Below are 115,343 nucleotides of genomic sequence, written 5' to 3' on the forward strand. Positions count from 1 at the left end.
CGCGAACCAGCCACGAGAAACCACGCGACGGGAGATTGGGCTGGACGCGACCACCACTGTGAATCGCGGAGAGGCGGACCAGTCATGACGCTCCCTGTGTCAACTTCAGTCCTCGCGAACCGCACCTCAGGGGACCGTGACGCGAACCAGCCACGAGAAACCACGCGACGGGAGATTGGGCTGGACGCGACCACCACTGTGAATCGCGGAGAGGCGGGCCAGGGAGAGGCGGGCCAGGGAGAGGCGGACAGGGGGCCAGTCATGACCACCGGCAGGATCGATACCCACCACCACATCGTCCCGCCGATGTGGGCGGACGCGTTGGGCGCGAGCGGGTACTTCGGCGGGCAGGCCACGCCCGCGTGGAGCCCGGCCGCCGCGCTGGAGCTGCTCGACGAACTCGGCATCGACACGGCCGTGGTCTCGGTAGGCAGGCCGGGTGTGCACCTGGGTGGCACCGACGCCGCGGCCCGTGCGTTGGCCAGGCAGGTCAACGAGTTCGCCGCGGACCTGGTCCGCGAGCACCCCGGTCGGTTCGGCTTCTTCGCGTCGGTGCCGCTGCCCGATGTGGACGGTTCGCTGGCCGAGGTCGGCTACGCGCTCGACGAGCTGAACGCCGACGGCGTGATCCTGCTGGCCAATGTGGACGGTACCTACCTGGGCGACCCGGCGTTCGACCCGCTGATGACCGAGTTGGACCGGCGCGGGACGGTGGTGTTCGTCCACCCCACCGCACCGCCTGGTCCTGCCGTGCCGGGCGTGCCCGCGTTCAGCGCGGATTTCCTGCTCGACACCACCCGCGCGGCGCTGAACCTGGTGCGCCACGGCGTGGTGGCCCGGCTGCCGCGGCTGCGCATGATCCTCTCCCACGCGGGCGGTTTCGTGCCGTATGCGGCCCACCGGATGGCCAGCCTGACCGAGGGCGCGGCCGGACACGTCGTCACCCGCGAGAACTTCCTGCGCGATTTGCGGACCTTCTACTTCGATACGGCGCTGTCGGCCAACCCGCACACGCTGCCCAGCCTGCTCTCGTTCGCCGACCCCGACCGCGTGCTCTACGGCAGCGACTGGCCCTACGCGCGCGGCGACAACGCCCAGTACTTCACCGCCCAGCTGGATGCCTACCCGTTGACTGAAACCCAGCGCACCGCGATCAACCGGGACAACGCGCTCGCCCTCCTCCCTCGGGTGGCCAACGTCTCCGCAACGAGCTTTTCCTAGCCACCACAACGAAATCCCCGTACTCCAGCGTCGGCTGGAGGTGTTTCGTCCGCACCCTGACTCGTTTCACCGGCGAAACGGAGCCAACCGTGAAGTATCGATGCAAGGCGGTGTGCCTGCTGCTCACCGCAGCGGTCTTCCTGCTCAGCGGGTGCGGGGCGCTGAGCGCGACCAACGTCCCCGGCAGCGGGGCGGCCGAGGGCGGCTTGGTGCCGATCACCGCCGGGGTGGCCGCCTCGCAGTCGTCCACGGCCGTGCTCGTGGGCCTGCAACGCGGCTTGTTCGCGCGCAACGGCATCCACCTCACCCTCGGCCGCGCGGCCACCGGCGCCGGTGCGATCACGCAGGTCATCAACGGTCAGCAGCAGGTCGCCCTCGGCGGCATCTCGCCGGTCGTGATCGCGGCGGGCTCACGCATCCCGGTGCAGATCGTGTCGGGTGCCGTCGCCGATCGACCCTCGCCGCAGGGGGCGCAGTACCAGACCATGGTCGCGGGCGGCAGCCCGATCCGCTCCTTCCGCGACCTCGCGGGCAAGACCGTCGCGGTCAACTCCCTCAAGTGCTGCTGGGAGTTCTGGATCCGGGAGGCCATCGAGAAGGACGGGGGCGACCCGTCTTCGGTCCACCTGGTGCAGCTGACCTTCCCCGACCAGCTCACCGCGCTCGAACAGGGCAAGGTCGACGCGATCAGCACCGCACAGCCGTACGCGACCGCGTTGCGGCAGAAGGGCTATCGGGACATCGGCGACTCACCGGCGGTCGCCTACGACGACCCGAACGCCGACAACACGGTGTTCTACATGGCCAAGTCCTTCATCGACCAGCATCCCGGCATCGTGGAAAGGTGGCGAAAGGCGGTGCGCGAGTCCAGTGAGTACGCCAACGCACATCCCGACGAGACCCGCAAGGCCATCGTGCAGCAGACCTCGGCCGATCCCGCGCTCGTGGCGATGGCGCCGCTGCCGTTCTACACCGCCGAGGTGAACCGGCAGGTCATCGAGAAGGAAGCGGCCTTCGCCGTCAAATACGGCGTGCTCGACGTCGTGCCCGCCTACGAAACCTATGTCGTGCCATGAATACCGAGCCGACCGCCACGAAGCTGGCCACCGCGCCCGCCGCGTTTGACGCCAGGACAGACTCCGCCGCACCCGGCCGCCATGCCGCGAAGCCGTGGCTGCTGCGCGGACTCCCGTGGCTGACCACCATCGCCGTCCTCGCGTTGTGGGAACTGTGCGCGCGTACCGGGTTGTTCCCCCCAGAGGTGCCCGCGATCAGCAGCATCGGCTCCGCGTTCGGTCAGTTGGCGCCAACTGCGGGGTTCGCCGATGCCTTGGTGACCACACTCGAACAGTTCGCCGTCGGCCTGACCGGTGGTGCCGTCGCCGGGCTCGCGCTCGGTGTCGCGCTCGGCGCGGTGCCATTGCTGCACCGCCTCGCGCACTACCTGCTCGACTTCCTGCGCTTCGTGCCCGCCGTGGTGTACCTGCCGTTGCTGCTGCTGTTGCTCGGCGCCGGGCCACGAGTGTCCACATTGCTCGGCATGGTGGGTGCGTTGTGGCCCATGCTTTTCCAGACCCTCTACGGGGTCAGCGGCATCAACGACGTGCTCCGCGACACCGCCCGCGTGTTCGGACTGCGACCGCTGCAACGGCTGTGGCACGTGGTGCTCCCGGCCGTGCTGCCGTTCGTGGCGACTGGCGTGCGGCTCGCCGCGTCCCACGTGCTGGTCGTGGTGGTTGCCGTGGAGATCATCGCTTCGGTGCGCGGAATCGGCGCCGACATCGCCGTTTACGCGTCCAACGCCGTCTACCCGCGGATGTACGCGCTGGTGTTCGTCGTCGGCGTGCTCGGTGTCCTGGTCAACGTGGGGCTGCTCGCGCTGGAACGTCGTGTGCTGCGCTGGCACGTCGCCTATCGGGAGGAGGCATGATGGCCGTCGTCACGCAGCCGCGCAGGGCAGGGCGCAAGGTCGCGGCGTGGCTCGTCTCGCTCGTCGTACCGGTGGCGGCGCTGCTCGCCTGGTGGTTCGCGTCGGCGGGCAGCACGTCACCGTTCTGGCCGTCGCTTCGCTCGATTCTGGCGTCGTTCCAACAGTTGTGGTTGTTCAGCCGGTTCACCTCCGACGTGCTCCCGAGCCTCACCCGGATGCTGATCGGCTACGTGGCAGCGGTGCTGATCGGCATCGCGCTGGGTGTCCTGTTCGGACGGTCGCCGGTGTTGCACCGGGCGTTCGACCCGATTCTGCAGTTCTGCCGGGCCCTGCCAGCCACTGCGCTGGTGCCGGTGAGCATCGTGCTGCTCGGGATCGGCGACACACCGAAGATCGTGCTCACCGCGTTCGTCACGGTCTTTCCCGTGCTGCTCAACACCATCGACGGAGTGCGGGCGGTCGACCAGGAGCTGGCGGACACCGCCCGCTCCTACCGGCTGACGCGCGCGCAGCGGGTGCTGCACGTGCAGTTGCCTGCCGCCGCGCCGAACATCCTCGCCGGGATGCGCATCGCGTTGACCGTCGCGTTCGTGATGATGGTCGTCACCGAACTGGTGGCGGCGACCAACGGGATCGGGTTCGTGACGCTGCAAGCGCAGCAGAGCTTCGAGGTTTCGGAGATGTGGGCGGGCATGCTGCTGCTCGGCATCCTCGGCGTCCTCTTCAACGGTGCGTTCGTGCTCGTCGAACGCCGCCTGCTGCGCTGGTACACAAAGGACCGGGAGAGCTGACATGCTGACCGTGGAACATCTCAAGAAGTCCTACCGCTCGGCGGGTGGCGAGCTGGAGGTGCTCAAGGACATTTCGTTCACCGTGCGGGCTGGCGAGTTCCTCACCATCGTCGGCCCGTCCGGTGCGGGCAAGACCACCTTGCTGCGGTGCCTGTCCGGCCTGCTGCCGCGATCCGGGGGAAAGGTCGCGCTCACCGAGACGGGCAAGGTGATCGAGAGCCCGCCGCCCGAGGTCGCTTGCGTCTTCCAGGATTACAGCCGGTCGCTCATGCCGTGGTCGAAGGTCAGCCGCAACGTCGCGATCCCGCTGAAGAACAAGATCCGCGACCGGACGGCCCGGCGCGAAGTGGTGCGGCAGGCGCTGGACGAGGTCGGGCTCGGCGCGTTCGGTGACAACTACCCGTGGCAGCTCTCCGGTGGGATGCAGCAGCGGGTGGCCATCGCGCGGGCCATCGCCTACCGGCCGCAGTTCCTGATCATGGACGAACCGTTCGCGTCGGTCGATGCCCAGACCAGGGCTGATCTCGAAGACCTGGTGCTGCGGGTGCGCCACGACGCCGGGCTGACGATCGTGCTCGTCACCCACGACATCGACGAGGCCGTGTACCTCGGCGACCGGGTGATCGTGATGTCCAGCCGCCCGACGACCGTGCTGCGGACCCTCGACGTCGACCTGCCCAGACCTCGCAGCCAGGTGACGACCAAAGCCCTGCCGAGGTTCACCGAGCTGCGCACCGAAGTGCTCACCTTGATCAGCGGCGCGAACGCGGGAGCGGCCCGATGAGCGGAACCGAACTGTCCGAACGGCTGAACCACCCGGTCAGCACTGCCGAGCGGAACCGCCGGTGGGACGCGATCCGCGAGGGCATGACCGCCCGCGGTCTCGACGTGCTGGTCGCGCAGACCAACAACGACTACGTCGGCGGCTACATCCGCTACCTCACCGATGTTCCGGCGACCAACGGCTATCCGGTGACCGTGGTGTTCCCCCGAGAGGAACCCATGACGGTCATCCGCCACGGTGCGCGGGGCGAGGACCTGGATATCGATCCCGAGCACGACCCGGTTCTGCGCGGCGTCGGCCGGGCGCTCGCCAGCCCGTACATGAGCTCGGTGTCCTACACCCGGTACGACGGGGCCGAGCTCGCACTCGACGCGCTGCGGCCGTTCGCCACCGGCAGCATCGGCTGGGTCGGCACGGGCACGATCCCCATGGCTTTTGGGGAATACCTGCGGCGCGAGCTGCACGCGGCCACGTTCACCGAGGCCGCCGACGTCGTCGACAACGTGCGCGCGGTGAAGTCCGAAGAGGAGCTGAACCTCGTCCGCGCCACCGCGAAGCTGCAGGACGCGGCGATCGCGGCGGCGTTCGAAGCACTTCAACCGGGCATGCGGGACAGCGACGTCGCCGCCGTCGCACAGCACACCGCGCAGTCGCTGGGCAGCGAGCAAGGCATCTACTGGTGCGTCTCGACCCCGCTCGGCGAGCCAGGTCGGATCGCGCATCCGCACAGCCAGCACCGCGTGATCCGCAAGGGCGACGCGTTCCACCTCATGGTCGAGGTGAACGGGCCGGGCGGGATGTACACCGAGATAGGCCGTTCGGGCATCCTCGGCGAGGTACCGGCCCGCATCGCCGAGGAGTACGAATTCTGCTTGCAAGCGCAGCGGTTCTGCTACGGCCTCCTGCGGCCCGGTGCCGCACCGGCCGACGTCTGGGCCGAGTACAACCAGTACCTGCGCGACAACGGGCGGCCGGAGGAGCTGCGGCTGCACTGCCACGGCCAGGGCACCGATCTGGTCGAGCGGCCGCTGATCCGGGCCGAGGAGACGATGCCGCTGGCGGCGGGCATGAACATCGCCTGCCACCCGCGGTACGTGCTCGACGGCTTCTGCCACTGGGTGTGCGACAACGTCATCATCGGCGACGGCGGCGTGGAGGAGTTGCACAAGTTCGACAAGCGCCTCGCCAAGCTCGGCTGATGGTCCACGAGGTCGTGGCCGCAGGCCCGGACGAGGCGCTGTCCGCACTGCGAGCGGCAGCGCCGGGCCTGATCCGGGCTGTCCCCGTCCCCGCACGGGGCACGCCGGGCGCGGCTGCGGCGTTGCACGAGGTCGAGTTCCTCGTGCTCGACCACGATCGCACCGACCTGCTCCCGCTGCTGGCGGACCTGCCCGCGTTGCGGGTGGTGCAGACGTTGATCGCTGGCACCGACTGGCTCGAACCGCACCTGCCGGAGCGGGTGCGGGTCACCCGTCCGGTCGGAGCGCGGGACAACGCGGTCGCCGAGTGGGTGGCGTCTGCGTTGCTGGGACTCGCCAGCGGACTGCTGCCCGCCGTGCGCGACCAGCAGCACCGGCGGTGGCGCCGTGCGGTGAGTTCCGAACTGGCCGGTGCCCGCGCGGTGCTCGTCGGGGCGGGCCCGATCGGGTTGCGGACCAAGGACAAGCTCATCGCGCTCGGGGTGGACGTGACCCTGGTCGCCCGCCGGGGTGGCGACGGCGTGCACCCGGTCGCGGATCTGGACGAGCTCGTGGTCGACGCCGACGCGGTGGTGCTGCTGGTGCCCGCGACTGCCGAGACCGCAGGACTGGCAGGAGCGCACCTGCTGTCCCGAATGCCAGACGGGGCTGTGCTGGTCAACGCGGCTCGTGGCACGGTGGTCGATACCGCGGCGCTGACCGCCGAAGTGCTCTCGGGACGACTACTGGCGGTGTTGGACGTCACCGACCCGGAACCGCTGCCCCGAAACCATCCATTGTGGACGGCGCCGGGCTGTTTCCTCTCGCCGCACGTGGCCGGTGTGACGCGTCAGGGCAGAGCACGAGCCGTCGACGCAGCCGCGCGCCAACTGGCCCGGTATGCCCGAGGAGCGCTTTGAATCCGCGGCGCATTTCCGCACTGTTCCAGGGTCGTCACCCTGGCGTCTAGATGATCCTGATTGGGCCGCAGCCGCGATACCCCACGCGTCGGCGGGGTGGACTGCCGCAAGCGCGCAGCGCTCAGCCCACGAGCTTTGAATCAATCAGCTAGGCGGGTGTTCCCGTGCTGTCCAGGCCGACACGTCGCACCGAGCGGACCGCCAGCAGGGCGGTGGCGAGATCTTTCGGGCGGGTCAAGTCGAGCCCGGAGAGTTCTTCGAAGCGCCGCAGGCGGTTCAGAATGGTGTTGCGATGGCAGTAGAGCCGTCGCGCTGTCTCGGTGGGCGACCCCGAGCCTTCGAGGTGGACCTGCAACGTCTCCAGCAGGCGGCGGCGCTCGGATTCCTTGATCGAGGCGAGGCCGTCGAGCAGGGCGGCGCCGAGGTAGTCGCTGATCTCGCGGGCGCCACCGACGAACGCGGACGGGATGTCGTCAGCGGCGAACACCACGTCGCAGCTCTTCGGGTGGGTCGAGTCGCGGGCGGCGTCGGCCAGCCACACCTGGCGCCGGGTGTCCTGCAGCGAAAGGTAGGGTGGGCTGACACCAGCTCGGGTGCGCAGGATGCGGCGCAGGCAGTCGGCCAGTTGTTGCGGGTTCTTCTCCAGCGCCACGATCCCGGTGAGCACGTCGCTGTCCAGCGACCAGACCGAATGCGCCCCGTTCTCCCGGAGCGCATCCTCGGGCCGGATGAGCTCGGCATGCCGGTCCGCTCGAACCACGACGTACGGGCCGTGCTCGCCCAGCCCGTAGCGCGCTGCGACCTTGCGCGCCACCGTGCTAACCGGACCGGTCCCGTACAGCAGTTCCTCGAACAGCGACCGCAGGTCCCGTTCGCGTTCCTCGGCGAGCTCGGCCTCCGCCTCGCGGTACACCTCGCTGATGCGGACGGAGATCTCGTCCACGACGTGCCAGAGCGGCAGGACGAACTCCGTCCAGTACTGCCGGACCTTGGGCGGGCGGCTTTCCAGCCAGGTGATCAGAAGTTCCCAGACGATCCGGAAGTCGATGCGGAACGCGCGCAGCAGTGTGTCCAGGCCGACTCCCTGTCGAGCGCGCCGCCGACCGAGATCCGCCAGCGCGCGGTCCAACTCGGCGGTGTCGAGTCCCGCGAGTTTGGCCAGCAGCAGCGTCACCGTCTCGTGACACGCTTGTCGCAGATCCTCCGCGGGCACCAGTTCTTGGTACGAAGGCTCGCTGGCGCTGGTTTCCGCCGCGGCCATGTCGCCGAGTTCGGAGACCCGAGCGAGCATGGCGTGTGCTGCCTGGGTCAGGGAAGCCTCGTATCCGGAAGCACCGCCATCGAACGAACTGTGCACGAGCACAATTTAGCGCTGCGTAGGTTGGGAATCCACCTCTTGTTTTGTTGTCCTCCGGGTTGCTTGGATTTCGACACCCGCACAGCGCGCTGCGGCAGGCGACCGGCACGGGAGTGCGGTCCTGGCCACGGAGCGCAACTGCGACGCGGGCCGCCGATGTCCTGCGGAGGTCCCGAGGGCAACACAGCGGACGAACTAGGCGAAAGCGGCACCGAAAACGTCGGTTCGTGTCCGTTCGTTCACCCGGAGTGACTTGGAGGCGCGGATACACATGGGCAGCTACTGGCATCCCTTCGCGGACATGGCGTCCATCGCCGACACCGGCGAATTGGTCATCGACTCGGGTGAAGGCGCCTACGTGGTCGACGAATCCGGGCGGCGTTACTTCGACGCGGCGGGTGGGCTCTGGTACTGCAGCGTTGGATACGGCCGGGCGGAGATCGCCGAAGCCGCCGCGGCGCAAATGCGTCGAATGTCCGCTTATTCCAATTTCGGTGACTTCGCCACCCGCCCGACGCTGGACCTCGCCGAGCGGGTCGCCGCCCTAGCGCCGGTACCCGATGCCAAGGTGTTCTTCACCAGCGGCGGCTCGGATTCCGTCGACACCGCGGTGAAGCTGTCGCTGCGCTACTGGGCGGAACGCGGCGAACCGGATCGGAACGTGATCATCGTCCGGGAACACGCGTACCACGGGATGCACGTGGGTGGGACCGGGCTGGCCGGAATTCCGGACAATCGGACCGGTTACCCCGAACTGTTGCCGAGCGTGGTTCGGGTCGCCTACGACTCGGCGGAAGAACTCGACGCGGAAATCCAGCGAATCGGACCGAACCGCGTCGCGGCGTTCTTCTGCGAGCCGGTGATCGGTGCGGGCGGTGTTCGGCCGGTGCCGCAGTCCTACCTTACCGCCGCCAGGGAGGTCTGCCGCCGCACCGGCGTGCTGTTCGTCGCCGACGAAGTGATCTGCGGCTTCGGCCGGTTGGGCGAATGGTTCGCCAGCACCCGGTTCGCCCTCGAACCCGACATCATCACCTGCGCCAAGGGGCTCACCTCCGGATACCTGCCGATGGGCGCGGTGATCGTCTCCGGTGCCGTGGCCGAGCCCTTCTTCACCCGTCGCGGTGTGCTGTGGCGGCACGGGTACACCTATTCCGGCCACGCCACGGCCGCCGCCGTGGCGCTGGCCAATCTGGACATCCTGGAGCGGGAGGGCCTGGTGGGCCGGGTTGGCGAGCTGGAACAGCAGCTGACCCGGTCCCTCGCACCGCTTGCTGGCCACCGGCTGGTCAACGAAGTGCGTTCCGGTGTCGGGTTGCTCGCCGCCATCGAACTCGATCCGGCCGCCGTCCAAGCGAAGCCCGGACTTCCCTCGCAGATCATCGCGGAACTCCGCGAACGCGGTGTGGTGACCCGTTTCCTCGCCGGATCGGCATTGCAGGTGTCACCCGCGTTCGTCACCGACGAAGCCGATTTGAAGATCTTGGCGACCGCGGCGGTGGAGGCGCTGGACGCGGCCGCGAGCCAGCTCTGAAGCCTGCTGGACAAGCAAATGAATCGACAACGGCGTCGCCACAACGGAAACCGAACCTAGTACTTTCGGCCCGTGCTCCTCGGGTCAGCGGAAAAAGCGGAGGTAGCATGTCATCCAGCGCCGAAGCGGAAGGACCGGGTACACCACCCCGTTCGAACCTGAAGGCTTCCTTGATCCCCAAGGGCGCGGAGGCCCGCCGCGAGGCAGCCGAGGACTACGCGCTGCGGAAGGTTCCGGAGCACTGGAAGCGCCCGTCGCTCAGCTTCGCGATGTCGTTGAGCGGCCTGACCTCGTCGGTGTTCTTCCTGGCCCTCGGCGGGCAGTTGGCCCTGCTGTTCGGTTTTCCCTCCGCGATGGCCGCCTTCGCCGTCGCCACCGTGCTCGGTTGGCTCGGCTCCGCGGTGATCGCCCGAGTCACCGCGATGACCGGGCTCGACCTGGATCTGATCACTCGCGGCAGCGGATTCGGTTTCCTCGGCTCCGCGGTCACTTCCCTGATCTACGGGCTGAACTGGTTGATGTACGCGGCGATCGAGGCCGCCTACCTCGGCACCGCCCTGCATTCCCAGTGGCCGGTGCTGCCCTCCTGGGTGTGGTTCTTGATCTGCGCTTCCATCTCGGTGCCGATCTGCTGGTACGGATTCACCCAGAACGACTTCGTGCAGCGCTGGCTGAGCCCGATCTTCGTGATCGGCCTGTTCTGGCTGCTGATCTCGGGAATCCAGCACGGAACGGCCGAACCTTCCTTCAGCACACCGGGTTTCAGCGTGGTCGGTTTCGCGGGTGCGCTCGGTGCGCTGCTGCCCAACGTGGTCATCCAGGTGCTCGGCACCGGCGACTTCTCCAGGTTCATCCGCAAGTCCGAAGTGAAACGCGCCATGATCGTGGGACCGTTCGTGGTCATCGCCGCGGTCTACCTCGTCTCGTTCCCGATCGGCGCGACGCTGGCGCTCTACACCCGAAGCGACAACCCGGGCGACTACATCAACGGACTGCTGGGCATGTTCGGCATCATCTGGGTCCTCGCGACCCAGTTGCGCATCAACAACATGAACTACTACAGCGCGTCGCTGTCGCTGGCCAACTTCGCCGCCCGGATCCTGCACTGGGTGCCCGGTCGGCGGTTCTGGGTCCTGATCACCGGCGTGGTCGCCTTCATCGGCGCTGTCCTCCACGTCGAGGAGCACCTCGTGTCGGTGGTCAGCTTCATGGGCATCTTCTGCCTGGCCTGGCTCGGTGTGCTGATCGCCGACATCTGCGTGATCAGGCCGAAGCGGCGCGGCACGCTGCACGTCGAGCACCGTCGCGGATACCTGGCCAGCTGGGGAGTTCCGGCGCTGAGCAGCTTGTTGGTCGGCGCCGCGGTGGGCGCGATCCTGTCGCTGGGTGGGATTCCGACCACCGAATCCGGTGCGCTGCTCGGTGATGTCGTGGCGTTCGGGGTTGGATTTCTGGGGCCGATCCTGGTGGAGTGGCTCACCGGTAGCCGCATGGCGCGGCTCGTCCGGCAACCGGATCCGAACTGGATCGACGACCACTCCCGAAACGACGAGGAGCTGGAACGCGACGAGAACATGCTGCCCTGCGGCAACTGCGGGGAATCTGTCATGCGGCAGGACCTCGTGACCTGCCCGGTCACTGACAGCCACGTGCTGTGCTCTGTGTGCTGCGGCGCGCACCGCACCTGCGGGGAACGGTGCAAGACCGAGTCGTTCGTGCCGTCCGACGACGAGATCAGGCGGCACCTGGCGGTTGTCGCGGTCACCAACGGTGCCGACCTGAAGGGATCCGAGAAGCAGGCGTGAAGCAGCAGGAGAAAGGAGCGGACCGCATGGGCTACGAACGTGCCGTGTTCCGATCGCTCGGTGACCTGGAGTTGGCCGTCGAGTTCGGTGACCGGATCGATCTCGCCCTGAACTTCCGAGTGCTCGCACTGCAACGCGCGTTGCGGGCGGCCGACGTGGCCGGGGTGCGGGAGACCGTGCCCACGCATCGATCGCTGGGCGTGGTCTACGACCCGATGCAGATCCGCCGCCGCGAGCTGGAAGCCGTCATCACCGAACTGGTCGACGACCTCGCCGAACTGACCGAGTTCCCCTCCAGGCTGCTGACGATCCCGATCTGGTACGACGATCCGTGGTCCCAGAGCTGCGCGCGGGAACACGGCGTGCCGAACAACATCGAATACCTCGCGGAGGCCCACGGCATTTCCGCGGCCGAGGTGATCGCCCGGCACTCCGGTGTGCTGCACTGGGTGTCCGCGGTGGGCTTCCAACCCAGTACCTACCAGGCCGTGCCGCTGGGCGAGATGCGGTTGTCCGGACCGAAGTACGAGCGGCCTCGCAAGTGGACGGATCCCGGCATCGTGTGCCTGGCCGGGAACATCACGTCGTACTACCCGGTGCGCAGTCCCGGTGGCTACCAGTTGCTCGGGCGTACCCCGCTTGACCTGTTCGACCCGCTGCAACGCAACGCGGTGTTCGCCGACGGGCCGGTCCTGCCGCGAGTGGGCGACCGGCACCGGTACGTGGCCATCGACGGCGACCAGTACCACGCGATCCGCGCCCAGGTGGAGGATGGCACTTACGAGTACCAGATCGAGGATGGCGTGCACCGGCTGGAGGAAGACCATGCCTGACAACGGCAAACTCGAAGTGGTTCGGCCGGGTGTGATGACCACCGTGCAGGACCTCGGCCGCGGTGGCTACCTGGCCGAGGGAATCCCGCCGTCGGGCGCCTTCGACGCGACCGCCTTGAAGCTGGCGAATCTGTTGGTGGGCAACGAGGTGGGGGAGCACGTCCTGGTGGGCGGGGATCCCGGAGCCGCCGGATTGGAGATGGCGCTGCGCGGGCCGCGGCTGAAGGTGCTGTCGGACAGCGTCATCGCGGTCACCGGTGCGGACCTGCAACCGGCGGTCAACGGCCAACCGATCGACATGTGGACCGCGATCGACGTCCGCGCTGGCGAGGAGATTTCCTTCGGCGTGGCGCGGCACGGCGTGCGAGCTTATCTCGCGGTGGCGGGCGGAATCGATGTCCCGACGGTCCTCGGCAGCCGCTCGACCAACGTGCGTGCCGGTATCGGTGGTGTCGAAGGGCGGGCGCTCAAGGCCGGGGACGTCCTGCCCATCGGCACCGGGGGAACTCCGGCAGACCTCGCGGGCCGACGCATCCGCGCGGATCGAATTCCGGGCTACGGCATACCAGCGGAACTGCGCGTCGTTCTCGGACCGCAGGACCACCTGTTCACCGCGGACAGCGTGCGAACCTTCCTGGACACCGACTGGAAGCTGTCGACCACATCGGACCGGATGGGCTGTCGGTTCATCGGACCGGCGCTGGACTTCCAGCCCCGGCCGGACTACCTGGTGGAGCAGGCTGGCGCTGATCCGTCCAACATCGTCGACGACTCGATCTGCATCGGATCCATCCAGGTGCCCAGCGGGCTGGAACCGATCGTGATGGGTGTGGACGGCCCCAGCCTCGGTGGCTACGCCAAGATCGCGACCGTGATCAGTCCCGACCTGTCCCGGCTGGCCCAGCTCCGTCCCGGCGAAGTCGCGCGGTTCTGCGCGATCGATCCGGACGAAGCGCATGAGCTGCATGTTGCCGCCCGCGGCGTGGGCACCGCGGCCGATCTCGCGTGAAGATGACCTGGAGGAGTCGTGAACTGGAAGATCAACATCAACTCCGACATGGGCGAGGGATACGGGCGCTGGCAACTCGGTCCCGACGAAGAGCTGATCTCGCTCGTACCGACCGTGAACATCGCGTGTGGTTTCCACGCTGGTGACCCGCGCATCATGCACCGGGTCACCGCCGCCGCTGTCGTCGCGGGAGCGGACATCGGTGCACACGTCGCACTGCCGGATCTGCGGGGCTTCGGTCGCCGCCCGTTGGCCATCGCCCCGGAGGACCTCCGGGATGACGTGCTGTACCAGCTCGGCGCGCTGGACGCCTTCGTCCGGGCTGAGGGTGGTGTGCTGCGGCACGTGAAGCCGCACGGTTCGCTCTACGCGATGTGCGGGCGGGACGAGGACTACGCGCGGGCGCTGCTGGAAGCGGTCGCCGGTTACAACAAGGATCTCGTGGTGATCGTGGGGCAGGGCTGGCCGCAGCGGTTGGCCGCCGAGTACGGCTTGACGGTCGTCTACGAGGGATACATCGACCTGGAGTACCAGCCGGACGGATACCCCAGAGTCGAGTCCGCCAAGTTGCCCTACGACCCGGACGACGTGGTGCGCCGAGCGATCGGCATCGTCAAAGCGCGCAGTGCCAAGGCGTTGGACGGTTCGGAACTCGAAATCCTGACGCCCACGCTGTGTCTGCACGGTGACATGCCGAACGTGCTGGAAGTCGCGCACCGGGTGCGCGAGCGGCTCGCCGAGGAAGAGGTCGAGATCGTCGGTTTGGCCGCTGCGTTGGAGTCCTGGGATCCCGCGTTCACCGGAGCGGACTGATGATCGATTCCTTGCTGGTGGCCAACCGCGGCGAGATCGCTCGACGGATCATCCGCACGGCCAATCGACTGGGAATCCGCACCGTGGCCGTGTATTCGGAGCCCGACGAGAACTTGCCGCACGTGCGCGAGGCAGACGAGGCCGTACTCCTCGGTCCGGCTCCGCCAGCCGCGTCCTACGCCAACATCACCGCGCTGCTGGACGCGGCGCGGCGCACCGGGAGCCAAGCGGTGCACCCCGGCTACGGCTTCCTCAGCGAGGACGCCAAGTTCGCGCAGCAAGTGCAGGAGAGCGGACTGCTGTGGATCGGTCCGGACCCCTTCGTCATCGAGCAGATGGGCGACAAGGTAAACGCTCGCAACATCGCGATGAGTGCCGGGGTTCCCGTCGCCCGTGGTAGCGTCGAGCCGCCTGGAGACGTCGCGGAGGCAGCGGCCATCGCCGCCGACATCGGGTATCCGGTGATGCTCAAGGCGGCCGCGGGCGGCGGCGGGACGGGCATCTTGCAGGTCGCCGACGAGGCTGGCTTGCGGGCCGGGTTCGAGCGGCTGCAAGCCTACGCCGGACGGATGTTCGACAGCCCCAAGCTGATCGTCGAACGGTTCTTCCCGCGCGCCCGCCACGTCGAGGTCCAGATCCTCGGACTGGCGGATGGGCGGGTCCTGGCACTGGGTGAGCGGAATTGCTCGGTGCAACGACGCAACCAGAAGGTGGTCGAGGAAGCACCGTCTCCGGGACTTCCCGACGAGTTGCGGCGGCGGATGGTGGCCGCCGCTGTCCGGCTGGGCGAGGCGGTCGGTTACCGCAATGCCGGAACGGTTGAATTCCTGGTCTCCGGTGCGGAATTCGTCTTCCTGGAGATGAACACCCGGCTGCAGGTCGAACATCCGATCACCGAGCGGGTTTTCGGCGTCGACCTGGTCGAGCAGCAGCTCCGGATCGCCGCCGGGCTGGCTCCGTCGGTAGACGTGGCGGCGTTGACCCCGGTTGGCCATGCGATCGAACTTCGGGTCAACGCGGAAGATCCGGTGCGCTTCCTGCCTGGTCCGGGCGCGATCGTCGAATGGCAACAGCCTGCCGACCCCGAGGTGCGGGTGGACGCCGGATACGGACCGGGCACAACCGTGACACCGCACTACGACCCGTTGCTGGCGAAGGTGGTGGTGCACGGCGCCGACCGCGCGGAAGCACTGCGGAAGGCCGCCGCAGCGGTGGCTGATTTCCGGATCAGCGGACCGAAGCACAATCTGCCCTTCCTGGCCCACCTGCTGGCCACCCCGGAGTTCGCCAGCGGCGATTACGGAACTGACATCGTCACCCGCATCCAGTCGAAGGAGACGTGAGCGCCATGACCGAAATCGTCGCCGACATCACGGCAAACGTGTGGAAAGTCGTCGTCAGCACAGGGGAGTCGGTGCAGCCCGGCGACACCGTCGCGATCCTGGAATCCATGAAGATGGAAATCCCGGTCGTCGCGGAGGAACCCGGCACCGTGTCGGAGATCAAGGTGACCGAAGGCGGCACGGTCGACGAAGGCGACGTCATCGCCATCCTGACCGCCTGACCCCTCGCCACTGCCTCCCCGGGTTAGTGCTGGACGACCAAGGTGCGCCGTTGTTCAACGGCCATGTGCCGATGAAGTGAGGCGGTCGTTCCGATCCGCCGGGTGGTCCGGCGGGTCGGAATCGTCGGTGCTGGTCAGGCTTTTTGGGCTCCGGGCCTGCCGTTCTCGACCACGAATGATGCGAACTTCGACTCGGGCGCGTCCGGTGTGCTGACCGTGCTCACCATCCGCAGGTCGGCGGTGAACTCGCCACGGTCGACCTGGCAGCGGACGTAGCCGCGCCGGTCGCCGTCGAAGAACTTGATGTGCGGGTTGTACTTGATCATCGGCCCGTAGTACGGGCCGTAGACCTCGCCATCGCCGTTGGAGGAGATGGAGGTGCCGACGAACTCCGTGGCCACCACGGGGGAGGACGGCTGGTCGAAGTCCTGGAGGATGTCGTTGACGAACGTCGAGTGCCAGTCGCCGGTCACCACCACGGGGTTGCTGACGTCGTGGCGCACCCAGGCGTCGGTGAGCCGGTTGCGCGCGGCGGGGAAGCCGTCCCACGCGTCGTGCCACAGCCGGTCGCCGTCGGTGCCGTCGTGGTCGAGGCGGGCAAGCATCACGTTGCTGCCCAAGATGTTCCAGGTCGCTTCGGACGCCGCGAGTCCCGAGTAGAGCCAGCGTTCCTGTTCGAAACCGAGCATCGTGATGTCGGGAGCGTAGGCGGCGGGGCACGCGTCGGCCTCGCCCCAGCCGCACGGCGGCACGCTGCGGTACTGGCGGCCGTCGACGACGTCGAGCTGGGCGAGATTTCCCCATTGCAGTCGGCGGTAGATGCGCGGCCCACCGGCGCTGTCCGGCCGCGCGGGCGCGCGCACCGGCTGGTGCTCGTACCAGGCTTGGTAGGCCGCCGCGCGCAGCGCGCTGATGTCGCCAGCCTGTTCCTGCTGGGTGTTGGCGTAGTCGTTCTTCACCTCGTGGTCGTCCCAGGTGACCAGCCACGGGAAGCGGGCGTGCGCGAGCTGGAGTTCCGGATCGCTCTTGTAGAGCGCGTACTGCATGCGCCAGCGTTCAAGGTCCTCCGGCGCCTTGCGGAGGACGCCCGGTGTGCCGGTCGCTCGGTAGCCGCCGTCAGCGGGAATGCCGCCCTCGTAGACGTAATCTCCCAGGTGCAGCACGAGGTCCAGGTCCTCGTCCGCCATGTGGCGGTAGGACGGGTAGTAACCGGCCGCCCAGTCCTGGCAGGAGGCGAAGGCGAAGGCGAGCGAGCCGGTGGTCGCCTGCGGTGGGGGTGCGGTTCGGGTGCGTCCGACCGGCGAAATGTCGCCGCGGTAGCGGAAGCGGTAGAACCACTCGCGGTCGGGCTGGAGGCCCTCGGCCTCGACGTGCACCGAGTGCGCCAGCTCGGGCAGCGCCCAGGCGTCGCCGCTGCGCTCGATGCGACTGAACCCCTCGTCGCGGGCGATCTGCCACTCGACGGGCACCGGCTTCGGCTGCATTCCCCCGCCCGGCACGAACGGGTTCGGCACCAGTCGCGTCCAGAGCACCACGCCGGACGACGTGGGGTCGCCACTCGCGACGCCGAGGCGGAACGGGTAGTCGCCGCCATCCGGCCGGGTCGTGGCGGCAGCGGAGCCGACGGGGAGCTGGGCGAGGGCGGCGGCGCTCGCCACGGCGGAAACGGCGGTGAGGAAGCGACGCCGGTCGACGTCGGCGAAGTTGGCTCTGTTCACCGGGAATGTCTAACCGGCCACGGTTGAGCCAAGGCCACGTCAAGATGAACCATTCGACACGGCAGTGCCAACGGTGGCGTCGAGCCCGTGGTGATACCGGCTTTTCGGCCCGGTCGGCTACTCCGTGGTCGGATTCGTGCGAACTCACTCGATGAAGGCCGTGTGATCAGCGCCGTAGCCGTCCTCATAGGACGGGCCGTGGCGATGACCACGGTTTTGCCACGGGATTTGCCGATGGTGCGGCGCATCCGCGGGGACCGGGCAGGGCGTGGGATGGCGCGCGACCACCCCCTGCCCTGTCCGGCGCACCCCCAGCGGTTCCTCGATTCCACGATCATGGAATCCTCGACAGACGGTAGTCTCGAATGAGAGAATTCGTCAAACAGCGTGGTGGCGTGCGTCCGGTGGCTTCGGAGTGAGTGCGATGGCAGATCCAGGGTCTGCGTTGGCCGAGCGGCTGGCGTGGCTGCGGGAGAACTTCCCTGACCCTGAGACGGGGCAGCCGTACGAGGTCAAGGTCATGAGCGCGGCGACGGGCATTTCCCTGTCGCAGCTCTACAAGATCCTTTCCGGGGAGTCGCCGAATCCTGGTTGGCAACACCTGAAGGCGCTGGCAGCGTTCTTCAAGGTTCCGCTGGACGCCTTCGACGACGGCGAACACGGCGAGAAGATCCGGGCTCAGCTGGCCACGCTGGTGGAACTTCGCGCGCTGAAGGAGGGCGGCGTGGAGTCGGTGAGCCTGCGCGGGCTGACTCCAGCCCAGGCGGACCGCATCCGTGGCGTGGTGGAAGACCTGCGCCGTTCGAACGCCGTTGATTACGATTAGACGTGACCATGGTCACGGGTCGGGCGCGGAGTCGTTACGCTGTGTGCGGTTGGTGCTGGCCATGAGCGATCATCAACGCGTGACGACCTCCGATCACCGCGATCTGGCGGTGCGCTGCCAGGAACTGGCGGCCGCGTTACCGCTGCCGTCACCGTGGGATCTGGACACGTTCATCGCTGAGCTGTCCGAGGCGCGCGGGCGGCCGATCGAGCTGCGCCGAGTGTCCACAGCGGAGTCCGACAATCCGTGCGGTGCGCTGGTGTCGTTGGAAGATCGCGACGTGATCGGCTACATGCCCAGCACTCCACTGCACGAGGAACACATCGTCTTGCACGAGGTCGGGCACCTGGTGTGCGGGCACTCGGATACCAAGCTCGCCGATTCACCGATGGTGGCGGCGCTGGTGCCCGACCTGCCGCCAGAGCTGATCCAGAGCGTGCTGGGCCGCTCGGCGTTCGACGCCACCGCTGAGCGGGAAGCCGAACTGGTCGCGAGCCTGTACCTGTACCGGGCAGGCCGCGCGCCCGCGCCGATCCGCGGTGTCCGCAAGCTGGACGCGCGAACCGGCCGCACGCTGCGCGAGATCCAAGCGACGTTCGACAGCACACGGCGTCGCGGCCCGGAGAAACGCCGATGACCAGCATCGTCCTGCAAGGCGTGGGGATCGTTGCGGTGCTGGCGGCGGCCGTGAAGCTCATCCAGTCCCGCAAGGCGCTGACCCCGAGCGTGCGCTATCTGTGCGGCGCGATCGGTTGTGTGGGACTGTCGGCTGCCCTCGTGGCCCCGACTTCGCTGACGTGGGTTTCCACCTGGGAACCGATGCCCAACTTCGGCCGACTGGTAGCCAACATCCTGGCCATGTTCGCGGCGTGGTGCGTTCACGGTTTGCTGGCGTACCTGGTCCACGAGGCGCACCGCGCGCAGCGCGTGGTGCGCGGTCAGGCTGTGGTGGTCACCGTTGCCGCGGCTGCAATGGTGGCGCTGCTGCTGGTCGCCGATATCCCGTACCACCCGGAGTTCCTGGCCGCGTTCGCCGACCGTCCTGCGGTGGCCGCCTACCTCACCGTGTTCGCGTTCTACATCGGGTGGGCCACCGTCGCATTCGGCGTATTCCTGTACCGCTACATCGCCCAGAGTCGCCGGGTGTGGCTGCGCGCGGGGCTGCGCACGATCCAGGCCGGGTGCGTGGCCTCGGCAGGGTGGGCGGTGCTCAAGATCGTTGCTGCCATGCGCGCGGTGAGCGGGCATTCCCCTGGAGGACTGGATCAAGTGGCGGGCGGCTGCGCGGCAGCGTGCGTGGCGTTGGTGGCCGTCGGCGCCACCATGCCGGTGTGGGGCCCGGTCACGGCGGTTCCGATCGCCTGGGCACGGGCCCGCTACCAGGTCCGGAGGCTGCACCCGCTGTGGCGGAGACTGGCGGAGGAGCTACCGCAGATCACGCTGCCCGCAGGGGTGTACGCGCAGGAAGCCGCGCAGTTCGCGCTGTACCGGCGGGTGGTGGAGATCCGGGACGCGCAACTGGTGTTGCGTTCCTACATCCACCCCGAGGTGAGCACTTGGGCTCGTGAGGCCACCGTCGCGGCTGGCCTCGGTGAACAGCAGGCGCACCAGGTGGTGGAGGCCGCCTGCCTGGCGGCCGCGCTGGACGCGCACGAAGCTGGTCACCAACGGCAATCCGAGCCGGACGAGACAAACGCGCCGTTTCGAGGAGTGGCCTCCGAGCCGCAGGCCGAGGCCCGCTGGCTGATCCAGGTCCGCAGCGCATTCGAAGGCTCACCGATCGTGGCGACAGTACGGGCCCGAGCTCGCGCCGAACTGGCAGCCTAGCTACCCGCATCGAAGGCAGGCGCTCAAACCAGGGCTGCGAACAAGCCGCCGCCCACCAGGGCGCCCACGACGGCGCCCCACGTGACCTGTGCGGTGGTGTGATCGTTGATCTGCACCCGTGACCACGAGATCGCCGCCACGAGGAGCATCAAGGCCCAACAGGCCGGGTGGTAGATCAGAGCGAGGATGACCACCGCTCCGGAAGCCACTGCCGAGTGCATGGAGATCTTCCACCGCACGGTGATGCCGCCCGTGACGAATAGGCTGGCGATCATGGCGATGTCCAGGGCGATCAGCAGCCAAGGCGCGCCTAGGAGCACCAGCAGACCCAGTCCGACCAGGCTCATGGTGATCAGCGCGACGAACGGCACGAACCGACCGGCGCGGTTGCGCACGTGATGGCTGTCCCACCGCCCTGTTTTCGCTCCCCACACGATCACGCCCATGGGCAGGACGCTGCTGGTGGCTGACACCAGCAGGCCCCAACCGAGCGCGGGGCCGAAGCGGTGGGTCGCCTGCCAGGCCACGGCGAGCGGGAGCAACACGACGATCACCCAAGGCGCGCAGACCTCGGTGAGGACGCGCGCCGCACGGTCCTTGCCGGACTGCGCGACCGGTGCGGCGGGGGTGGCCTCGGGTGCTGCGTTGGTCATGGCGTCCTCGAAGTACTGGGGCAAGCTAGCTGGCAGTGTCACACATGCCCGACCGGAGTCATCGTGCACGTCTGCCTTGCACGTGTGCGTGGAGCCGCGCTTGCACCGCCGCGCAAACCAATCCGCGCACCTTCCTAAGCTGCGGAGTTGTGGATCTCAAGGAACTGACCGAAGAGGTTGAAGCCGTGTCGGCGGTCTACGCGCACAGGCACGGCATCGAGCGGACCCCGGAGTGGTTCGTGTTGAAACTGCAGGAGGAGGTCGGCGAGCTGACCCAAGCCTTCCTCATGAGCACCGGGCAGGCGCGGGACAAGGGCAAGACCCTGCCGGAGTTGAACGCGGACTTCCGCGCGGAAATCGCCGACGTCCTGTGCCAAACCCTGTTGCTCGCTCGCCACCACGGCATCGATCTGGAGGCCGCGGTAGCGGACAAATGGTTGATACGGGGATCCAACTCCTAAACCGCGCAACCCCCGCTGCTGCCAGATGAATGATTCCGGGCCGTGGCTCTCGCTGTTGGTCAGTGGCCGGTGGATCGGTGCGTTGGTGGTGTCGTTGTGCCAGATCGAGGCGGTGAGCGCAAGCAGTCGTTGCAGGATGCGGACGCAGACACCGACGACGGTGCGACCGCCGTGGCGTTCGAGGTCGAGCTGGGCCTTGAGGGTCTGGTTGATCGACTCGACAGCGTGCCGCAACGGTTTGAAAAGGGCGGTGCCGGGGCGTTCGGCTTCACCTTTGCTGGCGAACCCGATAGGCGGGCCACCCAGGGTCGCGATCAGATGCAGCCGCAGTCCCCAGAAGTAGCGTGAATGTGAGGCGTAGTACCGGTATTCGGCCCATCCGGCCAGCTCGGAGCGCTTGCATCACCGCCAACGTCACCAGCTCGGCATCGGTCAGCCGCGGCGCGAAACCGACCGGCGGACGCCACTGCCAGGTCCGGGCGATGCTTCAACAGGTCGTCGGTGGTGAGTTAGAGAGCGGTAGCAAGGGTGTCGATATCATTTGCTCACAACTTTGATCTATGACACCCTCGCGCGACATCGCGGCCTCGACACGCGGAATCAATTCCCGCGCAATATATTCCGTCAATCAGAGGCCTGCACCTTCGACGGCGGCAATGCGGTACGCCTCCTCGGTTCTGCTAACCTGGCGCTCGTGACTGCCGGGTCGGCTGTAGGCCGCGCACAGACGGGGTTCCCGGCCGCGCGGTGAGCGCGGCGCGGGCCAGAGGCCCCCCGCCCTCCGAACGCATCCCAACGATCTCTCGGGACTGCGAAAGGAGGTGAAATCAATGTCTTCTCGTGAGGTTTCGCTTGCCGAATGGCAGGCATTCCGGGAAGGGCACGAGGTCGGCGCCGTCGTCGACGCGACTGTGGTTTCGGTTGTTCCGTTCGGCGCGTTCGTCGAGGTCGCGCCCGGAATCCATGGTTTGCTGCACAAGGATTCATGGGACCAGACCCCACAAGTCGGTGAGTCGATGCCGGTTCGCATCGCAGAATGGGGACCGCCGCGACTGAGCGTCGCTCCCGCCCGATAACACCTGGTGTGGGGCCAGGTTCAGGCTGGCCCCACACCAGCAATCGTAGGCGGTCACACAACCAACCCCGTCACCCACCAACACTCGCGACCGGCCCGCCATACACACCAACCCCTTGGAATAACTCATCTAGTCGCGCCGAAGCCTGCTCGGCGCCGGTGAAAGTCGGCGTAGGGCGCGCCTTCCGCCGCCGCGTCGACCGCGAGTTCGCCGCGAGCCCGCAGCGCGCGGTCCGGTGGACCACGGTCGGGCGGGCAGCCGGTCGAGCAGTGCGTTGATGGGCAGCCTGCCAGGACGTGTCGACTAGGTCCCCTGCCCCATACCGCGCAGTGTGCGGGTGCGTTCCTCGTCTACCCGGTAGGAGCTCGGCGGGCGCACCCGTGCGTCGGCCGGACCGATGTAGTCGACGACCACCCCGTAATGCTCGCGCGCGGCGTCGATTCCGACGTATCCGTTCACGACGTCGTCCAGCACTTGCGGCACCGGTCGCCGCCGCGGGTCGCCGAAGCCGCCCCCTCCTGGGAACCGCAGTCGCACGCGGGTTTCAGGCCCCAGCCGCACGAGTTGCTTGCGCGGCAGGGTCTCGCCGGTGGCCAGGTCGACGAATTCCCCTGCCGCGCCCGGTTTTCCGCCTTCGGCACCCAGGGCTGGGTGCAGCACCCGGTCGACGTTCGCGTTGACGCTCCAGCCGGAAGCACCGCGGCGGCGGACGTCCACGACCTGCCCCAGCCCGCCCCGGTGCAGCCCCGGTCCACCGGAGTCGGGGCGCAGTTCCCGCCTTTCCTGCACCAGCGGCGTCAACGCCTCCAGCACCTCGGTCGGTGCGGCGCGCACTCCGGTGGGGAAGCCGGTGGTGGTCAGCCCGTCCTGACGCGGTCGACCGCCGCTGCCGCCCGCGCCGAAGACGGTCAGGGTGAACGGTTCCGCCTCGTCGACGTCGGCTCCTCGCCACACCGTCATCCAGAGGGCGTCGGCGCTGGGCGCGGGGAGACGACCGCCCAGTGCTGGGCGCAGTGCCTCGAACAGCAGGCTCGGCAGGAAGTGGCCGACCAGGTGGCGGGAGGCGACCGGCGCCGGGTCGATGCAGTTGAGCACCGAGCCGCGCGGGGCGGTCACCTCGATCGGCCGGAAGGAACCCGCGTTGTGCGGAACCTCCGGCGCGAGTGCCGCTTTGAACGCGAAGGACGTGTAAGCGTGCGTGTAGTTGAGCACCACGTTGACGCCGTAGCGCGACTGCGGCGAGGAGCCCGCGTAGTCCACTTTGGCCGAATCACCGTCGATGGTGACCTTGACCTGCAGGCGCAATTCCTCGTCACCGAAGCCGTCGGTGCGCAGTTGGCCGGTGTAGTCCCCGTCGGGCAGGTCGGCCAGCGCAGCGCGCAACGCCGCCTCCGAGCGACGCATGATCTCCGCCGCGACCTCGTCGACGCCGTCGAGTTCGAACTCGTCCATCAGCCGCAGCAGGCTTCGCGCCCCGACCTCGTTGCCAGCCACCTGCGCGTAGATGTCGCCCATCGTCTCGTCCGGGGTGCGGACGTTGCTGCGGATGATCTGCTCCAGCACCGGGTCCGGCCTACCCGCGTGCCGCAGCTTCAGGATGGGCAGCCGCAGGCCCTCCTCGAACACCTCGGTTGCCGCCGCGGACAGGATCCGCCCGCCGATGTCCGGGGCGTGGCAACAGCTGGCGAACCAGGCGACCAGCCGCCCAGCGCGGAACACCGGGGTCGCCACCGTGAGATCGTTGATCTGCCCGGAGGTCATCCACGGGTCGTTGGTGATCAGCACGTCCCCGTCGGCAAGCGCGTCCGGCGGGAAGGCGGCGGTGACGTGCCGCATGCCGGTGGCCATCGCGTTGATGTGGCCGGGCGTGCCGCCGGTGGACTGCCCGATCATCAGGCCCCGCGAGTCGAACACCGCGCAGGCCAGGTCCAGCGACTCCCGCACCACCGGGCTGAAGGCGGTCCCGACCAGCGCGGCTTGCTGCTCGTTGAGCAGCGAGTGCAGCCGGTTCGCGACCAGTCCGACGACGATCGGGTCGAGATGCCGTTGGGTCACGATGCCTCCACAGCGTCTTGCGGGACACCCGCACCCGGTCGGCCCCGCAAGCGGGGAGAATTGTCACTCACGGGGCCTCCTCGGGCTGCAGGTCGATGACGATGCTGCCGTCCTTGCCGACTCGGCAGCGCATGCCCGGCGCCAGCACCAGGGTTGCCTCCCGCTCCTCGACCAGGGCCGGACCGCGCAGCACCGAGTCCGGCGCCAGCAGGTAGCGGTCGTAGACCGGGGTGTCGACGTAGCCGCCGGACTGTGGGAAGTACGCGGCGCGGTGGCCGATCAGCGCATCGCGGGAGCCGCTGGTGGGGCGCAACCGCATTCGCGCATCGGATTCGGGGCCGCGGGTGGTCAGCCGCCAGCTCAGCACCTCGATCGCGACGTCGTGCGGCGCGACGTCGCCGAACCGGAGTCGGTACTGCTCGGCGAAGTTGCGGCGCACCTGCGCGTGCCAGTTCGAGCCGACCGGCGGGACGGGTACTTCGATTTCGCTGCCTTGGCCGACGAAACGCATCTCCAGGCTGCGGCTGTGCGACATTTCGCCGTCGGCGACACCGGAATCCCGCAGGATCTCCGCGCCGTCGCGCTCCATCCCGGCGAACAACTCCCGTGCCCGTTCGACGCTGACGGTGGAGAGCTCGGCGTGCCAGGACGACACCAGGTCGATGGACATCGGCGCGGACAGGAAACCCAGCGCGCTGAGCACCCCGGCCGCCGGTGGCGCGATCACCGCGGGCGAACCGAGCGCCCGAGCGACGCCCGGTCCGTGCAGCGGACCGTTGCCGCCGGAGACGAACAGCGCGAGCCTGCGGGGGTCCTGGCCGCGCTCGACGGCGTGCACCCGCGCTGCGGCGGCCATGTTTTCGTTGACGGTGGCGTGGACCCCCCACGCTGCCTCGGGAACGGTGATCCCCATCGGTTCGGCGATCTGCTCTTCGATGGCGCGGGAGGCGGCCGCGGCGTCCAGTTCCATCTGGCCACCGAGGAAACTGCCCGGATCCAGGTAGCCGAGCACCAGGTCGGCGTCGGTGACGGTGCAGGCGGTCCCGCCCCGCCCGTAGCAGACCGGGCCGGGTTCGGACCCGGCCGAATCCGGGCCGACGGTGAGCAGGCCCAGCGGGTCGACTCGGGCGATGGACCCGCCACCGGCGCCGATCTCGATCATGTCGATGACCGGCGCTCGCACCGGCAGTCCCGAACCGGCGCGCAGCCGGTAGACGCGGTCGACCTCGAACGTGTGGGTCACCAGCGGGCGGCCGTCCTCGACGGTGCACAGCTTCGCCGTGGTGCCACCCATGTCGAAGGCCATCTGGTCGGGCCGGTCGGCGGCCCGGCCGAACGCCACAGCGCCGAGCGCACCCCCCGCCGGACCGGATTCCAGCATCCGGATCGGGAACCGCCGGGCGGTGTCCACTGTGGCCACTCCGCCGTTGGACAGCATGATCAGCGGATCGTGCCGCAGCCCGAGCCGCCGCAGCCGGTGCCGCAGGTCGGCCAGGTAGTCGTCCACCAGGGCCTGCACGTAGACGTTCGCGATCGTGGTGGACGTCCGCTCGTACTCCCGGATCTCCGGGTTCACCTCGCTGGACAGGGCGATCTCCATGCCAGGCGCCACCGCGGCGAACACCTCGCGGGCCAGCTGCTCGTGCGCGGGGTTGCGATAGCTGTGCAGGAACGAGATGGCGACGGCCTCGATCCCCGCTTGGGCCAGCTCGACGGCGAGCCCGGCGAGGTGGTCGGTGTCCAGCGCGGTGACCGCGGTGCCGTCGGCGAGGATCCGTTCCCGGACGCCGAACCGCAGGTGGCGCGGCACCAGCGGGCGGGGCAGCTCCAGTTCGAGGTCGTAGAGGTCGTAGCGGTGTTCGCGGGCCATCTCCACGACGTCCCGAAAGCCTTCGGTGGTGATCAGCGCGGTGCGGGCGCCTTTTCGTTCGATCAGCGCGTTGGTGACCAGCGTCGTGCCGTGCACCACGGTGCTGACCGAGGCCGGGTCGAGGGCATGCGCGGCGAGCGTGTCGCGCAGCAGCGCCTCGACTGCGGCGGCCGGTTCGGCGTGCGTGGTGAGCGCCTTGCCGATCGCGACGATGCCCTCGTCGTCGAGAATGCACAAATCCGTGAAGGTGCCGCCGATGTCGACACCGACGCGCAGCTGGGGGAGGGGCATGCGACTTCCGTCCGGCACGCGAGACATGAGCCCGACGGTAAGGATCGTCGGACGATTCGGCAAGGCTCTGGGACAATCGGAGGCGGCATCGAGGCCGGGCGAGCGGAGTGGAGAAGTGACTTTCGACGGGGCAGTGCGGCCCAGCGAGCAGGTGCGGTCCGAGACCGCCGGGCTGACGCGGGAGAGCAGCGCCAGCCGGGTGGCCGATGCGCTGCGCGCCGGGATCATCGAGGGCCGCTACGAGCCGGGGACCCGGCTGTCGGAGGAACGCGTCCGGGAGGACCTCGGCGTTTCCCGCAGCACCCTGCGGGAGGCGTTCCGGCTGCTGATCCGGGAGCGCCTGCTCGTGCACGAGCTCAGTCGCGGCGTGTTCGTCCGGCAGTTGAGCAGGGACGACATCTCCGATCTGTACCGGGTGCGGCGGGTCGTCGAATGCGCGGCGTTGCGGCAGGTGGAGGTGCTGACCCCGGCGGGCCTGCGGCGGATGAGCGCGGCGATCGAGGACGGTCGGCGCGCCGAGCGGGAGGGGCAGTGGTCGCAGGTGGCGGCGGCCAGCATCCGCTTCCACGAGGCGCTGGTCGGGTTGGCCGACAGCCCGCGGTTGGACGGCCTGATCACCGAGGTGCTGGCCGAATTCCGGCTCGCCTACGCCTTCATGCACGACACGTCGGCATTCCACCAGCACTTCCTGCGGCGGCATCCGGCCATCGCCGACGCGGTGCGCGCGGGCGACCTCGACGGCGCGGCGGGCCTGCTGGACACCTACCTGCGCGACGCCGAACGAGAGGTGCTGGGCAGCTATGCCACCCCGGAACGTCGAAGTCGCCGATGATCCTTGCTGGATCGTCGGACGATAATCTATGGTCCCACGTGACCTGCGGCACGCCGATGGCGTAGCGCCGGGTTCCCCCAACCTCCGGGAGGTCCCGTGTCCGCCAGTTCAGCCGGAACGAAACTCGATGCGCCGGTATCGGCAGAGGAGGCCCCGTGAGTGACAATCTTTCCTGCTTGCGGGGCGGACCGGGTGCGGGTGTCCCGCAAGAGACTGTGGAGGCCCCGTGAGTGACAATCTTTCCTGCTTGCGGGGCCGACCGGGTGCGGGTGTCCCGCAAGACACTGCGATCCTGCGCCGGGCGACGCTCGGCGCCACCATCGGCAGCGTCGTCGAGTGGTTCGACATCGCCGTCTACGCGTACCTCGCCACCGCGATCGGCGCCGCGTTCTTCCCCGCCGAGGACCCGACGACGTCGCTGCTGAGCTCCTTCGCGGTGTTCGGATCCGCGTTCGTGGTCCGGCCGCTGGGCGGAATCTTCTTCGGTGCCCTCGGTGATCGGATCGGGCGACAGCGCACCCTCGCCTGGGTGATCATCCTCGTCTCCGGCGCCACCCTGTGCATCGGACTGCTGCCCGGATACTCGGCCGCCGGGGTGGCAGCCCCGGCGATGCTGGTGTTCTTGCGCCTGCTGCAAGGGTTTTCCGCTGGCGGGGAGATGGGCGGCGCGTCCGCGTTCGTCGCCGAGTTCGCCCCGGCCAGGCGGCGCGGCTACCTGGTGTCGCTGGTGGAGATGGGGTGCATCCTCGGCTTCCTGCTCGGCTCCGTCGTGGTGTTGCTGCTCAACGTCTGGCTCACCGACGAGCAGATCGTGGGCTGGGGTTGGCGCATCCCGTTCCTGCTCGCCGCCCCGCTCGGCCTAGTCGGCCTCTACATCCGGTCGCGGCTGGAGGAGACGCCGGAATTCGTCGCGTTGCGCAGCCGGGGCGAGCTGGCCCGCAATCCGCTGCTGGAGTCGGTCCGGTACCACTGGCGCGCGATCCTGAGCGTGGCGGGTTACTCCTTGTTCCAGAACGCCGCGTTGTACGCGATCCTCACCTACGTCCCGAGTCACCAAGCCAAGATCCTCGGTTACCCCGCTGTCGTCGCTTCGGTGTCGTCCGTGGTCAGCATGTGCGTGATCTGCGCGCTGATCCCGGTGATGGGGGCGGTTTCGGACCGCTTCGGCCGCCGCCCGGTGCTCGGTGGGTCCTGCCTGGCGGCCCTGGTGCTGTCCTATCCGCTGTTCTGGCTGATGGGGCAGGACAACGCGGTTCTCGCGGTGCTCGCGCACGTCGGGCTCGGGGTGGTCCTCGCGGTGTTCCTCGGCCCGACGCTGGCGGCGATGAACGAGCTGTTCGCGACTCGGGTGCGCTACGGCGGTTTCTCGCTGGGCTACAACATGTCGGTGGCGGCCTTCGGTGGAACCGCGCCGTTCCTGATCACCTTGCTCGTGGCCGGTTCCGGCAACCACGCCGCACCCGCGTTCTACATCATGGCCGCTGCGGTGGTGACGCTGCCGGTGGTGCTGGCGACTCGGGAGACGGCTCCAGCCCGGCATTGACAGTCCGAAGTGGATGTTCACGCTGTGACGGTTCGGGAGCGGTCCACACCGGATGCCGCCCGCCGGTTCTGCCGCCGCCCGATGAGGGCGAATGCCAAGCCGGTCAGTCCGAATGCGGCCAGCGGCACGAGTTGCGTCAGCTCGTAGGCGAGTCGCTGGCCTTCGAACCCGGTTGGCAACGAGTCATCGGGGCTTCCCGTGGTTCCGAACCATCCCACTCCCAGGCCCGGCCACACCAGCTGCGCCAAGGTGTAGACGACGATCGCCGTCGTGAGCAGCGAGGCGACAACACCGCCGAGCCGTCCGCCCGGCACGGTGAACGGGCGTGGCACGTTCGGGAACTTGCGGCGGAGCACCGGAAGCGTTGGGAACAGCAGCATGTAGGCGACCATCGTCATCGAGATCGCGAGGTTCAAACCGGCGCTGAAGTACTTTCCGCTGTCGCCGCCGGAAATGTTCAGCGCGGCGATCATGACGGCCGTGGCGAGAACGCCAGCGAGTACGTTGATCCGCACCGGAGTCCCGCGCTTTTCCGACAGCACACCGAAGAACCGCGGCCCAGCCCCGTCCGCGCAGGCGGTGGCCTGGGCACGGCTTTCCCCGAGCGCCCAGGACACCCCGCTGGTGAACAGGGCGACGATGAGCCCGACCGCCGAAATCACCCCGACGACAGCACCGAATCCAGTCAGCTGGATCGTTCCGTCGGGCAGCACCTCGCCGCCGTAGACGGTGAAGACGGCCTTGCACGCGTCGATGAAACCGCCCAGGCTGCTGACCTGGTCACCCGGCAGGACCAGCAGGATACCGGCGACCGGGGCGGCCACCATGAGGAAGGACGTAGCGCCGGAACGAAGCACGGCCAGCGGGATCGCCCGCTGCGGCTGGTCCATCTCCTCGGCGGCGGAGCTGGACAGCTCGAAGCCGACGAAGGTGAACACGATGACCGGGACCAGAGCGATGAACCCGGTGTAGGTGGGCGTGAAGTCGCCCCAGTCCAAGGTTTGCACGCCACGTTGGATGCCGTAGATGACCGTCGAGATGAAGAAGAATCCGAGCAGAATCATGCGTGCCAACGCCCCGGCTGCCGGTACCCAGCGGCCCACGTCGAGCGACACCGACGTGCACAGCACGCCGACCCAGATGAACAACAGGCCCGCGACGTAGGTCCAAGTCCCGGAGAGCGGATGGACGAACGTCGAGAAGGTCTCCATCGCGACGACGCACAACGTGCCGCCGACCCAGACCGGATTGGACAGCCAGTAGATCGCCTGCACGACTCCCGCGACCAGTCGGCCGAACGCCAGCCGGGTCCAGGTGTACTGCCCGCCCTCCAGCGGGAAAGTCGCACTCAGCTCGGCCACGATGAGCCCGTAGGGAACGAAGAACAACGCTGCCAGGACCAGCAGCCACGTGAAGGCTTCATGGCCGGAGGCGGCCAGCGATCCGATCGTGTCCAGACCGACGAGCGAGCACAGCAGCAGGAAGAAGGCGTCGAACCGACTCAGACTCCGCCTGAGCTTCGCTTTGTTCGCGCGCAGGAAATCCGTGTCACCGGTCGCGATCGGTTCGGGCACTAGTCCTCCCTGGTCGGACTTCGGTAGCGAACGATCCGTTCCACAGCTGCTAACTGAATGATCAAGCAGTACGAGGGGCCCAAGACTGCGACGCAGGTCCCACGATGTCAACCCTGACGGGTAGATTCATCGTCATGCCACGCGTGAAGAAAGAAGTCGGCGCCCGTCGCGAGGAGATACTGACGACCACGCTCGATTTGATCACTGAGCGCGGGGTCAGCGGGCTGCGCGGCAGTGACGTCGCGGTTCGTCTCAACGTCAGCACGGCCTTGGTCTTCTACCACTTCGAATCGCTCGACAACCTCATCATGAGCGCGTTCCGCCATGCCACCGAACGAGATCTCGGCCGGCTCGACAACCTGCTGGCAGAGGCGGACGGCAGTGTGACCGAGCGACTGCGCACGGCGTTGAACGAGTACGGCCCGACCGGCGCCGCTCCAAGTTGGCGGTTGTGGATCGAGGGATGGTCGGCGTCGCTGCGAGATTCCGAACTGCGCGGGGTCATACGCACGCTCGACAGCCGCTGGCGCGCTGTTGTCACCGACCTCATCGGGCAAGGGGTTGCGGCCGGGGAGTTTCGGACCGCGGATCCGCGGGGGGCGGCCTGGCGGCTCACGGCGATGCTCGACGGATTGGCCGTGCAGCGGGTCGCCTTCGACGAGGCCGTGTCGAAAACTGATGTGGCGAACTGGATTGCCACCGCCCTCGCGGCGGAGCTCGGGCTCACCGCTTGACCCGCCACCTGGGCGCTGCTACTAACTGTCTGACGATTCAGTTAGCCCGGAGGCGATCGTGACGCTCACCCTGCCGCATGCCCTCACCGCGAATGCCGCTGCGGCCGATGTCCCGTTCTTCGAGGTCAGCTGGCACGACCCCGAGTCGAGCGCGACGGGTTACCTGGTGATCGATCGCCTCGTGCGCGGCCTGTGCAGTGGCGGTCTGCGAATGCGCGCCGGTTGCACCGCGACCGAGGTGCGGGGGCTCGCGCGGGGCATGACCCTCAAAGAGGCCATCCACTACGAGCCGGGGGCGCGATACGTGCCCTTGGGCGGGGCCAAGGGCGGAATCGACTTCGACCCGTACGATCCCGCCGCGGAGGGTGTGCTGGAGCGCTACCTCGCCGCGATGGCTCCGCTGATCGAACGGCGGTGGACCATGGGGGAGGACTTCGGGGTCCGCCAGGACGCAGTTGACCGTGCTATCGAGAAGATCGGCCTGACCAGTTCGGTGCAGGCCGCCCATCAGGCTGTTGCGGACCTGCCCGCCGCGAAACAACGCATGGCCACCGCATTCACGTCCGATGTGGACGGTGTCCGACTCGACGAATTGGTGGGCGGCTTCGGCGTCGCCGAGGCGGCGCTCGCCGCGCTCGGACACCGCGGTATGAACCCGGCGGCCACCACCGCATTCATCCAGGGGTTCGGTTCGATGGGCGGTGCTTCGGCGCGATACCTCGCGCGCGCCGGTGTTCGGATCGTCGGGATCGCCGACGTCCACGGCGTCGTGGCGAACCAAGCCGGACTCGACGTCGAGCGGCTCCTGCTGACCCGCGACCGCAGCGGAACCATCGACCGCACCCAGCTGCGCCACACCGACCGCATCGAGCCGGGGGAGCGATGGCTGGACATCCCCGCCGACCTGCTCGTCCCCGCGGCGACGTCGTACTGCGTCAATGCGGACAACCAAGACCGAGTTCAAGCACGCGTGATCGCGGAGGCGGCGAACATGCCCATCACTCCGGAAGCGGAGGAGGCGCTCGGCGCGCGCCGGGTGACCGTCTCGCCCGACTTCCTGGCGAACTCGGCGACCAACGCGTGGTGGTGGTGGGTCCTGTTCGGCGACATCGACGGGAGCCCCGCGCAATCGTTCACGAAGATCGCGGATCGAATCGGCGCCCTGAGCGAGCAGATGTTCAACCGCGCCGACGACGAGGGAACCACAACTCGGACAGCGGCATTCGCGATGGCCAGCGAACGACTGGCGGAACTGACCGCGCGGTTCGGTCACGTCACAACCCCGACACGTTAGCGGGTGCGCGGATCGACTGGTGTTTCCTACAGTGCGAACAGCTTTCGCGCGTTGCCGCCAAGGATGTTGTGCTTGGCCACCTCGTCGAGGAAGGGGATGGCCATGACGCGGCCGGGCAGGTCGAAGTCCCAGTGCGGCCAGTCCGAGGAGTAGAGCAACGTGTTCGGGGCGTCCATGGCGCGGAAGGTGGATTCCAGCAGGTTCACGTCCGTGATTTCCATGGGCTGCGAGGTGTAGTACATCTGCCGCATGTAGTCGCTGGGGAGTTGGCGCAGCAGCGGCGCCGCGGACTGCCGCATGAGGTACTCGTGGTCGAGGCGCGCATCATGAACGGGATCCAGGCCAGGCCGCTTTCGATCCAGATGACCTTAGGGACGACTACCTGCGCGAAGTCGCGCGCGACGTCGGACGAGGCTGGGCGGTCAGCAACCAGGAGATCGACGAAGGGGTCTGGGCGGCCTCCGCCCCGGTCACCGAGGTGGGCCGCACAGTCGCCGCAGTCTCCGCACCATGCCTCGCTTTCCGACTGGACGAGAAGAAACGAGCCCTCGTCATCGACCTCGTCCAGAAAACCGCGTTGCAGATCTCCAACGCCCTCGGGGCCTGATGCATCCGGCAACCGGTGTTCTGGCGCACCAAGATCAGGACGAAGAAGGCTCAATTGGATTGGTCACCGAGCGGGACGCGTCTGCGTACCGTTTGGTGTCAAGCTGCTGCCAGCGTGCGAGCCCGTGCGGAACGTAGGGGAGGGCTTTGCCGAGGAATCTGATATTTTCGTCCTGATGGTTCTGTAGCCGATTGCTGAGGTCCATGATTTCGGTTATGCAAAGGTCGAGTATCTTCCTGGCCGCTGTTACCGCCTCCTCAAGTGAATAGTCGTTGTGGTAGGCGAGGACTGCGGGCAGGGTGAGTGCCAGCCGTGGCTCCGGTTCGCTGGTGAAGCTCAAGATGTCATTGAAAAATCCCGTAGCTCGACCACTGCAAGAGGCTGGTACCGCAGAACAGTAGGAGCCCGCCAGCCTGGTCATGTTGAAAGTTCTGCGATGTTGAACGCCCACCCACGCGCGGGCCGGTCGCCCGAGCAGATGGAGTCGTGAGTGCGTAACCGGGCTCCAACCCGGTTGCGCACTCACGACTGCTTGCTGGGGTGTTCAGAAGCCGTAGGTGGTTATTCGGGGGAGGGTTTTGGTTTGGAGGTGTTGGAGGATGTAGTGCTCGTGGGGGACCGTGGGGTTCGGTAGTTCTTCCAGGGGGAACCATTGCAGGTCTGCTGCTTTGTCGGGTTCGGCTCGGTGGGGGTGGCCCGTCCAGCTGCGGCATTCGAAGAAGAAGTCGACCCGTTCGTTCAGCGGTTTGCTGTCGCCCTGGGTTCGGTGCATTACCGATAGCGGTACCAGGTCCTCGGCCGCGATCGCGATGCCCAGTTCTTCAGCTGCTTCCCGGCATGCCGCTTCGACGACCGATTCGCCGGATTCGACGTGGCCTGCTACGGCCATTGCCCAGTGGCCGTCCATGTAGCCGGTGTCCTGTCGGAGTTGGAGCAGCACTTGCTCGCCATCGTCGGATCTGCGGAGCGCGACGTAGACGGATGGAACGACCTGGAATCGATCAGCCATGGAAGCGACTTTAGAGCAACGCAGCCGCGCCAAGAAGTCCACAGTGGAAGATCCGCCCGCGATGTGGCGCAGCACGGGAGTGGGCTCCTGCCATTGCTCCTTGAGGTGCGCGTTCGATGCATCTGCCTCGGGAGAGGCCGGGCGGGTGCTAGAACGTTGACTCGCGATGAGCGCAGGAGAGGAGACCGTTCGTGCTCGGTACGGGGACGGCGTCCCGCATCACCATTCGCGCGTTGTGCGCGGCAATCGCGATACCCCTCGGCTTGCTGCTGGCGGCATGTGGTTCGTCCCCGCCGACGGGCGGCGCGGAGTCGACCACCGCGACCCAGCAGAGCCCTGGTGAGTCCGGCGGCGACGTGTACAGCCAGCAGATCCTCGTTTCTCGCGCTGATGGGCAGTTCGACTGGGTCACGGTGTTCATCGTGCGCAAGCCGGACGACGACCTGGCGATCGTGGACGCGGGAAGATCTGGACGACTTCCGCGCGAACAACAACCTCTTCAGCGAGGACGACGAGATCACCTTGCCGAAGGACTTCCCCTCGATCGACACGACGGGAGACATCGAACTGATCACGGTTTCGGGTCACACCAGCACATCCTGGATGTGGTGGCTGTCGGGCGGAATCGTCTTGGTGGCGATCATCGGCGGCGGTGGATTCCTCTGGATGCGTGCGAGCGGTCGGAATCCCCGAGCTGCGGCTCCGGACACAGGCCCGCAAGGGCCTGCACCGTAGGGCGCCGTTGCTCGACCACTGCCGCTGGCCGCGGGTCAGGATCCGTACGATTATGTGCTCCACATCACAACCGCGAGATCGGGTGGGGTCGGGACGTCAGAGCGTGAGGGACGCCCAGCCGCCACCCTCGGCGAGCAGCGTCTGCACGCCCTTGGCGTGGTCCGCGAACCCGGCGAGGTCGCTGTGCAGCAGCGCGGTGCGTTCGCTGTCCAGCGGCGCGGTGTCGCCCTGCCACAGCTCGCACGTCCAGCTCGCGGCCGGGTACATCGACCGCAGCAGCCCGACGACCTTGGCGGACTCGGAACCACCCGCGGCCAGGTAGTCCGAAAGTATTTCGTCACACGTCGCCATCAGTTCCCGCAGGCCGTGCACCGCTTCGCCGGGGCTGCCGTCCCAGTCGGCGCTAGGCCAAGCGGACGAGCTGAGCGCGAGCCACAACCGCCACCCAGCGATCAGCTCCTCGTGGTCCCGTGGCGTCCACTGCCCGTCCATATCCCGAGTGTGCGCCAATTCCGGTGTTCCGGACGGATGGCATTGCTCACTTTCGCGACAGCTCGGCGGAACCAGAACTGAACGCCCGCGTTCCCGAGGGCATCAGCTCGGGCTGTCGGTGCCCACAGTGGACGGATCGGCCGCGGGGTTCCCTGTGGGGGCGGCCACTACTCACCGTCCTCCGGGTTCATGCCGAGCAGGGGCAGGCATGGGGCGAGGCCGTCGACGTGGACGGGGATGGTGCGGTGCTGTTCCCAAGCCGACCGGGTGAGGCGGAGCCGACGTTCGATCGCCAGGGTTCCGCGGATCACACGACGGTTGATGCCGTCGGATTGGTACCCGAACCTGCCGGAAACTGCCTGCGAGGCGACGTTGTGCTCGAACGCACTGGAGACGGCCTCCGCCGCGTCCAACTCGGCGAAGGCCAGGTGCAGGACCGCGGCCCGCATCTCGGTGCCGATCCCGCGTCCCTGATGACGTTGTCCCAACCAGGAGCCGGTGTGCACCTCGTGGGTGATGGCGAGGTCTCGCGCGCCGATGGTCTGCTGCCCCACGATGACACCCTCGTGGAAGACCGTGAGGTCCAGCGACCAGTCCTGCGGCGTCCAGTTCCCCAACTGCCGCCAGTGGTGCTGGACGACGCTTCGGGCGACGTCCGCGGGTGGCTGGTCGGTCCACGGGACCGAGAAGGGCATGACGTCGGGATCGTGGATACCGCCAGCCGCCAGATCGGCCAGCGAACCGAGTTCCTCCGGGGACGGCAGGCGAAGTTCGAGGCGCGGTGTCCTCAGCCGCAGCCCGAGCAATGGGAAGTGGTCAACGAGCATGGCCCCATCCTGATCGGTAGGCGGCGATGGAGCACGTCCATTTCTTGAGCATCACCGGGCCGCGCGCTGGTGCGCGCCTGCGGTCGCTGCGCTGTCGAGGGCTTGGACTTTCGGTCGTGGCGTGCGTGGGGAGCGGGGACACGCGGCTGGTCGTGTTGCGCGGTCCTTCGGGTTCGGGCAAATCCTCGACGGCACGCCGGTTGCGGGCTCATCTCGGGCGTGGTGTCGCGCTCGTCGAGCAGGACTACCTTCGGCGGGTCGTGCTCAAGGAGCGGGATGTGCCTGGCGGGGCGAACATCGAGCTGATCTCCGCGACCGCGCGATTCGCCCTCGACCGCGGGTGGCACGTCATCGTCGACGGCATCATGTACGCCGAGCGCTACCGGGAGATGCTCGATCAGCTGCGGCGTGATCATCTCGGCAGCAGTGCGTTCTACTACTTCGATGTGGCCTGGGAGGAGACGCTGCGGCGTCACGAAACTCGGCCCCAGGCCGCCGAATTCGGCGTCGAGGAGATGCGGGGGTGGTATCGCGACGCCGATCTGCTGGGTTTCGTCGCGGAGCGCACGATTCCCCAGGTATCGACGCTGGATGAGACCGTGACCCGCATCCTGCGCGAGGCGTTCGGCGGGCAGGGCGGGGGAGGCCGCGCCGAGAAGTGATCGCGCCAGACCCCTGGCGTTCGGAGTTAGGGTGCTCCCCGCAGTCGGTTCAGTTGCGTCGTCATCGCCGCCGAACGTTGGGAGTAGGCCATGTCAGCACAGCCATCCACCGCGACCTCTGCCGCGACAGCCGGGCAGGCGCCAGCCTCGATGCCGTTGCTTCCCACCTCGCTGGTCGGCAGTTACGCGCAGCCTGAGTGGCTGATCGACCGCGCGAAGCTCGCCGGTCGGTTCCCGCCCCGGGTCCGCGCCCGCGAGCTGTGGCGGATCGAACCCGAACACCTGGCCGAGGCCCAGGACGACGCCACGATCCTCGCGATCCGCGCTCAGGAGGACGCCGGGCTCGACATCCTGACCGACGGGGAGATCCGGCGGGAGAGCTACTCCAACCACTTCGCCACCGCCCTCGACGGCGTCGACATCGACAACCCCGGCACGGCGCTGGACCGCAGCGGCCATCCCAATCCGGTGCCGCGCATCGTCGGACCGATCGCGCGTCGGTATCCGATCGAGGTCGACGACCTGCGTTTCCTGCGCGCCCACACCGATCGCCCGGTGAAGATGACCGTGCCGGGTCCGTTCACCATGTCCCAGCAGGCGCAGAACGACCACTACCCGGACGCGGAGGCCGCCGCGATGGACTACGCGGCCGCCGTGAACGCCGAGATCAAGGACCTGCACGCCGCGGGCGCGGACATCGTGCAGATCGACGAGCCGTACATGCAGGCGCGGCCCGACGCCGCCCGCGCCTACGGGCTGGCGGCGCTCAACGCCGCCCTCGACGGAGTCAGCGGCGTGACGGCCGTGCACATCTGCTTCGGCTACGCGGCGATCATCCACGCGCGGCCCGAGGGGTACTCGTTCCTTCCCGAGCTGGCGGGCTGCCCGGTGGACCAGATCTCCATCGAGACCGCCCAGTCCGGACTGGACCTCGGGGTGCTCGCCGATCTCACCGACAAGACGATCATCCTCGGGGTGCTCGACCTGTCCGACCCCGAGGTCGAGAGCATCGACACCGTGGCCGAGCGCACCCGTCGGGCGTTCGATTGGGTCGGGCCGCAGCAGGTGGTCATGGCCACTGACTGCGGGATGAAGTACCTGCCGCGGGAGTCCGCGTTCGGCAAGCTGCGTGCGATGGCCCAGGCAGCGGCGCTGCTGCGGCGCGAACTCAACGGCTGACCGCGCACCGGGATCTCCGGCCGAGGTCGACAGTCCACAGCTGGCGAGCTCGGCCGGAGATCTTTTTGGGCAGTACGCCGGAAATTCGACCGCAGTGGCGCACGCTGCCGGTACAACGGCGGCGGATTCGAACATTTCGCCACGTTGGTCGCTGCGTGAACTCAGCCGCGTCGCCACGGATAAAAACCGCAAATCGAGAGGTTATTCGATGGAGCGGAATTTGGTACCGAGTTTATTCCTCTCTTAGGTATTTGCTGGTTAACATCCGATGACGCGGACCGTCGCCGGAGCTACGGATGCGGTCCGGCAACGCGAACCTGATGCGAGGTCCCCGTGGCGGTAGCACGACTGACAGGTTCCGGCGGCGGTGCGCCGCCAGCGGCTTCCGCCTTCCCGCAGATGCTCGCCCTGTCGAACGTCAGCAAGCGGTTCACCGTGGACGATCGGGAGTTCGTCGCGGTGACGGATGTGAACCTGGACATCGCCGCTGGCGAGTTCGTCTGCGTGGTGGGTCCGAGCGGATGTGGCAAGAGCACCCTGCTGATGATGATGGCGGGCCTGCTCGCCCCGAGCTCCGGCCGGATCGAGATGGCGGGGACCGAGGTCACCTCGCCCGCGCCGTCGCGGGGCGTGGTGTTCCAGGAGGGCGGCGTCCTGCCGTGGCGCACGGTGCTGCGCAACGTCACCTACGGTCTGGAACTCCAGGGGTCCGGCACCCGGTCCGAACGGATCGGCCGCGCGCGCGAATACCTCCGCATGGTCGGCCTGGCCGACTTCGAGAACCGGCTGCCCAAGGAACTTTCCGGTGGCATGCGGCAGCGGCTGGCGATCGCGCAGAGCCTGGTCTGCGATCCGCAGGTGTTGCTGATGGACGAACCCTTCGGCGCGCTCGACGCGTTCACCAGGGAGTCGTTGCAACTGGCCTTGCTCGACATCTGGGAGAACCAGCGGACCACGGTGTGCTTCGTGACGCACAGCGTGGATGAGGCGGTGATCCTCGCCGACCGGATCGTGGTGATGGCCGCCCGACCGGGTCGGGTGGCGATGGAGGTCTCGGTGCCGCTGGCCCGACCCCGGACGGCCGAGGTCCGGGCGACGGAGGAGTTCCAAAAGATTCGCCAGGTCGTCTGGCAGGCGATGAACGACCAGTCCGTGGTGGGCAGCGATGAGTGACACGACCGAGAGCGCACAGCTCACCGCGACGCGACCTTCCGAACAGGTCGTAAGCACCTCCGCGGGATCGCCCCGAGCGCGCAAGGCTTGGCGCCGCGTTGGCATCGCCGCGTTTCGGCTCACGCCGTTCGTCCTAATCCTGGCCCTGTGGGCGGCCGGGTCCGCGCTCGGTCGGCTCGATCCCCTGGTGATTCCCGCGCCGAGCCGCGTCGCTGCCGCACTGTGGGACGAACTGTTCATCAACGGATCAATGTGGACGGACATCGCATCGACCATGTACCGGGTGGTCGTCGGGCTCGTCCTCGGCGTGGTGGTCGGCGTGCTCATCGGTGTCCTGATGGGACAGTCCCGAGTCCTCTCGCACCTGTTGGATCCGCTGATCTCGTTCACCTTCCCGATGCCCAAGTTGGCCCTGCTGCCGCTGCTGATCCTCTGGCTGGGCATCGGCGAACCGTCGAAGATCGCGATGGTGCTGCTCGGCACGTTCTTCCCGATGGCGGTGAACACCTACACCGGCGTCACCGGGGTGAACCGGGTGCTGGTGTGGAACGCCCGAACCCTCGGCGCCAGCCGCCGCCAGATCCTGTGGACGGTGGTGCTGCCGTCGGTGACGCCGCACATCCTCAGCGGTATTCGGGTGGCCACCGGCATTTCGTTCGTGCTCGTCGTCGCCGCCGAGATGATCTCCGCCAACGACGGTCTCGGCTACTCGATCGTCTTCTGGCAGCGCAACTTCCGCCCCGACATCATGCTGGCCGGAATCCTGGTCACCGCAGTGCTGGGCTTCGTCCTGGACCGGCTGATCAGTCGCGCTTCGTCGCGGCTGCTGGCCTGGCAGGACTCCTCCGCGCTGTGAACCCGTCCGCGCAGCGCACGAAACCCCCTGTGGAGGCCCGAACCATGCCCGTGAACGCAACGAGGGGTCTCGCCGTCGTCGTCACGCTGTGCCTGCTGGCGCTCTCCGGCTGCGTGTCGCCTGGTTCGAGTCGGGAGATCAAGCTGGGGTACGCATCGTCGTCGCCGATCGCCACCATCCTCGCCGCCCAGCAGCGGCACAGCTGGCAGGGGCACGGGCTCGACGTCTCGCTGGAGAACGTCAACGACGTGGGGCTGTCGACCAGTCTGCTCAGCGGGAACCAGGTCCAGTTCGCGCATTCCGCGCCGACCACCGTGTTCGCCGCGGTCTCGCAGGGCGCCCCCGTCACCATCCTCGCGGGCCTGGGCTTCGGCCAGGGCGAGCACCAGGGCGGCTACCTCGCGGCCCCGGCGTCCAGCGGGATCGCCAAGCTGGCGGATCTGCGGGGCAAGAAGGTGGCGCTGACCGGCATCGGTACCAGCTACGACTTCTACCTGCGGGCCAAGCTGGCCGGGGTCGGGCTGACCGTGGGCAAGGACGTGCAGTTCGTCCCGGTGCCCTATCCGCAGATGATCGGCGCGTTGGCGACGAAGCAGGTCGACGCCGCAGTGCTGCTGGCGGTGGACTACGCGAAACTGCGCGCCAGGGAACCGGTGAACGTGCTCGCCACCTCCGCCGACCTGGCCAACGCCCCGATCGAATACACCTCGTGCATCGTCGCCCGGACCGACTGGCTGGTCGATCACCGGCAGCAGGCGGTCGACTTCCTGGCTGGGCTGCTCGAAGCGGAGAAGTGGCTGCAACAGGACATCGCGCAGAACCAGGGGCAGCAGGCGCGGGCGCTGCTGCAACCGATCCTCCGGTACGACGCGCCCACCATGGACTCCTTCTACACCTACCGGCTCAGCGACATCGGTCAGGAACCGGAGCTGGCGAACCTGCTGGGGATGCCTCGTGACTTCGTCCAACCCGCGATCGAAGCGCTGCGGGCAGGTGGCGGTCTCAAAGGGCCGGTGCACGTCAACTACGAAAACACCGTTGACCTGTCCTATCTACGAGAGGCGTATCAAAAGGCCGGGTTGACCTGGAACGACTCGGCGAAGTTCCACTGAATGCTTGCGGAGGATGCAATGGGCTCGGACTACGTTTCCAACAGCCTGCACGTGACCCTGATGACGCCGTTCGACGAGTCGGAGAAGGTGGACACGGCGGAACTGGCCAGGCAGGTGGCGCAAACCGAGCGGGTCGACCTCGACTTGCCGGTGGTGCCGATCATCAACGCCGAGGCGGGCGAAATCTACACGCTGGAACGCGAGGAACTGGTCGCCAACGTGACCGCGGCAGTCGAGGTCGCCAACGGACCGGTGGTGGCCGGGGTGGTCGGCCGCACGACGGCGGAGGCGATCGCGGTGGCGAGGGATGCTCTGGCATGTGGTGCTGCGGCGCTTTTCGTGCTCCCGCCCTACGGTTCCGCCGACATCACGACGTCGTGGAACGCGGCCCGGTACCCGGAGGTCGTCGCGGACTACTTGGGCAAGGTCGCGGACAGCGTGGGAGACGTGCCGCTGATCGTGCACCCGACCGGGCCGCGCACCCCTGAGTACGGCATCGGCTGGCCCGTCGAGACGATCGAGGCCGTGCTGGATCGGGTGCCGACGGTCGCTGGCTGGAAGATGACCTATTCCTACGAGGGGTATCGCCGGGTCGCGCGTTTCCTGCGGGCGGAGGCGCCGCAGGTGGCGATCCTGCCGTCCAGCGCCGTGCGCTACCACGAGAACCTGGCGAACCGGCAGCTCGACGGAGCGTGCTCCGGATCGTTCTGCTACGCGCTGGAACCGATGCTCGAACACATCCGGCTGTGGCGGGCTGGCGAGGTGGACGCGGCGACCAAGCTCTGGCAGTCCGGACTGGCCGCCCTGCACGAGTACGTCTACTCGGACTACTCGCGCCTGCACATCCGCTACAAGCTGGCCACCTGGATCGCCGGGAAGATCTCGTCGCCGCTGATGCGAGACCCGATGCCCGCCCCGCTACCCGACGAGGTGCACCGGCTGTACGAGCTGATGTCCGCAGCTGGCCTGGCGAACCGCACCCCAGCAGACCTCGATTAGCTGCACCCCGCAGAGTGAAAGAGATGGAGTGAGGGGCACCCTTCACCAACTTACTTGGTAAAGGGTGCCCCTCACGCCTCACCTGAATGGGGTCAGGCGCCGTCGCCGCGGCCGGTGATCGCCTTGTTCCAGGGGGCGATTCGGCGTTCGGCTACGCCGATCAGCCAGGTCAGGATCAGGGCTCCGGCCATCAGGACCACCACCGCCGCGAACATCCGGTCCGGTTCGAAGGTGTGCCCGGCCTCGACGATCACACCGCCCAGCCCGCCGAGCGCGGTGAAGAACTCGGCGATGACGATTCCGATGACCGCCTTGCCGACACCGATGCGCAGTCCCGTCATGATCGACGGGATGACCGAGGGCAGCACGATCGAGCGCAGGATCATCCGCTGCGGCGCGCAGAACGCGGTTCCGACCTCGGTGAGCGTGCGCGGGATCGCCTGCACTCCGTTCCAGGTGTTGATGATCACGGCGAAAACGGTCATCGTCATGACGATCGCGGTCTTGACCGTGTCCTCCAGGCCGAACCACAGCACGAACACCGGGGTCAGCGCGATCATCGGCAGCGAGTAGCCCGCCACCACCAGCCAGCCGATCGCTGCCTCGACCACCCGGAAACGTCCGATCAGCAACCCGATCGGGATTCCGGCGACCGCGGCGAGCGCGTATCCGCTGAGGAACGGCTTGGCCGTCGCGCCCACCGCCTCGCCGAGCGTGCCGTCCTGCGCCATCTCGACCAACGCCGTGAACACCCGCGAAGGCGGTGCCGCGAGGATCGGGTTGAGCGACCGGCCGACGATTTCCCACACCACCAGCAGCACGATCACCGAGCCGAGCGTGACGAGCCGGTCGCGGAGTCCGTACCTGCGGACTCGGGCCACCGGCGCGTTCTCCGCGTCGACCAGCGGATCCTGGGTGGTAGTCGTTGCGGTGCTCATCGCGAGCCCTCCTCTGGTGCCAGGTCCCGCTTTCCGTGGATCAGCTGGTAGAGCTCGTGCCGCCGTTGCATGAACCGCGTCGAGCCGCGCCGCTGCTCGATGGGCAGCGACCGGTCCAGGCTGGTGTCCAGCACCTCCTGCACCCGACCGGGATTCGGCAACATCGCGACGACCCGGTCGGCGAGCAGGACCGACTCGTCGAGGTCGTGCGAGACGAAGATGATCGTCTTCCCGGTGCGCTCCTGGATGTCGAGCAGCTCGGCCTGCATGGTTTCCCGGGTCTGCGCATCGAGCGCCGAGAACGGTTCGTCCATGAGCAGCAGCTCCGGGTCGATCGCCAGCGCACGCGCGATCCCGACCCGCTGGCGCATCCCGCCGGAAAGCTCGTCCGGCCGCCGGTCCGCGGCGTGCGACAGGCCCACGAGTTCCAAGCAGCGGTCGGCGACCTCCCGGCGTTCGGCGCGTCCCATGCCGCGCGCTTGCAGGCCGAACTCGACGTTGCCCCTGGCGGTGCGCCACGGCAGCAGTTCGGCGTGCTGGAAGACGATGCCGCACTTGGGGTCGCAGCCGTCGACCGGCCGACCGCCGACGGTCACCGTCCCACTGGTCGCCGTTTCCAGGCCCATGATGATGCGCAGCAGGGTGGTCTTCCCGCAGCCGCTGTGCCCGGTGAGCGCCACGATCTCACCGGCGGCCACCTCGAAGGACACGTCGCTGAGCGCGTCCACCCGCTGCTTGCTGCCGAAGGTCTTCGAGACGTGCGAGACGACGACGCCCGCGGCGGTGGAAGCCGACGCCTCGGCCGGTTCCGCGGCACGCTCGTCGACGGCGAGTCGGTCATTTGGCGCCATAGTAGGTCTCCGGAACGGAACCAATCTTCGCGATCGCTTTCTGGCGGAAGCTGTCGTCGACGAGTTGGTTGATATCGACAGGTGTTTTCGACAATCCGAGGCGCTGCTGCAACTGCGCGACGTACTGGATCTGCTTCACCGGGATGGCACCGTTGGAGGACAGGTAGCCGCCGTCCTTGTACTCGGTGTACGTCGAGGTGATCTCCTCGGAATCCGCTGGGATGTTCAGCGTTTTCGCGGTCAGCGCGTTGGCCTCGTCCTCGTGGTCGAGGGCGTAGCGGACCCCCTCGACCAGTCCGGCGAGCAGGCCGACGACCTGGTCCGGTGCGCGGTTGAGCACGTCCTCGCGGGCGATTACGGCGTACCGCGGGTAGTCCGGCACCACGTCCTTGGCCTTGGCGAGCACCCGGATGTTGTCCTTGCCCGCCTGCGCGATGAAGTCCAGCGGTGACGACGCGGCGTCGGCTCGCCCGGACACCACCGCCTTGTAGCGGTCCGGTGAACCACCGGAGTTGACGAACTTGACCGTGTCGAGGTCCACTCCGGACTTGCTGAGCATTTCCTTGGCGATCAGCGCCGGGAGCGCAGTGGGCGTGGAGATCCCGACGGTGGCCCCCTGGAGGCTGTTCAGCGAGGGCCGGTCCGGCTTGCCGTAGAGGACGTAGTTGAGGCCGGGCATCGTCGATCCGATGAACTTGATCGGCGCGCCCTTCTCCTTGGCCAGCAACGCTTCGCTCGGATTGCCCTGGATCACGTCGACCTGTCCGGACAGCAGCGCGGGAAAAGCCTGCTGCGCGCTGTTGAACTGGACGAACTCGACCTTGACCCCGTACTTGTCGAACAGCCGCTTCTCCTGCGCCATCAACAGATAACCCGCGTCGGTGCCGGGTTCGTAGACGCCGTACTTGATGACCGACGCGTCGCCGGACTGGCCGCCGGAACCGCAGCCGGTCAACAGGCTGATCAGCGCCAGCAGTGCGAGCGCGCATCGGGTGATAGTCGCGTACCTCATGCTCTCCGCTCCTCTTCGAACGGTCCGTGCCCGAGGCGATCAAGCACCGCGGAGAACTTCTCCGCCACCTTCGCCCGCAACTGCGGGCTCGCCTCCGCTACGGGAGGGAATTCGGCCAGCCGCTCGAACGGCCGCACCGCTGTGATCAGGGCGCGCGAATTGCGCGTCACGCCGCGCGGGATGCGGGGATCCAGCGGGCCGCTCCAAGCGCCGCGCACGATCTCGATGTCCTCCACCGGGTCGCACCGGGTGGACATCGCCCAGACCACGTCGAACATGTTCGTCGGATCGATGTCCTCGTCGACGACCACCACGAAACGTCCGAGGTAGGAACCGGACTGGCAACCGGCGGCGAGCAGCGCGGCCTGCTTGGCGTGTCCGGCGTACGCCTGCTTGATCGAGATGACGTTGAACAGGCGAGCGGCACCGGCTTCGTGGCACCACACGCCCTGCACGCCGGAGAGCCCGGCGCGTTCCACCTCGTCCCAGATCATGCCGGACTTCATCACGCACTTGCTGTAGGAGAAGTTCGACGGCGGACGGATCGGTGAGGCGACGGTGAGGATCGGGTCGGTGCGGTGGTAGATGCGCCGGATGCGCACCACCGGTTGATCGCTGCGGCCACCGGCGTAGTAGCCGGTGAACTCCCCGAAAGGCCCTTCCGGTGCGGTGTCTCCGGGGTGGAGCTCGCCTTCCAGCACCAGTTCGGCGTGCGCTGGCATGGGCAACCCGTGCAGCTCGGACCGGACCACCTCGAAGGGGCGGCCGCGATGTCCACCGGCGTAGTCGAATTCCGACAGCCCGTACCGCAGTTCGTTGCCCGCCGCGAGGAACAGCAGCGGGTCGTGTCCGCAGGAGATCAGCACCGGGCAGGGTTCGCCCCGGCTGAAGTACTTGTCCCGGATCTGCCGTCCCTGCTTGCCGGGCGACGTCCACAGGCCGACCCGGTCGGGACCGTGCACCTGGACGCGGTAGGTGCCCGCGTTGATCCAGTGGTCGTCCGGATCGGCCATGATCACCAGGTCGTCGGTGCCGATGTACCGGCCGCCGTCGAGTTCGTGCAGCAGCGGTGCCTGGAAGGCGGTGACGTCCACCTCGTCGTCCCGCAGCACGTTCTCCAGGATCGGGCCGGTGTCCACGTACTCCGGCGCGATGGGTTCGTGCTGCTTCATCCGGTCCCGGTAGCTGCGCACCACGTCCATCGGGTGGTCCGGGGTCGGCAGGCCCATCGTGAGCGCCAGCCGACGAGCGGAGTTGGTCGCCCCGGAGAACACCCGGCGTCCCTTGTCCGCCCCGACCACGTCGTCGAAGAGGACGGCGGGACCACCTTCCCCGGCCCGGTGGGCGATCAGCTCGACGAGCGTGCCCAGCTCCAGGTCGAGGTCGACGCCCGGAACGCGGACGAGCTCACCCGCCTTGTCGATCCTGTTGATGAGATCGCGCAGGTCGACATGTGGTTCGTCGTACTCGTTGTATGCCATCGGACCGCTCCTTTGCGGTAGGCGTCACCAACACGGCTGCTGCGGCCGTGCCGCAGGCGAACTTCACGGCACATCCCGGAAAGCGTCCCTGGAGTAGCCCGCCACCTGCTTGTACCGATCCGAGATCTCGGCGAGCTCGCGTTCGCTGATCACCTCGTCGATGTGCTGGAACGGCTGATCTCCGGTGCGGCTCCAGACCTCCCGCAGGATCGCGTCCGGCGGATTGGTCCGGTTCATCCGCACGACCTCGCCGGTGGCTGGCAGCCGGACCTGCTCGTAGCTGGCCAACGCGGCCACCGGATCGCCACCGGATTCCAGCGCGGTGCGCAGCGCGTGCGCGTCCAAAATGGCCTGACCGGCGCCATTGGATCCGCGCGGCACCATGGGATGCGCGGCGTCGCCGAGCAGCGTGACGCGGTCGAACGACCACTTTTCCAACGGGTCCTGATCGACCATCGGGTACTCCAGCACGGTGTCCGAAGCACGCAGCAGGGCCGGTACGTCGAGCCAGTCGAAGTGCCAGTCGTCGAACGCCGAGGCGAAATCTTCGAGCTGGCCCACGCGATTCCAGTCCCGGGTCAGGTGCCGCGGTGTCTCGATCTCCACGACCCAGTTGACGAGTTGGCTCCCGGCCTCGTCGATGTTCTCCCGGATCGGGTAGACGACCAGCTTCCCGGTGGTGAACCAGCCAGCCCGCACCATGCTCGCCCCGGAGAGGAACGGCTTCCACCGCGCGACGCCCCGCCACATGTTGATGCCCGAGTAGCGGGGCTCGCCCTCCGCCGGGTACAGCTGCTTGCGGATCGCCGAGTGGACGCCGTCGCAGCCGATGAGGACGTCCGACCGCAACCGCGTCGTCCCAGTCGGTCCCTCCAGCTCGGCGTCGACGCCGTGGGCGTCCTGGGCGAAACCCACGCAGCGCTGGCCGGTCTGGACGCTGTCCGCTCCCAGGCGTTCGCGCACGGCGTCGAGCAGCACCTTCTGCAGATCACCCCGGTGCAACGAGAGCTGCGGGTAGTCGTAACCCGCGTACCGGCCGTTGGGCTCGCGGTGCACGAGTTGACCGAAGCGGTTGAAGAACACCGACTCCTTGGTGGTCACCCCGACCTCTTCGAGCCGGTCGGCGACGCCGAGCGCGGTCAGGATCCGCATCGCGTGCGGCAGAACGTTGATTCCGACGCCGATTCCGGCAATGCTCTCGGCCGCCTCGACGACCGTGCAGTCGATGTTCGCCTCGTGCAGCTCCAGCGCCAGGGTGAGTCCGCCGATGCCAGCGCCAACTATCGTCACGTTCAAGGCGTGACCTTTCTCGACAAATCGCGGTCGTGTGCTGTGCCGCCGCTGTCGTCGGATGCTCGATTCTCAGTGCTGCCAACCTAGATCGGTCGCCCGGTGGTTGGAATGGCTCGCGTCGAAGATTCCGCACGGTCGAACACCGCGGATGAAGTGCCTGTTCAGCGAGGTAGCCGCGCTACCTCTCGGCCGTGCCGGTGCGCAGCAGCTCCAGCACGCTCCTGGTACGCGCCCAGTGCTCCATTTCCACGATTTCGGCGGTTGCCTGGAAACCGATCGGCGACAGCGGGATCCCCAACGAATCGCGCTTGTGCCACACCAGATCGAACACGCACCCGAGCAGGCCGTCCTGATCGGTGGTCGTGCTGGTTCGCAGCTTGGCGTAATGGGCCACCTCGCCGTGCACCGCGATCAGGGTCGCCCGGCCGCGGCGCCGGATGTTCTCCCGAGTCTGCGTGCTGGCCACGACGGCGAGGATCGCGCTGCGGTCGGCGTTGATGTCCAGTTCCGCCCGCGACAGCAACGCCACGTGCGGGAACCCGTCCTCGTCCACGGTCAGCAGCGGGAAAGCCTGCTCGTCGACGTGGATGTCCGGCCAGCCCAGCAGCAGATCGGCGAGATCTTCCGGCACGATCATGACGTCCACCGCCGGAATGTCGAGTTCTTGATCCCGAACTGGTCGAGGACCTTGCCGCTGATGTGCCGCAGCAGATCCTCGATCGTCTCCGGGTAGTGGTAGAACGCCGGAACCGGCGGCAGCACCGTCGCCCCGGCGAGGGTGACGGTCTCCATGTTCTTGATGTGTACGTAGTTCAACGGCGTCTCGCGGGTGACCAGGACCAGCGGCCGCCGTTCCTTCAGCGTGACGTCCGCGGCCCTGGAGACCAGGTTGTCCGAGTTCCCGGTGGCCACCGCCGCGAGCGTGCGCATCGAGCAGGGGATGACGACCATGCCCATGGTGGGGAAGGAACCGGAGGAGATCGCGGCGGCCATGTCGCGCCAGTCGTAGACGACGTCCGCAAGTTTCTCGACCTCCAGCGGATCGCGGCGCAGTTCCAGTTCGATGCTGCGCCGCGCGCCCTCGGAGAGCACCAGATGCGTCTCGAAACTGGGCAGTTCGCGCGCCACTTCGAGGAATGTCATCCCCAGCTGGGGCGCGCTGGACCCGGACATTCCCACTACCAGCCGCGGAACTTCCTCGCCCGCCCCCGCTGTCAGCGTGCGTGTCGCGCTTTTGCCGGACGCGCCGTGGTTTTCGGCGTCGTTCGGCTGTGCTGTTGCCGGTGTCATCGTTGACCTCGCTGTCGTCCGGTACCCCTGCCGCGTCGCGGCACGGGCCGGACTCGTTCCGGCCGCCCAGCGACCGGCGGTGGTCCGGACAGCGTAGTAAGAGCATATTGCTCAACGGAACAACGCAACTTTAGGATTCGACGGTGCGGAACGAGTCGGCGAGCAATGACCGGACCAGCGCCGCTACCTCGGTCGACAAGGCCCTCGCGCTCGTGTTGCTGATCAACGAAGTGCAGCAGATCCGGGTCAGCGAGGCGGCCGAGGCGCTGGGCGTCGCCAGGTCGACGGCGCATCGGCTGCTCACGCAGTTGCGCGCGCGTGATTTCGTGGTGCAGGACGGTCAGCGGGTGTACCGGCCGGGCCCGGCGCTGGAGCAGCTCAACTCCACCCCGGTCCGACGCCTCGACCTGCGCCGCGAGTTGCACGACCACTTGCTCAGCTGCAGTCGACAGGTCAGCGAGACGGTCCACCTCATGGTGTTGGAGGGCAACGGAGTCCGGTTCGTCGACGGGGTGGAAGGTCCGCATGCGCTGCGGGTCGGACTGCGCACCGGGGTGATCCTGCCAGCGCACTGCACCGCTGGCGGAAAGGCATTGCTCGCGTCGCTGTCGCTGGACGCGCTGAAAGCGCTCTACCCGCGTGGGTTGCCGCGCACGAACGGCAACGCCGTGACGACCGTCGCGGCACTCAGCCGACAGCTCGCCACCGCTCGCCGTCGTGGCTACGCCACCAACATCGAGGAGAGCGAGCGCGGCATCACGGCAGTGGGTGCCCCGATCACAGATGCCCGGCACCGCACCGTGGGCGCGATGGCCATCGCGGTGCCCACCGCGCGCTGCCCGCGCAGCCGCATCGGCGAACTGGTCGAGGAACTGCTCCGCGCGAGCAGCGCTGCTTCCAAGGCGCTGTGAGCCGTGGGATGCGGCGCGGCTGCTGACTCCCAGCCGCACGGATCACCGGAACCGCCGCGTAGCGGTGTGTGATGGCGAGAACGCGTACTGTCACGGATCACATTAATTAATAAATAATGTTGACCCGGCGGCATGCGGCGCGCAAAACTTGGTGCCCAGTGGCCTGACCTCCTGTCGGGCGTCGTGGATCGCTGAGGAGAAACGGATGGGCGCAACGAGGCGTCGTGGCGGCAGTGCTGCCCTGGCGCTGGCGGTGGTCGCGCTGCTCGCGCTGGTCGCGGCCTGCGGCAGCAAGGTGGGGGAGAACGGCCGGTTCGGCGTCGTCTACATGGACGCGCAGGGTTTCTACGCCGGGGTCAAAGCGGGCATGCAGCAGGAGGTGGCGGCGCTCGGGCGCGAGCCGCAGCTGCTCCAGCTCAACGCGCAGGGTGACGCGTCCAAGGAGAGCACCTTCGTCGACCAGGTGAGCGCCGCGAAGGTCGATGCGCTGATCCTCTCGCCCGCGTCGGCGACCGCCTCGGTGCCCGCGATCAAGCTCGCGCACGAGTCCGGCATTCCGGTGATCTGCTACAACACCTGCATCTCGGACGAGGCCGCCCGCGAGTTCGTCTCCGCCTACGTGCTCGGCGACCCGACCCGCTTCGGCGGCCTGCTCGGCGAGCGCGCCGCCGACTACTTCCTCTCCGTCGGCAAGCCGAACCCCAAGATCGCGGTCGTCAACTGCGAGTTCGTGGAGGTCTGCATCCAGCGCAGGCACGGTTTCGAACAGGCCCTGCACGCCAAGTTGCCCGGCGCGGAAATCGTTGCCAACCAAGAGGGTTCGACCATCGACGAGGCGGTGGACGTCGCCGAGCGGATCCTCACCGCGCATCCCGACGTCGATGCCTTCTTCGGCGAGGCCGGTGGGGCCACGATGGGCGCTGTCCGGGCCGTGCAATCCAGGAACAAGGTCGGCCAGACCGTGGTGTTCGGCGGCGACATGTCCACCGAGGCCGCACAGGCGCTCGCGGCCGACGACGTGCTCAAGGGCGTCGTTGACATCTCCGGAATCGCGGTGGGCCAGCTCGCCGCCAAGGCCGCCGAGCAGGTCCGCACCGGCGAGCTGGCCACCTACACGGTCGTCCCAGCACCGATCGAGCTCTACGCGACCCCGCAGCAGGGCGCGGACTGGTTGCGAGCGCACCCCGACGGCGTGCCGTGATCGCTGCGCCGCTACTGAAAACCCTTGCCAGTGAAGGAGAAGCTGTGACTGCCGACGTCACCGAACCCGTCGTCGTGGTCGACGGCGTCACCAAGCACTACCCCGGTGTGCGCGCGCTGACCGATGCCGACCTGGCCATCCGACCGGGCGAGATCCGCGCGCTGCTCGGCCGCAACGGCGCGGGTAAATCGACACTCATCCGCGCACTGTCCGGAGTGGAGGGCGTTGACAAGGGCAGTATTGCCGTGGCTGGTGAACGGCTCGGCGAGGGCGGTGTGCGCCGCGCCGTCGAGCTCGGGATCAGCACCGTGCACCAAGAACTGAGCTTGGTGGCCGAACTGAGCGTCGCCGAGAACATGTACCTCGGCCGCTGGCTGCGGCGCGGGCAGGCCATCGACTATGCCGCGATGCGCAAGGGCGCGGCGGAGGTCTTCGAGCGGCTGGGCATCGACATCGACCCCGCCGCCCCTGTCGGCTCGCTGTCGCTGGCCGCGCGTCAGCTGGTGGAGATCTGCCGGGCGGTGCGCGAACAGCCGCGGCTGCTGATCCTCGACGAGCCGACCAGCGCGCTGGCCGCCGCCGAAGTGGACGTCGTGCTCGACACCGTCACCCGCATCGCCTCGGCGGGCGTGGCCGTGCTCTACGTGAGCCATCGACTGGAGGAGATCCGCCGGATCGCGCACAGCGCCACGGTCATGCGGGACGGCCGCATCGTCGACACGGTCGACATCGGGGCGGCCGACACCGCGCACATCGTGTCGCTGATGCTCGGCGACAGCGCGACGCAGGTCGAGCGGCCGCCGGAGCGGGACGTCGACCGCACCGGGCTCCCGCTGCTGTCGGTGCGCGGGCTCGCCGTGCCGCCGAAGGTGGTCGACGTGTCGTTCGACGTGTTCGCTGGCGAAGTCCTCGGGCTCGGCGGCCTGATGGGCTCGGGCCGCACCGAGGTGTTGCGCGCCATCGCCGGGTTCACCCCGGCCACCTCCGGGACGGTCAGCGTGGACGGCCGCGAGATCGGCAATCCCAGTGCTGCGGTGATGAAACGGCTCGGCGTCGGCATGACGCCGGAAGACCGCAAGAACGAGGGAGTCGTGCCGCTGCTGGGTGTTGACGAGAACCTGGTGCTGTCCAAATTCGACTCGGTCAGCTCGGGGCCGACCGTGTTGCCCGGCAAAGTGCGCGCAGCGGCGGGGAAACTCATCGCGCGGCTGTCGATCGCGACGGCCTCGGCCCGCACGCCGATCGTGAACCTCAGCGGCGGAAACCAGCAGAAGGCCGTGATCGGCAGGTGGCTGCACGCGGGCAGCCGCGTTCTCCTGCTCGACGAACCGACCCGAGGCGTCGACGTGCAGTCCAAGGCCGAGATCTACCGGCTGGTGCGGGAACTCGCCGACAACGGAGCCGCGATCGTGTTCGTCTCCGGCGAACTGGAGGAGCTTCCCCTGGTGTGCGACCGAGTCCTCGCACTTCGCGAAGGGCGCGTCGTGGGCGAGCTGATCGGAAGCGACCTGACCACAGATTCAGTGCTCTCCGCCGCGATGGCGGCGTGAATGCTTGTCGCTGGACTCGTTTTGCGTAGCGGTGCAGGTGGCGGAACCTCAGACGCCTTCTCGACTCCGGGATCCCCGACTTATGTATGTCCGATACGCGGTGTCGGGGCTGTCCTCGCGAGAAGACGTCTGAGAACCCGCAGCGGTGCAAGTGCCGTAGGTCGGCTGCGCCGCTTCAAAACAAGAACAAAGACAGTCTTTGAAACCGAGTTGAGGACGACAATGACCGTTACCCAGACCAAGCCGGAGCAACGGGTCGGCAGCAAGCCCCGCGCGGGGCGCTCGCTCAACGAGATCGGCCTTATCGCGGCGATCGTGGTGCTCTACATCGTGCTCGGCAGCACGGCGGCCGGGTTCCTGAGCCTGGACAACCAGCTCGGCATCCTGCGGGACGCCGCCACCGTGGGCATCGCCGCGTGGGGCGTCACGCTGGTGATCATCGCGGGCGAGATCGACATCAGCATCGGTCCGGCGGTGGCGTTCTCCTCGGTGTTGGTGGCCAAGGGCGCCGCGGAGTGGGGGCTGGGCATCGGCCTGGCCATCCTCCTCACCCTCGTCGCGGGCGCGGCGTGGGGCGCGTTGGCCGGATGGCTCCGGGCGCGCTTCGACGTGCCGTCGTTCATCGCGACGCTCGGTGTGTGGAGCGCACTGGGCGGGTTGGGCTTGTACCTCACCGACGCGCTTCCCGTGGTGCTGCCGGAAAACGGGCTGATGGACGTGCTGGGCGGCAACATCCTCGGCATCCCGACGCCAGCGATCGTGATGGTGGTGCTGTTCTTCGTCTTCGCCTACGTCGCCCGCTACACCGGATACGGCCGATCCGTCTACGCCGTCGGCGGCAACGCCCCGGCCGCCCGCATGGCCGGGATCAACCTCGCCAGGGTTCGGGTGCTGCTGTTCGCCACCACCGGTGTGTTGTCGGCGATCACCGGAGTACTGCTGGCCGCGCGGTTGGGATCGGGCAACGGCGGCGCCGCATCCGGGTTGGAGTTCGACGTGATCGCCGCGGTCGTCATCGGCGGCACGGCGCTTTCGGGCGGGCGCGGCTCGATGCTGGGCACGCTGTTCGGCGTCGTGTTCATCACCGTGATCAGCAACGGGTTGGTGCTGCTCGGGGTGGATTCGTTCCTGCAGAACGTGGTGCGCGGCGTGATCATCGTGGTCGCGGTGCTGGTGAACGTCGTGCTCACCAAGCGCGCCCGCGCGACGAGGGAGACCTGATGGGAGAGGAGACAGTGGTGTCCGGCGAGATCATGCAGGGCGTGTACCTGCCAGGCGACTCCACCGCGGTGCTGCGCGGGCTGGCGGTGCCGGAGCCGGGGCCGGGTCAGGTGCTCGTCGAGGTGGGCGCCTCGGGGATCTGCGGTTCCGACATCGGCTACATCTACCACGAGCACAAGGGGCATCGCGGCGTCGACGGTCCGGCCTACCGGGGTGTGGTCGCCGGGCACGAGCCCGCCGGGCGGATCGTCGCCGCCGGGCCGGGCTGCACCCGCTTCGGCGTGGACGACCGGGTGATCGTCTACCACATCGCGGGCTGCGGCCGGTGCGACAACTGCCGTCGCGGCTACTTCATCAGCTGCACCGCGCCGCAGCGGCAGGCATACGGCTGGCAGCGCGACGGCGGGCACGCGCACTACGTGCTCGCCGAGGAGTCCACCTGCGTTCCGCTGCCAGACCGGTTGTCCTATGTGGATGGTGCGTTGATCGCCTGCGGTTTCGGCACCGCGTACGAGGGACTGCGGCGAATCGGGGTCAACGGCGAAGGTGACCTGCTCGTGGTCGGGCTCGGCCCGGTGGGGCTGGCGGCCGGGATGATCGGCAAGGGCATGGGCGCTCGGCGGGTGGTCGGCGTCGAGCTGTCCCCGCAGCGCCGCGAGTGGGCGGACCAGTTGGGCGTGTTCGACGCGACCGTGGCACCCGAAGCGGACGCCGAGGCGACGGCGGCCCTGGTCGCCGACGTGCTGCACGCGCCGGGCGCGGTCACCACCATCGACTGCTCCGGCTCCCGCGCGGGCCGGGCCACGGCCATCGCCGGTGCCGCCGAGTGGGGTCGGGTGTCCCTCGTCGGCGAGGGCGGCACGCTGGAGACCGAGGTGTCGGACGCGTTGCTGCACAAGCAGTTGACGCTGTACGCATCGTGGGTGACTTCGCTGACGGCGATGACCGAACTGGCGGAGAACCTGGACCGCTGGAACCTGCGTCCGGAGACCGTGGTCAGCGACCGGTTCCCGTTGGAGGCGGCCGACCCGGCCTACGCGCTGGCCGCCGGGGCCAGCCGGGGCAAGGTCGTGCTGCTGCCCTCCCCGGAGCTGCGGTCGTGAGCGGCACCGTGTCAACCTCAGTCCTCCTCAACCGCTCCCCAGGGGACCGTGACGCAAACCAGCCACAAGAAACCACGCAACGGGAGATTGTGCTGGACGCGACCACCACTGTGAATCGCGGAGAGGCGGACCAGTCGTGAGCCGCGGGCCACGGGTGGAGCGGCACGCCGGAGGCGAAGTGCTCTGGCTCGACAACGGATTGCTGCGCCTCGGTCTCGTCCCATTGCTCGGTGGGCGGCTGCTTTCCCTCCGCCTTATGTCCGATGTGGACGAACGGGAACTGCTGTGGCGCAACGACAAGCTGCTCACCGACGAGTTGATGCCACGCCCGGGTCACGTGCACAGGCCGCAGTCGGGCAGCCTCGGCGACTGGATCAACTACGGCGGTGACAAGACCTGGCCCGCGCCGCAGGGCTGGGACGACGAAAACCAATGGGCGGGCCCACCCGATCCGGTGCTCGACTCAGGGCCGTACACGACGAAGATCCGGCAGGATGCCGAGCTGGCCGCGGTCACCCTGACCAGCGGCGACGATCCCCGCACCGGGCTGCGGCTGACCCGGCGGTTCGAGCTGCGCCGGGACCAGTGCTCGTACCGGCTGGAACTGACCGCCCAGAACACCAGCGAACGCACGGTGCGCTGGTCGCTGTGGAACGTCACGCAACTGGCGGCCAAGGGAGCAGGTGGCACGTACGTGGCGAGCCCGCCGCAGGTGACCCGCCTGCTGGCCGGAACCGGGTATCCCGACTGGTCGGAGCTGCCCGGTGATCGGGTGCACATCCCGCACCGCGACGTGGTCGGCAAGCTCGGTTTCCCCGCCGCCACCGGATGGCTGGCCCACACCGGGGGCGGGGCGACGCTGACGCAGTCGTTCACCGTCGACGACGCGGCCGAGTACCCCGACGCCGGGTCGCGGGTGGAGGTGTGGCTGGAGTGCCCGCTTCCGGAACCGCTCGCGACGCTGGGTGACCTCGACCCGCCAGCGCGGATCGTCGAATGCGAGGTGCTCGGCCCGCTCACCACGCTGGCGCCGGGGGAGCGGACCACGCTGGCACTGGACTGCGCGGTCACGCCCGGCACTGCGGCCGTGCACGACGTGACGCCTGCGGGGCACTGGACTCGGCCCGCCGAGCTGCGGGCGGAACGGCTGGTCGGCGAGTTCGTCGCCTACCGCGATGGCGAGCTGGCGACGGGGCAGGGGTCTACCACGGTTCGTGCGGGTCAGACGACGACACTGGATTTGCCCGCCGCCGACGGGGAGCGGGCGCTGGAACTCACCGACAGCACAGGGCAACGCATGCACGCGGGCGTTGCGCGCACGAAGGCGGGGCGATGAGCGGACGGCTGGACGGAAAGGTCGCGGTGGTGACCGGCGCGGCCCAGGGCATCGGCGCGGCCACCGCGCTACGGCTCGCCGCCGACGGCGCGGCCGTCGCGGTGTTGGACATCGCCGAGCGCGGGCACGAGGTCGCCGAGCGGATCATCGCCGAGGGTGGCAGGTCCGTCGCGGTGCGCTGCGACGTCAGCTCCGAGGCGGACTGGGCTGACGCGGTCCAGCGCTGCCGCGCCGAGCTGGGACCGGTGGACGTGCTGGTCAGCAACGCCTACACGGTCGACGTCTTGCCTGCCCACGAGACGAGCCTCGCCTCGTGGGAGCGGCAGCTTTCGGTGAACCTCACCGGCGCCTTCCTCGGCTTCCGCGCGTGCCTCGCCGACCTGTCGCGCAACCGCGGCGGATCGGTCGTGCTGACTTCGTCGGTGCACGCGCTCGTCGGGCTGCCGGGCAGGCCGGCGTATGCGGCGAGCAAGTCCGCGCTGACCGGACTGGCCCGCCAGCTCGCCGTCGAGTACGGCACCGTGCTGCGCGTCAACTCCGTGCTGCCGGGGCCGGTGCTCACCGCGGCCTGGGACGACATCAGCGAGGCCGATCGGCAGCGCAGTGCGGAGGAGACGGTCGTGAAAAGGTTGGGCACGCCGGACGAGATCGCGGCGGCCATCGCCTTCCTCGCCAGCGACGAGGCGTCGTTCATCACGGGTGCCGCGTTGACCGTGGACGGCGGCTGGAGCGTCTACAAGATGTCGTCGTGACGGCGTCGCCGATGGGGAGGAGTGGTTCATGAGTGGCTACAGCGGGCGGGGTGTGCACGGGCAGACCGTGGCCACGCTCGGTGCGCGCATCGTGTCCGGGAAGATCGCGCCGGGCGACGTGATCGACCTCGGGGCGCTCGGCCATGACCTGGACGTGAGCATGACCGCGCTGCGCGAAGCCATGAAGGTGCTGGCGGCCAAGGGACTCGTGGAGGCGCGGCAGAAGCGGGGCACCTACGTGCGCGCCCGCGAGCACTGGAACCTGCTGGACAGCGACGTGATCCGGTGGCGCAGCGAGGCTGGCGACACCGCCGCCGTGCTGCGCGACCTCGCCGAGGTGCGCGCGGTCGTCGAACCAGCAGCGGCGTCGATGGCCGCGTTGCGCCGCGACGAGCGCGACCTCGCTGAGCTGGACGCCGCGCTGGCCGCGATGCGCGACGCGGTCGGCGCGGGCGCGCGGGCCGAAGTGGCGGCTGACCTGCGCTGGCACCGCGCCCTCCTGCGGGCCACCCACAACGAGATGCTCGCCCGGATGGATGTGTTCACCGAACCGGCCCTGCGGTTGCGCGACGCGCTCGTGCACGAGGCAGGTTCTGACGACCCGGTGCCAAGCCACGCCGTCGTCGTGGCGGCCGTCCGCGACAGCGACCCGGACGCGGCGGCTGCGGCCGTGACGTCGTTGCTGGAAAAGGCGACCCGCGACGTGGCGGACGTGATCGGCGAAACCGAAGAGAAAGCGAAGCACACCGAGTGAAGATCAGCTCCGTAGAGACTTTCCTGGTGCCGCCGAGGTGGCTGTTCTGCCGGGTGGCCACCGACGAAGGCATCGTCGGCTGGGGCGAACCCGTGGTGGAGGGACGGGCGGAGACTGTCCGCGCGGCGGTGGACGAGCTGTCCGAGTTGCTCATCGGGCGGGACCCGCGCCGCATCGAGGACGCGTGGCAGCTGATGACCAAAGCCGCGTTCTACCGAGGCGGCCCGGTGCTCTCCAGCGCCGTCGCCGGGCTGGACCAGGCGCTGTGGGACATCCTCGGCAAGTCCCTGGACGTGCCGGTGCACCAGCTGCTGGGCGGTGCCGTGCGCGACGAGGTCCGCGTCTACGGCTGGATCGGCGGGGACGAGCCCTCCGCGGTCGCCGAGGCGGCCGCGGAGCAGGTCGAAGCCGGGCTGACGGCGGTGAAGATGAACGCCTCCGGTCGGGCGGGCCGAATGCCGGACCGCGCGGAGATCGGCGGCATGGTGGCCAGGCTCGCCGCGGTGCGCGAGGTGCTCGGCGACTCCCGCGATGTCGCTGTCGACTTCCACGGCCGCTTGGGGGTCGCCGCCGCGCGCCGGGTGATGCCGGAGCTGGCGCCGCTGCACCCGTTGTTCGTGGAAGAGCCAGTGCTGCCGGAGTACGCGCATCGTCTTGACGACGTCGTCTCGGCCAGCACCGTCCCGGTGGCGTGCGGTGAGCGGCTCTATTCGCGAACGGATTTCCTGCCCGCGCTGCGGGCCGGGATCGCGGTCGCGCAGCCGGACCTCTCCCACGCGGGCGGCATCTCCGAGGTGCGCCGAATCGCTTCGCTCGCCGAGACCTTCGACGCGCTGCTGGCGCCGCACTGCCCGCTCGGCCCGCTCGCGCTCGCGGCCAGCCTGCAGGTGGCGTTCGCAACCCCGAACTTCCTCATCCAGGAGCAGAGCATCGGCATCCACTACAACACCGATGCCGAACTGCTCGACTACGTGCTCGACCGCGAGCCGTTCGCCTTCCCGCACGGTGCGATCAGGCGTTGGGACGCCCCAGGACTCGGGGTGCACATCGACGAGGAGGCCGTGCGCAAGGCCAGCGCACGAGGCCACCGCTGGCGGCCACCGGTGTGGCGCCACGAGGACGGCTCGTTCGCCGAGTGGTGAGCGTGCCGGACCTGCTGCCCAGGCATCCGCCGAGCTGATCCGGGGCAGCAGGTCCAACTTGCTGAGGTGTTGCCGAGCCCAGGATTTGATCGATCGTCTCCTGTGGACCGCCTACCGAATTCTAACCGGGTTTTTCGTCACCGTGCAGCCAGATTCTCGACGGTTCATTCGGGCGATGGGGCGGCTCAAGGTCGTCTGGCCCGCGGCTTCCACCGGTCTTAGAGTCGGTGCTGGCGCCTGCTTCGACTGTTGCCGAATGTCGCGAACACGCTGTGTGGCGCAGGTAGCGGATGCGCGCCAGCGCGCAGCTTCGAACCGAAAGCACTGATCAGCAACGGCTTCAGGCGTGTCCGAAGAGCTGCCGTCACCAGAGGAGTGAGTGATGTTCTTCCACGTCCAGCGGATGATCAACGAGATCGTGCCCGACGAGCCGGATCCGGCTGCTGCCAACGCCCTGCAGGAGGGACTGGGCGGCCAGTTCGGCGAAATGCGAACGATGATGCAGTACCTGTTCCAGAGCTTCAACTTCCGCGGAGCGGAGGGCAAACCCTATCGGGATCTGTTGTACGGAATAGGTACCGAGGAGATCAGCCACGTGGAGCTGATCGCCACCACGATCGCGCGGTTGACCGATGGTTCGCCGCGGTACCGCGGCGAGAAACGCGAGCCGCTGGACCAGCCAGCGGCCGGTGGTGGTACGCCGTTGTCGAATGCGTTGTCGGAAGGCAACATCCACCACTTCCTCGTCGGCGCCCAAGGCGCGCTGCCGGTCGACGCGGTCGGCAACCCCTGGTCCGGGTCCTACATCTACGCCAGCGGCAACCTGGTGCTCGACCTGCTGTACAACCTGATGCTGGAGTCCACCGGCCGGTTGCAGAAGTGCCGCATCTACGAGATGAGTTCCAACCGGACGGCGCGGTCGACGGTGGCGTACCTGATCGTGCGCGACCAGGCGCACGAGAACGCCTACGCCAAGGCGCTGGAAAGCCTCGGGGTCAAGTGGGGCAAGACGCTGCCGATCCCGAAGACCAGCGCCGAGCGGTACCCGGAGGTCGCGGCGCTCCTGGAGCGGGGCTTGCACAACAAGCAGTACACGTTCAACCTGGACAACCTCTCCGAGGCGGCGAAGGTCTTCCAGGGGACCTCGCCATCCGCGCGCAACGGCGAAGTCCTGCGGATGGCGCAGGCACCCGAGGGCGTCCCCATGGACATCGCCCCGGAACGTCCCGAGGAGTTCAGCCCCGGCCTGGATCCCGAACTCGTCGAGCTCATCCAGGCCACCGCGGAGATGGAGATGGCGGCAGCCGAAGAGCCGGTCCGCTACGGCCCGGCATAGCGAGGGACCCCGAGGTGGGCGACCGGCCGGTCGCCCACCTGCGAGTCCTGTTCGGTGCTGCGCCTTCACTCATCGGTCGGGCGGCACAGCACCGGGTTCGCAAGCTCGGCACAGGGGCGGTTGCCGTAGGAGCGGACGATGTCGCTGCCGACCTGGTTGGTCAGGTAGCGCATGAAGCTGGCCGCCAGCGAACTGGCGTCGGGTTCACCGAAGGTGTAGGCGTATTCGGTCTGCCAGAACGGATAGGCCCCGTGGTCGGCCGCCTCCAGGGTCGCGTCCTGGCCGTCGATGCGGACGCGTAGCAGGTCCGCGCGATCTTCGGCGGCCCGCAGTTCGCTGTAGCCGATGGCACCGGAGGTGTTGGCGACGGCGTCCAGCATGCTACCGGTGTCGGCGCGTCGGCAGCGGACGACCTCGCCGCGCAGGTTGTCGTTGATGGTCTCCAGGCAGTCGTTGGAGTTCTCGCCGGGTTCCACCACGCCGTCGAGGATCCGCTGCTCCAGGGTCGCTCGGGTGCCCGAGAGGGCTTCCCGGTCGACGATGCGAACCGGCACGTCGTTTCCGCCCACCTCGCGCCAGTTGGTGATCCGCCCGCTGAAGACGTCCCTGACCTGCGCGAGGGTGAGGTCCTGGACACCGGCATCCCGGTTGATGACGATCGAGAACAGCAGGAACGCCATCGGGCGCGGCAGCAGTTCGGGGAGCCGGTCGCCCTTGGTGCCGTCGGAGAACGCCACCATTTCCGGCGACCGCGTGCGGTTGAGCAGGTCGAGTCCCTGGGCACTGCCGTGCATGTCGAAGGCGAAATTGCTGTCGGGGCAGGATCGCGCGTACGTGTCGGCGGCCTCCCGCAGGACCGGCTCGAAGGCGGTGGATCCGGAGATGGTGAGATTTCCGGTGGCGCAGTCCAGCGGGGCCGATCGCCCACTGGTGAGTTCGAAGATGAACGGCTCGGCGAGACCGACCATCAGCAGGAAGCAGACCAGCGCGACGACCCAGCGAGGTGTTCCGGTCTGACCCTTGGTCTTGTGCACCTTCCCGCTGCCCACCCCGCCGCTGATGGTCGCGACGACCTCGGGATCCGGGAATCCGCTCTCGGTGACGGTAGCGGGTTCCAGCGCGAAGCCTTCCGAGCGTTCCAGCACGACCAGGACCTTGTAGTGGTCGGAGCTGTTCAACTTGACCTTGGGCAGTTCGACGAGCCCGACCGTCTGCCCGGCCTCGTCGAGGTTCGACTTGCCCAGCCCCGGCGCGTTCTTGTCGAAGTACTTCGCCAGCGTCGGGTCGCTGAGATAAGTCACCACGACTCCGGCGACCCGGCGACCGGGAAACCTGATGCGGATACCCACGGGTGTGTTCTCGGGGAACGCGTAGTCGGATTCGGCGATGTTGGTGGTGCCGATGTTCTCGATGCGCAACAGGACGAACGACGGGTCGGTCAGCGGCTCGCCGTTTTCCCGTTCCAACCGCTGCCACGCCCCGGCATGCTCGGAGTCGACCGCAGTGGGGGCGGTGTCCATCTGCACCCGGTAGCCCAGCCGCTTGCGGCCGACGAGCGCGAACTCCCACAGGAAGGCGATGATCGGAACAAGCACACCGGTGATCGCGAGGATGAGCTCCCAGGGGATATTGGCCACGACCGACTCCGTCCGCACGAGCAACAGATGGGGTCGTCAACCTATGGAGCTTTCGAGGGCTGCTACGCCCACTTCACCGACCAATTCCCCCGCAGTTCATCAGTTGTTCCCTCAAGTGATCGCTCGCCGGGCCGATTCCCGGCCCGGCGAGCGCGATAGGCGGTCCGCCGCGCGGCTGATTTCAGTTGCGGTAGAAGCGCGTCTCGATGTCGCCGGAGTCGGTGACCCAGGCGTACTTGACGGTGCCGATGCGGGGCACGGTGAAGTCACCGTTGCGGTCCAACGCGATCAGCGCACCATCGCCGCCGACGCGGGCGACCCGGTCGATCGCGGCCTGCGCCGCTCGGGTCACGTCCAGGTTCCGGTGCTCCATCTGCACCGCCACCTCGCGCGCCGCGTTCGCCCGGATGAACGCCTCGCCGGTACCGGTGCCGGAGACGGCGACGAACTGGCTGTCGGCGTAGGTTCCGGCCCCGGCGATCGGTGAGTCGCCGATCCGGCCGACCATCTTGTTGGTCAGGCCACCGGTCGAGGTGGCCGCGGCGAGGTCACCGTGCGAGTCGACGGCGATCGCGCCGACCGTGCCGTGCTCCTCCTCGCTGACGCTGGCGGTCTTCTTGGCCTCCAGCAACGAATCCCAGCGTTCCTGCGTCCAGTAGTAGTCCTGGGTCACCGTCTCGATGCCGCGGCTGGCGGCGAAATCGTCCGCACCTTCACCGGCGATCAGCACGTGCGGTGTTTCGTCCATCACCAGCCGCGCGGCCTTGATCGGGTTCTTGACGTTCTCCACTCCGGCGACGGCGCCCACGTCAAGATTCCGTCCGTCCATGATGGACGCGTCGAGCTGGTTCTCGCCATCGGTGTTGAACACCGCGCCGCGACCGGCGTTGCACAGCGGGTTGTCCTCCATCACGACGACGGCGGCCTGCACCGCGTCGACGGCTCGCCCGCCGCTGTCCAACACGCGGTAGCCAGCCTGGACGGCCTGCTGGAACATTTCCTCGTACGCTGCCCCGAGTTCGGGAGGGGTTTCCGCGCGGTCCAGTGCACTAGTTCCACAGTGGACGGCGAGGCTGACGTTGTGCGCTTCGGCTTCGGACGGGCGATCTGCGGGCTTGAGAGCCCACCCGGAACTGGCGCTCGACACGCCGAGAACCAGCACTGGTACGGCTAGCACGCAGCTCAGCACGGCCAGGCTGCGCCGCTTGGCACCGCTGGACATCGGGTCTCCTCCCCGGTCATTTGCTACCTGGGATTACTCGAACAGAGTCCGACTGGTCGAACAAGGCCCGAACGGTGGAATATGGTCCGAAGTCGGCGCAGCCTTCGGGCGTGAATATCCTCAGTGGACAGTGTCCTCGAGTGCGGATGTCCGGCGGGGCGCTGAGCGCCCGGCCGAACACTTGCTGGTCCCGTCACGGGCTGGCGCCAGCGAAACCCGCCAGCATCATCAACGTGAGCACCAGCAGCACGGCGAACACGGTCAGCGGCGGGCCGAGAACCGTGCGCGCGACGGCCATCAGCCCCTCGACCGCGCGGCGCAGCACGACCGCGGCGGCGATCAGGGCGATCACGATGCCGACCAGCATTCCTTGCAGGACACCGGATAGCGGTGCGGCGGCGATCAGGGGATCGGTTGCGGCCAGCACCGCCGGAGGTATTGTGTACACGGCGAGCTCCCTTGTTCGTGGGTGGTAACCCGGATTGCGGGGTTCGTTACTCGCGCAGCACCCCCGGTCGCGACCAAACGATGTCCGGGGGTGTCTGCGTTTCAGTCGGCGATCCGCCGACCGCGTGCTCTCCGTTGAGCGAGGTGGGACCACCTCCCCACATGGCGGTTTCACTACTTCAGTGAATCTTCGCCACGATGGTGAAACGCGACGCGATCAGATTACGACTACACTCTGTGAGAGGTCAACGTCTGAACGGCGTTTTGGCTTGCTGTGCCGAAGAAAGAGTGCCAGTATGCGCTGGTCTTCACTGCTTTGGTGAAATTTGGTGAAATTTTGGAGTCCAAGTGAAGGAGACGGCGTGATGGCTCGATCCGGGAGCCAGAACGGACCGAATCAACTCGCCGCGCGGCTGCGCGAGCTGCGTCGCGGCCGCGGTCTGACCCAGGGGGTGCTGGCCCGCGCGCTCGGTGTTGGGGTTTCCAGCATCTCGTCCTGGGAGAGCGGCGCGAAAACCCCGCCGCCGACGCGCCTCGCCGACTACGCCACGTTCTTCGCCACCGAGCGCTCGGCGGTTTCGACACCTCCCCGGCTGGTTCCGGCGGACTCGCTGACCGAGGAGGAACGCACCGAGCGCGGGCGGCTGAAACGCGAGCTGGACCGGATGCACGCGACGGCCAGGCCCGCGGCGGCGTCCTGGAGCGGTACCAGAACGGGTTTCTGGTACTTCCCCGACGGTGGACCGGTGCGCATCGTCTGCGGCAAGCTGCCCGATGCCGACCGGCCGCCGTTCGCCTCGGCCAGTAACCACAACTACATGGAGCTCGCCGCGTACGCGGACCTCGATTCGATGGTCGAGCTGTTCGGCCACGTGCGCGCGCTGAACCCGACCGCCGATGTCCGGCACGCACTGGCGCCGCGGCTGGAATCCGACGACCTGCAGGCACATCTCGTACTGCTCGGCAGCTCCGCCATGAACCAGTCGACTTCGCCGATCACCAAGCCGATCGACTTCCCGGTGGAGCAGATCAAAGATCCCGCGGAGGTTCAAAACGGCGAGGTCTTCGAGATCCCCGGTGACCAGCCGCGACGTTTCGTCCCCCGCTTCACCGACGACGAGCAGCTCATCGAGGACGTCGGCCTGCTCGTCCGCATGCCGAACCCGAACAACATCAGCCGGACGCTGACCATCTGCAGCGGGGTGTTCACCCGCGGGGTCTACGGCGCGGTCCGCTGTTTGACCGACGCCACCACCCGCGAACGCAATTATGAATACCTCACCGGTAAGTTCGGCGACGCGACGAACTTCGGTCTGCTCATGCGGGTGCGCGTGAGCGACCACGCCACCGCGACACCCGACCTGCACAACCCGCGCATCCGACTGCACGAATGGCACCGCATCCAGTGAGCCCCCTCCCTTCCCCGCCCTGCCGGGACACGCACCGGGAACTGCTGCGGCGCGTGCCCGGCACATCCGGTCGCGATCTCGACGCCGTCGTCGTGGCCGCCACCTGGTCAGCCGAGCGAGTCGCGGACGCCGCCGAGCTCGCGGCGTGGCTGGACGCGACCTTGGTGGTTATGTGCAGCCGTTCGGTTTCCGCGACCGAGATCGCGGACGTGGTGAGCCGGTCGCCGGAACTGCGGTGGCTGGCGATCGACCTGCCCGCCGGGTACCAACACCACCTGCTCGACGCCGCCACCTCGCGGGCTACCGAAGTCAAGGTGGACCGGCTCGGGGATCTCAGCCTCAAGCGAAACCTCGGCCTGCTGCTGGCGAAGCTGCTCGGCTGGCACTCGGTGCTGTTCCTGGACGAGGACATCACAGGTCTCGACGTCGACGAGGTGTGGCACGCCGCGGCCGGATTGGGCGACCTCGACGTGGTCGGCCTGGAAGTCGCCGACTTCCCGGACAATTCCGTGGTCTGCCACGCCCATCGCCTCAGCGGCGGTCACCAGGAGACCTTCGTCAGCGGGTCCGCCCTGCTGGTCGCCGCGGATCGGGTGGAATCGTTCTTCCCGGAGATCTACAACGAGGACTGGCTGTTCTTCTTCGACGCCGTGCTCCGGCGGTCGGTCGGTCGGTCCGGCACCGCCACCCAGTTCGCCTACGAGCCGTTCCGCAATCCGGGCCGGGCCGCGGGGGAGGAGTTCGGCGACGTCTTCGCCGAGGGTCTGATGGAACTGGCGCACCGCCGACTCCCGGCCACCGCGGCCGACGACGTCGACTACTGGCGCCGATACCTGGCCCGGCGCGCGGAGTTCATCCGGCAGATCTGCGACCGCGTCGCGAACCTGCAATCATCCCCATTGCGCCCCCAGGCTATGGGGGCGCTGGAAGCTGCCGAACAACGGCGTGCCATGATCACGCCGCAAATCTGCGCCGCCTACCTGCGGACTTGGCGCAGGGATCTGACCGAGTGGGCTGCCCGCCTGCACGACCTGCCAAAAGCGGTGTCGTTCAGCTCCGCCCTGCGGCTGCTCGGCCTTGCCGGGCAGGCCATTTCGCCCGCACTTGAAAAGCCCGTTCAGAAGGGGACGGTCATGTCACTACAGAGCGCGGAGATCGCCACGCTGTCCCGGGTCGCCCCAACGGCCCAGATCGGCGCTCCGTACCGGATGCTCCAGGAAGGCACCTGGCAGCGGCTGGGGCGACCCACGGAGATCGGTGCGGGCTGCGACATCGGTCATTTCTGCGTCATCGGCGAGGAGGCGCGACTCGGCGATGGCACCATTGTGGACACCTACTGCCTGGTCGAGGGTGGCGCGACGATCGGCGAACGGGTGGTCATCACCCACCGCGCCTCGGTCGGTGCCAGGGCCGTCGTCGGCGACGACAGCGTCATCGGCTGTTCGCTGATCTGCGAGCGCAGCCAGGTCGGCAAGAACTGCCGGGTGTTCGGCGACCTCGTGCACCGCCAGCTCGATCCCACCAAGCCGTGGGACGCGCCGGAAGCCGAAGAGGCCGCGCCGATCCTGGAGGACAACGTGTTCGTCGGTTGGGGCGCGACGGTGGTCGGCGGTATCACGATCGGACGCGGCAGCTACGTCTGCGCGGGTGCGACGGTCACCAAGGACATCTCCCCAGGGCAGATCGTGACCGGCGTCAACGAGGTGCACAATCCCACCGAGTGGCAAGGCGCGCTGGCCAAGTCGGACTTCTTCCCGGTGCAGAGCCCCGAATTCCCAGCTGTCGCATCCTGAGGAGCCTGACCGCACCGGCCGGAATCCTTCGGCGGGCACTTGTTCGCGGGTAACACCTCAAGGGCGCCTTCCACCGAGCAGTGCGGTGGAAGGCGCCCTTCGCGTCGGGACCTGGGGCCGCTGCGACCGAATCCGAGGAAGTTCGTCGATACGGACGAAGATCGTTACCTGCCGGTATAACATCCTTACCCAGAGCAACAGCGAGCCTTGCCGCTCTCTTCGAGTCAGGACCCTGCCCATGCCTCAGCGCGCCAACGATCAAGGCGAGTCGGCGAAGAAGCGCAAGCTCGGGACCATCGCGAGTGTCTGTGCCATCGTCGCGGTGCCCATCACAGCTGGCACCTGGTTCTTCCCCGACATTCGGCAGCTGTTGTTCGGAGGTTCGTCCGGTGCGCAGCCCTCGCCGGGTTCCTCTTCGCCGTCGCTCGCCCTGAAGTTCACCGATGAAGACGGATCATGCCTGGGCCAGATGATCGATTTCGACGCGGTGGAAGGCGACCGGGTCCGCAACCCGCTGGAGCCCTACGCCGAAGTCCCCGACGGCACCGACCTGATCTGGGACACCTGTGACGGTTCCTTCAACATCACCGGTCACCGGACCGCCGCGAGCGTAGCCCGGATGGGCAAGGACAACGAGCCGAACAGGGACGACTGCCAGCGCGCGGTGGCGCGTGCGCCGGACAGGGTCGACTGGGCCTACGAACCCAACTCGAACAGCGTCGAATCCGGCCCGGACGGCGATCTCGGGGCGGGTTCGTCCTTCTGCATCGAGACGTCCGGCGGTCTGCTGGTCCAGCTGCGGATCACGCAGGGCCCGACAACCCGGAGTGTTCCCGTCGTCGAAACCACCGTTTGGAATCCTTGATCAGGAAATCCGCACGAACACCGGGACGCGCAGGTTTGCCCAGCGGTGCTCATCACCGCGCGGCGGTGGTGCTGCCGCTCATCAGGCGCCGCGTGGTGCGCGGCGAGTAGCTGTCGCTGTCGCCAGGTGCCACCGCCATCGACCACACCTCCTGCCTGCCGCATTCGCCCCGGCCGCTCGGTGACAGCTGGTCGAGGACTATTTCGCCGAGTCGTTTTCCGTAGTCCTCAAGGGAAACCTCGAAGCTGGTCAGGGACGGCTCCAGGTACTCGCAGACCGGGTTCTTGCGGAAGCCGACCACCGCCAGGTCCCGTCCCGGTCGCACCCCCGCTCGGTGCAGTCGCCGGTACAGGCCGAGCGCCAGGGTTTCCTGGGCGAGCACCACCGCCGTCGGGCAGACCGGCATCTCCAGCAGGTGTTCCGCCAGCATTGCGCCGCCTTCGGGGGAGTCCGGAACCCGGATTTCCCAGGTGTGCTCCACCGGCACGTCGTGCTCGGCCAGGGTCCGCCGGTAGCCGTGGATGAACTCCGACGTGCTGTTGATGTCGCGGTCGTCGGAGGCGAGCGCGATCCGTTCGTGGCCGAGCGCGAGGAGTCGCTCGACCGACTGCGCGGCCACACCTTCGAAGTCGAGATCGAGCCACGCATGCTCGGCCGTACCGCCCCGACCGAGCGTGACGAACGGAACCGCGCGCTCGGCTAGGAACTCGACGCGCCGATCGGCCGGACGCGTGTTGGAGATGATGAAGGCATCGGCGACGTGCCGGTCCACCGCGTTGACCAGGAACTGGTCGGGATCGGTCGACGGCCCCACGGGCAGCAGCATCAGGTCGAGCGACTGCGTGGCCAGTACCTGCTGGAGCCCGTTGCACAAGCTGAAGTAGAAGGTCTCGCCCATCTCCGTGCGGGCGGTATTCGTTTGCATGACAAGCGCCACGGTGCCGGTGATGCCCCGGCGGAGCGTGCGCCCGGAGTGGTTGGGCTGGTAGCCGAGCCGCTCGGCGGCCGCCCTGACCCGCGCCCGCGTCTCGGCGCTCACCTCGGCCCGCGAGTTCATCGCTCGGGAGACCGTGCTGATCGACATGCCGAGCTCTGCGGCTAGCTCGCGGATTCCGATTCCGCCCTTCCGTCCCACGCGCCCATCTTGCCATGTGGAGCCACTACCGCGCCGAAAACGTTTCCGGTACTGTCTCGGCCGGCACTTCAGGTGCCACCTGCAAAACCCAACGGAGGGTCGATGTCCGAGTCGCAAATCGTCCGGAAGCTGTCGATGAGGCTGCTTCCCGTTCTCATCGCCGGTTACTTCATCGCGATCATCGACCGCGCCAACCTGGGGATCGCCGCGCTCACCATGAACGCCGACCTGGGCATCAGCGCCGTTGCCTTCGGTGTGGCGGCCAGCGTCTTCTTCGTTCCCTACGTCGTGCTGGAGGTGCCGTCCAACCTGGCGCTCGCCAGGTTCGGGGCCCGGTGGTGGCTCGCGCGCATCATGGTCACCTGGGGGATCATCGCCGCGGCCCACGCCCTGGTCTGGGACGTGCCGAGCCTGTACGTGGCCCGCGCCCTGCTCGGCGCCGCCGAGGCTGGCTTCTTCCCCGGCGTGATCTTCTACCTCACGTTGTGGTTCCCCGCCGCCTACCGCGGTCGCATCATGGCCGCCTTCACCGCGGGCATCCCGATCGCGTTGATCATCGGCACACCGTTGTCGGGTCTGCTGCTCAACCTCGAAGGATGGCTCGGCCTGCACGGTTGGCAGTGGCTGTACGTCATCGAGGGACTGCCAGCGGTGCTGCTGGGCGTGCTGATCCCGTTCGTCGTGCCGGGCACACCGGAGAAGGCGAAGTTCCTGACCGCGGAGGAGCGGACCTGGCTGGTCGAGACGTTGGCGCGGGAACGACGCGAACGCGAGGCCACCAGCGGTCGCGGCCACGGGCTCCTCAAGGTCCTGCTCAGCGCTCAGGTGATCATGTTCGCGGTCGCCTACTACGGGCTGACCAACCTCAACGGCGCTGTCAGCACCTTCCTGCCGCAGATCCTCAAGCCGTTCGGGCTGAGCAACACCGCGACTACCTTCATCGCCGCCGTCCCGTACCTGTTCGGCCTGGTCGGGATGCTCGTGCTCGGCCGCCTCGCCGACCGGTCCGGCAGACGCGCGTTCAGCCTCTACCTGGCACTCGCCATCTCGTTGGTGGGCCTGGTGGGTGCGGCCGAATTCAGCGTGCCGATCATCAAGTTGGCGATGCTGTGCGTGACGTCCTTCGGGGTGTTCGGTGTCCTGCCGGTCTTCTGGGGCCTGCCCACCGCGATGCTGACCGGGGCGGCGGCCGCTGGCGGCATCGCGCTCATCAACGCGCTCGGCAACCTCTCCAGCGTCGTCAACCCCGCCGTCATCGGCGCCATCCACGAGAAGACCGGCGACTTCAACGGCGGCTTGCTCTGGCTCGCTGGCATGTCGGTGCTGTCCATGATCGCGTTGACGATCATCCTCACCGTCTGGCGGCCGACGCGGCGAACTGAGGCGCCGACCTCCGGTCAGGCGGTGTAGCCGTGGTCATCACCGACATCCGGCTCCGCCGCGTCCGGGCGACCATGCCCACCGACGGCGACCACTGGGAAGAGCGGCTGGTCCGTCCGATCGACGTCTACCCGGAGTACCGCACCCGCGACGACCACGAAGGCGGCGTGCAGACTCCCGACGGGTTCGCCTTCATCGCCCACTTCGTCGAGATCGAGACCGACGACGGGCTGCTGGGGCGCGCTGGTCCAGTGCCGGAAACCGTCGCGTGGATCGTCGCGCGGGAGCTGCGGCCGCTGCTGACCGGCCAAGATCCGATCGCTGGCGAAAAGCTTTGGGACCAGATGCACCGCGCCCAGGTCCACGGGCGCCAAGGCGCGACCATGCTCGCCATCAGCGCCGTCGACTGCGCGCTGTGGGATCTTCGCGGCCGTCTGCTCGGCCAGCCGGTGTACCGCCTGCTCGGCGGTCCCACCCGCGACGAGGTGCCCGCGTACGCATCGATGCTGGGGTTCTCGGTGCGCGATCTCGACCGCGTGCGGGCACGGGCCATCGAGTACAAGAAACGCGGGTACCGCGCCCAGAAGTGGTTCTTCCGGCATGGTCCCGCCAGCGGGTACGAGGGCTTGCGCGCGAACGTGGACCTGGTGCGCACGGTTCGGGAAGCGGTCGGCGAGGACTACGACATCATGTTCGACTGCTGGCAGTCGATGGACGTCTCCTACGTCACCGAGCTCGCCGCGCGGATCGCACCCTACCGGCCTCGTTGGTTGGAGGAAGTAGCGATGCCGGACCGCATCGACAGCTACCGCGAGCTGCGGCAACGGCTGCGGATCCCGCTGGCCGGTGGTGAACACGAGTACACGCGGTGGGGCATGCGGCGGTTCATCGACACCGGTGCGCTTGATGTCGTCCAACCGGACATCTACTGGTGCGGCGGCCTGTCCGAAACCCTGAAGATCGCGGCCTACGCGACCGCGCACGACCTCGTGACCATCCCGCACGGCCACTCCGCGGCGGCGACGTTGCACTTCTCCCTGACGCAGTCGCCGATGCACACCCCGTACCAGGAGCACCTCGTCAAGTGGAACGCGATTCACCAGTTCTTCCTCGTGAATCCGGTGGAACCGGTAGACGGCGTGCTGCGGCCCAACGACGAACCCGGCCTCGGCATGGAAATCGACCTCTCCCGGGCGGACGCCGACGAGATCGTCTTCGCCTGACCGCCCTTCCCACCAGCCCCCGAGAAAGTGCCGTCGCATGACTGAGCTCGCGCGCGCCACGCCGCGCTGGTGGCGCACCGCCACCGTCTACCAGATCTATCCGCGGAGCTTCGCCGACTCCACCGGCGACGGGATCGGCGACCTCCGCGGCATCATCGGCAAGCTCGACTACCTCGCCGCCCTCGGGATCGGCGCGGTCTGGCTCAGCCCCGTGTACCGATCCCCGCAGGACGACAACGGCTACGACATCAGCGACTACTACGACATAGACCCGATGTTCGGCACCCTCGCGGACTTCGACGAGCTGATCGCGGCGGCGCATGCGCGGGATATCCGCGTGGTGATGGACCTCGTCGTCAACCACACCTCGGACGAGCACCCGTGGTTCGTGGCCTCGCGCGACCCGGACAGCCCGAAGCGGGACTGGTATTGGTGGCGGCAGAAGCCCAACAACTGGGGATCGCGCTTCTCCGGTCCGGCATGGGAGTTCGACGAGCAGTCCGGCGAGTACTACCTGCACATCTTCTCCCGCAAACAACCGGATTTGAACTGGGAGAACGCCGAACTGCGCGGGGAGATCCACCAGGTGATGCGCTGGTGGCTCGACCGCGGCGTCGACGGCTTCCGGATGGACGTCATCAACTTCATCGCCAAGCCCGCCGAACTCCCCGACGCGCCGGTTGCCGACGGCGCCCCCTACGGCGACGCCGAGGCGCTGTATGCGAACGGTCCGCGGCTGCACGAGTTCTTGCGGGAGATGCATCGAGAAGTGTTCGCGGGGCGGGAAGACAAGTTGCTCACGGTGGGCGAGACGCCCGGAACGTCGGTGGCGCAGGCTCGCCTGCTGACCGATCCCGCCCGCGCGGAGCTGGACATGGTGTTCCAGTTCGAGCACGTCGAGCTGGACCGCGGGCGGGACAAGTGGGACATGCGCCCGCTCGACCTGGTCGCGCTGAAACGGACCCTGGAGCGCTGGCAGTCCGGGCTGGCGGAACAGGGCTGGAACAGCCTGTACTGGAACAACCACGACCAACCCCGCGTCGTGTCGCGCTGGGGTGACGACACGACCTACCGCGATGAGTCGGCCAAACTGCTGGCCACCGTGCTCCACCTGCACCGTGGCACGCCCTTCGTGTACCAGGGCGAGGAGCTGGGCATGACGAACATGCCCTTCGACTCGATCGATGACTTCGCCGACATCCAGTCGCGCAACCACTACGCAGAGGCGACGCAACGGCTCGGCCAGCCTCCGGAGCGCGTCCTGCAAGCGCTTCGCCGACGCTCACGCGACAACGCGCGGACGCCGATGCAGTGGGACGACACGGAAAACGCCGGATTCAGCACCGGAATACCTTGGCTGCCAGTCAATCCGAACTCCACCAGCATCAATGCCGCGGCCCAGGAGAAGGATCCGGACTCGGTCCTCGCGCACTACCGCGCCTTGATCGAGCTGCGCAAGACCGAACCGCTCGTCACCGACGGCGCCTACACGCTGCTGCTCCCCGACGACGAAACGATCTTCGCGTTCACCCGGACGTCGGCCGAGAGCGGCCTGCTGGTGCTGGCCAACTTCTCGTCGCACGACATCGACGTCCCCGACCACGCCGTTGACGAATGGTCCGGAGCCCGGCTGATCATCGGCAACTACCTCCACACACCACCGGTGCTACCGAAGTCCGTGCACCTCCGCCCCTGGGAAGCCATCGTCACCAAAAACCCTGAGCGCCGATAGTCGCGCGCACGGATTTCGAGGTGAGGGGCACCCTTTACCAAGTAAGTTGGTTAAGGGTGCCCCTCACTCTTCACCCTATGGGGTGTGGATGTGGGTCCGTCGCGGGCGGTGCAGGCCGGTCAGGTCTCGGGCGACCACGGTGTTGCGGTCCGCCACGGTGTTGCCGAACGCGTACTGCGACCAGGTCCCCATGATCTCCTGGCGGCTGCGCTCGCTCCATCGGCGCGCGAGTTCGCTGCGCGACTTGTAGAAGTTCAGCGCGTAGCCGTGGGTGTGCAGCCGGAGGATGGAGAACCCACCGGGATATTCCTTGGCCGCTGCGACCTCCTGCAGCGTCACACCGGGCGCGGCCGGGCTGACCGTGCGGTGGTTGCGGTGGGTGTGGCCAGCGTGGTGCAGGAACACTCCCGGCGTCTTCGCGTACGAGTCCAATATGGATGATGATTGGGCGGCGTCCAGCGATTTGCTCGGGGTGATGGGGAAAGCCGAGTCCTGCACGACCAGCGGGTGGTGTCCGAACACGATGGTCGGCTGGTCGCGGTGGGCCGCGAGGTCGGCCTGGAACCAGGCCAGCTGGTCCGGCGACATGCCACCGGCATCGCCGCCGCTGCCCGGCTTGTCGTAGGTGTCCAGGCCGACCACGTGCAGACCGGACAGGTCCGTGGAGAAGTACGTCGGCTGGTCGCCGGGGAAGTACGCGTCGTGGAAGCAGTCGTTGCCCTGCCACTGACCGACTCGGCACGTCGAATAGGCGTCACCGATGTGCGCACGATCGTGATTTCCCCGAGTGATGAAGTAATCCTTCTGGTACTCGCCGAACCCGGACAGCAGCTGACCGGCCCGGCTGAGATCGGTCGGCAGCGCTTCGGCGGAGATGTCGCCAGCGCCCAGCAGGTAGGCGGGGTCGAAGCTCCGCACGTCCTGGACCAGCGATTCCAGCATGACCTCCGGGTACGGCGGCAGGCCGGGTTCCTGCATGATCCCGATGTACTGCGGCTGGCCGCCGACCAGGCCAGCCTGGGTCTCGCCCATGTGCAGGTCGTTGCAGAGCACGAGCGAGAACAGGTAGCTGCCCTCCGGAGCGTGCGGGGTGGTGAACGAGTAGGGGCCGCCCGTGTCGAACCCGTAGGTCGAGGTGCCCACCGCGTTTCCGGCGATGAGTGTGAACTGCATCGGCGCGGCCAACTTCCCGTTGGAACGCGCTTGGTAGTAGTAGGTCTGCCCCGGTTCGAGGTCGGTCAGCTCGACGTAGTGGTACGGCGTGTTGTCAGAAATCCCGTAGGCCACCCGGTTCAGGCGCCGCGGATTCGTGCCGTAGCGCACCTCGCCGTCGGACGGGGCGGGAACCATGCGCCCCAACCCGTCGTCGGTGCCAGCCACGCCGGTGTACCAGGTGATGACCGCGTGGTCTTCGGCGAGTGTGACCAGTTCCAGGTTGACCGGGGTCACACCATCCGTGGAGCCGTCCGGAGCGGTCGCGGCGAGGGCGCGGGCGGGGTCCATCGCGAGAAGCGGCGCGGATGCGGCTACGACAGCGGACCAACGAAGAAGTTCTCGGCGAGAGAAATCACAACCAGGCATGCGGCCGAAGCTAGGAGCCCAATGTGAACGGCAGCTTGGCGTTTGTCCCTCCGCACATGTCGCCGAGGAGAAGACGATCCCGAAACCCGACGCCCACGACATTTCTGGACGTCGCGTGGGACCGGTGGGCGCTGAGTGCCACGCTGACGGACGTTGACCGGGGAATCCGGGGCGGGGCTGGCGATTTCGCGCGCCAACCCCGATGCATCGCGAGGTGGTTGATGCCCAACGAGGTCACGCTGCGGTACACGGCCGTGCCCGGTGCGGATCATTCCGGCTTCGCGCGGTACGCGTATTTGACCATCCGTTCTAGTTTGGGTTAGCGTTGGCCGGTGGTCAGGACGAAGGAGTTCGATCCGGATGTGGTCCTGCAGCGGGCGTTGGAGCTGTTCTGGGAGCGCGGTTACGAGGCGACCTCGATGGCGGATCTGGTCGCGCATCTCGGTATTGCGCGAGCCAGCATCTACGCCACCTACGGTGGCAAGCGCGAGCTGTACCTGAAGGCGCTCGACCGGTATCTGCGGGCGCAGGATCCCAACGTGGTCGGGAGGTTGTCGCAGCCGGGGCCCGTGCTGCCAGCGCTGCGCTCGCTGGTGGACGCGTATGTCGCCGAATCCCTGGCCGACGAGCGCCATCGGGGCTGCATGGTGGTCAACGCGGCAGTGGAACTGGCGGCGCGGGACCGGGACGTGGCCAGATGGGTCCAGTTGAGCTGGGACACGCTGGAGACCGCGTTGGTCTCGGCGCTGATGCGGGCGCGGGCGCAGGGGGAGATCTCCGCCGACCGGGATCCGCGCGCGCTGGCGCGCTTCTTCCTCGTGATGCTGCAGGGCATCCGGGTGCTCGGCCGGGCCGATCCCGATCCGGCGCGGCTGCGTGACGCCGCCGAGCAGGCCATGGCAGTCCTCCGGTAGCGCCCCTCGCCGTGTGGGGTGTTTTGGCATGCTGTCAAACTAGAACGATCGATCTATTTTGGGAGTGCACTGGTCGAGTCCGCGAGGGCGTGGACGGCAGCCGTCGCAGTTGAAGATCAGGAAGGAACAGAGCGGGAATCATGAGTATCCGTTTTGCTGACAAGGTCGTCCTCGTCACCGGCGGCGGATCCGGCATCGGCCGCGCTGCCGCTGTCGCGTTCGCCCGCGAAGGTGCCACCGTTGTCGTCGCCGGACGCAACCCGGAGTCGTTGGCCCAGACGCTCGAACAGATCGAGCAGGACGGCGGGTCCGGCAGCGCCATCACCGCCGATGTCTCCAGCTCCGCTGACGTGGCCCGGCTGGTGGCGAGCACCGTGGAACAGCACGGCGGATTGCACGTGGCGTTCAACAACGCCGGTGTCTTCACAGCCGGGACGGTCGCCGACGTCGACGAAGCGGACTGGAACAACCTGATGGCCATCAACCTCACGGGTGTGTGGCTGTCGATGAAATACGAGATCACCCACATGCGAGACCACGGTGGCGGTGTCATCGTCAACACCGCCTCCAATCTCGGCGTCCACCTGCGCCCCGCGTCGGTGGGCGCGTATGCGGCCTCCAAAGCGGCGGTCAGCATCCTGACCCGCACAGCGGCCAGGGATTACATCGGCGACGGGATCCGCATCAACGCGATGAGCCCAGGGCCGATCGAAACGTCCATGTCCCGGCGGCCGGGTGAGACCGAGGCCGATCAGGCCGAACGCATGAAGACGGCGCTGCCGATCGGCCGCGTCGGGACCTTGGACGAAGCCACCGCGGCGGTGCTTTGGCTTGCTTCCCCGGAATCCAGCTTCGCCGTCGGACACGACCTCGTCCTGGACGGCGGGGCCAGCGCATGACCTGAACGTTGACGTCGCCGAGCCCCAGCTGAGCTACGTCGCCGATGTGCTCGTCGACGCGCTTGTGGCGCATCCTGTTCGTGGCACCGTGCTGGATCTGTCGGGTGGTCCTCGAAGACTGCACCGGTCGAGGACGCCCGAACACTGCGGTCGGTTGGTGCCCCACGTGCCGAGATCTGTCGGAAAGCCGTGTCGCAACCGGCTTCTGACGTTGGTGAAGTGTTTTCCTGTTGGCCATGGCGAGATCGCAGCAGTGGCGACGGGCTCGGTGAAGATTTCCGCCCGTGAGAACTACGACCATGCGCCTCTTCGGCGCCGGTGCTCTCTCCGCTGCCCTGGTCATGGGCTCGGTGGCACCTGCTCTCGCCGAGCCCGTTGGCGCGGGCGACTCCCCGATCGATTCCGCCCCGGCCCTCCTCGGCGCGGATCCATCCGCGGGCCGTACTCCGGCGGCGTCCTCTCGGCTCGACGAGCCGAGCCTGGTCCTCGGGGATTCCGGTGGCCAGCGCATCATGATCGACAAGACCGAGCGGCCGGTGGCGCCAGGACTGGAGCTGAGCTCCTTCCAGTGGCTGGATGCTGCCGGGTTCCTGCGCGGTGATGCGCTCGTCGCCGATCTCGGCACCCAGGGCCTGTCCGGTGACTACCTGTTCCCAGGTGAGGTCGCCAAGGGCGAGGCACTTTCCCAGCAGGCCGAACGCGAACACGCCGTTGCGGCCGTGAACGGGGATTTCTTCGACATCAACAACTCCACCGCGCCGCTGGGTGTCGGCCTGTCCAAGGACGGCATGGTCAAGGGACCGGTGCCGGGTTGGAACCACGCCGTCGGCATCGACGCCCAGGGCATCGGCCGGATGACCGAGATGTTCCTCGAAGGGTCGGTGTCCATGCCGGGGCCGCGCACCGCGCGCCTCGACGGGCTCAACCAGCACCAGCTCCCACCTGGCGGAATCGGCGCGTACACCTCGCTGTGGGGCTCCTACACCCGCGCGCCCGCGACGGCCGGTGCGAGCCGGGTCCGCGAAGTGACCGTCGTCGACGGCAAGGTGACGACCGTCGCGACCGAGGCCGGTTCCGGCGCTATCGCGGAAAATTCGCTCGTGCTGGTCGGCTTGGACGCCGGGGCGGACGCGCTCGAACCGCTGCGGGTGGGCGACGCTGTGTCGCTGAACTACGCGCCGCGCTCCGACGACGGCCAGATGTCCTTCGCGGTAGGCGGGAACACGGTCCTGCTGCGTGACGGCGTTGTGCAGCCGCAGGATGACCAAGCGGTGCATCCCCGCACGTCGGTCGGATTCTCGGCGGACGGCAGGAAGATGTTCCTGGTCACCATCGACGGCCGGACCCGCGAGAGCCGGGGCATGACCTACCAGGAACTCGGCGCGTTCATGAAAGAACTCGGCGCCGATGACGCGCTCAACCTCGACGGCGGCGGATCCTCGACGCTGGTCGCCCGCGAGGCGGGCGAGCCGGGTGTGGACGTCGAGAACGATCCCTCCGATGGCGCCGAGCGACCTGTCCCGAACGGTTTGGCGCTCTTCGCCGCGCAGGGCAGTGGTCGCCTCACCGGCATGCGCGTGGTGCCCGCCGCCGACGAGGAAGACGAGTCGCTGAGCCGCGTTTTCCCCGGCCTGACGAGGAAACTCGCCGCGCTCGGCTACGACGAGACGTACGCGCCGGTGGCCGCCGACCCGCACTGGCAGGTGCAACCCGCCACCGTCGGCCAGATCGGGAAGGACGGCACGTTCACCGCCGCGAACTCCGGTGACGCCGAGGTGATCGCGAACGACCACCAGGCGTCCGGGAAGCTGCTGGTGACGGTGCTCGGCCCGCTCGCCCGCACGCGAGCCGACATCGACAAGGTCGTGCTGGCGAATCCGCAGGCCACCGGGACGTTCGGCATCGTCGGCTATGACCGCGACGGGTTCCAGGCGCCCATCGATCCGGCGGACGTCGAGCTGGACTACGACCGCTCGCAGTTGGACATCACGCCCACGGCCGAGGGCACCTTCCAGGTCCGGGCGAAAGCCGACCGCGTCGGTTCCGTCGTCACCGCGACAGTGCGCGGCGTCGTCACCCACGTGCCGGTCAGCGTCGGCCTCGACGACGTGGTGGTCGCCGACTTCGCAGACGCCGCGCAGTGGAAGTTCGGCACGGCGCGCGGCAGCGGCTCGGTCGAACCCGCCACCGGCCGCGACGGCGGCCCCGCGCTGAAGTTGTCGTACGACTTCACGCAGTCGACCGCGACGCGGACGGCCTACGCAACTGCTCCGGCGCCCATCCAACTGCCCGGCCAGCCGCTTTCGGTGGGCGCATGGGTCTACGGCGAGGGCAAGGGCGAGTGGACCGCCTTCACCATCGTCGACGCCGAAGGCACCTCGCAGTCGCTGTACGGCCCCTACATCACCTGGACCGGATGGCAGTACGTGGAGGTGCCGATTCCGCAGACCGTCGCATTCCCGGTGACGGTGACCCGGTTCTACACGATCGAGACGTCCGCGACCCGCCAGTACACCGGATCCGTGCTCGTCGACGACATCACGGCCAAGGTGGCGCCGCAGGTGGCGGTGCCCGCCTCACCGCGAGTGGAAGACCCGGTCGTCGTGCAGGACGGCTCGGTGGCCGGAGATGACCGGCGCTGGCGCTTCGCCGTGGTCTCCGACGCCCAGTTCATCGCGGCCGACCCGAACAGCCCGCTGGTCGAAGCGGCCCGGCGGACGTTGCGCGAAGCGGTGGCGGCGAACCCGGACTTCATCGTCATCAACGGTGACTGGGTGGACACCGGATATCCCGAGGACCTCGCGCTCGCGCACCGCGTCATAGACGAGGAGATCGGCGACAAGGTGCCGTGGTACTACAACCCCGGCAACCACGAGGTCTACGGTTCCGGGAACCAGGCGAACTTCCGCGCCGAATTCGGGGAGACGCACCGGAGTTTCGACCACAACGGCACGCGGTTCGTGCTGCTCGACTCGTCGCTGGGCACCCTGGGCGGCGGCGGGTTCGACCAGTGGACGATGCTGCGCGGGGCCCTCGACGGCGCGGCGAAGGACGCCAACATCAACGGCGTCGTCGCGATGTGGCACCACCCGCCGCGCGACCCCTCGCCGCTGCAGAACAGCCAGCTGACCGATCGAACCGAAGCCGAGGTGGTCGAGCAGTGGTTGGCCGACTTCCGCCGCGACACCGGAAAGGGCGCGGCCTTCATCGGCGGGCATGTCGGTTCGTTCTCGGCGAACAGCGTCGACGGCGTCCCGTACATCGTGAACGGCAACGCCGGTAAGACGCCATCGACGCTGCCGACCGACGGCGGGTTCAACGGCTGGTCGCTGGTGGGCATCGACCCGAACGGCGAGCGAGCACCGGAGGCCGACCGGCACCGCACGGCGCCCGAATCGCGTTCCGAGCGGCCGTGGTTGCGCGTCGAGTTCCGACCGCACGTCGACGGCCTCGCCCTCGATCCGATCGGAGAACTGCGCACCGGTACGACGACCACTGTGCACGCAACGGTGACCCAGCACGGCACCGCGGTGCCCGTCGCGTACCCGGTGAGTGCGGACTGGTCCGGTGCGCAAGGTGTCCACGTCGGTCCGGTGGAGCAGGCTGATCCGCTCGACATCGCCAGCTACGACCCGCGCACCGGAGTGCTAACCGCACTGCGTTCCGGCAGCGGTGCGCTGACGGTGACGGTGAACGGTGCTACCACCACCGTGCCGGTGAACGTCAAGGCCGCGTAGCCGGAATCCCGGTGCCCCGGCCGTCACGATCGGCCGGGGCACCGGTATGTTCGGTATCCATAGTGGACGATTGCTGTTCAGTTTCCGGTAGCGGGCGATGAGGGCGGCGAACTCGTCGAGTTTTCGGAGCGTGGCGGATTCCGGCATCGTTGGCAGCAACGCGCCGGGTGAGGAAAGTGGCGATTCCGAACTTCACGCTGCTTTCGACTCTCTTGGCCAAAGCGGCAAGGAGCGGTTGACGTGCTTCGCGCTGGTCGTGAGCGGTAATGGTCGTTCTGACGGCCCTTAGCACTCACGACCTGGTGCATCCGGGTTCAGGGGTGGGGGGTGAGGTAGCCGCCCATTTTTTGGAAGTAGTCCGTTGCCGCGTGTTCGATGCCGTCTTCGGTGCGCAGTCTTTCGATCACCAGGCCGGGGTTCTGGCCGTAGCGGGCGTTCGCGCCAGCCGTGATCACCACGCCGTCGCCTTCCGGGATGAAGATCCGTCCCGGCGTGCCGCCGTACCTCGCCTTCGACACCGACGCTCGCAGCAGCCGGATTCGTTCGCCCTTGTGGAAGGTGAACGCGTTCGGGTACGGGTCGGACTGCGCTCGCACGAGTCGGTCGATGTCCTCGGCGGGCCACGTCCAGTCGATCCGACTGTCCTCCATGGAGCGCTTGTGGAAGAAGCTGGCCTTCGTCCGGTCCTGCGGTGTCCAGTCGGTGCGGCCGGAGGCGATCAGCGCGACCGCTTCGGTGACGAGCGGGTTGATGAGATCCACCGTCTTGTGGAACAGGTCCGTCGCGGTGTCCCGCGGCCCCACTTCGACCGCGCGCTGGAGCACGATCGGTCCCGCGTCCAGCTCGTCGTTCATCATGTGGGCCGTCACGCCCACCTCCTTCTCGCCGTTGATCAGCGCCCAGATCAGCGGGGAGAAACCGGCGTACGCGGGAAGCAGCGAGTCGTGCACGTTGAGCGTGCCGTGGCGCGGCAGCGTGAAGATCTCCGGTGGGATCCACGTCCGCCAGTTGTTGGCCACGATGAGGTCCGGCTGGATCTCGCGGAGCCGGGCGGTCAGCTCGTCGTCGGGGCGGTTGCGCAGCACCACTTCGGCACCGTGCTGCGCGGCCAGGTCGGCCACCGAGTCGGCCCAGATCTTCTCGTAGGCGTGGTCGGACTTCGGGTGGGTGACCACCAGCGCGACCTCGTGCTCCGAGTCCAGCAAAGCCTGGAGGGTGCGGTGCCCCCACGTCTGGTAGCCGAACATCACGATGCGCATGGGGCTCCTCCCCGGACGACGCCAAACCGGCGCTAGTCAAGCAAGGCTTGCCTAATTGCACAAGGCTGTCGAGCGGGATGAGGATCACTCCGAAAGGACTATCTGAGGTAAGGCTTAGTTAGGTTAGGGTTGCCTCTGTTTGGCTGATCACGGCGATGGGACAGGCATGTCAGAGGCACGGCTGCGCAGCGGTACACCCGTCTACGACCTGGTCGGAGTGGGTTTCGGCCCGTCGAACCTGGCGCTGGCGATCGCGGTGAGCGAGCACAACGCCGCAGGCCAGGAGACCGTCACGGCGCACTTCCTGGAGCGGCAGGAGCGCTTCGGGTGGCATCGCGGGATGCTCATCGACGACGCGACCATGCAGGTCTCGTTCCTCAAGGACCTGGTGACCCAGCGCAATCCCGCCAGCCGCTTCAGCTTCCTGTCGTACCTGCACGCGCAGGACCGGTTGGTCGACTTCATCAACCACAAGAGCCTGTTCCCGCTGCGCATCGAGTTCCACGACTACTTCGAGTGGGCGGCGGCACAGGTCGACGACATGGTGTCCTACGGGCACGACGTCGTCGCCGTGCGGCCGGTCCTGGACGGTGCCGAGCTGGCGTTGTTCGACGTCGAGACCGCGACCGGTGAGGTGTACCGGGCGCGCAACGTGGTCGTGGCGACCGGCCTGCGGCCGAGGCTGCCCGACGGGGTGGCGGCTTCCGACCGCGTGTGGCACAACTGCGAGCTGCTGCACCGCGTCGACGGCGTCGAGCCGGACGAGGTGTCGCGGTTCGTCGTGGTCGGCGCCGGGCAGAGCGCCGCCGAAGTGACGGCCTTCCTGCACGAGCGGTTCCCGAACGCCGAAGTGTGCTCGGTGTTCGCCAGGTTCGGCTACAGCCCGGCGGACGACAGCCCGTTCGCGAACCGCGTATTCGATCCGGCGGCGGTGGATGCCTTCTACGGGGCGCCCGAGGACGTCAAGCGGCAGATCATGGCTTACCACGCAAACACGAACTATTCCGTGGTCGACCTCGACCTGATCGAAGAGCTGTACCGCAGGGTGTACCGCGAGAAGGTGCTCGGGGGCCAGCGGTTGCGGATCCTCAACGTGTCGCGCGTGGCAGACGTCGCCGAGGCGGACAACGGAGTGCGCGTCACGGTCGACTCGCTCAGCACCGGCGAGCGCACCGTGCTCGACGCCGATGTCGTGGTCTGCTCGACCGGCTACCAGCCGTCCGATGCGCTGCCGCTGCTCGGGGATGTCGCGCACCACTGCGCCCGCGACGAGCAGGACCGGTTGCTCATCGAGCGCGACTACCGGGTCCGGACCGCGCCCGCCGTGACCGGTGGGGTCTACCTGCAAGGCGGGTGCACCGAGCACACGCACGGAATCACGTCCTCGCTGCTGTCGAACAACGCCGTGCGATCCGGGGAGATTCTTCAGTCGGTGCTGGACCGGCGGCGTGCCTGGGGGAACGGGCGGACTGCCGCGTACGCGGTCAGTGGCAACACGGTTGTGTGAGAGAAGCAGGAAGGTAGATCTCGATGTCCCTCATTTCCCTCAAACCGGCGAAGGCGTGGTTGCGCCTGCCAGCGATGCTGGTCGCGATGGTGCTGACCGCGATCCTCGCCGGTTGCGGTGCCAGCGGTGGTGCTGGTGGTGATGCGCCCTCGGCCGTGCCGGGCGGCGTTTTCCCGGTCACGGTCGAGCACCTGTACGGGACGACTGAGATCAAGTCGCCACCGAGCCGAGTGGTAACCCTCGGACTGTCCGATCAGGACGCCGCGCTCGCGCTCGGTGTGAAGCCGGTCGGCGTCGTGGACTGGTTCAAGGAGCGCCCGTACGGCAAATGGCCGTGGACGAAGGACCTGTGGAGCGGCACCCAGCCCGAGATCGTGGGTGAGCGCGAGGAGTACAACATGGAGAAGATCGCGCAGCTCCGCCCCGACCTGATCATCGCGGCCTATTCGGGCATGAGCAAGGAGCAGTACGACACCCTCTCGCAGATCGCTCCGGTCGTCGCCCAGCCCAAGGGCTACCAGCCCTACCTGGCGCCGTGGCAGGCGTTGTCGTTGCAGGTCGGCAAGGCGCTCGGCCAGGAGGCCAAGATGACCGAGCTGATCAACCAGACGCAGCAGAAGTTCGCCGACGTCCGCCAGCAGCACCCCGAGTGGGCCCAGCAGACGCTGGCCGTCGCCGACAGCTTCGAGGCCGGGGTGTACGACGCGTTCACCAGCACCGACGCGAAGGCCCTGTTCTTCAAGGAACTGGGTTTCCCGCTCGTCGCGGACATCGACCGGCAGGCGCAGGCCGGTGCCAACACGCTGAAGATGAGTTCCGAGCAGCTGCCGATGCTCGACGTCGACCGCCTGGTGTGGGTCACGTCAAGCGAGCAGGCCAACGACCGCATCAGGGCGGAACCGCTGTACCAGCGGCTCAAGGTGCACCAGGAGGGCCGCGACATCTTCGTGCCGTACGAGAACCCGGATGTCGGCGCGGCGTTCTCCTTCAACACCGTTTTGTCGATCCCCTATGCCATCGACCAGATGGTGCCGCTGCTGACCAAGTGACTGTTCCAGAAGAGGTTTGCGTTGCGGTGCGGGTGGCGGAACCTCAGAAGCCGCCTCGCTGTGGGATCCCCGACATCATGTACTTCCAATTCGCAGTTTCACTGCACTGTCGGGGCTGTCCTCCCGAGGCGACGTCTGAGAACCCGCGGCGGCGCGAGCTGAGTCCCACACCGCAAGCGGCTGCGCCGCTTACAAAACAGACCCCATTGTTGGAAAGGGCTTTCCCTCGATGTTCGGCGTTCCACTCACGCGTGCGCAGGCTGGGATTTGGCGTGCGCAGCAACTCGAACCGGACAACCCGGTCTACAACATCGCCTGGTACCTGGACATCCGCGGCGAGGTCGATCCGGACCGGCTCGCCGCGGCGGTGCGGCAGGCGGTGGGCGAGGCCGAAAGCGTGCACGTGCGATTCGCCGACATCGACGGGACGCCGCAGCAGGTTCCGGCGCTGGCCGACCCCGCGCCGGAACTGCTCGACTTCACCGCCGAACCCGATCCGGAGGCGGCGGCCAGCTCGTGGCTGCGCGCCGACCTCGCCACGCCCGCAGACCTCGGGCGCGGTCCGCTGTTCCGGCAGGCGCTGATCAGGGTCGGTGCCGACCGCGTCTGGTGGTACCAGCGCTACCACCACCTCGTCATGGACGCCTACGGCTGCCTGCTGGTCACCCAACGGGCTGGCGAACTGTACGCGGGCGAGGCCGCGACGCCCTTCGGGCCGTTGACGCGGCTCCAGGACGCCGACAGCGCCTACCACGACTCCGATCAGTACACAATGGACAGGGAGTTCTGGCACGGCCGGTTCGCGGACCGTCCCGAACCGGTGCGGCTGTTGGAACTCGCGGATGCGCAGTCCCGCGCTGTCGTACGCCGGACGGCCGAGCTGTCCGTCGAACGAACCGAGGAATTGCGGGAACTGGCCGCACAGCGCGGAACCCGTTTGTCGCGCGTCGCGATCGCCGCAGTCGCCGCCTACACGCACCGTGCTACCGGGGCGACCGATGTCGTGCTCGGCGTCCCGGTCACCGCGCGACTCGACGGGGATGCCCGTGCGGTGCCGGGCATGGCGTCCAACGTGCTGCCGCTGCGCATCGCCGTGCGCCCGGACACCACCCCGACGGAGCTGATCGCCCGTGTCGACGAGGGCATCCGCGAGCTCACCGAGCACAGCCGCTACCGCGGCGAAGACCTCGCGCGCGAGCTCGGATTCGGCGGTCTGGCACAGCTAGTCGGTCCGACGGTCAACGTGATCACCTTCGGTCGGCAGTTGCGCTTCGGCGGCGACGCCGTCGACTTCCGGGACATCGCGCTGGGGCCGGTCAACGACCTGTCGATCGTCTGCTGCGAGCGCTGGGCGGATTACGGCCTGCTCATCGAATTCGACGCCGACGCGGCCGGGTGCGACGCCGCGCTGCTGGCCGAGCACGAACGCCGCTTCCTGGCGGTGCTCGACGCGATGATCGACCACCCGAACCTGCCGCTGGGATCGATCGAGGTCACCACTGCTGATGAGCGCGCTCAACTGCTCGAATTCGGCACCAGTGAGCGGCCGGTCACCGAGCTGACGTGGCCAGCCGCGTTCGAACGGCAGGCGCGGCGTTCGCCCGATGCGGTCGCCGTGGTCTGCGAATCCGAGCAGCTGAGCTATGCCGAGTTGAACGCCGCTGCCAACCGGTTCGCCAGGTGGTTGCGCGGCGAGGGCATCGGTGCCGAAGACGTCGTCGCGGTCGCGGTGCCCCGCTCGATCGACATGGTGATCGCGCTGCTCGGCGTGCTGAAGTCCGGTGCCGCGTACCTGCCGCTCGACCTCGACCACCCGCAGGACCGCATCGACTTCATGGTTGCCGACTCCGGCGCGAAGTTGACGGTGTCCAATGTCGACCACGAACTGCTGGTCGGGTTCGACGGCGCGGATCTGGACGTCGAGATCGGCCTGCACAACGCCGCCTACGTCATCTACACCTCCGGCTCGACGGGCACGCCGAAGGGCGTCGTGGTTTCGCACGAGGGCGTCGGCAGTCTCATCGCCACTGCTGTCGACCGGCTCGGTGTCGACGCCACCAGCCGCGTCGCGCAGTTCGCGTCCGTCGGCTTCGACGTGACCGTGTGGGAGCTGACGATGTCGCTGTGCGTCGGCGGCCGCAGCGTCATCGTGCCCGCCGAACGCCGCGTGGCCGGACCCGAACTCACCGACTACCTCGGCGAACACGGCGTGACGCACATGGCCCTGCCGCCTTCGCTGGTGGCCGCGCTGCCGACCAGGTGTGAACTGCCGGAGGGCGGCGTGCTGGTCGTCGGCACCGAGACCGTGCCGCCCGAGCTGATCGCGCGTTGGTCGAAGCGGATGCGCGTGGTCGCGGCATACGGGCTCACCGAGGCGACGGTGAACTCCACGCTGTGGTTGGCCGAAACTGACTGGGACGGTCCGGTCCCGATCGGCAAGCCCGATCCGAACACGCACGCCTACGTGCTCGACTCGGCGTTGCGCCCTGTTGCTGTCGGTGCGGTGGGCGAGCTGTACGTGGGTGGCCGGGGCCTGGCCCGCGGCTACCGGGGCAGGCCGGGGCTGACCGCGCAGCGGTTCGTGCCCGACCCGTTCGGCCCGCCCGGCAGCCGCATGTACCGCACCGGTGACCGGGTGCGCTGGCGCGCCGATGGCACCCTCGACTTCCTCGGCCGCGTCGACAACCAGGTCAAGCTCCGCGGGCACCGCATCGAACCGGGTGAGGTCGAGAACGTCCTCATGGCCCACCCGCTCGTGGCGCAGGCAGCGGTGGTGGTGCGCGAGGACCACCGTGGCGTCAAGCGGTTGGTCGGCTACGTCGTCGCCGAGCCGTCGTTCGCCGACGAATGGCGCGACTACGCTGCTCGAAGCCTGCCCGAGTACATGGTGCCGTCGGCGTTGGTCCACCTCGACGCGTTGCCGCGGACGCCCAACGGCAAGATCGACAAGCAGGCCCTGCCCGATCCCGACTGGACGGCGCTCGTCGGGGATGTCCAGCCGCGCACGCCGGGGGAGTGGATCCTCGCGACCGTGATGGCCGAAGTGCTCGGCCTGCCGAACGTCGGTGTGCACGACAGCTTCTTCGAACTCGGCGGCGACAGCATCATCGCGATCCAACTGGTCAGCGGTGCCCGCAAAGCAGGACTTGCCATCACCCCCAGGGATGTCTTCCGGTGCCGCACGGTCGCCGGGCTCGCCGAAGTCGCCGGGAAGCCGGAAGTTCGGCACGTCGTGGACCTGGACGACGACGCATTGCCGGTGTCGCCGTTGCAGGAAGGGTTCTTCTTCCACTCCCGATTCGACGAGCAGGATTCCTACGTGGTCCAGGAGATCTTCGAGATCTCCGGGCAGGCTGACGCCACCGCGCTGCGCCGTGCGCTGCAAAGCCTGCTGGATCGGCATCCGCTGCTGCGGGCCGGTTTCCGCCAGTTGCCGGATGGACGCATCGTGCAGCGCCTGGCCAAGCACGTCGAGCTGCCCTGGCGCGAGGACACCGACCTCGACACCGCCACGGACCGGGACCGGGCCGAAGGTTTCGACCTCGCCGACCCTCCACTGCTGCGAGCGACGCTGGTCGGCTCGAAGCTCGTGCTCACGCTGCACCACATCATCGCCGACGGCTGGTCGGTGTCGATCATGCTCCGCGAGCTGGAAGCCCTCTACTCGGGCGCGGAACTACCCCCGGCACCCGATCATCGCGGATACCTGTCGTGGCTGGCCGGACGGGATCGCGAAGCGGCGCGGGAGGCATGGCGGACCGAACTGTCCGATGTGGAGCCTGCGAAGCTGATCAACAGCGAGCCTGGCGAGCCCGGCCGCGTCGACGTGTCGCTGCCCGACGAGCTGACCGGTGAACTGGCCCGCTTGGCGAAAACCCGCGGCCTGACCCTGAGCACGGTCCTGCACGGGGCGTGGGGTCTGCTGCTCGGCGGGCTCACCGGTCGTGCCGATGTGGTGTTCGGCAGCACGGTGTCCGGTCGTCCGACCGACATCGAAGGCATTGAGCACAGCGTCGGACTGTTCATCAACACAGTTCCCGTGCGTCTGCGGTTGCGCGCGGCGGACACCGTGGCCACCGTTCTGGCGCGGTTGCAGGAGGAGCAGGCCGCGCTGCTGGACCACCAGCACCTCGGCTTGTCCGACATCCAGCGCGGCACCGGCGAGCTGTTCGACACGCTGGTCGTGGTCGAGAACCAGCCGATGCACGCCGACTGCGGGATGATCACGGACGTCGAGGTCCGCGACGCGGTGCACTACCCGCTGGCCCTGGTCGCGCATCCCGGCGAACGGCTGCAACTCCGCTTCCAGCACCGCATCGACGACGACCTGGCCCGCGAGTTCGCGGATCGCTTCGTGCGCATCCTCGGAGCAGTAGCCAGCGATCCTCACCGGGCGGTGGCACGCCTGACCCTGCTGGCGGAGTCGGAACAACAGCGTCTTCGCGAACTGGGCGACACTGCGCATCCGGTACCGGAGCGCACCTTGGTGTCGGCGTTCAACGAGCAACTCACGCGCACACCCGAAGCGAACGCAGTCCGCTACGAGGGCGCGGAACTGACCTACGCGGAACTGGACCGGCAGGCCGAGGCCCTTGCCCGCAGGCTGCGCGCGAGGGGCGCCGGGCCGGAGCAGGTGGTGGCGGTGGCGGTCCCGCGATCGGCTGAGCTGGTCGTGGCGCTGCTGGGCGTGCTGAAGTCCGGTGCCGCTTACCTGCCCGTTGATCTCGACTACCCCGCAGACCGGGTCGCGTTCATGCTCGCCGACTCGGGAGCCCGCCTGGTCGTGACCCAGTCGGACATCGAGTTGCCGGGTGGGCTTGAGCGGATCGTCGTCGGCGACCGCGAAGAGGTCGCCGATGTCCCAGCGGTGCAAGCGAAACCGGATCAGCCCGCGTACCTGATCTACACCTCCGGATCGACGGGGCGGCCCAAGGGCGTGGTCGTGACGCACCGCGCGATCGTCAACCGGCTCGCCTGGATGCAGGGCGCCTACGGGCTCACCACCGACGATCGGGTGTTGCAGAAGACCCCGTCGAGCTTCGACGTGTCGGTGTGGGAGTTCTTCTGGCCGCTGCTGGAAGGCGCGGCAGTAGTGCTGGCCAGGCCCGACGGACATCGCGATCCTGCGTACGTGGCCGAGCTCATCCGCGAGGAGCAGATCACCACCGCGCACTTCGTGCCGTCGATGTTGGCGGCGTTCTTGTCGGTCGTGAAGGGCGCCGAGTGGGCAGGCAGCCTGCGCCGGGTGTTCTCCAGCGGCGAGGCGCTCGGCGGGGATGTCGCGAATCGCTGGCTGGACCTCACCGGGGTGCCGCTGCACAACTTGTACGGCCCGACCGAGGCGGCCGTGGACGTCACGTGGTTCCCGTTCACCGGTGACGCCGATACAACCGTGCCCATCGGGTGGCCGGTGTGGAACACGCGGCTTCACGTGCTGGACCAGTTCCTGCGCCCACTGCCCGACGGCGTGCCGGGGGAGCTGTACCTGGCGGGCGTGCAACTCGCGCGCGGTTACCACGGACGGCCGGACCTGACCGCTGAGCGATTCGTCGCAGACCCATTCGGCGCGCCCGGCGAGCGCATGTACCGAACCGGAGACCTGGTGCGACGCCGCAGCGACGGCGCGATCGAATACCTCGGTCGCACCGACCGGCAGGTCAAGATCCGCGGCAACCGGCTCGAACTCGGGGAGGTCGAAGCCGCCCTGTCGCGGCAACCGGGTGTGGCGCAGGCAGCCGTGATCGCACGGGACGGCGCGCTCGTCGGCTACGTGGTCGCGCAGCATCCCGCCTTCGAGGAATGGCGGGCGCAGCTCGCGACGCAACTGCCTGAGTACATGGTGCCGAGTGCTTTCGTCGTGCTCGATGAATTCCCGCTGACCCCGAGCGGCAAACTGGACCAGAACGCGCTGCCCGCACCGTCGGTGATCCCGACCCGGTCCCGTCCACCGCGCAACGAACGGGAACGGGTGCTGTGCGAGATCGTCGCGTCGGTGCTCGGGTTGCCCGAAGTGGGCGCGGAGGACGACTTCTTCGTGCTCGGCGGGGACAGCATCACTTCGATCGCCGTGTCCACCCAGGCCCGCGAGCGCGGTCTGGAGATCGGCCCGCGCGAGGTGTTCGAGCGCCGGACGCCCGCCGCGCTCGCCGCGTCCGCAGGGGCGAGCATCGACGGCGACCTGGAACTGGCCGACCTCGGACTGTCCGATGAGGAGCGTGCGCGAGTCCAAGCGCTGACCACGCACGAGGTGGCGGACATCTGGCCGCTGTCGCCGTTGCAGGAGGGGCTGTACTTCCACTCCACCTACGACGAGAGCGCGCTCGACGTCTACATGTCCCAGGAGACCCTGGACTTCGACCACGTGCTGGACGCCGCCCGGCTTCGCGATGCGTGTGCGGCGTTGTTGAAGCGAAATCCCAGTCTGCGAGCCGGTTTCACCAGCGACGGCCTGCCGCGTCCGGTGCAGTTCATCGTGGCCGACCCGGAGATCCCGCTGGTCGAGGTGCACGTTTCGGCGTCGTCCGAGTCCGAGCGGGTCACCGAACTGCTCGACGCCGACCGCCGACAGCGCTTCGACCTGGCCGCGCCGCCACTGTGCCGCCTGTTGTTGATCCACCTCCCCGACGGCCGGGACAAGCTCGTCATCACGCACCACTTGGCGCTGTGGGATGGCTGGTCGGCGTGGCTGTTCCTGGAGCAGCTGTGCACGCTGTACGAGCAGGCGGGCGATGACGCCGAGCTCGCGGCGCCCGGCTCGTACCGGGACTACCTCGCCTGGCTGGAGCGGCAGGATTCCGAGACCGCCACCGCCGCATGGCGGGAAGCGCTCGCGGGGCTCGACGAACCCACAGTTGTCGCCCCGGCCGGTCAGAGCCGTGAGCCCGTCATCCCCGCCGAGTTCGACGCGCTGCTGTCGCAGCAGACCAGCGACCGGCTGCGGGATACGGCCCGTCGGCACGGGATCACGCTGAACACGCTGCTGCACGCCGCATGGGGACTGGTGCTGTCCAGCACGGTTGGACGGCAGGACGTGGTGTTCGGCGCTGCGGTCGCGGGCAGGCCGGTCGAAGTGCCGAACGTGGCGAACGTGATCGGGATGTTCCTCAACACCATCCCGACACGGGTCACGTTCAACCCGCGCGAACCGGTGCTTGACCTGCTGCGGCGCATGCAGGCCGAGCGGGCGGCGCTGATGCCCTACGAGTACGTGCAGCTCGGCGAGTTGCAGCGGGCGGCGGGGCACCGGCAGTTGTTCGACACGCTTTTCGTGCTGCGCACCGCCGACGGCGAGGACCGCCGGTCCGAACTCCGGGAGCGGCACGGCATCACCGAAGTGTCCAACGTGGACGGAACCCACTTCCCGCTGACGCTGATCGTGACTCCGGAAGCTCGTCTCAGGGTCACCCTCGCCGCCCGCCCCGACCTGTTCGGCGCCGACGCCGCGGGCACGATCCTGGAACGCTTCACCACGATCCTGCAACGACTGGCCGCCGACATGTCCACGCCCGTGGGCGCGGTCGACGTGCTGACCGACGACGAGCGGCGTGTCCTGAGCAGCGAGTGGAACGCGCCCGACCGGCCCATCGGTGACGACACCGTCGCCGACCTGCTGGCCGCGCAGGCCGCCCGCACCCCGGACGCCGTTGCGCTGGTGTTCGGGTCGCTCTCGCTGACCTACGCCGATCTGGACGCCCGGATCAACCGACTGGCACGGCTGCTGCTGGCGCGCGGTGCGGGGCCGGAGAAGGTGGTCGCGCTCGCGCTGCCGCGCTCGATCGAAATGGTTGCCGCCCTGTTCGCGGTGTTGCGCACCGGCGCGGCGTACCTGCCGCTGGACCTGGACCACCCCGCCGAGCGGCTGCATCTGATGATCGACGACACCAACCCGTTGTGCGTCCTCACCACCAAGAACGTCGACGACCGCTTGCAGCGCCCGACGGTGGTGCTCGACGACCCGGCGGTCGCGGCGGAACTGGACCGGATGTCCGCCGATCCGATCGGCGACGACGAGCGGCCCGCTTTCGCGCACGGCATCCCGCACCGGCTCGAACACCCCGCTTACGTGATCTACACGTCCGGTTCGACCGGGAAACCGAAGGGCGTGGTCACCCCGTACCGGGGGTTGACCAACATGCAGCTCAACCACCAGGAAGCCATCTTCGGCCCGGCGATCGCCACCGCGGGTGGCAGGCGACTGCGCATCGCGCACACCGTGTCCTTCGCGTTCGACATGTCATGGGAGGAACTGCTCTGGCTCGTCGAGGGCCACGAGGTCCACATCTGCGACGAGGAACTGCGCCGCGATGCCGAAGCGCTGGTCGCCTATTGCGACGAGCACCTGATCGACGTCGTGAACGTCACCCCGACCTACGCGCAACTGCTCATCGAGGAGGGCCTGTTGCAGGGCCACGTCCCGCCGCTGGTGCTGCTCGGCGGCGAGGCAGTGCCGGAGGCGGTGTGGACCCGGCTCGCCGACACCGACGGCACGTACGGCTACAACCTTTACGGGCCGACCGAGTACACCATCAACACCCTCGGCGCATCTACAGTGGACAGCCCGACTCCGGCGGTGGGACGTCCCATCTGGAACACCCGCGCCTACGTCCTGGACGCCCACCTTCGGCCGGTTCCGGACGGCTGTCCAGGTGAGCTCTACATCGCCGGTATCGGTCTCGCTCGCGGTTACCACCGACGTCCGGAACTGACCGCGGAGCGGTTCGTCGCCGACCCGTTCGGGCCGCCGGGCACGCGCATGTACCGCACCGGTGACCTGGTGCGCACCAGGCCGACACCCGCACCGCCACGCGGTCGTGAGTGCACAACCGGGCTCCAGCCCGGTTACGCACTCACGACCCCCTGGGTGCGTCGGGACGGCATCATCGACTTCCTGGGGCGCACCGACGACCAGGTCAAGATCCGCGGCTACCGCGTCGAGCAGGGCGAGGTCGAGGCCGCGCTCGCCGCGCATCCCGCCGTCTCCCAGGCTGCGGTGGTGGCCGACCGAAGCGGTCCGATCGCGCGGCTCATCGGGTACGTCGTGGCGGACGGACCGTTCGACTGGCGGGAGCACCTCAAGGCGCTGCTGCCGGAGTACATGGTCCCGGCCGCGGTCGTCGAGGTGGCGCAACTGCCGTTGACCGTCAACGGCAAGCTCGACGTCAAGGCGTTGCCCGCGCCGGTCATCGACACCGGAAAGGAAAGCCGCCCGCCCCGCAATCGCGAGGAAGAGGTGCTGTGCGAGCTGTTCGCCGGGATCCTCGGTGTGCCCGGCGTCGGGATCGACGACAGCTTCTTCGACCTCGGCGGCCACTCGCTGCTCGCCACCCGGCTGGTCAGCAAGGCCCGCACCGCCCTGAATGCGGAGCTCGCGATTCGCGACCTGTTCGAGGCCCCGACCGTCGCCGAGCTGGCCACGCGCGTGGGCCGACCCGCCCGCCCAGCGCTCGTGCCCACCGAACACCCGGACGAGCTTCCGGCTTCGCCCGCACAGCAACGGTTGTGGGTCATCCAGAACATGGAGGGCACCTCCACGGCGTACAACTTCCCGCTCGTCGTGCGCCTGCGCGGCACGTTCGACACCGAGGCGTGGCGGGCGGCGCTGCGCGACGTCGTTGCCCGCCACGAGGCGCTGCGCACGGTGTTCGTCGAACGCGACGGCGTGCTGCACCAGAAGATCCTGGACATCACCGAGCCGGTCGTGGACCTGTTGCGCGTCGAGGAGACCGAGGTAGCCGCGACCGTGCAGCGGGCGGTGGCCCGGCCGTTCGACCTCGCTGGCGAGCTGCCGATCCGGTGCACGATCGCCGAGATCGCCGATGACCACCACGTGGTCGTCCTGCTGCTGCACCACATCACCACCGACGAGTGGTCCGACCGTCCCTTCCTGCACGACCTGTCCAACGCCTACGCCGCTCGACTCGCGGGGAACCCGCCTGTCTGGGAGCCGCTGCCCGTGCAGTACGCGGACTACGCGTTGTGGCAGGAGAAACTGCTCAACGCAGTCGCGGACGAGCAGCTCGCCTACTGGCGGTCAAAGTTGGACGGATCGCCGGAGGAGATCGATCTGCCAACCGACCGCAGCAGGCCGGGGCGGCCGACGTTCCAGGGCGCCGAAACCGAAGTCGAACTCGATCCGATGGGCTGCGAAGGGCTTCGCCGCGTCGGTCAGGACTCCGGCGCGAGCATGTTCATGGTGCTGCACGCGGCTGTCGCGGCCTTGCTGCACCGCATGGGCTCGGGCGAGGACATCCCGATCGGCGCTCCCATCGCGGGCCGCACCGACGAAGCACTGGACGACCTCGTCGGGTTCTTCGTCAACACCCTGGTGCTGCGCACCGACGTGTCCGGCTCGCCGAGTTTCGCCGAGCTGCTGCGTCGAGTCCGGGAGACCGATCTCGCCGCGTTCTCGCACGCCGACGTGCCGTTCGAAGCCGTCGTCGAGCGGATCAACCCGGCCCGCTCGGTCGGGCGCAACCCGCTGTTCCAGGTGATGGTCGGCTACCACGCGCGCTCTGGCGATGCTCTCGACCTGCCCGATCTGCGCGCCGAGTACGTGCCCTACCCGGCCACCACGGCGAAGTTCGACCTCGTGTTCAGCTTCACCGAGCAGCTGCACACCGGCCGCGTCACGTGCCGGATCGAGTACAGCACCGAGCTGTTCGGCGCCGAAACGGTCGTGCGGCTGGGGGAGCGGCTGAACCGGCTCGTCGCCGCCGTCGCCGAGCACCCGGACGAGCCCATCGGCGCGATCGACGTGCTCGCCGACGATGAGCGCAATCTCGTGCTCGAAGGGTTCAACGCCACCGAGCGGGTGGTCGACGAGGCGTCCTTGCCGGAACTGTTCGCCCGCCGAGTTGCCGAGCGACCCGACGGCGTAGCCGTGGTCGAACGGTCCCGGCAGGTGACCTATGCGCAGCTCAACGCACGTGCGAACCGGATCGCGAGGCACTTGGCCGCCAGCGGGGTCGGACCGGAGGACGTGGTCGGTGTCGCCGTGCCGCGCTCGGTCGACACCATCGCCACCGTGCTGGCGGCGCTCAAGCTCGGTGCCGCGTTCCTGCCGCTGGACCTGACGCATCCGGCCGACCGGCTCGCCTACATGATCGAGGATTCCGGAGCCGCACTCGTCGTCGGCACCGAGTCGATCCGCGCGCAGGTTCCCGAGATCGCCCGGCTCGTGCTGCTCGATGAGCTCCCCGAGCTCGACGAGTCCGATGTGGACATCGCAGTGGCCGCGTTGGAACAGGCCGCGTACGTCATCTACACGTCCGGGTCCACGGGCAAACCCAAGGGCGCCGTCCTCTCCCACGACGGGATCGCGAGCCTGGTGGCGACCGCGATCGACCGGATGGGGCTGGAACCCGACAGCCACGTGCTCCAGTTCGCTTCGATCGGATTCGACGTGTTCGTCTTCGAGCTGGCGATGGCGCTGTGCCACGGCGGGCGTCTCGTGCTGATCCCCGAGGAAGCGCGCGTGGCCGGTACCGCGCTCACCGACTTCCTGCACGAGCAGCGGATCACGCACATGATCCTGCCGCCGTCGCTGGTGTCCGCGCTGCCGCCGGAGGCCGTGCTGCCCGCAGGGTCGACGATCCTGGTGGGCACCGAGACGGTGCCGCCGGACCTGATCGAGCGGTGGGCGGGGCAGGTGAACCTCATCGCCGCGTACGGTCTCACCGAAGCGACGGTGAACTCCACGCTGTGGAGCGTCGAAAAGGGCTGGCAGGGCCCGGTTCCGATCGGACGACCCGACCCCAACACGGTGTGCTACGTGCTCGACGCGGGTCTGCGCCCCGTGCCGCCGGGAGTGGTGGGCGAGCTGTACGTGTCCGGGCGCGGTCTCGCCCGCGGGTACCTCGGCAAGCCGGGACTGACGGCTGCGCGGTTCGTGCCCGATCCGTTCGGTCCGCCCGGCACCCGCATGTACCGCACGGGCGACCGCGCCCGCTGGCGCGCGGACGGCAACCTCGACTTCCTGGGCCGGGTGGACACCCAGATCAAGATCCGCGGGTTCCGCATCGAACTCGGGGAGATCGAGGCAGCACTCGCGTCGCACCCCGCAGTCGCGCAGGCGGCGGTGGTCGCCCAGCGCAAGGGAGACATCGTGCGCCTCGTCGGCTACGCGGTCGCGGATGAGCCCTTCGACTGGCGCGAGCACCTGCACGCGCAGCTGCCGGACTACATGGTGCCCGCGCTCCTCGTGCCGCTGGACGGGCCGCTGCCGTTGACGCCGAACGGCAAGCTCGACCGGCGTGCGCTTCCGGCACCCGACTGGTCGGAGCTGGTCGGCGAAGCGCGGCCGGTCACGCACGAGCAGCGCGTGCTCGCGGAGTTGTTCGCCGAGATCCTCGAACTCGACGGCGTCGGCATCCACGACAACTTCTTCGAGCTCGGTGGCCACTCGATGTCGTCGATGCGCCTGCTGGGCAAGATCCGCTCGGCGTTCGGGGTGGACCTCACCGTCCGCGACGTGTTCGACGCACCGACCGTCGCCGGGATGGCGGCGAAGCTTTCCGGTGCGACCGTGCGCAGGCCGGTGCTCATGAGCGGCGCGCGACCCGAGACCTTGCCGCTTGCGCCGGTCCAGCGGTGGCAGTGGTCGCAGTCCCTCGCGCACCCCGGCTTCGACCACGCACTGGCGCTGCGCTCGACCGAGGGCTTCGACGCCGATGCGCTGGCGGCTGCGATCCGGGACGTGGCCGAGCGGCACGAGCCGCTGCGCACTGTGTTCGTGGCACGCGACGGCGAGGTGCGCCAAGAACTCGTCGAGCCACCAACGCTCGACGTGATGTCCACTATGGACATCGGTGCACCGGATCTGAGCAGCGAGCCGCCGTTGCGAGCACGCCTGGTGAGCGGCGACGGTGACCAGACTCTGGTGCTGGCCATGCACTACCTGGGCGTGGACGAGTGGTCGGTGGTGCCGCTTTTCCGCGACCTGGCGTTCGCCTACGCCGCGCGCCGTCGGGGATCAGCGCCGGAGTGGACACCCCTGTCGGTCAGCTACGCGGACTACACGCGGTGGTCGCGCGAACTGGCCGACGAAGTCGGGAAGGCGCAGCTCGACTACTGGTGCGACGTCCTGCGGGATGCTCCTGAACTCGTGCTGCCTGGCGAACGGCAGCGCGACAGCGATGCCGGAGACGTCGTCGGCTTCGTGCTCGACGCCGACCTGCACGCGGGAGTGGACCGGCTGGCACGGCTGACCGGCACGAGCATGTTCATGGTCTTGCAGTCGGCACTGGTCGTCGTGCTGGCGCGCAACGGCTGCGGAACGGACCTGCCGATCGGCACGCTGGTGGCGGGTCGGACCGAGGAGCAACTCGCCGATCTCGTCGGGTGCTTCTTCAATACGATCGTGCTGCGCACCGACGCATCCGGGGAACCGACGTTCGCCGAACTGCTGGCACGAGTCCGCGAGACGAACCTGGCGGCGCTGGACCGGCAGGACGTGCCGTTCGAAGACGTCGCCCGAGCCGTGGGTTGGCGCCCGCGCGTCATGATCGTGCACCACGAGCAGGCGGGCCTCGCCGAACTGGGAGACGCCAACGATTCCCCGGTCGCGATACCCACCGGAGTGGCCAAAGCGGACCTGACGCTGAGCTGCTACGAACCGCGAGATGGCGGAGACGTGCACTGCTACCTCGCATACGCGACAGGCGTGCTCGAAACGTCCACAGTGGAAAGACTCGCCGAAGAACTGCGAGCCGCGGTGGCCGCTGCCGCATCCGACCCGCACAAACCGCTGATCGCAAGGAAGGACAACGCATGACCAACCCGTTCGAAGACCCCGAAGGCCGCTTCTACGTACTGGTCAACGAAGAGGACCAGCACTCGCTGTGGCCGTCGTTCGTGCAAATCCCGGCAGGCTGGCGAAAGGTGTTCGGCGAGGAAACCAGAGAAGCCTGCCTCACCTACGTCGAGCAGAACTGGCAAGACCTACGCCCAGCAAGCCTGCGCTGACTCCAGAACGCAGAGTGCGAGCTCGCCGATGAGATCATCCGCAACGTACCCGACCGCGAAGATCCCGCCGTGATGCTGTGGAGGATCCACGGCTAAGCGACCACTCCCGCCGCCTCGATGCATTCGGGACTGGCCGTCCGGCAGCCTCGACAAGCACGGCTACGGTCGGCATTACTGACGACGACCTGACATCCGAGCAGTACACCGACGCCGTCGCCGCTCGGCGCTGAGCTGCCGATCCGCGCTCAAGTTGGCGCGCCCGTCGGCGACGGAGGTGGTCCACGGTTTCAAACGAAGGTACGCCGCAGGTCTTTAGGCCCTGTGACCGTGGGCCGAACTCTCGGAGCCTTGACGGCGCCTCGGGTGGACGGCGCTGGCCCGCCAGTCGAGCGGATGGGGCCCGCTGTCTGCGCGGTTGTCCGGGGTTACGAGGTGAGCGGACTTTCCGCATCTCGTTGGTCAGGGAGGTCTTTCCATGCCGGACATCGAGTCGAGGACCGCCGGGCAGCAGCCGCGATCGAACGCGTGGCAGTCGGCGATCACCGTGGTGCAGGAGGCGGAGCCACCCTTCATCCCGGCGGGTGCGCACGCGATGACCATCATCGTCGAGTTCCCACCGGGCGACCCCGGCACTCCTCCGCATCGGCATTCCGGACCGGCCTTCGGCTACGTGCTGGACGGCGAGATGGTGTTCGAGCTCGAAGGTGAGCCAGCGCGTGTCGTCCGGGCGGGCGAGGCGTTCTGGGAGCCGGGCGGCGACGTCATCCACTACCAGGACGGCAACAACCGCGACGACGTCCCGGTGCGCTTCACCGTCACCATGTTCTGCGAACCGGGCAAACCGATGCTCACCTTGGTGGACGCGGAAGAGCTCGTCCAGCGTGAGAACCGCCGGGCGCCGGGCACGAACTGACCGCACGCTCAAGGCTCGGACGTTCTCCGGCAACGAGGAGGGTCGAAGAGATGAAGATCGCTGTCATCGGTGGGACCGGGCTCATCGGGTCGCAGGTGGTCAAGATCCTGAACGCGAGCGGGCACGAGGCGGTGCCGCACTCGCCGTCCACCGGCCTGGACCTGCTCAGCGGGCAGGGCCTGCGCGAGGCGCTGGCCGGAGCCGACGTCGTCGTCAACCTGACGAACTCGCCGACCTTCGACGAAGCCTCGCCCGCGTTCTTCCAGGAGACCATGGACAACCTGCTGATGGCCGCCAAGGACGCTGGCGTCGGCCACGCGGTCGTCCTCTCGATCGTGGGCGCCGACCAGGTGCCGGGCCTGGTCTACTACCGCGCCAAGGTGTTGCAGGAGGACATCCTCAAGGCCAGCCCGGTGCCGTACTCGATCGTCCGCGCCACGCAGTTCTTCGAGTTCATCGACGGGGTGCTGTCCTGGACCGCCGACGAGAACACCGTCCGCCTGCCCGCCACGCTCGTCCAACCCATCGCCGCGGCCGACGTCGCCCAGGCCGTGGCCGACGTCAGCCTGGGCGCCCCGCTACACGGCACCCGCAACGTCGCCGGTCCCGAGGTCTTCACGCTCGACGAGCTCGGCAAGATCACCCTCGCCGCCCGTGGCGACCATCGCACCGTCGTCACCGACAACAGCGCTGGCATGTTCGCCGCCGCTCCAGGCGAAGCCCTCATCGCCAAACCCGGCGCCGTCATCGCCAAGACCACCTACCGCGAGTGGCTCGCGCGCTGACCTCGTGAGTGCGAAAGCCGGTTGGAGCGGTCGGCGGTGTTCGGGCTAAGGTCCGATATCCCACGTCTGCACTTGGATGCTGCCTGGGGTGTTGTGGCTGTACGGGACGTTGGCCACGGTACGGCCGTCAGAACTGATGTTTATCGTCGCGATGCTGGGATAATTGATGTCGAAGAGATTGTCGACTTTGTGAACCTCATTGCGGGTAATGTCCCACACCGTTATCAATTTCCCGTATTGGACGACCACTCGGGCTCGTCCGTCCGGCATTAACGTCACGGCGAGACCGTGGCCCCAGATTGGTATATTGGCAGACCATTTTTGGCCGGTCAGGAGATCCCGTGTTCGCACGTTTCCGTCGTCGTCTATGGTGACCAAAGTGCGGCGATGTTGATCGAGTACTCCGTAGTAGGAGCTTGATTGCAGATCTCGCAGTGCGAATTCGGGAACTCCGAGCGGATCGGGACTGCTGGTGCTCCACACCTGGACCGCGCCGTTGTGGTCGGTGACCCAGGTGTCGTCGTTGAGGAAGTAGCACGAAGTTATAGCTGGATAGGTGCGGGAGGGGGTTGGGGAGGGGGAGTCGTATATGCTGCATCCGCCTTCGTATGTGTCCAACGAAAACCGCGTTCCGCTCGGGTTCGTGCTGATCGAGCAGTTGTCGCCGGGGCCGGACAAGGGTGAGGTGGTGTGCTTCCCCGTGTCCAGGTCGCCGAACGCGATACGGCAGACCGCAGGCCCTGAAGGGGGTGCACTGGAATTCCTGCTGCCGCTGACCCAGGTGTGGCTTGCTGAATCCAGCACCAGGCTCTCCGCGATGAATTCGCCAGTGTTGGTGTCGCCGGTGCTGATCACCACCCGTCGTGGTCCGTTCGGGTAGACAGTGATCACCACGGCAGTGAACAGGGCTGCCAGTGCGGCGGTGGCGATCAGCAGTGCCTGCTTGCCGCCGCGCCGTAAACGGCGGTGGCCCTGCGCGGAAGTTTCGACCGCGTTCGTCCGGTCGGCTTCCCACTGTCGGGCCAGGTGCACTCGGAGCCGGTCGTGGCGCAGCTGGTAGGCGGGTCCGGCGCGGCGCAGCACGTCGCCGGTGGCGTTGTCGAGGAATCGGTGGAGCCGCCAGGGCAGACGGCCCCACGCTGCCAGCCAGAACCGGGCGATGGTGTGCAGCAGCCACGCATTGCCGGACCCGAACAGGACCGCGACGCCGACCACGTACCCGGCGAAGAACGCCATCAGCAGGCCGTCAGTAGAAGGCCCGGCGAAGTAGGTGATTGCGCCGAGGAGCGAGAAGGTCGCGAGCCCGGTGCCCCCTGCGGTCAGCAGCAGAGCGGCGCGGTCGTCGCGGAGCATTGACTGCGGGGAGTGTGCCGCCCGTTGTGGTGCCGGGGCGGCCAGCCAGTAGGCGAATCCGAGTGGCAGGCCGATGATGGTCGCGACGAACGGAAGCATGATGACGGAGGCGAGTAGTACTGATACAGCATCGCCGGATTCGTTCACGTCACCGGCCAGTTCGTTGGTCACGAGCGTCGCTAACAGCCCGATCGCGGGTACGAGCCCAATGACTGTGCCGGTGAGCAGGCTCGGGAGCAGTGCGCGGATTCGGGGCGCGCTGCGTCGCGGCATGCCCGCGTTGCGGGGACCGAGCACGTTGACGAATGCGCTCACCGAAAGTGCCACGGCGGCGACCACGATCGCGGCAACCAGTGGCCTCGTCGTTTCTCCGGAGGTGTTCGAGGAGTTGGTGCTCCGGACCAGCAACTGGACTGCTGCGTCGGCACCAATCGCCTCGCCGACCAGCAGCATCGTCGAGTTGATCCAGAAGAATGCGAGAGCAAATGTGGCGAAATCGTGCGCTGTCCTGCGAAGTGCGGCCAACACGGGGCGCTCTGGGGTGGGTTCCCCTGCGGCATGGGCGATACGAGCTGCACGAACACCGACCATCACGGTCAACGGCAGCGGCAGGGCCGCCACCGCGAGCAGAAAGTCCGGTGGCAGCAGAACATCGCGCAGCGCCCACCCATACAGCCAATCCGCGATTGGGACGTCCAGCAGAACGCCGACCCAGACAGCGATCAGCACAGCGGCGGTGGGAATGCAGACGGCGACAGTAAAAGCGACTGCGTTGATCAGTGCAATGGCCCAGCGGGGGACGGCGCGGGCGAGGTGCCACCAGTAGAAGTTGGTGTCGCCGACCCGGTCGTGCAGGTGGTGGGCGAGGAACACCAGCCATCGCTGCGCTCGGGCGCGTTCGCGCGGTTCGGGGTAGACGGCCGGCAGGAACGCCTGCAGCACGTGCTCCTCGCCGTCTTCGACGCTGGCGAATTCGGTCAGCTCCTGAGGTCGCGTGCTCGGTCGTTGGTAGACCCGCCGCGCCATGTTGATCATGAACGGAGTGGACAGCAGATGGGCCAGCGGGCCTTCGGGGTCGCGGTTGATGGTCTCGATGACCGGCGACCACCGGTCGGTGCCGTCGATCTCGGGCTGTTCGAGGTAGACCTGCATGTCGTCGACCGAAACGGGCTCGATTTCGACGACTCGGGCGTGCGGAAGAGCGCCTTCCTTGAGCACGGCGGTTTCGTACTCGGCACTGCGGCACGTCAGCACCATTCGCCGCTCGCGCCCAGCGTAACGACGGAGTTGTTCGAGCGCGGTGGTCAGCACGTCTTCCGGTTTTACGCCCGGCGCGCCCGGCGCCGGGTTGATCTCGTCGAGTCCGTCAAATACCGGCAGCACCCGGCCCTCGCGCAGCAGGCGGTGGGACTGCGAGCCGGTGAGCATCGGATAATGCACGGCCAGCGTGCGTACGATCCAGTCCTCGACGGCTTCGTTCCGGGGATCCCAGCTGTCGATCGACAGCAGCACCGGCACCGGCTCAGCAGGAGCACCGCGGTGCAGCGCGGCCAGGACGAACTCCAGTGCCAGCGTGCTCTTCCCCGCCCCGGGTTCACCGAGGATCACGAGCTGGCTCGCCCGCGCCTCGTGGAACGCTTCGACAAGCGCGTGGGCGGCTAGCCTGGGATCGTCTGCGGCCTGCACCAGCGCTCCCCTGGCGAGCGCGGGCCGGACGGTTTGATCGTTCGGGAAACGGGCCTGCACCGACCGCGACGGAGGTCGCCACCGCAGACGTAGTGGACTGGGGGCGTTCAATCCGCGGGTCTGGGCCTCCTCTTTCCACTGTTCCCAGATCTCCGCACGCAGCGCCTGGATTTCCTCGGGCGACAGCGGTTCCGCTCGGTTGCGGCGGCGCACCAACCACCACGGCACTAGGAAGCCCAATGACCACGCCACCGCAACGATCGCGACAGCGCCGACCCCCGCACTGTGCGGGGAGGCCATCGCGACCAACGCCGCTGGCCCGGCGCACAGCAGGCCGCCAACCATACCCGCGGCGACCGACCAGCCCGTCCCCAAGACCGCCCGAAGGTACAGGTGAATCCCGCCGTGCACTCGCCCGACCTGCATCAGGGTGCCGTGCACCGGCCCGGACGAGCTGTTGCGGGTGAACTCCTCCCGGTCCACGAGACCCCCAAGACCACCTTCAGCGTTGAACCAGCGACTGTATAGGCCCCGAGCGACGACGTGGTGCGGTACCGACCGCTGCCGCAGACGAGCTATGGGTGTCTCAGCCACACATTGCCGAGCATCCGCCCACGTCCAGCCAGGTCCCCTGCATGAAAGGGCACCTACGGCATTGATCACGGTAGTCCAACAAATGCCCTCGCTGGAGCCCGGTTACGCACTCGCGAGGTCGGCGCGCGCCGGGGTCGTCACGACCGCTGGCGGGTGTCCGACCACGCCTGCCAGAGGGCTGCGTACTGGCCACCGGCGGCTACGAGTTCGTCGTGGGTGCCGGTTTCCACGACCCGCCCCGCGTCGAGCACCACGATGCGGTCCGCGGCGGCTGCCTGGGTGAGGCGGTGTGCGACGACCAGCCCGGTGCGCCCGTCGATCGCTCGTGCCGCCGCTGTCTCCAGCACGCGGGCGCCCGCGCTGCCAGCCTCGGCGGTCGCCTCGTCGAGGATCGCGATCGGCGGATCCGCCAGCACGAGGCGCACGAGGGCGAGTTGCTGCGCCTGCGTGACGGTCAGCTGGTGCCCGCCATCACCGACCACTGTGGACAGATCGTCCGGGAGGGCCTCGACCCAGTCCAGCGCGCCGACTTCGGCCAGCGCGGCACGCAGCTGTTCGTCGCTGGCATCGGGCCGTGCCAACCGCAGATCGTCGGCGAGCGGACCCGCGAAGACGTGCACCTCCTGGCTGATCAGCGCAACGGTGCGCCGGGTCTCGCTCGGACCCAGCTCATCGAGGTCCACCCCGCCCAGCGCGATCGAACCCCCCGTCGGGCTGTGGATGCCCGCGATGAGCTTCGCCAGGGTGGTCTTTCCGGCGCCGCTGGCGCCCACCAGTGCGGTTCGCTGCGCGGCGCTGATGTCGAGATCGACGCCGCGCAGCACCTCGTGGCCCGGTACGTACGCGTGGCGCACGTCGGCGACCTTGACCGATGCGTCCGTGGGAGTGGCGGGTCGCGCTGGCTCCTGTTCGGCGGGCAGGTCCGCGACGCCGATGAGGCGCGCAAGACTGGCACCGGCGGACTGCGCGTCGTCGACGAGCGCGAGCATGGCGTTGATCGGGTTGAACAGGCTGTGGAAGTACAGGGCTGCCGCGGTCGCCGTGCCGATCGTCGCGGTCCCGTTGCCGACCAGCCAGAACCCGGCCACCAGCACCGCCGACAGGCCGACGAACTCGGCGAGGTTCAGGCGGGCGAAGAACCGCGTCACCAGCCGCGTGCCCTTGAGCCAGAGGTCCACCGCGTCCTGGGAACGTCGGCGAACCCGCCCGACGTGCTCGTCAGCGAGCCGGAACGCACGCACCGTCCGGGCCCCGCCGATCGTGTCGAGCAGCTGTTGCTGCTGAACGCCCACGGCCTCGCGCTGTGCGGCATACAGCGGAATCGCGCGGCGCACGTACCAGCGCACGGTGTGCAGCTGGATCGGCATCGCCAGCAGCGCGGCCAACATGAACCGCCAGTCCAGCACCGCCAAGCCGACCAGGGTGAGCACCACGGTCAGCACCGAGCGACCGAGTTCGGGGAGAGCTTCGCGCACGCTCTTGGCGATCATCGCGACGTCGCTGGTGACCCGCGCGGTCAGGTCACCAGCCCCGGCTCGCTCGACGCGTTCGAGCGGCAATCGCAGAGCTCGCTCGACGAACCGCTCCCGCAACGTGGCGAGCATGCTCTCGCCGAGCTCGGACACCAGCGCCAGGCCCCACGCGGTCGCCGCACCGCGGAGGATCGCGACGACGGCGAGCAGCACCACGGGCAGGGTGAACGCTGTGCTCCCAGTGGCGACGATGTCGACGATGCGGCCCAGCAACGGCGCGGTGAGCAGTCCGATGGCCGTTGCCACGACCAGTACGGCGAAGGCACCGGCCGCGAGCATCCGATGTGGACGGACCAGCTCGCCGAGCGCGGCTCGGGTGCGTTTTCCGTTGGCAGTGGGCAGCAGTTCCCGTGCGCTGTCGGTCACGGTTACCTCTTCCGTCAAGACAGGACCGTTGATCGATAGGTGGCGTCGGCGTGGACGAGTTCGGCGTGGCTGCCTTCGGCGCGCACTGTCCCGCCGTCCACGACGATCACCCGGTCGGTCGCGGCGAGCAGCGCCGGACTCGTGGTGACGAGGACCGTTGTCCGTCCCTGCCGGATGTCGGCGAGCTCGCTCGCGATCCGGGACTCGGTGACGGAATCGACCGCCGTCGTCGGGTCGTGCACCACGAGCACGGGCGGATCCGCCGCGAACGCGCGGGCGAGGGCCACGCGCTGCCGCTGGCCGCCGGACAGCGATCGGCCGCGTTCGGAGATCACCGACTCCACACCGTCCGGGAGCGCCTGCGCGACTTCGTCGGCGGCAGCGGCAACGAGCGCCCGGTCGGCTTCCCCCGTGCCGAGCAGGTCCACATTGCTCAACAGCGTGCCTTCGAAAAGGTACGCGTCGTGGGCGGCGACGAGAACGGCCGCGCGCAATTCGTGCGGATCGAGCTCGGTGAACGGCACGCCGTCCACCTCGACCGCGCCTGTTGCGGGATCTGCTTCCCGGCCAAGGCATTCCAGCAGGTTGGTCGCATCGGTGGGATCGGTGGCCACCACCCCCAGCAGCTCACCCGGTGGCACCTCCAAATCGAGATCCCGCAGCGTTCCGTGCGTGACGGCCCGCAACCGCAAGCTGCCGGAAACCGGTTCGGAGATCTGCCCCGAACCAGGAGTTACCGCGGGTGGCGCGGCCAACACCGAGGCGACCCGCTGCGCGGATGCCCTGGCTTGCGCGAGTTCTCCGTTGACCCAGGAGAAGATCTGGAACGGCGTCAACAGGAACTGGGCGAGTCCGACGGCCGCCACCAGCTCGCCGACGGTGATCGCGCCGTTGGCCGCGAGGTGTGCGCCGAGCAGTGCCACGAGCGCGATGAAGATGCCGGTGAGCGCCAGGATCGTCCCGTCGTGCCCGGCGTGGGCGCGGGCCGCGCGCAGTGTCGCGCGCAGCGACTGCTGGCTGGTGCGCCGGTACCGCGCGACGGCCGCCGTCTCGGCCCCGATGCCCTTGAGCACCCGCAATCCGGCCACGAGGTCGGCCGCCACGCCGGATGCGTGCGCCGCGCGCTCCTGTTCGACGCTGCTGCGGCGTTCCAGCGGCCTGCCGATCAGATGCGTCAGCCACAGCATCGGTGGTGTGCCGAGCAGCACGAGCAGTCCGAGCGGGACTGAGATCCGCAGCAACGCCACCGCGCTGACCAGCAGTCCGGCGAACCCGGCGACCGCGAACGGCAGCACGCCGTTCACCCGGCCCACCCGTTTGGCATCACCGGTGGCGATGTTCACCAGCGCGCCGGGCAACCGACCGGCTTCGGCACCGCCGCGCGGATCGAGCACGCGCTCGCTCAAATCCAGCCGCACGCGATGTGCCGCCTGCTCGGATGCGCGTTCCGCAGTGCGGGCAGCAAACCGGTAGCTGAACGACAACCCTGCGAACACGACCGCGAGCACCACGAGCCAACGCACGAGGGCTCCGGCCGATCCGGTCGACACCGCCTGGTCGATCAGCATGCCGATGATCACCGGGACCAGCGCCTCGCCGCCCTGGTGCGTGGACGCCAGGATCGAAGCGCCGACTACATAGCGTTTCTGGCCCGTGACCGCGCTTCGGAGCACACTCCGCGCCGTTGGCATAACCACCTCCTGATCAGAGGTTAGGCTATCTTAAGTCGGTGCTCGATCTGCGACTGGTGAACGCGAAATTCGTGACGATGGACGCGGCGCGTCCGATCGCCCGGCAACTCGGCATCTGGCGCGGGCGCGTCGTGGGGCTCGACGACGCCGTCGCGGCGTTGCCCGCCCGCGAGGAGATCGATCTGCGCGGCGCGACAGTGCTGCCCGGATTCATCGATGCGCACGTCCATCTCGCGTGGGCCGGGCTGGGCGCGCGCAGCGCCCGCGTGACTCCGAGCGCCGGGGTCGACGCGGTGCTTGCGGTCATCCGCGAGGCGGCGGAGCAGAGCCCGCCTGGTGAGTGGGTCGATGTCGTCGGCTACGACCAGCGCCCGCTCGGCCGCCACCTCACCGCCGCCGAACTCGACACCGTCAGTGCTGGTCGCAAGGTGTTCGTCGGGCACGATTCCGGACATGCCTGCGTGGTCAACACCGCGGTGCTCGACCTGCTGCCCGCGGACGTGCCGCACGACAACGGCGTGCTCGTCGAGGCAGGCATGGCCGCGGTCCGACAACTGCGACAGCCCTACTCCGTCGAAGAACTCGTCAATGCGATCGAGCACGCGGCGGGCGTGTGCCGCTCGGAAGGCGTCACGGCATGCGCCGAAGCGGGCATCGGCGGCGGGCTGATCAGCCACAGCCCTGTTGAACTCGCCGCCTACCAACAAGCGCTCGAAGCCGGGCGGCTCCCGCTGCGAGTGCAACTCATGGTGGCCGCAGGCGCGTTGCGCCCTGCTGCCGCGCATCCCCACGACGACATCCCACGCGCTATCGACCTCGGTCTGCGCACCGGATTCGGCGGCGACCGGCTCTCGATCGGCGCGCTGAAGGTGTTCACCGACGGCGGCATGATGCCGCGCACGGCCGCACTCACGAAGCCGTACGAAGGTCTCGATCACGCCGGGCAGCTCTACGACGATCCGACGGACCTGGCGGACGTCATCGTCGACGGGCACCGCGCTGGCTGGCAGCTCGCCGTGCACGCCATCGGGGACCGGGCCGTCGACGTCGCGCTGGGCGCGCTGGAGCGGGCGCAGCAGGAGCACCCCAGGCCGGACGCCCGGCACCGCGTCGAGCACGCCGGTCTGGTCCGCCCCGACCAGCTCGCCGCGTTCGCCCGCGTCGGTGCCACGCCCGTCGTGCAGCCGAACTTCCTGTGGTACCTCGGCGACGACTACGCCGCGATCATGGGCCCGGACCGCGCGCCGTGGCTGTACCGGGGCAAGGGATTCCTCGATCACGGCGTGCGACTCGTCGGCAGTTCCGACCGGCCCGTGACCACCGGGGCACCGCTGCGGGGGATCCAGTTCATGGTCGAGCGGAAGTCCCGCAACGGCCTGGAGATCGGCCCTGATGAGCGCATCACCGTCGAAGCGGCCCTGCGCGCGTACACAGTGGACGCCGCGCGCGCCTGCCACTGGGAGCACGACCTCGGCTCGCTCAGCCCCGGCAAGTTCGCCGACCTGGTCGTGCTGGGTGACGACCCGCGGAGCGTGGACGTCTCACGGATCGGAGACATCGAGGTGATCGCCACGTTCGGGGCGGGCGATCTTCAGTTCCCCGGTGCATTCGGTTAGCCTCACCTTATGTCTCAGGGTCAGGTTGATGGCGTATGACCAGGTGGCGTCCGTGCTGACCGGTGCTACCGACGCGGCGCGTGCTGCCACCGGCACCGCTCCGCAATCGCCGCGGGCCCGTGTCCACACCGTGCGCGCGATCGGCCTGATCATCTCCGCCGGTGTGCTCGGCGTGATCTTCTTGCTCAGCATCTGGCTCGGCTCGAAGGACATCGCGTTCACCGCGACCTGGGACGTGCTCTGGCACAACGACGGCTCGCAAGACGCACTGATCATCCACGCGTATCGGATCCCGCGCACCCTGCTGGGCGTGCTCGTGGGTGCTGCCCTGGGCGTTTCCGGTGCGCTCATGCAGGCGCTCACCCGGAATGCGCTGGCCGACCCCGGCCTGCTCGGCGTGAACATGGGCGCGTCGACCGGTGTCGTCGCCGGGCTGACTGTTTTCGGTGTGTCCTCGGTGCTCGGTTACGTGTGGTTCGCCTTCGCCGGTGCAGCCCTGGCTGCGGTCGCCGTCTACGCACTCGGTTCGACCGGACGTGGTGTCGCCACGCCGGAGCGGTTGGTGCTCGCGGGTGCCGCGTTGACCGCCGTGCTGTACGCGATCGACACCGCCGCGCTGCTGATGGATCCCGAGGCGTTCGACGAGTTCCGGTTCTGGAACGTCGGGTCGCTGGCTGGCCGCTACTACGAAGTGCTGCTGCCCGTGCTGCCGTTCATCGTTGTGGGCCTCGCGATCGCACTGCTGCTCGCACGGCCGCTGAACGCGATGGCGATGGGGGAGGCGATGGGGCAGGCACTCGGCGTTCGCCCCGGACGCGTCCGGTTGCTTGGCGCTATCGCCGTGACGCTGCTGTGCGGTGCGGCGACCGCCGCAGCTGGTCCGGTCGCGTTCGTCGGGCTCGCGGTGCCGCACATCGCGAGGCTGATCGTGGGCCCGGACCAGCGCTGGGTGCTGGTGTACTCGCTGGTGCTGTCGCCGATCCTGCTCGTCGGCTCCGATGTCGTCGGCCGGATGATCGCGCCGCCGAGCGAGGTGCAGGTCGGGATCGTGACGGCGGCCATCGGGGTACCGGTGTTCGTCGCGCTGTGCAGGCAACGGAAACTGGTGGGCCTGTGACCATCGCTGGCTGGGTTCTGCGCTCCAGGCGGGAGAAACTGGCGCTGCGCGTCAACGGCCGCGCCACCGTCGCGTGCGCGGTGCTGCTCGTCGCGCTCGTGACAGTCATGGTCATCACGCTGACCACTGGTGATTTCCAACTCACGGTGCCGGAGGTGCTGCGGGCACTGGTCGGCCAGGCCGACGGGGGCGCCAACTTCGTCGTCAACACGCTGCGGATGCCGCGACTGCTGACCGCGTTGTTCGTCGGCGCCGCACTGGCGGTCAGCGGGGCGATTTTGCAGAGCCTGTCCGGGAATTCGTTGGGCAGTCCGGATGTCATCGGTTTCACGCACGGCTCGGCGACCGGCGCGCTGATCGTGATCATCGTGTTCGGCGGCGGCATGGTCCAGGTCGCCACCGGCGCGCTCGTCGGCGGCATCGTCGCCGCGCTGCTGATCTACCTGCTGGCATTCACCCGTGGTGTCCAGGGATTCCGGTTCCTGCTGGTGGGGATCGGCATCAGCGCCCTGGCGCTGGCCGTCAACTCCTACCTCATCACCCGCGCGAGTCCGCACGACGCGATCAGCGCCCAGGCGTGGCTGATCGGCAGCATCAACGGCCGCCGCTGGCAGGAGGCAACAGCGATCGGTCTCGCGCTAGCCGTGCTGCTGCCGCTGGGGCTGTGCTACGCGCGAAGGTTGGCTTTGCTGGAACTCGGCGACGACATGGCGAAAGCCCTCGGCGTAGGGGTGGAGCGCAGCCGGTTCGTGCTGATCGTGGTGAGCGTGGTGCTAGCGGCGGTCGCCACGGCCGTCGCGGGACCCGTCTGGTTCGTAGCCCTCGCGGCGCCGCAACTGGCCCGCAGGCTCACCCGCTCACCCGCACCCGGACTGCTCGCGTCGGCTTTGCTGGGCGGGCTGCTGCTCACCGCGGGCGATCTCGCGGTCCAGCGGCTTTTCCCCACCTCGCAACTGCCGGTCGGCACCGCGACCGGTTTCCTCGGTGGGCTCTACCTAATCTGGCTGCTGGCTTCGGAATGGCGCGGAAAGGGACGGTACGCATGACCCGGCTGTACGCCGACAACCTGACGCTGGCCTACGAGCAGCACACCGTCGCCACCGACCTGGGCGTGGCGATCCCGGACGGCTCGTTCACGGTGATCGTCGGCCCGAACGCGTGCGGCAAGTCGACGCTGCTCAAAGCCCTCGCGCGGATGCTCAAGCCGACCACCGGCGGGGTGTACCTCGACGGCGCGCTGATCTCCACCTACCGCTCGCGCGAGGTCGCCCGACGGCTCGGCCTGCTGCCGCAGTCGTCGATCGCGCCCGGCGGGATCACCGTCGGCGACCTGGTCGCCCGCGGCCGGTACCCGCACCAGAAACTGCTCCGCCAGTGGTCGTCCGAGGACGAAACCGTGGTCGCCGAGGCCATGCGGCTCACCGGGGTGCTCGACCTGTCCGGGCGCCTGGTCGACGAACTCTCGGGCGGACAGCGGCAGCGCGTGTGGTTGGCGATGGTGCTCGCCCAGCAGACGTCGATCCTGCTGCTGGACGAGCCGACGACGTTCCTCGACATCGCGCACCAGATCGAGGTGCTCGACCTGTGCGCCGACCTGAACGACCGCGGCGGACACACCCTCGTCGCCGTGCTGCACGACCTCAACCAGGCATGCCGCTACGCCACCCACCTGATCGTGATGCGACCCGGCGGCGAGATCGCCGCGCAAGGCGATCCGGCGCGGATCGTGACGGCCGAACTGGTGGCCGACGTCTTCGGCCTGCCGTGCCGCGTGATCGACGACCCGGAGACCGGCACACCGATGATCGTGCCCAAACGCCGCCCGCGCACCGCCACCGAAGCACCAGCGGTATCCGCCACCACCCCATAACGGCTCCGCCGACCACTCCATCCTATGTGGACGGTGCGTGATCTTTCGAGGTGAGGGGCACCCGTGACCCGGTTACTTGGTCACGGGTGCCCCTCACCCAGCCGCGCGAGCTGTTCGTTGCGCGGTCAACCGCCGTTCAGTCGCTGGCCATGAGGATCGACTGGGATTTGCACGCCCTTGTCGGAATCGTCCGATGAGGGGAGCAGAAGGGGATCTTCATGGCTGCGGACGAAGTGAGGGCTGCTCGCGTGAACCGGCGGCGGCTGCTCGCGGTCACCGGTGGTCTGGTAGGGGCGGTGGCGATCGGCGGGCTGCCCGGCGTCGCCCAGGCGTCGGTACCGCGGCTCGGCGGCGGTCGACGGGACTGGCTGCCGGGCGACCACCACGTGCACAGCGAGTTCAGCGTCGGCTACGACGAGTCGACCACTCCGCCCACGCCGATCATCGGCGGCGACGCCATCTACCCGCTGGCGGTCAACGCGGCCAACGCCCGCCGGTTCGGCCTGGCCTGGATCGTCTCCACCGACCACGGCGGCCCCAACCACGCCAAGCTGGACGCGGAACAGCGCTATCCGAGCCTGCTGGAAGCGCGCCGTTCGGTGCCCGAGGTGTTGCAGTTCTACGGCATGGAGCTGGACACCCCGGCGGCCGACCACTCAAGTCTGATCATCCCGAAGGTGGCCGCCGAGCGGGACATCCTGTTCAACCTGGAAAGCCGGTTCTCCAAGCGCGATCCCTTCCCGCCCGACCCGTCCTTCGACACCGAGGCGAAGATGATCGAGGCGCTGCACGAGATGCAGCGGTTGCGCGACAGGCCGGTGCTGTTCGCCAACCACCCCGCCCGGTCCGCTTCCGGCCTCGGCGTCTACGGGCAGGACACGCCCGCGGAGTTCCGCAACTGGAAGGATGCGGCCCCTGACGTGGTGTCCGGTTTCGAAGGAGCACCGGGACACCAGGCCGGTGCGCTGAACCCCGATGGCACGGTCGACCCGGCGGGCGAGCGAGGCGGTTACGGCAACTTCCCGACGATGGGCGGGTTCGACCAGATGACCGCGCGGCTCGGCGGTCTGTGGGACTCGCTGCTGGGGGAGGGGCGCCGCTGGTGGATAACGTCCACATCGGACTCCCACGTGCACTACACCGAAGGCGGATCGGACTTCTGGCCCGGCGAGTACTCCAAGACCTACGTCTTCGCGGACCGGAACTACGCCGATATCCTCGACGGGCTGCGTCGTGGCCGGATCTTCGTGACCATCGGCGACTTGATCGACCGACTCGACCTGACTGCTCGCCCAGCCGACGGCGGTGTGCCCGTCACCGTGGGCGAAACCCTGAACCTCCGCGGAAAGCGTCCGGACGTCGAGATCGAGATCCGGATCCGCGAGCCGCGCAATCCCAACGCGGCTGGGGATCGCCCGCATTTGCAGCGAGTGGACGTCATCACCGGACGCGTTACGGGCCCGGTCAGCGACCGCACGACGGACACGAATCCGACGACGCGGGTAGCGGAGCGGTACGGCCCGCGCGACTGGCGGGTGGAGAACGGCTGGATCGTCGTGCGGCACACGCTGCGAGTCGACGGTCCGATGTACGTGCGGGTGCGCGGAACGAACACCGATGAGCTCGAACCGCAACCCGACCCGCTGGGCTCGAACCCGTGGGAAGACCTGTGGTTCTACTCCAACCCGATCTTCATCAACCGCTGATCCACGTATTGGCGGAGGGGACCAGTTCACACCGGCAGGCCCCTCCGCTGCCGACCGCCTTCACATGCCTAGACTCGGGCGCGGTTACATTGGCCCGTTGTGGGCGGTGATTCGGCGGGGGTGGTTGATGCCCCATGCTAGTCCGTCTTCTACTGTGCGGACTGCTTCTACGTGGGTGAAGTCCTGGTGTCCTATGTGGATTTCCGCGGCGGCGAGGAGCTCGGTGCGGGCGGTGTGTTCGTCGAGTTCGCCGCCGCCGACGAGTCGGCCGAGCGTGTTTGCCGCGTGCAGCAGGGTGTTGCGTCGGGTTCCGGTGGTGGCGTGCGCGACTGCATCGGTTTCGCTGGCCACGATCGCTGCCACGTAGGCGCTTGCCCGTTTCGCGGGAAGTGCGCGTTCGACCGGTTCAGGTGGGGGTGGTGGGGTGAGCGCCGTGACCAGCCACTGCGGCAAGGGTGCTACCGGAAGATCTTGCACGACTTGGTAGCGGCCTTCGGGCCGGACGGAGCCCGCGGCGACGACGTAGCCGCCGACGCCGCGGGTGTCGATCCGCCAGCCCAGCTTGCCGACGGTGGAGCGCAGCACTGGATCTGCGGGTGCCCGGAAGTACAGGTGGCGGCCGCCGGTGGCGGTGGCCACGGTGTAGGTGTCTCCGGGGTAGGGCTGGTTCGCGGCGTCGGCCAGTCGGGCAAGGACGTCCTGGCCGCCGCGTGTGCCCGCCCATTGCGGGGGAGGGGTGTCACCGCGAGCGTCGTCGAGGTCGATCACCAGTAGCCCGGACGGCCCGGTGCTAATGCCTACGTTGTACGAGCGTGCCGTCCACCATTGGCGGATCTGTTCCGGGTTGCGGCTGGCGCGCTGCTCCCAGCCCTGGTGCACGGCGGAGCACACGCCGAGGCCGGGACAGCGGGATTCCCCGTGCAGGGCAGGGGCTTTTCCGTTCGGGCGCAGCGGAAAAACGAAGTAGCCATCGTGGGCGGCCGCCAACGCAACGCGCATCAAGCGCGTCCGCTCGGTCAACCTGGAGAGGCTCATCGCCATCGGAATCCTGATCAGGGATTCGGTCCGCTGCCTCCCAGGATATGGCCCACACCAGACGTGGTCCACCAGCGATTATCGCCAGCAGCGGCGTCAACTCACCGTCCGAACATGGAAGATCTGGCTGACGACGCTGCGACGCGCCACCTTTGCCACTTCACGGACCAGTCGTATGTGCTGGTCGGTAGCGACGAGGACGATCCGGAGATCCCTTTGGGAACGGTGGAGCCGTCGTTCGCGGTTGGGTATGGATTGGCCCGGTGCGGTTCGGGATTTTTGGCTCTACCACGTGGCCGCTCTGGTTCCTATCGTCCGGTGTGGTGCTGGACGTGGCGATTTCGCGTGAAATAGGCCATCCCGCCCCGCCGCTCGCCGTGGGGCCTGCGCGGTCATCGGATCTTCGGCGGCGGACTGGTCGCCTTGGCGGGGCTTTCTCGGCCGGTTGGCGAGCGGTGTGAGTCCTGGAGAACTGGATCGGAAAGAGACGCACGGATGACGAACGACAAGGCGCAACTGCTGCGGTCCTACCACCACGAAGGTCCGGTGCTGGTGCTGCCGAACGCGTGGGATGCGGCCAGCGCCGCAGTGATCGAGCAGGCCGGGGCGCGCGCGATCGCTACCACCAGCGCCGGGGTTGCGTGGTCGCTCGGGAAACCCGACGGCCAGCAGGTCTCGCGCGCGGAGATGATCGACGCGGTGCGGCGGGTGGTTTCCGCAGTGGATGTGCCGGTCACCGCCGACGTCGAGAGCGGGTACGGCGATGTTCGGGCGACCGTCGAGGAGGTGATCGCCGTCGGTGCCGTGGGCGTGAACCTGGAGGACGGTGCGGGGTTCGGCGGGCCACTGCGCGAAGTCGACGACCAGGTCGAGCTGCTCCGGACGGCGCGCAGCGCCGACCCGGACTTGGTGATCAACGCGCGCACGGACGTATTCCTGTACCGCCTGGGCGATGCTGCGGAAGTGATCAAGCGCGGTGTTGCCTATGCCGGAGCGGGCGCGGACTGCCTGTTCGT

Annotated in this window: 89 protein-coding genes and 1 pseudogene (1 of these 90 running past the window's edge); 61 read left to right on the plus strand and 29 right to left on the minus strand. The window is 68.2% G+C overall.

Going from position 1 to position 115,343, the window contains the following annotated elements; translation table 11 throughout:
• Nucleotides 1-261 precede the first annotated feature (261 nt).
• The 7 genes from MOQ72_RS07990 to MOQ72_RS08020 all read left to right on the plus strand — a co-directional run bounded on the left by MOQ72_RS07990 (nt 262) and on the right by MOQ72_RS08020 (nt 6,824).
• Nucleotides 262-1,221, plus strand: a complete 960-nt coding sequence (locus tag MOQ72_RS07990) for an amidohydrolase family protein (RefSeq protein ID WP_242181514.1) — start codon at nt 262-264, stop codon at nt 1,219-1,221.
• Nucleotides 1,222-1,310: 89 nt separating this feature from the next.
• Nucleotides 1,311-2,297 carry an ABC transporter substrate-binding protein gene (locus tag MOQ72_RS07995; RefSeq protein WP_242181515.1) on the plus strand — a complete coding sequence of 329 codons (987 nt, stop codon included), beginning with the start codon at nt 1,311-1,313 and terminating at the stop codon, nt 2,295-2,297.
• Nucleotides 2,294-3,151: an ABC transporter permease gene (locus MOQ72_RS08000; RefSeq protein ID WP_242181516.1), complete on the plus strand. Its 858-nt coding sequence runs from the start codon at nt 2,294-2,296 to the stop codon at nt 3,149-3,151. Before MOQ72_RS07995 ends, MOQ72_RS08000 begins: the two co-directional genes overlap by 4 nt.
• Nucleotides 3,151-3,942: an ABC transporter permease gene (locus MOQ72_RS08005; protein WP_242181517.1), complete on the plus strand. Its 792-nt coding sequence runs from the start codon at nt 3,151-3,153 to the stop codon at nt 3,940-3,942. Before MOQ72_RS08000 ends, MOQ72_RS08005 begins: the two co-directional genes overlap by 1 nt.
• A gap of 1 nt (nt 3,943) precedes the next feature.
• Nucleotides 3,944-4,726 (plus strand): ABC transporter ATP-binding protein, encoded by a 783-nt coding sequence (locus MOQ72_RS08010; RefSeq protein ID WP_242181518.1) that lies wholly within the window; start codon nt 3,944-3,946, stop codon nt 4,724-4,726.
• Entirely contained in the window at nt 4,723-5,925 is a 1,203-nt protein-coding gene (locus tag MOQ72_RS08015; RefSeq protein WP_242181519.1) for a M24 family metallopeptidase, read from the plus strand. The genes MOQ72_RS08010 and MOQ72_RS08015 overlap by 4 nt, the downstream gene beginning before the upstream one ends.
• On the plus strand, nt 5,925-6,824 hold the full coding sequence (locus tag MOQ72_RS08020) for an NAD(P)-dependent oxidoreductase (protein WP_242181520.1): 900 nt from the start codon (nt 5,925-5,927) through the stop codon (nt 6,822-6,824). The genes MOQ72_RS08015 and MOQ72_RS08020 overlap by 1 nt, the downstream gene beginning before the upstream one ends.
• Before the next feature lie 148 nt (nt 6,825-6,972).
• Here MOQ72_RS08020 and MOQ72_RS08025 read toward each other — a convergent pair whose 3' ends face one another.
• Nucleotides 6,973-8,181: a PucR family transcriptional regulator gene (locus MOQ72_RS08025; protein ID WP_242181521.1), complete on the minus strand. Its 1,209-nt coding sequence runs from the start codon at nt 8,179-8,181 to the stop codon at nt 6,973-6,975.
• Nucleotides 8,182-8,452: 271 nt separating this feature from the next.
• Between MOQ72_RS08025 and MOQ72_RS08030 the strand changes: the two genes are divergently transcribed.
• From MOQ72_RS08030 to MOQ72_RS08060, 7 genes are all read left to right on the plus strand, one after another.
• Nucleotides 8,453-9,712 (plus strand): aminotransferase family protein, encoded by a 1,260-nt coding sequence (locus tag MOQ72_RS08030; protein ID WP_242181522.1) that lies wholly within the window; start codon nt 8,453-8,455, stop codon nt 9,710-9,712.
• A gap of 107 nt (nt 9,713-9,819) precedes the next feature.
• Nucleotides 9,820-11,517: a purine-cytosine permease family protein gene (locus MOQ72_RS08035; protein ID WP_242181523.1), complete on the plus strand. Its 1,698-nt coding sequence runs from the start codon at nt 9,820-9,822 to the stop codon at nt 11,515-11,517.
• The gene (locus MOQ72_RS08040) at nt 11,514-12,350 is read left to right on the plus strand and encodes a 5-oxoprolinase subunit B family protein (RefSeq protein WP_242181524.1); all 837 of its coding nucleotides are present in this window, start codon (nt 11,514-11,516) and stop codon (nt 12,348-12,350) included. The genes MOQ72_RS08035 and MOQ72_RS08040 overlap by 4 nt, the downstream gene beginning before the upstream one ends.
• The gene (locus MOQ72_RS08045; RefSeq protein WP_242181525.1) at nt 12,343-13,359 is read left to right on the plus strand and encodes a 5-oxoprolinase subunit C family protein; all 1,017 of its coding nucleotides are present in this window, start codon (nt 12,343-12,345) and stop codon (nt 13,357-13,359) included. Before MOQ72_RS08040 ends, MOQ72_RS08045 begins: the two co-directional genes overlap by 8 nt.
• An 18-nt stretch (nt 13,360-13,377) precedes the next feature.
• The gene (locus MOQ72_RS08050) at nt 13,378-14,172 is read left to right on the plus strand and encodes a LamB/YcsF family protein (RefSeq protein WP_242181526.1); all 795 of its coding nucleotides are present in this window, start codon (nt 13,378-13,380) and stop codon (nt 14,170-14,172) included.
• Nucleotides 14,172-15,515 (plus strand): acetyl-CoA carboxylase biotin carboxylase subunit, encoded by a 1,344-nt coding sequence (locus MOQ72_RS08055; protein ID WP_242181527.1) that lies wholly within the window; start codon nt 14,172-14,174, stop codon nt 15,513-15,515. The genes MOQ72_RS08050 and MOQ72_RS08055 overlap by 1 nt, the downstream gene beginning before the upstream one ends.
• A 5-nt stretch (nt 15,516-15,520) precedes the next feature.
• Nucleotides 15,521-15,736: a biotin/lipoyl-binding carrier protein gene (locus tag MOQ72_RS08060; RefSeq protein ID WP_242181528.1), complete on the plus strand. Its 216-nt coding sequence runs from the start codon at nt 15,521-15,523 to the stop codon at nt 15,734-15,736.
• A 134-nt stretch (nt 15,737-15,870) separates the two neighbouring features.
• Here MOQ72_RS08060 and MOQ72_RS08065 read toward each other — a convergent pair whose 3' ends face one another.
• Entirely contained in the window at nt 15,871-17,454 is a 1,584-nt protein-coding gene (locus tag MOQ72_RS08065) for an alkaline phosphatase D family protein (RefSeq protein ID WP_242181529.1), read from the minus strand.
• 424 nt (nt 17,455-17,878) lie between these two features.
• Between MOQ72_RS08065 and MOQ72_RS08070 the strand changes: the two genes are divergently transcribed.
• From MOQ72_RS08070 to MOQ72_RS08080, 3 genes are all read left to right on the plus strand, one after another.
• Nucleotides 17,879-18,280 (plus strand): helix-turn-helix domain-containing protein, encoded by a 402-nt coding sequence (locus tag MOQ72_RS08070; RefSeq protein ID WP_242181530.1) that lies wholly within the window; start codon nt 17,879-17,881, stop codon nt 18,278-18,280.
• 79 nt (nt 18,281-18,359) lie between these two features.
• The gene (locus MOQ72_RS08075) at nt 18,360-18,917 is read left to right on the plus strand and encodes a M48 family metalloprotease (RefSeq protein WP_242181531.1); all 558 of its coding nucleotides are present in this window, start codon (nt 18,360-18,362) and stop codon (nt 18,915-18,917) included.
• Nucleotides 18,914-20,107, plus strand: coding sequence for an MAB_1171c family putative transporter (locus tag MOQ72_RS08080; protein ID WP_242181532.1), 1,194 nt, complete (start codon nt 18,914-18,916; stop codon nt 20,105-20,107). The genes MOQ72_RS08075 and MOQ72_RS08080 overlap by 4 nt, the downstream gene beginning before the upstream one ends.
• Before the next feature lie 23 nt (nt 20,108-20,130).
• Here the strand turns inward: MOQ72_RS08080 and MOQ72_RS08085 are convergent, their stop codons facing one another.
• Complete coding sequence (locus MOQ72_RS08085) at nt 20,131-20,760, minus strand: phosphatase PAP2 family protein (protein ID WP_242181533.1); 630 nt, start codon at nt 20,758-20,760, stop codon at nt 20,131-20,133.
• Nucleotides 20,761-20,909: 149 nt separating this feature from the next.
• Here MOQ72_RS08085 and MOQ72_RS08090 point away from each other — a divergent pair, with 149 nt between their 5' ends.
• Nucleotides 20,910-21,221, plus strand: coding sequence for a MazG nucleotide pyrophosphohydrolase domain-containing protein (locus tag MOQ72_RS08090; RefSeq protein WP_242181534.1), 312 nt, complete (start codon nt 20,910-20,912; stop codon nt 21,219-21,221).
• Nucleotides 21,222-21,266: 45 nt separating this feature from the next.
• Here MOQ72_RS08090 and MOQ72_RS45995 read toward each other — a convergent pair.
• A pseudogene (locus MOQ72_RS45995) lies at nt 21,267-21,715 on the minus strand (transposase family protein); the annotation flags it as partial.
• Nucleotides 21,716-22,051: 336 nt separating this feature from the next.
• Between MOQ72_RS45995 and MOQ72_RS08100 the strand changes: the two are divergent.
• A complete protein-coding gene (locus MOQ72_RS08100; protein ID WP_242181536.1) occupies nt 22,052-22,297 on the plus strand; it encodes a S1 RNA-binding domain-containing protein in 246 nt (81 codons plus the stop codon).
• 303 nt (nt 22,298-22,600) lie between these two features.
• Here the strand turns inward: MOQ72_RS08100 and MOQ72_RS08105 are convergent, their stop codons facing one another.
• Nucleotides 22,601-24,352, minus strand: coding sequence for a hydantoinase B/oxoprolinase family protein (locus MOQ72_RS08105; RefSeq protein WP_242181537.1), 1,752 nt, complete (start codon nt 24,350-24,352; stop codon nt 22,601-22,603).
• Nucleotides 24,353-24,419: 67 nt separating this feature from the next.
• Nucleotides 24,420-26,513: a hydantoinase/oxoprolinase family protein gene (locus MOQ72_RS08110; RefSeq protein WP_242181538.1), complete on the minus strand. Its 2,094-nt coding sequence runs from the start codon at nt 26,511-26,513 to the stop codon at nt 24,420-24,422.
• 115 nt (nt 26,514-26,628) lie between these two features.
• Between MOQ72_RS08110 and MOQ72_RS08115 the strand changes: the two genes are divergently transcribed.
• Nucleotides 26,629-27,345 (plus strand): GntR family transcriptional regulator, encoded by a 717-nt coding sequence (locus MOQ72_RS08115; RefSeq protein ID WP_242181539.1) that lies wholly within the window; start codon nt 26,629-26,631, stop codon nt 27,343-27,345.
• Between the two features lie 226 nt (nt 27,346-27,571).
• A complete protein-coding gene (locus tag MOQ72_RS08120) occupies nt 27,572-28,888 on the plus strand; it encodes an MFS transporter (RefSeq protein WP_242181540.1) in 1,317 nt (438 codons plus the stop codon).
• Between the two features lie 17 nt (nt 28,889-28,905).
• Here the strand turns inward: MOQ72_RS08120 and MOQ72_RS08125 are convergent, their stop codons facing one another.
• Nucleotides 28,906-30,462, minus strand: a complete 1,557-nt coding sequence (locus MOQ72_RS08125) for an APC family permease (protein WP_242181541.1) — start codon at nt 30,460-30,462, stop codon at nt 28,906-28,908.
• Between the two features lie 134 nt (nt 30,463-30,596).
• Here MOQ72_RS08125 and MOQ72_RS08130 point away from each other — a divergent pair, with 134 nt between their 5' ends.
• On the plus strand, nt 30,597-31,196 hold the full coding sequence (locus tag MOQ72_RS08130; RefSeq protein ID WP_242181542.1) for a TetR/AcrR family transcriptional regulator: 600 nt from the start codon (nt 30,597-30,599) through the stop codon (nt 31,194-31,196).
• A gap of 58 nt (nt 31,197-31,254) precedes the next feature.
• Complete coding sequence (locus tag MOQ72_RS08135; RefSeq protein WP_242181543.1) at nt 31,255-32,490, plus strand: Glu/Leu/Phe/Val dehydrogenase dimerization domain-containing protein; 1,236 nt, start codon at nt 31,255-31,257, stop codon at nt 32,488-32,490.
• A gap of 26 nt (nt 32,491-32,516) precedes the next feature.
• Here the strand turns inward: MOQ72_RS08135 and MOQ72_RS08140 are convergent, their stop codons facing one another.
• On the minus strand, nt 32,517-32,789 hold the full coding sequence (locus tag MOQ72_RS08140; RefSeq protein ID WP_242181544.1) for an amidohydrolase family protein: 273 nt from the start codon (nt 32,787-32,789) through the stop codon (nt 32,517-32,519).
• A gap of 83 nt (nt 32,790-32,872) precedes the next feature.
• Between MOQ72_RS08140 and MOQ72_RS08145 the strand changes: the two genes are divergently transcribed.
• Nucleotides 32,873-33,097 carry an IclR family transcriptional regulator domain-containing protein gene (locus tag MOQ72_RS08145; RefSeq protein WP_277953754.1) on the plus strand — a complete coding sequence of 75 codons (225 nt, stop codon included), beginning with the start codon at nt 32,873-32,875 and terminating at the stop codon, nt 33,095-33,097.
• A gap of 34 nt (nt 33,098-33,131) precedes the next feature.
• On the opposite strand, the gene MOQ72_RS08150 is transcribed toward MOQ72_RS08145, so the two are convergent.
• The 4 genes from MOQ72_RS08150 to MOQ72_RS08165 form a co-directional block, all read right to left on the minus strand.
• The gene (locus tag MOQ72_RS08150; protein ID WP_242181545.1) at nt 33,132-33,437 is read right to left on the minus strand and encodes a hypothetical protein; all 306 of its coding nucleotides are present in this window, start codon (nt 33,435-33,437) and stop codon (nt 33,132-33,134) included.
• A gap of 204 nt (nt 33,438-33,641) precedes the next feature.
• Nucleotides 33,642-34,106 (minus strand): NUDIX domain-containing protein, encoded by a 465-nt coding sequence (locus tag MOQ72_RS08155; RefSeq protein WP_242181546.1) that lies wholly within the window; start codon nt 34,104-34,106, stop codon nt 33,642-33,644.
• Nucleotides 34,107-34,937: 831 nt separating this feature from the next.
• Nucleotides 34,938-35,333 (minus strand): hypothetical protein, encoded by a 396-nt coding sequence (locus tag MOQ72_RS08160; protein ID WP_242181547.1) that lies wholly within the window; start codon nt 35,331-35,333, stop codon nt 34,938-34,940.
• A 167-nt stretch (nt 35,334-35,500) separates the two neighbouring features.
• On the minus strand, nt 35,501-36,160 hold the full coding sequence (locus MOQ72_RS08165) for a GNAT family N-acetyltransferase (RefSeq protein WP_242181549.1): 660 nt from the start codon (nt 36,158-36,160) through the stop codon (nt 35,501-35,503).
• Between the two features lie 116 nt (nt 36,161-36,276).
• Here MOQ72_RS08165 and MOQ72_RS08170 point away from each other — a divergent pair, with 116 nt between their 5' ends.
• The 6 genes from MOQ72_RS08170 (at nt 36,277) to MOQ72_RS08195 (ending at nt 42,141) form a co-directional block, all read left to right on the plus strand.
• Nucleotides 36,277-36,822, plus strand: a complete 546-nt coding sequence (locus MOQ72_RS08170) for an AAA family ATPase (protein ID WP_242181551.1) — start codon at nt 36,277-36,279, stop codon at nt 36,820-36,822.
• A 90-nt stretch (nt 36,823-36,912) separates the two neighbouring features.
• Nucleotides 36,913-38,001 (plus strand): uroporphyrinogen decarboxylase family protein, encoded by a 1,089-nt coding sequence (locus MOQ72_RS08175; protein WP_242181553.1) that lies wholly within the window; start codon nt 36,913-36,915, stop codon nt 37,999-38,001.
• A gap of 333 nt (nt 38,002-38,334) precedes the next feature.
• Nucleotides 38,335-39,174, plus strand: coding sequence for an ABC transporter ATP-binding protein (locus MOQ72_RS08180; protein ID WP_242181554.1), 840 nt, complete (start codon nt 38,335-38,337; stop codon nt 39,172-39,174).
• Entirely contained in the window at nt 39,167-40,030 is an 864-nt protein-coding gene (locus MOQ72_RS08185; RefSeq protein ID WP_242181556.1) for an ABC transporter permease, read from the plus strand. Before MOQ72_RS08180 ends, MOQ72_RS08185 begins: the two co-directional genes overlap by 8 nt.
• 44 nt (nt 40,031-40,074) lie before the next feature.
• Nucleotides 40,075-41,142, plus strand: coding sequence for an ABC transporter substrate-binding protein (locus MOQ72_RS08190; RefSeq protein ID WP_277953740.1), 1,068 nt, complete (start codon nt 40,075-40,077; stop codon nt 41,140-41,142).
• A gap of 18 nt (nt 41,143-41,160) precedes the next feature.
• Nucleotides 41,161-42,141 carry a dihydrodipicolinate synthase family protein gene (locus tag MOQ72_RS08195; RefSeq protein ID WP_242181558.1) on the plus strand — a complete coding sequence of 327 codons (981 nt, stop codon included), beginning with the start codon at nt 41,161-41,163 and terminating at the stop codon, nt 42,139-42,141.
• A gap of 92 nt (nt 42,142-42,233) precedes the next feature.
• Here the strand turns inward: MOQ72_RS08195 and MOQ72_RS08200 are convergent, their stop codons facing one another.
• The 7 genes from MOQ72_RS08200 to MOQ72_RS08230 form a co-directional block, all read right to left on the minus strand.
• Entirely contained in the window at nt 42,234-43,079 is an 846-nt protein-coding gene (locus tag MOQ72_RS08200; protein ID WP_242181561.1) for an ABC transporter permease, read from the minus strand.
• Nucleotides 43,076-43,930 (minus strand): ABC transporter ATP-binding protein, encoded by an 855-nt coding sequence (locus MOQ72_RS08205; protein WP_242181563.1) that lies wholly within the window; start codon nt 43,928-43,930, stop codon nt 43,076-43,078. The genes MOQ72_RS08200 and MOQ72_RS08205 overlap by 4 nt, the downstream gene beginning before the upstream one ends.
• Complete coding sequence (locus tag MOQ72_RS08210) at nt 43,917-44,942, minus strand: ABC transporter substrate-binding protein (protein WP_242181565.1); 1,026 nt, start codon at nt 44,940-44,942, stop codon at nt 43,917-43,919. The genes MOQ72_RS08205 and MOQ72_RS08210 overlap by 14 nt, the downstream gene beginning before the upstream one ends.
• The gene (locus tag MOQ72_RS08215; protein ID WP_242181567.1) at nt 44,939-46,423 is read right to left on the minus strand and encodes a UbiD family decarboxylase; all 1,485 of its coding nucleotides are present in this window, start codon (nt 46,421-46,423) and stop codon (nt 44,939-44,941) included. Before MOQ72_RS08215 ends, MOQ72_RS08210 begins: the two co-directional genes overlap by 4 nt.
• 63 nt (nt 46,424-46,486) lie before the next feature.
• Complete coding sequence (locus MOQ72_RS08220; protein ID WP_242181569.1) at nt 46,487-47,713, minus strand: flavin-dependent oxidoreductase; 1,227 nt, start codon at nt 47,711-47,713, stop codon at nt 46,487-46,489.
• A gap of 181 nt (nt 47,714-47,894) precedes the next feature.
• Nucleotides 47,895-48,362 carry a pyridoxamine 5'-phosphate oxidase family protein gene (locus tag MOQ72_RS08225; RefSeq protein WP_242181571.1) on the minus strand — a complete coding sequence of 156 codons (468 nt, stop codon included), beginning with the start codon at nt 48,360-48,362 and terminating at the stop codon, nt 47,895-47,897.
• A complete protein-coding gene (locus MOQ72_RS08230) occupies nt 48,350-48,895 on the minus strand; it encodes a UbiX family flavin prenyltransferase (protein ID WP_308197857.1) in 546 nt (181 codons plus the stop codon). Before MOQ72_RS08230 ends, MOQ72_RS08225 begins: the two co-directional genes overlap by 13 nt.
• A 254-nt stretch (nt 48,896-49,149) precedes the next feature.
• On the opposite strand from MOQ72_RS08230, the gene MOQ72_RS45120 reads away from it, so the two are divergent.
• The 10 genes from MOQ72_RS45120 to MOQ72_RS08280 all read left to right on the plus strand — a co-directional run bounded on the left by MOQ72_RS45120 (nt 49,150) and on the right by MOQ72_RS08280 (nt 60,312).
• Nucleotides 49,150-49,917, plus strand: coding sequence for an IclR family transcriptional regulator (locus tag MOQ72_RS45120; RefSeq protein WP_242181574.1), 768 nt, complete (start codon nt 49,150-49,152; stop codon nt 49,915-49,917).
• Nucleotides 49,918-50,122: 205 nt separating this feature from the next.
• Nucleotides 50,123-51,118 (plus strand): substrate-binding domain-containing protein, encoded by a 996-nt coding sequence (locus tag MOQ72_RS08240; protein ID WP_242181576.1) that lies wholly within the window; start codon nt 50,123-50,125, stop codon nt 51,116-51,118.
• 44 nt (nt 51,119-51,162) lie between these two features.
• Complete coding sequence (locus MOQ72_RS08245; protein ID WP_242181578.1) at nt 51,163-52,668, plus strand: sugar ABC transporter ATP-binding protein; 1,506 nt, start codon at nt 51,163-51,165, stop codon at nt 52,666-52,668.
• Between the two features lie 222 nt (nt 52,669-52,890).
• Nucleotides 52,891-53,889: an ABC transporter permease gene (locus tag MOQ72_RS08250; protein ID WP_242181580.1), complete on the plus strand. Its 999-nt coding sequence runs from the start codon at nt 52,891-52,893 to the stop codon at nt 53,887-53,889.
• The gene (locus MOQ72_RS08255; RefSeq protein WP_242181582.1) at nt 53,889-54,992 is read left to right on the plus strand and encodes a zinc-dependent alcohol dehydrogenase family protein; all 1,104 of its coding nucleotides are present in this window, start codon (nt 53,889-53,891) and stop codon (nt 54,990-54,992) included. Before MOQ72_RS08250 ends, MOQ72_RS08255 begins: the two co-directional genes overlap by 1 nt.
• Before the next feature lie 136 nt (nt 54,993-55,128).
• Nucleotides 55,129-56,328 (plus strand): DUF4380 domain-containing protein, encoded by a 1,200-nt coding sequence (locus tag MOQ72_RS08260; RefSeq protein WP_242181585.1) that lies wholly within the window; start codon nt 55,129-55,131, stop codon nt 56,326-56,328.
• Nucleotides 56,325-57,080: an SDR family NAD(P)-dependent oxidoreductase gene (locus MOQ72_RS08265; RefSeq protein ID WP_242181587.1), complete on the plus strand. Its 756-nt coding sequence runs from the start codon at nt 56,325-56,327 to the stop codon at nt 57,078-57,080. The genes MOQ72_RS08260 and MOQ72_RS08265 overlap by 4 nt, the downstream gene beginning before the upstream one ends.
• Before the next feature lie 28 nt (nt 57,081-57,108).
• Nucleotides 57,109-57,834, plus strand: a complete 726-nt coding sequence (locus tag MOQ72_RS08270) for a FadR/GntR family transcriptional regulator (protein WP_242181589.1) — start codon at nt 57,109-57,111, stop codon at nt 57,832-57,834.
• Nucleotides 57,831-58,976 (plus strand): galactonate dehydratase, encoded by a 1,146-nt coding sequence (gene dgoD / locus MOQ72_RS08275; protein WP_242181591.1) that lies wholly within the window; start codon nt 57,831-57,833, stop codon nt 58,974-58,976. The genes MOQ72_RS08270 and dgoD overlap by 4 nt, the downstream gene beginning before the upstream one ends.
• 382 nt (nt 58,977-59,358) lie before the next feature.
• Nucleotides 59,359-60,312 (plus strand): manganese catalase family protein, encoded by a 954-nt coding sequence (locus MOQ72_RS08280; RefSeq protein WP_242181593.1) that lies wholly within the window; start codon nt 59,359-59,361, stop codon nt 60,310-60,312.
• 65 nt (nt 60,313-60,377) lie between these two features.
• On the opposite strand, the gene MOQ72_RS08285 is transcribed toward MOQ72_RS08280, so the two are convergent.
• The 3 genes from MOQ72_RS08285 to MOQ72_RS08295 all read right to left on the minus strand — a co-directional run bounded on the left by MOQ72_RS08285 (nt 60,378) and on the right by MOQ72_RS08295 (nt 63,619).
• Entirely contained in the window at nt 60,378-61,949 is a 1,572-nt protein-coding gene (locus tag MOQ72_RS08285) for a substrate-binding domain-containing protein (RefSeq protein ID WP_242181596.1), read from the minus strand.
• Between the two features lie 181 nt (nt 61,950-62,130).
• Nucleotides 62,131-63,171 (minus strand): isoaspartyl peptidase/L-asparaginase family protein, encoded by a 1,041-nt coding sequence (locus tag MOQ72_RS08290; protein ID WP_242181598.1) that lies wholly within the window; start codon nt 63,169-63,171, stop codon nt 62,131-62,133.
• A gap of 193 nt (nt 63,172-63,364) precedes the next feature.
• A complete protein-coding gene (locus tag MOQ72_RS08295; RefSeq protein ID WP_242181600.1) occupies nt 63,365-63,619 on the minus strand; it encodes a hypothetical protein in 255 nt (84 codons plus the stop codon).
• Between the two features lie 364 nt (nt 63,620-63,983).
• Here MOQ72_RS08295 and MOQ72_RS08300 point away from each other — a divergent pair, with 364 nt between their 5' ends.
• From MOQ72_RS08300 to MOQ72_RS08310, 3 genes are all read left to right on the plus strand, one after another.
• Nucleotides 63,984-65,027 (plus strand): helix-turn-helix domain-containing protein, encoded by a 1,044-nt coding sequence (locus MOQ72_RS08300; protein ID WP_242181602.1) that lies wholly within the window; start codon nt 63,984-63,986, stop codon nt 65,025-65,027.
• 53 nt (nt 65,028-65,080) lie between these two features.
• Nucleotides 65,081-66,820: a DapH/DapD/GlmU-related protein gene (locus MOQ72_RS45125; protein ID WP_242181604.1), complete on the plus strand. Its 1,740-nt coding sequence runs from the start codon at nt 65,081-65,083 to the stop codon at nt 66,818-66,820.
• A 238-nt stretch (nt 66,821-67,058) separates the two neighbouring features.
• Nucleotides 67,059-67,685, plus strand: coding sequence for a hypothetical protein (locus MOQ72_RS08310; protein WP_242181606.1), 627 nt, complete (start codon nt 67,059-67,061; stop codon nt 67,683-67,685).
• Nucleotides 67,686-67,737: 52 nt separating this feature from the next.
• Here MOQ72_RS08310 and MOQ72_RS08315 read toward each other — a convergent pair whose 3' ends face one another.
• A complete protein-coding gene (locus MOQ72_RS08315; protein ID WP_242181608.1) occupies nt 67,738-68,820 on the minus strand; it encodes a substrate-binding domain-containing protein in 1,083 nt (360 codons plus the stop codon).
• 102 nt (nt 68,821-68,922) lie between these two features.
• On the opposite strand from MOQ72_RS08315, the gene MOQ72_RS08320 reads away from it, so the two are divergent.
• The 3 genes from MOQ72_RS08320 to MOQ72_RS08330 are packed head-to-tail and all read left to right on the plus strand — an operon-like array spanning nt 68,923 to nt 73,155.
• A complete protein-coding gene (locus tag MOQ72_RS08320; RefSeq protein ID WP_242181610.1) occupies nt 68,923-70,230 on the plus strand; it encodes an MFS transporter in 1,308 nt (435 codons plus the stop codon).
• 2 nt (nt 70,231-70,232) lie between these two features.
• Nucleotides 70,233-71,423 (plus strand): enolase C-terminal domain-like protein, encoded by a 1,191-nt coding sequence (locus MOQ72_RS08325; RefSeq protein ID WP_242181612.1) that lies wholly within the window; start codon nt 70,233-70,235, stop codon nt 71,421-71,423.
• Nucleotides 71,424-71,460: 37 nt separating this feature from the next.
• The gene (locus MOQ72_RS08330) at nt 71,461-73,155 is read left to right on the plus strand and encodes a glycoside hydrolase family 13 protein (protein WP_242181614.1); all 1,695 of its coding nucleotides are present in this window, start codon (nt 71,461-71,463) and stop codon (nt 73,153-73,155) included.
• Between the two features lie 75 nt (nt 73,156-73,230).
• Here MOQ72_RS08330 and MOQ72_RS08335 read toward each other — a convergent pair whose 3' ends face one another.
• On the minus strand, nt 73,231-74,658 hold the full coding sequence (locus MOQ72_RS08335; protein WP_242181616.1) for a purple acid phosphatase family protein: 1,428 nt from the start codon (nt 74,656-74,658) through the stop codon (nt 73,231-73,233).
• 410 nt (nt 74,659-75,068) lie between these two features.
• Here MOQ72_RS08335 and MOQ72_RS08340 point away from each other — a divergent pair, with 410 nt between their 5' ends.
• The 3 genes from MOQ72_RS08340 (at nt 75,069) to MOQ72_RS08350 (ending at nt 80,286) form a co-directional block, all read left to right on the plus strand.
• Complete coding sequence (locus tag MOQ72_RS08340) at nt 75,069-75,650, plus strand: TetR/AcrR family transcriptional regulator (protein WP_242181619.1); 582 nt, start codon at nt 75,069-75,071, stop codon at nt 75,648-75,650.
• A 140-nt stretch (nt 75,651-75,790) separates the two neighbouring features.
• Entirely contained in the window at nt 75,791-76,549 is a 759-nt protein-coding gene (locus tag MOQ72_RS08345; RefSeq protein ID WP_242181622.1) for an SDR family NAD(P)-dependent oxidoreductase, read from the plus strand.
• A 284-nt stretch (nt 76,550-76,833) separates the two neighbouring features.
• Complete coding sequence (locus MOQ72_RS08350; RefSeq protein ID WP_242181624.1) at nt 76,834-80,286, plus strand: phosphodiester glycosidase family protein; 3,453 nt, start codon at nt 76,834-76,836, stop codon at nt 80,284-80,286.
• Nucleotides 80,287-80,600: 314 nt separating this feature from the next.
• On the opposite strand, the gene MOQ72_RS08355 is transcribed toward MOQ72_RS08350, so the two are convergent.
• Complete coding sequence (locus MOQ72_RS08355; RefSeq protein ID WP_242181626.1) at nt 80,601-81,545, minus strand: methionyl-tRNA formyltransferase; 945 nt, start codon at nt 81,543-81,545, stop codon at nt 80,601-80,603.
• A gap of 166 nt (nt 81,546-81,711) precedes the next feature.
• Here MOQ72_RS08355 and MOQ72_RS08360 point away from each other — a divergent pair, with 166 nt between their 5' ends.
• The 6 genes from MOQ72_RS08360 to MOQ72_RS08385 all read left to right on the plus strand — a co-directional run bounded on the left by MOQ72_RS08360 (nt 81,712) and on the right by MOQ72_RS08385 (nt 99,761).
• Nucleotides 81,712-83,052: a lysine N(6)-hydroxylase/L-ornithine N(5)-oxygenase family protein gene (locus MOQ72_RS08360; protein WP_242181628.1), complete on the plus strand. Its 1,341-nt coding sequence runs from the start codon at nt 81,712-81,714 to the stop codon at nt 83,050-83,052.
• Between the two features lie 23 nt (nt 83,053-83,075).
• Nucleotides 83,076-84,101: an iron-siderophore ABC transporter substrate-binding protein gene (locus MOQ72_RS08365; protein WP_242181630.1), complete on the plus strand. Its 1,026-nt coding sequence runs from the start codon at nt 83,076-83,078 to the stop codon at nt 84,099-84,101.
• Between the two features lie 229 nt (nt 84,102-84,330).
• Entirely contained in the window at nt 84,331-97,872 is a 13,542-nt protein-coding gene (locus MOQ72_RS08370) for a non-ribosomal peptide synthetase (protein WP_242181632.1), read from the plus strand.
• Nucleotides 97,869-98,063, plus strand: coding sequence for an MbtH family protein (locus MOQ72_RS08375; RefSeq protein ID WP_242181634.1), 195 nt, complete (start codon nt 97,869-97,871; stop codon nt 98,061-98,063). The genes MOQ72_RS08370 and MOQ72_RS08375 overlap by 4 nt, the downstream gene beginning before the upstream one ends.
• Before the next feature lie 475 nt (nt 98,064-98,538).
• Nucleotides 98,539-98,976 (plus strand): cupin domain-containing protein, encoded by a 438-nt coding sequence (locus tag MOQ72_RS08380; RefSeq protein ID WP_242181636.1) that lies wholly within the window; start codon nt 98,539-98,541, stop codon nt 98,974-98,976.
• A gap of 50 nt (nt 98,977-99,026) precedes the next feature.
• Nucleotides 99,027-99,761, plus strand: coding sequence for an SDR family oxidoreductase (locus tag MOQ72_RS08385; RefSeq protein WP_242181638.1), 735 nt, complete (start codon nt 99,027-99,029; stop codon nt 99,759-99,761).
• A gap of 45 nt (nt 99,762-99,806) precedes the next feature.
• Here the strand turns inward: MOQ72_RS08385 and MOQ72_RS08390 are convergent, their stop codons facing one another.
• The 3 genes from MOQ72_RS08390 to MOQ72_RS08400 all read right to left on the minus strand — a co-directional run bounded on the left by MOQ72_RS08390 (nt 99,807) and on the right by MOQ72_RS08400 (nt 106,983).
• Nucleotides 99,807-103,283 (minus strand): NACHT domain-containing protein, encoded by a 3,477-nt coding sequence (locus tag MOQ72_RS08390; RefSeq protein ID WP_242181640.1) that lies wholly within the window; start codon nt 103,281-103,283, stop codon nt 99,807-99,809.
• 248 nt (nt 103,284-103,531) lie between these two features.
• Nucleotides 103,532-105,292, minus strand: a complete 1,761-nt coding sequence (locus MOQ72_RS08395; RefSeq protein WP_242181641.1) for an ABC transporter ATP-binding protein — start codon at nt 105,290-105,292, stop codon at nt 103,532-103,534.
• A gap of 14 nt (nt 105,293-105,306) precedes the next feature.
• A complete protein-coding gene (locus tag MOQ72_RS08400) occupies nt 105,307-106,983 on the minus strand; it encodes an ABC transporter ATP-binding protein (protein WP_242181644.1) in 1,677 nt (558 codons plus the stop codon).
• A gap of 38 nt (nt 106,984-107,021) precedes the next feature.
• Between MOQ72_RS08400 and MOQ72_RS08405 the strand changes: the two genes are divergently transcribed.
• The 5 genes from MOQ72_RS08405 (at nt 107,022) to MOQ72_RS08425 (ending at nt 113,292) form a co-directional block, all read left to right on the plus strand.
• On the plus strand, nt 107,022-108,599 hold the full coding sequence (locus MOQ72_RS08405; RefSeq protein ID WP_242181646.1) for an amidohydrolase: 1,578 nt from the start codon (nt 107,022-107,024) through the stop codon (nt 108,597-108,599).
• A gap of 28 nt (nt 108,600-108,627) precedes the next feature.
• Complete coding sequence (locus tag MOQ72_RS08410) at nt 108,628-109,716, plus strand: FecCD family ABC transporter permease (RefSeq protein WP_242181649.1); 1,089 nt, start codon at nt 108,628-108,630, stop codon at nt 109,714-109,716.
• Nucleotides 109,713-110,762 (plus strand): FecCD family ABC transporter permease, encoded by a 1,050-nt coding sequence (locus MOQ72_RS08415; RefSeq protein WP_308197855.1) that lies wholly within the window; start codon nt 109,713-109,715, stop codon nt 110,760-110,762. The genes MOQ72_RS08410 and MOQ72_RS08415 overlap by 4 nt, the downstream gene beginning before the upstream one ends.
• Nucleotides 110,759-111,586, plus strand: coding sequence for an ABC transporter ATP-binding protein (locus MOQ72_RS08420; protein WP_242181653.1), 828 nt, complete (start codon nt 110,759-110,761; stop codon nt 111,584-111,586). Before MOQ72_RS08415 ends, MOQ72_RS08420 begins: the two co-directional genes overlap by 4 nt.
• 218 nt (nt 111,587-111,804) lie before the next feature.
• Nucleotides 111,805-113,292 carry a CehA/McbA family metallohydrolase domain-containing protein gene (locus MOQ72_RS08425; RefSeq protein ID WP_242181655.1) on the plus strand — a complete coding sequence of 496 codons (1,488 nt, stop codon included), beginning with the start codon at nt 111,805-111,807 and terminating at the stop codon, nt 113,290-113,292.
• A gap of 84 nt (nt 113,293-113,376) precedes the next feature.
• On the opposite strand, the gene MOQ72_RS08430 is transcribed toward MOQ72_RS08425, so the two are convergent.
• Complete coding sequence (locus MOQ72_RS08430; RefSeq protein ID WP_242181658.1) at nt 113,377-114,327, minus strand: bifunctional DNA primase/polymerase; 951 nt, start codon at nt 114,325-114,327, stop codon at nt 113,377-113,379.
• A 495-nt stretch (nt 114,328-114,822) separates the two neighbouring features.
• Between MOQ72_RS08430 and MOQ72_RS08435 the strand changes: the two genes are divergently transcribed.
• Nucleotides 114,823-115,343, plus strand: partial view of an isocitrate lyase/PEP mutase family protein gene (locus tag MOQ72_RS08435; protein ID WP_242181660.1) — the 5' portion only. 271 nt of this gene lie beyond the right edge of the window; 521 of the gene's 792 nt are visible here — the first part of the coding sequence; it begins with the start codon at nt 114,823-114,825; its stop codon lies off the right edge, out of view.

It is taken from the genome of Saccharopolyspora soli (assembly GCF_022678645.1).
Classification (GTDB): Bacteria; Actinomycetota; Actinomycetes; order Mycobacteriales; family Pseudonocardiaceae; genus Saccharopolyspora; species Saccharopolyspora soli.

Coding starts and splice junctions, on each gene's coding strand:
- MOQ72_RS07990 (WP_242181514.1), top strand. CDS start 262: ATGACCACCGGCAGGATCGATACCCACCACCACATCGTCCCGCCGATG.
- MOQ72_RS08000 (WP_242181516.1), top strand. CDS start 2,294: ATGAATACCGAGCCGACCGCCACGAAGCTGGCCACCGCGCCCGCCGCG.
- MOQ72_RS08005 (WP_242181517.1), top strand. CDS start 3,151: ATGGCCGTCGTCACGCAGCCGCGCAGGGCAGGGCGCAAGGTCGCGGCG.
- MOQ72_RS08010 (WP_242181518.1), top strand. CDS start 3,944: ATGCTGACCGTGGAACATCTCAAGAAGTCCTACCGCTCGGCGGGTGGC.
- MOQ72_RS08015 (WP_242181519.1), top strand. CDS start 4,723: ATGAGCGGAACCGAACTGTCCGAACGGCTGAACCACCCGGTCAGCACT.
- MOQ72_RS08020 (WP_242181520.1), top strand. CDS start 5,925: ATGGTCCACGAGGTCGTGGCCGCAGGCCCGGACGAGGCGCTGTCCGCA.
- MOQ72_RS08030 (WP_242181522.1), top strand. CDS start 8,453: ATGGGCAGCTACTGGCATCCCTTCGCGGACATGGCGTCCATCGCCGAC.
- MOQ72_RS08035 (WP_242181523.1), top strand. CDS start 9,820: ATGTCATCCAGCGCCGAAGCGGAAGGACCGGGTACACCACCCCGTTCG.
- MOQ72_RS08045 (WP_242181525.1), top strand. CDS start 12,343: ATGCCTGACAACGGCAAACTCGAAGTGGTTCGGCCGGGTGTGATGACC.
- MOQ72_RS08055 (WP_242181527.1), top strand. CDS start 14,172: ATGATCGATTCCTTGCTGGTGGCCAACCGCGGCGAGATCGCTCGACGG.
- MOQ72_RS08060 (WP_242181528.1), top strand. CDS start 15,521: ATGACCGAAATCGTCGCCGACATCACGGCAAACGTGTGGAAAGTCGTC.
- MOQ72_RS08070 (WP_242181530.1), top strand. CDS start 17,879: ATGGCAGATCCAGGGTCTGCGTTGGCCGAGCGGCTGGCGTGGCTGCGG.
- MOQ72_RS08080 (WP_242181532.1), top strand. CDS start 18,914: ATGACCAGCATCGTCCTGCAAGGCGTGGGGATCGTTGCGGTGCTGGCG.
- MOQ72_RS08085 (WP_242181533.1), bottom strand. CDS start 20,760: ATGACCAACGCAGCACCCGAGGCCACCCCCGCCGCACCGGTCGCGCAG.
- MOQ72_RS08100 (WP_242181536.1), top strand. CDS start 22,052: ATGTCTTCTCGTGAGGTTTCGCTTGCCGAATGGCAGGCATTCCGGGAA.
- MOQ72_RS08110 (WP_242181538.1), bottom strand. CDS start 26,513: ATGCCCCTCCCCCAGCTGCGCGTCGGTGTCGACATCGGCGGCACCTTC.
- MOQ72_RS08130 (WP_242181542.1), top strand. CDS start 30,597: ATGCCACGCGTGAAGAAAGAAGTCGGCGCCCGTCGCGAGGAGATACTG.
- MOQ72_RS08140 (WP_242181544.1), bottom strand. CDS start 32,789: ATGCGGCAGTCCGCGGCGCCGCTGCTGCGCCAACTCCCCAGCGACTAC.
- MOQ72_RS08155 (WP_242181546.1), bottom strand. CDS start 34,106: ATGGCTGATCGATTCCAGGTCGTTCCATCCGTCTACGTCGCGCTCCGC.
- MOQ72_RS08160 (WP_242181547.1), bottom strand. CDS start 35,333: ATGGACGGGCAGTGGACGCCACGGGACCACGAGGAGCTGATCGCTGGG.
- MOQ72_RS08165 (WP_242181549.1), bottom strand. CDS start 36,160: ATGCTCGTTGACCACTTCCCATTGCTCGGGCTGCGGCTGAGGACACCG.
- MOQ72_RS08175 (WP_242181553.1), top strand. CDS start 36,913: ATGTCAGCACAGCCATCCACCGCGACCTCTGCCGCGACAGCCGGGCAG.
- MOQ72_RS08185 (WP_242181556.1), top strand. CDS start 39,167: ATGAGTGACACGACCGAGAGCGCACAGCTCACCGCGACGCGACCTTCC.
- MOQ72_RS08190 (WP_277953740.1), top strand. CDS start 40,075: ATGCCCGTGAACGCAACGAGGGGTCTCGCCGTCGTCGTCACGCTGTGC.
- MOQ72_RS08195 (WP_242181558.1), top strand. CDS start 41,161: ATGGGCTCGGACTACGTTTCCAACAGCCTGCACGTGACCCTGATGACG.
- MOQ72_RS08200 (WP_242181561.1), bottom strand. CDS start 43,079: ATGAGCACCGCAACGACTACCACCCAGGATCCGCTGGTCGACGCGGAG.
- MOQ72_RS08205 (WP_242181563.1), bottom strand. CDS start 43,930: ATGGCGCCAAATGACCGACTCGCCGTCGACGAGCGTGCCGCGGAACCG.
- MOQ72_RS08210 (WP_242181565.1), bottom strand. CDS start 44,942: ATGAGGTACGCGACTATCACCCGATGCGCGCTCGCACTGCTGGCGCTG.
- MOQ72_RS08215 (WP_242181567.1), bottom strand. CDS start 46,423: ATGGCATACAACGAGTACGACGAACCACATGTCGACCTGCGCGATCTC.
- MOQ72_RS08240 (WP_242181576.1), top strand. CDS start 50,123: ATGGGCGCAACGAGGCGTCGTGGCGGCAGTGCTGCCCTGGCGCTGGCG.
- MOQ72_RS08250 (WP_242181580.1), top strand. CDS start 52,891: ATGACCGTTACCCAGACCAAGCCGGAGCAACGGGTCGGCAGCAAGCCC.
- MOQ72_RS08255 (WP_242181582.1), top strand. CDS start 53,889: ATGGGAGAGGAGACAGTGGTGTCCGGCGAGATCATGCAGGGCGTGTAC.
- MOQ72_RS08265 (WP_242181587.1), top strand. CDS start 56,325: ATGAGCGGACGGCTGGACGGAAAGGTCGCGGTGGTGACCGGCGCGGCC.
- MOQ72_RS08270 (WP_242181589.1), top strand. CDS start 57,109: ATGAGTGGCTACAGCGGGCGGGGTGTGCACGGGCAGACCGTGGCCACG.
- MOQ72_RS08280 (WP_242181593.1), top strand. CDS start 59,359: ATGTTCTTCCACGTCCAGCGGATGATCAACGAGATCGTGCCCGACGAG.
- MOQ72_RS08290 (WP_242181598.1), bottom strand. CDS start 63,171: ATGTCCAGCGGTGCCAAGCGGCGCAGCCTGGCCGTGCTGAGCTGCGTG.
- MOQ72_RS08300 (WP_242181602.1), top strand. CDS start 63,984: ATGGCTCGATCCGGGAGCCAGAACGGACCGAATCAACTCGCCGCGCGG.
- MOQ72_RS08310 (WP_242181606.1), top strand. CDS start 67,059: ATGCCTCAGCGCGCCAACGATCAAGGCGAGTCGGCGAAGAAGCGCAAG.
- MOQ72_RS08320 (WP_242181610.1), top strand. CDS start 68,923: ATGTCCGAGTCGCAAATCGTCCGGAAGCTGTCGATGAGGCTGCTTCCC.
- MOQ72_RS08330 (WP_242181614.1), top strand. CDS start 71,461: ATGACTGAGCTCGCGCGCGCCACGCCGCGCTGGTGGCGCACCGCCACC.
- MOQ72_RS08335 (WP_242181616.1), bottom strand. CDS start 74,658: ATGGACCCCGCCCGCGCCCTCGCCGCGACCGCTCCGGACGGCTCCACG.
- MOQ72_RS08345 (WP_242181622.1), top strand. CDS start 75,791: ATGAGTATCCGTTTTGCTGACAAGGTCGTCCTCGTCACCGGCGGCGGA.
- MOQ72_RS08355 (WP_242181626.1), bottom strand. CDS start 81,545: ATGCGCATCGTGATGTTCGGCTACCAGACGTGGGGGCACCGCACCCTC.
- MOQ72_RS08360 (WP_242181628.1), top strand. CDS start 81,712: ATGTCAGAGGCACGGCTGCGCAGCGGTACACCCGTCTACGACCTGGTC.
- MOQ72_RS08365 (WP_242181630.1), top strand. CDS start 83,076: ATGTCCCTCATTTCCCTCAAACCGGCGAAGGCGTGGTTGCGCCTGCCA.
- MOQ72_RS08370 (WP_242181632.1), top strand. CDS start 84,331: ATGTTCGGCGTTCCACTCACGCGTGCGCAGGCTGGGATTTGGCGTGCG.
- MOQ72_RS08375 (WP_242181634.1), top strand. CDS start 97,869: ATGACCAACCCGTTCGAAGACCCCGAAGGCCGCTTCTACGTACTGGTC.
- MOQ72_RS08380 (WP_242181636.1), top strand. CDS start 98,539: ATGCCGGACATCGAGTCGAGGACCGCCGGGCAGCAGCCGCGATCGAAC.
- MOQ72_RS08385 (WP_242181638.1), top strand. CDS start 99,027: ATGAAGATCGCTGTCATCGGTGGGACCGGGCTCATCGGGTCGCAGGTG.
- MOQ72_RS08400 (WP_242181644.1), bottom strand. CDS start 106,983: ATGCCAACGGCGCGGAGTGTGCTCCGAAGCGCGGTCACGGGCCAGAAA.
- MOQ72_RS08410 (WP_242181649.1), top strand. CDS start 108,628: ATGGCGTATGACCAGGTGGCGTCCGTGCTGACCGGTGCTACCGACGCG.
- MOQ72_RS08420 (WP_242181653.1), top strand. CDS start 110,759: ATGACCCGGCTGTACGCCGACAACCTGACGCTGGCCTACGAGCAGCAC.
- MOQ72_RS08425 (WP_242181655.1), top strand. CDS start 111,805: ATGGCTGCGGACGAAGTGAGGGCTGCTCGCGTGAACCGGCGGCGGCTG.
- MOQ72_RS08430 (WP_242181658.1), bottom strand. CDS start 114,327: ATGAGCCTCTCCAGGTTGACCGAGCGGACGCGCTTGATGCGCGTTGCG.